Origin of the sequence: Nocardia sp. NPDC057455, assembly GCF_042802775.1 — a bacterium.
Taxonomy (GTDB): Bacteria; Actinomycetota; Actinomycetes; order Mycobacteriales; family Mycobacteriaceae; genus Nocardia.
Genome location: NZ_JBHVDM010000011.1, coordinates 1 through 114,272, shown reverse-complemented (window position 1 = coordinate 114,272; position 114,272 = coordinate 1). Strand labels below are relative to the sequence as shown.

Genomic DNA, 114,272 nt, shown 5'->3' with positions numbered 1-114,272 from the left:
CGCTTCGGTCGCTCGGCCGCGAGACGGCCGCGAACGGTCGCTCGTAAGACTCGCTCCGTTGTGGGTGGGTGAGTGGGGATGGTCGGCTATTGCGGGCAGGGGCAGGGGCAGGGGTGGGGGTTCGGGGTTCGGGGTTCGACCCAGGGGTGCAGTGGTTGCTCGGCCGCTCGTGAGACCTGCCCGGGGTGCTCAGGTCAGTGCGGGAAGTACTTCGCGTTCGAAGAGTTCGATGCCGGAGGTGTCGTAGGCAGATTCGGGGAAGTTGAAGATGGCGTAGCCGAGGCCGAGGTCGGCGACTCGGCGCAGGTTCTCGATGATCTGCTCGGGAGTGCCGGTGGCGGCGCCGCTGTTGAACAGCTGTTCGAAGTAGGACTTCGCCGCGTCGGCGCCGATGACGGGTGTCAGGCGGTCTTTCAGTGCCGCGAGGCGATCTTCGACTTCGGCCTGGGTCGAGCCGATGACGACGTTGAAGTTCGAACTGCGGACGATCGCGTCGAAGTCGGTGCCGACCTCGGCGCAGTGCGCGCGCAGCACCTCTGATTTGTGGGTGAACTCGTCGGGATTGCCGCTGAAGTTGGTGTACTGGGCGTATTTCGCGGCGATGCGAAGTGTCTTCTTCTCGCCGCCGCCCGCGATCCACAGCGGGATGCCGTTCTCCTGCAACGGGAGCGGACGGACAATGGCGCCGTCGACCTGGTAGTACCTGCCGTCGAGGGTGGCCGAACCCGTGGTCCAGGCCTGCCGGAAGATCTGCACGCCTTCGTCCAGGCGGCCCAGCCGTTCGCCCGCGGACGGGAAGCCGTAGCCGTAGGCGCGCCACTCGTGTTCGTACCAGCCACCGCCGATACCCATCTCGACGCGGCCGCCGGAGATCAGGTCGACCGTCGCGGCCACTTTGGCCAGGTAGGCCGGGTTGCGGTAGCTGATCGCGGTACACATCTGGCCCAGGCGGATGCGCGAGGTGGCGGCGGCGAACGCCGACATCAGCGTCCATGCTTCGTGCGTCGCCTCCTCGGTGGGGATCGGGACGGTGTGGAAGTGGTCGTACACCCACAGCGATTCCCACGCCGGGTTGGCGTCGGCGCGCTGGGCGAGGTCTCGCATCACCCCCCATTGATCCGCCGGATCGATGCCCACGAGATCGAGCCGCCAACCCTGCGGAATGAAGATGCCGAAGCGCACGAATATCTCCTTCGTGTGTACCCGAAACGGCCATGGCGAGCGCCGCGGCCTTCCTCACTGTTACCAGTCCACCGCGCGCTGGCAACCGTTCGGCGCTCGACGCTTCGAATTCCGGCCGGGAGCCATCGCCACCGTGACTCGATCGCTGTACAACCAGGTCATAGCAAGCCAGGTCGTTACCGCGGCAAGAGCGAGCAGCGCGATGTTCAGCCCGAGGACCTTGATTTCACCCCGGCTGAGGTGCAGCGCGATCCCACCGACCTGGATCGGCACGAGCCCGATCGCCGCGGCGAACGGCGCGGGGCCGATCGCTGTCGCGTCGGTGCACCGCGGAATGCCCGAACGAAATTCGCTGGCGGGGGCGGGGCGAGTGTCGCACGCTGGAACTGTATGAACGAAGAAGGAAGAACTCCGAACGAAGAAAGGCAGCCTCGGCTCGGCGTCGATTTCGGCCGAGTCATCCAAGGGGCGGCCTCGGCGCCCGGCGACGAGGACACGGTGTTCCTCTCCGGCGGGCTGGAGGAGGCGCTGCGCACGCCGCCCAGCGCGGGCGCTTTCGACGTCTTGCCGCGGCTGGTCCGGCGCTTCGATGGACACGCGTGGGTCATCTCCAAATGCGGACCGCGGATCGAGCAGCGCACCCGCCAGTGGCTCGATCACCACGACTTCTACGACCGGACGGGGATCGCACGCGAGAATGTGCGCTTCTGCCGTGCGCGGGCGGACAAGGCGGTGCACTGCGCCGAACTCGGCATCACGCACATGATCGACGACCGGATAGACGTGCACCGCGTGCTACGTGACCTGGTGCCCTACCGGTTCCTGTTCGGCGCGCAGCCGGGGCCGATTCCCGATTGGGTGCGCCATGTCCCTACCTGGGGCGATGTGGAGCGCGCCGTACTGAAGACGACCGATCCGTCTTTCTCGTAACGCTGCGAAAGCGCGAGGTCGGCCGATCGTATGTGGTGCGATCGGCCGATCTCGCCTTTTCCGTTCCCTACGCGCCGGTGAACTTCTCTCCCGCGATGGACTTCGACGGCTGACCGTCGACGCCGACCGGGATGTCGCCCTCGAGCGTGGTTCGGTACAGCACGCGGGTGACGTCGAGGTGGTCGAGATCGCTCGGCGCGAGGTGCGCGGTGGCCCGGTTATCCCAGAACGCGACGCTGCCCTTCGCCCAGCGGAACCGGACCGTGTACGCCGGATTGGTCACCTCGTCGAACAGCAGTTTCAGCAGCGCGTCGCTCTGATTCGGCCTGAGCCCGACGATCCTGGTGGTGAAGCCGGGATTCACGAACAGCGCTCGCTCACCGGTCACCGGATGCACCCGGACGACCGGATGCTCGGTGACCAGCGGCGCGGCCGCGACCTTCTTCGCGTAGTCGCTGTCGGAGTCCCAGGCCGGCCTGCTGCCGCCGAAGCGGTGCTCGGCGCGCAGTCCTTCGACGAATCGCTTGAGCGACTCCGGCAGGTTCTCGTAAGCGGCGACGAGGTTCGTCCAGCCGGTGTCGCCGCCTTGCACCGGGGCGATCTCGGCACGCAGGATCGAGGCCGCGGGCGGGTTGATCAGCGCGGAGACGTCGGTGTGCCAGTGGTTGGTGTAGCTGAACTTCCGCACGCCGAAACGCTTTTCGTACAGCCTGCTGTCGACCGCCAGGATCTCCGGGTGCTCCGTCGGCGCGTCGTCGTCGTACGGGTGCGACGGAGTGACCGCGCCGAACCGGCGGGAGAAGGCGATCTGCTGCGCGTGATCGATGTGCTGATCGCGGAAGAACAGCACCTTGTAGGTGTGCAGCGCGTCGGTGATGGCCGTGACTTGCTGGTCGGTCAGTGGTTCGCGGAGATCGACGCCGGAGATGTCGGCGCCGATGTAACCGGCGACGGGAGCGACGTGCACCGCGCTGGGTACGGTGGTCGCGACGGGGGTTTCGTGTACAGCGGTCATCGGGAGAACTCGTTTCGAACTAGAGGATCGGGCCGGCGCGAACCGGAGAGGCGACGTAGGCGGCAAGGCGACAAGCGCTGCCACACACCCGCATGAAGTCGACGACGCGCCGTCTGGTCAGCGTCCGCACGGCGACTGCCTTCCGGACAGGAGAAGGGCGGCCATGGTTCAGCCGTTCGCCGGGGCGCGCCACCGCGACAAGCGGCGTTCCAAGGCGACCAGCAAACCGTTGAAGCCCAAGCCGAGCAGTGAGATGGCGAGAATTCCCGCGTACATATTCGGGATCGCGAAATTCTGCTGCGCCGCGGTGATCAGATAGCCGAGCCCGGCCCTGGCCCCGAACATCTCGGCGGCCAGCAGCACGAGGATCGAACTGGCGGCGGCCATCCGCAGACCGGTGAAGATGGACGGCAGCGCCGCGGGCAGGATCACCTTTTGGAACAGGCGCAACGGCGAGAATCCAAGGGAAGCGGCCGATTTGACGAGCAAGGGGTCGACCGTGCGCACGCCGGTGATGGTGTTGAGCAGGATCGGGAAGAAGCTCGCGTAGACGACGATCGCGACCTTCGAAGTTTCGCCGATGCCCAGGATCAGCAAGAAGACCGGGAGCAACGCCAGCGCCGCGGTGTTGCGGAACAGCTCCAGGATCGGATTGAGGAAGTCCGCCACCGGTTTGTACCAGGCGATCGCGATGCCCACCGGAATGCCCGCGGCCAACGCGAGCGTGTACCCGACCAGCGAGCGATTCAGGCTCGCGGAGATGTGGGTCCACATCTCCCCGCTGGCCACCAGGTCGGCGAACGCCTGGAGGACCGTCGAGAACGGCGGCAGGAATACCTCGTCCACCAGCCCAAAGGTGGGGGCGAGCTGCCACAGCAGCAGGAACAGCGCGATCACGATCGTCGGTTTGAACACCCGCCAGGCCAAGCGGCTCACCACGCGCACGGCGCGCGTGACGAAGGTGGGCGCTGCGGGGGCCTGGCGCACCGGGGCCGGTCGGGTGGGCGCGGCCGAACGCTCCCGTACCGGCCGCTCGCTCAGCTGAATGGCACTAGACATCGGCTGTCCTCTCGGGGGTGGATTCGATCTCGGCCGGTTGGTCGGACAACGACTCGAGTTCCAGGCTCGCCGCCCGCTGGACCTCGCTGTGCAGCAGCGTCCAGATTTCGTGGCGGTAGTCCCGGAAGCGCTCGGAGGAGCGGATGTCGTCGTCGGTGTCCCGATCGATCTCGACGTCGACGATGGCTTTGATCCGGCCGGGCCGGGAGGTCAGCACGGCCACCCGCTGACCGAGATACACCGCCTCGTCGATGCCGTGCGTGATGAACAGGACGGTCTTGCCGGTGGCCCGCCAGATGCGCAACAGTTCGTCCTGCAAAGACTCCCTGGTCTGGGCGTCGAGCGCGGCGAACGGTTCGTCCATCAGCAGCACCTCGGGATCGAACGCGAGGCTGCGCGCGATCGCGACGCGCTGTTTCATGCCGCCGGACAGTTCGTGCGGGTAGCGGTCGCCGAATCCGGAGAGCCCGACCAGTTCCAAATAGTGGTCGGCGAGTTCGCGCCGCACCTTGCGGCGCAAACCCTTGGCCTCCAAACCGAATTCGATATTGGAGCGGGCTGTGCGCCACGGCAGCAGCGCGTACTGCTGGAATACGATGCCGCGGTCGAGGCCGGGCCCGGTGATCGGCTTGCCGTCCAAGAGGATCTCACCCGAGGTCGGCTTGCTCAGTCCGCCGAGTAAGTCCAGCAGTGTCGACTTGCCCGAGCCGCTCGGCCCGACCAGGACCAGGAATTCACCCTCCCGCAGTTCCAGCGAGATGTCCTCGACCGCGGTGAACCGCTCTTCGGAGCCGCGCACCGCGAACTGCTTGCGCACTCCGTTGAGCGATAGTTTCGTCGCCGTGGTCATTTCGCGGCCACCACCTCTCCGGTCGGTCCGGCCTCCGGCTTGAATGTGCCATTGGCGTAAGGGTTGAACTTGTTGGTGAACAGATCCGTGGCCTTCAACTTGCCGTTGGGCAGTTCGCCGTTGCGCACCAGCCAATCGATCCAGATCTGTAGTTCCTTCTCGGCGACCACCCCGCCGGGCACCGGGATCCCGGAGCTGAGCCAATACGGCACCAGGCCGGTGTTCTCGTTGCGGCCGCGCTTGCCGATGATCTGCACGAACCGCTCGCGCACCTGATCACGCGGTGTCACCTGCAGCCAGCGGATCGCGCGCGCGGTGCCCTGCACGAAGTCTTCGACCGCTTCGGGATTCTTGGCGATGTAGTCGTCGCGGAAGACGTAGGTGCCGTAGTCGAACGTGCCGAAAATGGCCTTGTCGGTGTACAGCGGGTGGATACCGCCGCGCTGGAGGGCGGTGTCGCGGAAGACGCTACCCAGCGCGCCGACGTCGACCTGTCCTTTGCGCAGCGCGTCCTCGGTATTGGCCGGCGGCACGACGACCAACTGCACCTGCTTGATCTCGTCGTCGGTCAAGCCTTGCTGATGCAGCCACTCCCGGGTGATGAATTCGTGGTGCGCGCCGAGGGTGTTGACCGCGACCTTCTTGCCGATCAGATCGCGTGCCGAGGTGATGCCGGAGTCGTCACGCACGTAGTAACCGGTGAACGACTGCTCGTCCGCGCCATAGGAACTGAGCACCGAGGTGACCTTCGCCCCGCCCGCGATCAGCTTCACCACCGCGCCGTTGAACGCGCTGCCGAACTCGACCTGATTCGTCGCCGCGGCCTGGATATTGGCCGGCCCGCTGGTGGTGTCGCCTTCCCAGTGCAGGCTGATCTTCGTGAAATAGCCGAGGTCGTCGGCCAATTCGACGGCGTTGACCTGCCCGGTGGCGCCTTGGTAGCGCAGCACGGTCTTGCCGTCGGCCGTCTTGGCGGGGGCGGACTCGCCGCATCCGGTGAGCACGGACAAGCCGGTGAGCACCGCTACAGCGGCAGAGAGAGCGCGGGCGACGCGCCGGGAGGATGGAGATAGAGGCATTGTTGTTCTTTCGAAGAGAAGACGCCGTGCAGTTCGATGCCCGGCATCCGGCGACACCACAGCGGAGCGATGCGGCGGTGGACGACCGCGCGGGATTCGGCCGGGAACCAAGGCCGCGCTGCTTCAGTGGCAACAGATTCCGTGTGGAACGCGCATGAAGTCGACCGCGCGACGGCGGATCAATGCTGTTGCTGTCGACACTTCGAGACTTTCGTGAGCTGTATATCGGTGCGGGGCAGGCGCGGTGATTTCCGACGCCCGCTCTGGAAACACTGTTCCGGTTCTCAGGCATGGGAGCAACAGTTCGACGCCGACTGCGTATAACCCTGTCGTCCAGGGGTCGAGCGTTCCGGAGACCGAGGTGACACGGTCGTCGGCTTCGCAGCGGCAACCGCCGCATGACGACCCGCGCGGTCGCGCGACCCGAAGCGACGACGACCGCCGCCGGAGCGCAGGCGCGGCCGGTCGACCGCGATCGCGGTCGGCGCGCCGGTACCGATGCCGGCATCCGCGGGCGAACCGACGCCCGATTCCGACCGGCGTGGAGCGGCTTCGGTCACAGCGCGCCGTCGTAAGGTGATCATTATCCCCGCAGCCATGTAAGCTGCACGAGGACGTTTCCTGTCCGCGAGATGTTGATCCGAATGGTGCGGATATCCGAGATCCGCGGCGACGACGAGAGGGAGGTGGGCGATGCGCAGCGAACCTCCCAGTCGAAGGCCGCGCGGCGCCGCCCCTTCGCATTCCTGACAGGTAGCGACGGCAGGGGCCGGCGCCCGCGGTGTGAATTTCGCGTCTCTGTTCACTCACGCATGTGCTGAGGTCCTCTCATGTCGCAGACCGACATCATCGAAGTACGTCCGACGCTGTCCGAATCCCTCCAGGACGTCGTGGAAACCCGTCGCGTGGACGCCGCGCTGGACTGGCTCGGCAACCATCCGCCGCACGTCATCGCCGACCAGCTCGCCCGCATGGACGCGGTGCGGGCCGGGATGGCGTTCCGCCTGCTCGACAAAGACCTGGCGCTGGCCGTCTTCGAGGAACTCGAGCCGGTGGACCAGCAGCAGATCCTGCAAGGACTGCGCGATCAGAGCTTCCGCGACCTGATCGAGGGCATGGCGCCCGACGACCGCGCCCGCATGCTGCGCGAGGCGCCCGCCAAGGTGGCCAAAAAGGCGCTGGCCGGGCTGAGTCCGCGGGAGCGGCGGATGACCGCGAGCCTGCTCGGCTACCCGGAGGGCTCCGCCGGGCAGTTCATGACGCCGGAAGTGGTGGCGCTGCCGCGCGACCTGACGGTGGCCGAGGCGCTCGGCATGGTGCGGGCCAAGGGCGGCAACGCCGAGACGGTGTACACGCTGCCGGTGGTCGATTCGGGCAGGCGGCTGACCGGCATCGTCGAATTGCGCGAACTGGTGCTCAGCAAGCCCGAGACGATGGTGTCGGAGCTGGTCGTCACCGAGCCCGCCTTCGCGCGCGCCACCGATTCCGCGGAGAAGGCCGCCCGCTTGATGCGCGAGACCAACGACATCAATTTGCCGGTGGTGGACAGCGAGGACCGGCTGGTCGGGCTGCTCACCATCGACGACGCGGTCGAGGTGATCGAGGCCGCCGACAGCGAGGACGTGGCGCGGCAGGCGGGATCCGCGCCCTGGGAGGGCCACTACATGGCCGCCGGGGTGTTCCAGCTGGCCCGCTACCGCGCGCTGTGGCTGCTGCTGTTGCTCTTCGCGGCGACGCTGACGGTGAGCGTGACCGACTTCTTCGAGGCCACCTTGCACCAGGCGGCGCACTTGGCGCTGTTCATCCCGCTGCTGATCGGTGCGGGCGGGAACGCCGGTGCGCAGGCCGCCACCGCCTGCGTGCGCGCGCTGGCGGTGGGGGAGGTGCGGGTATCGGACCTGTTCCGGGTGATCTGGCGCGAATGTCGTGTCGGCCTGGTGCTGGGTTCGCTGCTCGCCGCCGCGGGGCTGGCGATCGGCGCGTTGTTCGTCGGCCCGCGCATCGCCTTGGTCGTCGGCATCACCCTGGTCCTGATCTGCGGCTGGGCCGCCACCATCGGCGGCACCATGCCGCTACTGGCGAAGAAACTGCGCATCGATCCCGCGGTCGTCTCCGCCCCGATGGTCACCACCCTGGTCGACGCCACCGGCCTGATCATCTACTTCACGACAGCGAAGCTGGTGCTGGGGATCTGAGCGTCGGCACCGCGCCACCTCCAGCGGCGGCTGGAAGATCCCGCGCTGTCGATCCGGTGCTCGAACGAAACGACGCGAACCCGGCGCCGCGACCGAATCGCGGGCACCGGGCTCGGCGTAGGCCCGCTCAGAACTCCCAGTCTTCGTCCTCGGTGTTGACCGCCTTGCCGATGACGTAGCTCGAGCCCGAACCGGAGAAGAAGTCGTGGTTCTCGTCGGCGTTGGGGGACAGGGCCGAAAGGATGGCGGGGTTCACATCGGTTTCGTCCTTGGGGAACAGGCCCTCGTAGCCGAGGTTCATCAGCGCCTTGTTGGCGTTGTACCGCAGGAACTTCTTGACATCCTCGGTGAGGCCGACCTCGTCGTAGAGGTCCTGGGTGTATTCGACCTCGTTGTCGTAGAGCTCGAACAGCAGCTCGAAGGTGTAGTTCTTGAGTTCGTCCCGCTCGGCCTGCGTGACCAGCTCCAAGCCCTTCTGGTACTTGTAGCCGATGTAGTAGCCGTGCACCGCCTCGTCCCGGATGATCAGCCGGATCATGTCGGCGGTGTTGGTGAGCTTGGCCCGCGACGACCAGTGCATCGGCAGGTAGAAGCCGGAGTAGAACAGGAAGCTCTCCAGCAGAGCGGAGGCGACCTTGCGCTTGAGCGGATCGTCGCCGTGGTAGTACTCCAGCACGATCTCGGCCTTGCGCTGGAGGTTGCGGTTCTCCTCAGACCAGCGGAACGCCTCGTCGATCTCGCGGGTGGAGCACAGCGTGGAGAAGATCGAGCTGTAGCTCTTGGCGTGGACCGACTCCATGAACGCGATGTTGGTCAGCACCGCCTCTTCGTGCGGGGTCAGCGCGTCCGGGATGAGGCTCACCGCGCCGACGGTGCCCTGGATGGTGTCCAGCAAGGTCAGGCCGGTGAAGACCCGCATGGTCAGCTGCTTCTCGTCGGCGGTCAAGGTGTTCCACGACGGGATGTCGTTGGAGACGGGCACCTTCTCCGGCAGCCAGAAGTTGCCGGTCAGCCGGTCCCAGACCTCGGCGTCCTTTTCGTCGGGCACCCGATTCCAGTTGATGGCCGACACCCGATCGATCAGTTTCATCCTGCCTCCACGCCTTTCCCGAGCACGCTGCCGTCACGGAATGTCTACCCTCGGAACACTACTCCTAGTGGCTGACATGTCCGCGCAGCACAACACCTTGTGTCGCCGCGATACGCGTCCTACGTGCGCGGGAACGCCGGGACGCGCCGCGCGCGGCCCCCTATTGTGCGGTACGCGCCGTGGGGTGACTACATCGGCACCGGTGGGTCCCGTTGCGGGCTGATTGTTTGCCAGACGTTGTCCGGTAAGGCGAGCCTGACGTGCTCATGATCGGCGCACCAGGGGTGGATGCCCGCCTCAGCTCGGCCGCGAAAGCGTTGCCGGGCTCGCCGATCCCGGCGCGCCGCAACGGTGGCAGTGCCGCAAGTCACCGCCGCGCGAGGACTGATCCGGCAGCCGGACCGCTTCGCCGCGGTTTGTCTACCTGCGCCGATTCGACCCACGGGGCGGCTGAGTCCTACCGCGGAGGCCGGCCGCCGGGTGCGCCGCCGGGCGGCTGCCCGCCGGGCTGCGAAGAACCGTTGCCCGATTGGGTGTTCTGCGATTTCTCGGCGACCCCCACGGTGAGCGAGACGCGCAACCCGGAGGACGGCGCGCCCGTCACGGTGGCCAGTTCCGCGTCCCAGCCGTCGCCGAAGACGTTGTCGGAGTCGAGCGTGACCTGCGCGAGATTGGCGACGCTGCGCGCGTAACCCGAGTCGTGGGCGAATACCGCCTCGCAGGTGGCCTGGGGCAGGGCGATCTGCGAGGTCAGCCGCGCGTTCTGGCCCGCGACCGCGGTCTCGAGCGAGTCGTAGACCTCGAAATGGATGTGCGGCCACCGGCCCGAGTAGCAGGCCGGGAAGATCGACGTGAAGGTCACCTTGCCGTCGGCGTCGGCCACCTGCACCCCGCGCAGGTAGTTCTGCTCGGTGACACCGCTGCTGTAGAGCGAGTAGTTGCCGTCCCGGTCGCAGTGCCACACGTACACCGCCATGCCCGCTCCCGCCGCGCCGCTTTTCGCCAGGTCACGCAGTCTGAGCTCGAGCGTCATCGGAACACCCTGCGCGACACCGGAGTACGGGCCGAACGAGTCGGTGATGTCGCTGCGCACCACGCCGGACTCGACGAGGACGTTGGGTCCGTTCGACCCGTCGCCCGGATACGGTCCCGCGGTCTCCTGCGGTGCGGCGGTGGCGCCACCGGATTGCGCGGTGGTCGCGGAGGCGGCCTCGGTCGCCGCGGCCGTCGTGTCGTCGGAAGCCGACGCGCAGCCGGCCGCGACCGCCGCCGCGCCCGCGGTCGCCCCGAGGAAGAACAGGGCACGGCGCCGGGACACCAGAACCTTCATATCGTGTGCGAGACCGAGATCGTGCTCGTGTACCTCACCGCGTCGTGCGCCCACTGTCCGGCCTTTCGTTCGTCGACATCGTCCTGCCCGACGTTAGGAAGGGGCGCTCGAGTCCGGCTGAGCTCCCGCTGGGAGTTCGCTGGGAACGGTGCCTCGGGCTTCAGCGCCTGCTGGCCCGGCGGTAGCCGATGGTCGCGGGCACCGCGAAGAGGACGATCGCGCCGATCGACCACACGACGGTGAGGGTGAGCGGGCGGGCGAGCGGTCCGCCGAAGGCGAGCGCGCGCATGGCATCGACCCCCACCGACATGGGCTGGTCGCGGACGACCGGCTGGATCCACTTGGGGAAGGCGACCAGCGGGACGAAGCCGGTGCTGAAGAACATCATCAGCGAGGTGAGGATCGTGATCCCCTCGACCAGAGTCGATTTCGCGGTGAACACGGCAACGGAGGTGACGATGGTGGCGAAGGCCAGGCCGAACAGGACCGGCAGGAACAGGAAGGCGATCGCCGCCGCGACGCCCTGGTGGAAGCGAAAACCGAGCACGCTACCCACCAACACGACCGCGAGGGTGCAGACGAAGATGCGGCAACCCTCGGCGAGTACCCGCGAAGCCAGGCCGGAAGCGCGGTGCACGGGCAGCACCCAGAAGCGGGCGAGCAGGCCCGCGTCTCGTTCGCGGCCGAGCAGCACACCCCCCGCCACCGCGCCGGACAGCGCACCCACCAGGGCGACCATGGGCACCGATCCGTACAGCGCGCTCTCGCCGGTGAACTTCTGGATCTGCCCACCGATCACGGTGTTCAGCATGATCAGCAGCAGGCACGGGATGATCAGCGTCTCCAGCAGGGTGACCGGATTGCGCGCCCAGCGCAGCAGCAGGCGCTGCGTCTGAATCAGCGTGTGCGCCATCAGCGCCGATACCGACACCTCCGAGCCGGTCCATGACTCGTGCCTGTGATCCGCCAGCAGTGCCATCACGCCCTCCTCGAGCTCAGCCGCATCGACAGCGGGACGCAGATGATCAGGATGCCGAGCGCCCACGCGGTCGGCGGCCCCAGTAGCGACAAACTCAGCTGGCCCGCGTTCGGTCCGCTGTCACCGGCGAACGCGCGCAGAGCGATAGCCCATTGGGACACCGGCTGGTTGCGCACGAACGGCTGTACCCAGGCCGGGAACTGGTCGGCCGGCGCGATTCCGGTGGACAGCATGCCGAAGATCAACGGCGGCAACACCAGCGCTTGCGCGGTGGCCTCCGGGTTGCGTGACACGGTGCCGATCACGTCGCCGCCCCAGATCAGCGCGAGTCCGATGAGCAGCGAGAACAGCACGAAGCCGATCGTCTGCGCGGTGCCGAGGTAGAAACGGAAACCGATGACGTGGCCGCAGATCAGCGCGGTGATCAACCCGATGACCAGGCGGAAGACGCTGCCGGACAGGCGCGCCGCGACCGGGACGAGCGGGCCGATCGGCATCGCGCCGAAGCGCCGGTTGAGCCCGGCGACCGAATCGGTGGCCGCGCGGAACGCCGCCGAGACGGCGGTGAACGCGGCGGCTTGCAACACGACCAGCGGCATCATGTACTGCGCGTAACTGCTGAATCCGGTGCCGATGACGGTCATGATCGTCTTCAGCGGAATGTAGAAGCTGGCGGTGAATGTCGCGGGCGCCAGCACCGAGGTGAGCACCTCGCCGCTCTGCAGCGACGGCGCGACCAACCGGGTGGTCAGCACCCACCACTGCTGCGGCCGCAGCGGCGCCGCACGGGTCTGGCTCAGCCAGGTCGCGGCCGTCACGACACGGCCTCCGTCCGCGCGATCTCCTCTGTCGTCGCCAGATGCCCGGTGAGCTGGAGGAACACGTCGTCGAGCGAGGGGCGGCGCAGCGCGACGTCGACGAGGTCGACGCCCGCGCTGTCCAGCCGGCGCAGCGCCTCCAGCAGTGTCTTCGAGCCGTCCGGGGCGGGTATGGCGATCCGATCGGAATCCGGACCGAGCGCGTCCCGATTCTCCTGCGGCAGCAGCGGACCCAGGGCCGCGGCGATGGCGGGTAGGTCTCTGAGGTTCAGCGGGACCACCTCGCAGTAGCTGCCGCCGGTGCGCGCCTTCAGCTCGTCGGCGGTGCCCTCGGCGATCACCACGCCGTGATCGATGACGATGATCCGGTCGCTGAGCGCGTCGGCCTCCTCCAGGTATTGGGTGGTGAGCAGGGTGGTGATGCCCGCCTTCTTGAAGCCGGAGACCAGATCCCACACCCCTTGCCTGCTGCGCGGATCCAGCCCGGTGGTCGGCTCGTCCAAGAACACCACGTCGGGCCGGACGACCAGACCGCAGGCGATGTCGATGCGCCTGCGCATACCGCCGGAGTAGGTGCCCACCTTGCGGGCCGCCGCGCGCTCGAGATCGAACTCGGCCAGCAGTTCGTCAGCGCGGGCGCGGGCGGCCCGCTTGCGCAGGCCCATCAGCCTGCCGAACATCACGAGGTTCTCGTAGCCGCTGAGCATGTCGTCCAGCGCGGCGTACTGCCCGGTCAGCATGATGCTGCGGCGCACCGCCGCGGGATCGGCCAGCACGTCGTACCCGGCGACGACGGCCCGGCCCCGGTCCGGCCGGATCAGCGTGGACAGGACGTTCACCGTGGTGGTCTTGCCCGCGCCGTTCGGTCCGAGGATGCCGAGCACCTCGCCCGGCTCGGCCACGAAATCGACTCCCCGCAATGCCTTGACCGCGCCGAAGGATTTCTCGATCCCCTCGACGACGACTCCTTGATCGGAATTCATCCTCGGCCTCCCAGATGTGCATCGAGCACGCGCGCGATGACCGGCAGCACGTGCGGCGCCGTCAGTTCGTCGTGGGTGGCTTCGATGTCGTGGTTGATGATGTCGCCGGTCACGTACGGCCCCCAGCCGTCGGGACCGAAGATGTCGGAGGTGTCGACGGTCGCGCTGAAATACACGATGTCGCCGTCGTACACGGGTCGGCGGTACCCGGTTCTGGTCCGGGCGGCGGCGTTGTACGACCCGGCCATTCGCTCCAGCGTGGCGGCGTCGATCAGCGAGACCCCGCCGAGCCGTTCGCGGATCAGCTCCGCCGCCTGCTGCGCGGTCGCGTCCGCGGGCACGTCGTGGATGCCGAACACCGCGCCGAAGCTGTTCACGAACGAGCCCGCGGTGAGCCGCTCGATGCTGTCGCCGTCGATGTCGGCGGTGTCGGCGTCCAGCAGCGCGACCACACCCACCTCGGCTCCCGCGGCCTTCAGCTTCACCGCCGCCGCGTGGGCGATCAGCCCGCCGAACGACCAGCCGAGCAGGTGGTACGGCCCTTCGGGTTGCAAGGTCCGGATCTCTCGCACGTAGCGGTCGGCGAACTCCTCGATCGAGCGCGCGGGCGGTTCCTGGCCGCCGAGATCGGGCGCTTGCAGCCCGTAGATCGGGCGGCCGGGCGCGAGCGCGTCGGCGAATCCCAGATAGGTCCACGACATTCCGGACGACGGGTGGATGCAGAACAGCGCGGGTTTCTCGCCCCCGAGCCGGATCGGCAGCACCACGTCCAGACCGAGCCCGCCCGCCGCCGGGACGGCCGGTGCCGCCGTGGCCGCCGCTTCTTCCTCGGCGGCGGTGCGTGCCGCCGGGGTCTGGGCGAAACGGGCCGCCGCGCTCAGCGCGCCGATCCACAGATCGGCCAGCTCGGCGACTTCGTCATGGTCGAGCAGGGTGGACGGGAAGCCGAAGCTCGCCCGCAACCGGTTTCCGATGACGACGGCGTTGACGTCGATCGCCGCTTGGAGGGGCACACTCGGATCTTCGGCCACGTGCACATCGCCCAGTTCGTCGGTCGGCAGCCAGCCGATCCCCTCGAGCCCGGCCGGGATATCGCCGGTGGAATATCGGCCGAGGTAGTTGAAGCCGACCCGTCCCGGCAGCCGTTCCGGCAGTTCCCGCGCGGTCTCGGCATCGAGGTAGCGCAGCAAGCCGAAGCCGATTCCTTTGTCCGGCACCGCCAGCAGTTGGTGCTTGACGGCGCGGATCGCCGCGCCCAGCGCGGGGCCGCCTGCCAGCGCGTCCTCGATGTCGATTCCGGCCAGGTCCAAGCGCACCGGGTAGATGCTGGTGAACCAGCCGATGGTGCGGGAGAGGTCGGCGCCGGGCACGACTTCCTCCTGGCGGCCGTGACCTTCCAGGCGTATCAGCGCCGAGGGGTCGCAGGCGCGCCAACGCACCAGCGCCAGCGCCAAGGTGGCCAGCAGCGCGTCGTTGACGCCGCCCTGGAACAAGCCGGGCAGGGTGGTGAGCAGCGCGGTGGTGACCTCCGCGGACACCTCCCGCTCCACCATGCGCAGTGTGCCGGTCCGGTCGACGGCGGGGTCGAGCTCCCGGCCGCCGATCACCGGGTCGGGTCCGGACAGCACGTCGCGCCAGTAGGCCAGCTCGGCGGTCCGCTGCGGCGAGCGCGCCTCGTCGGCCAGCGCGTAGGCCCACCGCCGCATCGAGGTTCCGGTCTCGGCGAGCACCGGCGCGCTTCCGGCCGACACCTGGGCCCAAGCGGCTACCAGGTCCGGCACCAGGATGCGCCAGGACACGCCGTCGATCGCCAGGTGGTGCGCCAGCACGATCAGCCGGCCCGACCCGGTGCGCGCGCCCGCGTCGCCCACCGGGTCCAGCCAGATGAATTGCAGCACCGTGCCACCGGCGGGATCGAGCCGGTCGGCCGCGGCGTCCAGCTCGGTCATGGCGAACTCGTGCAGTTCGATCGGGTCGACGGCGGTGAACTCGATACGGTGCAGCAGCGCGTTCACGTCGACCGACCCGGGCGGGGCGACCAGCAGGCGCGGCCCGTCCTCGCCGTCGGTCACCAGCCGGACGCGCAGCATGTCGTGCCGGTCCACCGCGGCGGTGAGCACCGCGACGATCTGCGCGCGCTCGATACCCACCGGCAGCTCCAGTGCCGCGGTCTGGGCGAAGCGATCGTAGTTCCCGCCGCGCTCCAGCATGTAGTGCACGATCGGCGGGAGCGGCAGCTCACCGACACCGCCGCCGGGCAGTTCGTCCAGGATCACCGCGGTGCCCGCCGCGTCGGCGGCCGCGGCCAGCGCCGCCACCGTGCGGTGCTCGAACACCTGAAGCGGGGTGCACGTGATGCCCTGCTGCTTGGCCCGCGACACCAGCTGGATCGCCAGGATGCTGTCGCCGCCGAGCGCGAAGAACGAATCGTCGGCGCCCACCCGCGCCTCCCCGAGCAGTTCGCCGAAGATCGCGGCCAGCTGCTGTTCGGTCGGCGTGACCGGCGCGCGGTACTCGGTGCGCTCGGCGAGGAACTCCGGTTCCGGCAGCGCCTTGCGGTCCAGCTTGCCGACCGCGTTGAGCGGGATCTCGTCGAGCACGACGAATGCCGTGGGCACCATGTAGCCGGGCAGGGTGTCGGCGGCGAAAGCCCGCACCTTCGCCACGTCGAGTTCGTACCCGGGCGTGCGCACCAGGTAGGCGGCCAGCGCGGTCGCGCCGGTGGGGCCGGGCACGCCGAGCGTCACCGCGAAGTCCACGCCGTCGGCGCGGCCGAGCACCGCGTCGATCTCGCCGAGTTCGATGCGCTGACCGCGCACCTTGACCTGGAAGTCGGTGCGGCCCAGATATTCCAGTTCCGGACCCGCGTCGCCGCGGATCCAGCGCACCAGGTCGCCGGTGCGGTACATCCGTTCACCCGGCGCGCCGAACGGGTCGGCGATGAAGCGGGCGGCGGTGAGGCTCGGCCGCGCGTGGTAGCCGCGCGCCAGCGCCGGTCCGGCGAGATACAGCTCGCCCGCCACGCCGAACGGGACCGGTCGCAGCCGGTCGTCGAGAACCAGCACCTGCGCGCCCTGCACGGGGGCGCCGATGGACACCGGGGCGTCCACCTCGAGCGCCGCCGAACCCGTCGCCCAGATGGTCGATTCGGTGGGGCCGTACAGGTTGACCATGGTGCGGCCGGTGGCCCAGCGTTCGACCAGTTCGGCGCCGACCGCCTCGCCGGCCACCGCGAGCACCCGGACGCTGGTCACCTCGGCGGGATCGAGGGTGGCCAGCGCGGAAGGGGTGATCACCATGTGGGTGACCTGCTCGGTGTCGATCAGCTCGGCCAGCGCGCTGCCGCCGAATATTTCCGGCGGTGCGACCACCGACGCGCCGCCGGAGCCGAACGCCATGATCGCCTCGAACACGGATGCGTCGAAACTCGGCGACGCCACCTGCAACACTCGGGAGTGTTCGTCCAAGCCGAGCGAAGACTGTTGCGCCGCAACGAGGTCGGCGATACCGCGATGGGAGACCGAGACGCCCTTCGGCGTGCCGGTGGAGCCGGAGGTGTAGATCATCCACGCCGCGTTGTCCGGCCGGACGGGTGCGAGCAGTTCGCTCTCGCGCAGCGGGCGGCTGCTCGCGGCGCTCCAGCGTTGGACGAGGGCGAGTTCGTCGAGCACCAGCCAGTTCGTGCTGTCGGGCAACATGGGCCGGAACGCGGCGAGGGTCAGGCCCAGTGTCGCGCCGGAGTCGGTGAGCATGTGGTCGATGCGCTCGACCGGGTGCTTCGGATCGACCGGAAGGAACGCCGCGCCCGCCTTCGCCGCGGCCCACATCCCGGTGAGCAGCTCCGCGGAGCGTGGGAGCCCGAGCGCGACAACGGTTTCCGGGCCGCCGCCCGACTCGGCCAGGACTCGGGCCAGGCGATTGGCGTGCGCATCGATCTCGGCGTAGGTGGTGATGTGCCCGCCGACCACGAGCGCGACGCGATCCGGGTACCGCCGCACGGTCTCGGCGAGCAGGTCCGGCAAGGTCGTGGTCGCCGTGCTCGCGGGCCCGCGCACGGGCACCAGCGTCGCGAGTTCGGCGTCGTCGAGGATGTCGATATCGGCTATGCGGACGTCGGGCCGGGACAGCACCGTCGTCAGCACCCGCCGCCACCGGGCGGCGAAGGCCGCCGTCGTCGCCTCGTCGAACAGATCCGTGGCGTAGGTCAGGACGGCATCGATGCCCGCCGGACCGCTGTCGGCGAAGCGCTCGCGCAGATCCAGCGTCAGGTCGAACTGGGAGGCGTCGCGCTCGAAATCCTCCACCTCGAACCGCAGGCCGGGCAGTTCCAGCACTGGTTCGACGAAGTTCTGCAGTGACAGCGAGACCTGGAACAGCGGGTGGTGCGCGGTCGATCGAGCCGGATCCAGCACTTGGACCAACCGCTCGAACGGCACATCCGTGTTGGCGAAGGCGTCGAGGTCCGCGGACCGGACGGTGTCGAGGAACGCCGCGAAGTCCGCTGCCGGATCGACCGGGGTGCGCAGCGCGAGGGTGTTGACGAACATGCCGACGAGCTGGTCGAGCGCCTCCTCGCCGCGTCCGGCGACCGGGGTGCCGATCAGCACGTCGTCGGTACCGGCGAGGCGCGCGAGCAGTACCGCGAGCGTGGCGTGCACGACCATGAACGGGCTGACGCCGCGTGCGGCGGCGAAGTCCACCAGCGCACGGTGCGTCTCGCTGTCGACAGCGAAGCCGAAGTCGGCGCTGTGCATGCTCTGTACCGCCGGGCGCGGCCGGTCGGCGGGCAGTTCCAGCACATCGGGCGCGCCCGCCAAGGTCTCGCGCCAGAACCCGATCTGGCGCGCGGCGAGCGAGTCCGGGTCGGTCTCCTCGCCCAATACCTCGCGATGCCAGAGCGCGAAGTCGGCGTATTGCACCGGCAGCGGGACGCGGGTGGCGTGCCCGCCGCCGGCCCGCTCGGAGTAGGCGGCGACCAGGTCGGCGGCCAGCGGCGCCATCGACGCGCCGTCCGCGCTGATGTGGTGCACCACCAGCACGACGACGTGCACCGGCGGCGTGGCGGCCGCGAGCTCCTCGGGGCCTGCGGTATAGCCCGACGTCACCGGCGCGGTCCGCACCACGGGCCCGGACGAGACCGGCGCTTCGCCCATCGCAGGAGCCGACGAGACCGGTGCCGCACTCGCGGCGGGCGCGCCGCCCCCATGGATCCGGAACAGGCCCACCCGCAGCGGCGGCTGGGTCGCGAGATCGAAGCCGGTTCCCGCCAGCTCGGTGATCCGCTCGCGCAGCGCGGCGCCGTCCTCGGTGGCGACCACCGGCATGGCGGGCACGGCCACTTCCGCACCCACCACCACCTGTCGCGGTCCCTCCGCGTCCGCCGGGTAGAGCGTGCGCAGGCTTTCGTGCCGGTCGACCACGTCGACGAGCGCGGCGCGCAGTGCGTCGATGTCCAGATCACCGGTGAGCCGCAGCGCCACCGCGATGTTGTAGGCAGGTGAAGCCGGATCCATCCGGTTGAGCACCCACATGCGCTGCTGCGCCGGCGACAGCGGAACCCGATCCGGCCGGATCCGCGGCGCGAGGGCGAACCGGCCCGGCGCCGCGCCGGTGGCGGGCACCACCCGGGCGGACAGCTGGGCCACGGTCGGCGCGTCGAACAGATCGCGCAGCGCGATCCGCGACCCGAGCGCCGCGTTCACCCGCGCCACCACCTTCGTCGCGCTCAGCGAGTTGCCGCCGAGCTCGAAGAACGACTGGTCGACGCCGACGCGGTTCCGGTCGAGCACCTCGCCGAACACCGCGGCCACCGCCTCCTCGACCGGCGTGCGGGGCGCGAGATAGGGCCGCAGGCTCTCCGCGAAGTCCGGGGCCGGAAGGGCTTTGCGATCGAGTTTGCCGACCGGGGTGAGCGGAATCGAGTCCAGCACGACGAGATAGCCCGGCACCATGTAGCCGGGCAGTTCGGCGGCCACCTGCGCGCGCAGCCGCTCGACGTCCAGCCGCACGCCTTCGGCGGGCAGTACGTAGGAGACCAGCACGGTCGTCCCGGCCGGCCCGGTGCGCCCGATGGTCACCGCGTACTCGACCTCGTCGTCGCGGGACAGCACCGCGTCGATCTCGCCCAGCTCGATGCGCAGGCCGCGAATCTTGACCTGGAAGTCGCTGCGGCCCAGATACTCCAGCTCGTAACCGCCGTCGTAGTCGACCCAGCGCACCATGTCACCGGTGCGGTACATCCGCTCGCCGGGTTCGCCGAAGGGGTCGGCGACGAACCTGCTCGCGGTCATCTCGAACCGGTTGAAGTAGCCACGCGCCAGCGCCGGGCCCGCCAGGTACAGCTCACCGGGCACCCCCACCGGCACCGGACGCAGCCAGGCGTCCAGCACCATGGTGGCCGCGCCGCGGATGGGTCCGCCGATCGTGATGGGTTCGCCGGCGACGAGTTCGCCGGGCCCGGTGGCCCAGATGCTGAATTCGGTGGGGCCGTACAGGTTCACCATGCGCCTGCCCGGTGACCACCGCTCGATCAGCTCCGGCGTCGCCGCCTCGCCCGCGACCGCGAGCACGCGCAGGTGTTCCAGGCCGGTGGGTTCCATGGTGGCCAGCGCCGAGGGCGTGACCACCGCGTGGGTGACGCGCTGGGTACGCAGCAGGGTTTCCAGTTCGGTTCCGCCGTAGACGTCCGGCGGCGACACCACCAGCCTGCCGCCCGCGCCGTGGGCGATCAGCAGTTCGAACACCGAGGCGTCGAAGCTGGGTGAGGCCACCTGGAGCACGCTGGCGGTGTGATCCAGCCCGAGCGTCTCCCGTTGCGCGGTCACGAGATTCGCGATGCCGCGATGGCTGAGCAGCACTGCCTTCGGCTTGCCGGTGGAGCCGGAGGTGTAGATCAGGTACGCCGTCTGGTCCAGGTCGATCGGTCCGCCGCGCTCCTCGTCGGTGATCGGCGCTTCGGAGACCGTCATCACCCGCCGGATGGTGTTGAGGTCGTCGAGCAGCAGCCAGTCGATCGTGCCGGGCAGCGTCTCGCCGGTGGCGGTGACCGTCACGCCGATCGGGGCCTTGGAGTCGCTGAGCATGTGCTCGATGCGTTCCACCGGGTAGTTCGGGTCCAGTGGCGCGAAGGCCGCGCCGGTCTTGGCCAGCGCCCACACGGCGATCACCGATTCCAGTGAGCGGGTCAGCGCCAGCACGACGAACACCTCACGCCCGACCCCGCGGCGCAGCAGCACCCTGGCATAGCGGTTGGACCACGCGTCCAGTTCGCCGTAGGACATGGTGAGCTCACCGGCGGTGATCGCGATCGCGTCCGGATCGATCCTGGCGCCCGCGGTGAGCAGGTCGGGCAGCGTGGCCTGCGGCACCGACTCCGGGCCGCGCACCGGGACCAGCGCGGCGCGCTCGGTGTCGTCGCAGTACTGCAGCTGGGAGACCAGCGCGCGCGGGTCGTCGCCGAGCTGGGTGAGCAGCCGGACGAAGCGATCCAGCAGCGGACGCGCCTGCTCCGCCGGAAGCTGGTCGGCCATGTACTTCAGCGTGATCCGCAGCGTGTCGCGGCCGTCGTCGCCGCGCAGCGGGATCACCATGAGATTCAGCGGATACGGCGTCGCGTCGGTGCCTTCCACGTCGAGCACCCGCATGCCCGCGATGTCCAGCGCCTGCGACAGCGCTTCGCGATCGATGGGGTAGGACTCGAACACGGTGAGCGTGTCGAACAATTCGGCCAAGCCCACCGCCTGATGGATGGCGGCCAGGCCGACGTGCTGATGATCCATCAGGCGCGCCTGTTCGGACTGCACGCGTGCGAGCAGGTCGGCCACCTTCTCGGCCGGATCGAGCCGCACCCGCACCGGCAGCGTGTTGATGAACAGGCCGACCATCTCCTCGACCCCGGCCAGCTCCGGCGGACGCCCCGAGACGGTGCCGCCGAACACCACGTCGGTGCGGCCGGTGAGCATGGCCAGCAGCATCGCCCACGCGGCCTGCACCAAGGTGTTCACCGTCGCGCCCGCTTCCCGGCCCGCCGTTTCCAGCCGGGCCACGGTGTCGCGGGACAGGTCGACGGAGATCATCCCGGTTTCGGTCGACTCGATCCCGGCGAGGGTGGGCACCGCGCGGGTCGGCGTGTCGACGCCGGCCAGCGAATCGGTCCATGCCGCGAGGGATTCGGCGTCGTCCCTGGTCGCCAGCCAGGTCAGGAATTCGCGATAGGAGTGCGCGGGCGGCAGCGCCGCGGCGTCACCGTCGGTGACGTAGAGGGTGAGCAGTTCGCGCACGAGCAGCGGCGTCGACCAACCGTCCAGCACCAAGTGGTGGTTGGTCAGCACGAAACGGTAGGTGTCGGGTGCGATCCGGATCAGCGTGCAGCGCAGCAGCGGCGGACGGGTGAGTTCGAATCGGGTGCGCGCGTCCAGCGCGACCAACCGGCCGAGTTCCCCGGCGCGCTCGTCCGCGTCGGCGATGCCGGTGAGATCCGCTTCCCGCCAATCGATCTCGGCGTCGGCCAGGACGAGCTGACGCGGACCGTCCTCGGTCTCGACGAAGGCGACGCGCAGGTTCTCGTGCCGGGTCACCAAAGCTTGTGCGGCGCGGCGCAACCGGGCCGCGTCTACGGTGCCGGCCAGGGTGAGCAGCGACTGCACCGTGTAGCCGTCGGCGGTGTCGGAGTCGTAGAGCGCGTGGAAGAGCAACCCGTATTGCAGCGGCGAGAGCGGCCACACGTCGGCGAGGTTCGGGTAGTCGCGCTCCCAGGCGTCGATCTGCGGCTGGGTGACGGCGATCAGGTCGAAGTCCGACGGCGTGCGTCCGCCCGCGCTCGCGGTTCCGGCGTGCGCGGCCAGCGCGCCGAGGGCCTGCCCCCACAGCGTGGCGAGTTCGCCGAGATCCGCCTCGTCGAAAAGCCGTGCGGCGTAGGCCCAGGTCACCTCGAGACCCGTGTCGGTGAGCACGGCGTTGATGTCCACCGCGGCGGCCAGCGGCGCGCGGTCGTCCTGGGTGGCGGCGAACCGGCGCGGCAGCCATGGCTCCGCGTCCCCGCCGGTGGACGCGCGGCCGAGGTAGTTGAAGCTGATCTGCGGGGTGGGCGCGTCCGCGAGCGCCGCCGCGGTACTCGGGACCAGGTAACGCAGCATGCCGAACCCGATGCCCTTGTCCGGCAGGGCGCGCAACTGTTCCTTGGTCGCCTTGATCGCCGCGCCCGCCGCGGCGCCGCCCGCGAACGCATCCGCCACATCGATGCCGGTCAGGTCGACCGCGACGGGGTAGACACTGGTGAACCAGCCCACCGTGCGCGCGACGTCGGCGCCCGGCACAACGGTCTCCGCGCGGCCGTGGCCCTCCAGCGTGAACAGCGCCGAGGTGCGCCCGCGCCACCGGGCGAGCGCCAGCGCGAGTCCGGCCAGCAGCACGTCGTCGGCGCCGCAGTGGAAACGGTCCGGCGCGGTGCTGAGCACGGTGTGCGCGACATCCGGCGCGACGACCGTTGTCAGCTGGGCCATGGAGCCCACCACATCGAGGGCCGGGTCCATCGGCGCCGTGCCGAGCGGGGGGTCGGGCGTGGCCAGAACGCGGTGCCACAGCGGCAACTCGCCGGTGCGGGTGGCCGCGTGCTCACGCTGCCCGTGCGCCCAGCGCCGGAAGGAGGTACCGACCGGGGCGAGCTCGGCGCCCAGCGCGGCGGTGGCCAGATCCGGCAGCAGGATGCGCCAGGAGACGCCGTCGGTGACGAGATGGTGCAGCACCAGCCACAGCAGCGGCGCCGCGTCGGTGCGCTCGATCCACACGAAACGTGCGACCACACCCGTCTCCGGGTCGAGCTGATCGGCGGCGCGCTGCAATGCCCGCTCGCAGGTCGCCTCGGCATCCGCGTCCGCGGTCACGACCTCGAGCAGTGCGCCCGCGTTCACCGCACCGGATTCGGCGACCACCCAGCTCCATCCGTCGCCGGTGCGCCGCAGCGTCGAACGCAGCAGGTCGTGCCGGGCGAGCAGCGCCTCGAGCGCGGCGACGAGACTCGCGCGCTCGATACCGGCGGGCAACTCGATCAGCACGGCTTGGGCGAAGCGCCGCCAGGTGTCACCGGTCTCGAGCATCGCGTGCACGATCGGTGTGAGCTCCACCTCGCCCACCCCGCCGCCGGGCAGCTCGTGCACCACCGCGGTCGGGACTTCGGTGGCCACCGCGGCGAGCGCCGCGACGGTCTTGCGCTCGAACACATCGCGCGCGCCGAACCCGAGTCCGGCCGCTTTCGCCCTCGACACCAGCTGGATCGAGACGATGCTGTCGCCGCCCAGCGCGAAGAAGCTCTCGTCGACACCCACCGATTCCAGGCCGAGTACCTCCGCGAACAGTGCGGCGAGCAGCTCCTCGCGTGGCGTGGACGGCGGCCTGCTCGTCGTCGTGCGCGCGCCGAATTCCGGTGCGGGCAGCGCCTTGCGGTCCACCTTGCCCAGCGGCGTGAGCGGGAGTTCGTCGAGCACCATGACCACGGCGGGGACCATGTAGGCCGGAAGCGTTTCTCCGGTCGTGGCTTTCAGCGCCTCGGGATGAATCTGCGTTCCCGGCTTCGGCAGCACGTACGACACCAGCGCGGTGGCGCCCGAACCGGTTTCGACGCCGAGGGTGAGCGCGAAGTCCACGTCGGGATGGCGCTGCAGGGCGGCGTCGATCTCACCGAGCTCGATGCGGAAACCGCGCACCTTCACCTGGAAGTCGCTGCGTCCTTGGTACTCCAGTTCGACGCGCCCGTCGTTGCGGACCCAGCGCACGAGGTCGCCGGTGCGGTACATGCGCTCGCCGTTCGCGTACGGATTCGCGACGAAACGATCGGCGGTCAGCCCGTTGCGCCGGTGGTAACCGCGGGCCACACCGGGTCCGGCGAGGTAGAGCTCACCGGTGGTACCCGGCGGCAGCGGCCGCAACCACGGGTCGAGGACCACGGCGGACACGCCACGGGCCAGACCGCCGATGGTGACCGGGCCGTCCGGCGTCAGCGGGGCGCTGAGCGTCACGGTGATGGTGGTCTCGGTGGGACCGTAGCCGTTCAGCAGAGTCCGGCCCGACCACTTCACGACGAGTTCGGGCGGGCAGGCGTCGCCGCCGACGATCACGGTGCGCAGCTCGGGCAGCGTCGCCGGGTCGAGCGATCCCACGACCGCCGGGGTCACGTTGAGGTGGGTGACGCGGTGGGCACGCAGTACCCGGGCCAGCTCCTCGCCCGCGTACGCGGCAGGCGGCACCACGGCCAGCGTCGCGCCCGCGGCGAGCGTGACCAGGATTTCCTCGACCGAGATGTCGAAACTCGGCGATACGGCATGGGCGACGACGGAACTCGCGTCGATGCCGAAGCCGGCGCCGGAACTCGCCACCAGGTTTGCCAGCCCTCGGTGCGGGACGGCCACGCCTTTGGGGAGCCCGGTGGAGCCGGAGGTGTAGATGATGTAGGCGACCTGGTCCGGGTGCACCGCGGTGGGCCGCTCGGCGTCGGTCAGCGGCGCGGCGTCCCGCTCGGCCACCGTCCGCTCGCTGTGCTCGTCATCGAGGATCAGCCAGGACACCCGGTCCGGCAACGACTTTCGTGCGGAGGCGATCGTGATTCCGGCGACGACTCCGCTGTCGCCGACCATGTGCTCGATCCGGTCGGCCGGATAGGTCGGATCGATCGGCACGAATGCCGCGCCGGTCTTGACCACCGCGATCGTCGCCAGCACCGATCGGAGGGACCGCGGAATCGAGATCGCCACCGTGCGCTCGGGGCCCGCGCCCGCGGCGAGCAGCATCCGGGCCAGCCGGTTGGTGTAGTCGTCCACCTGCCGGTAGGTCAGCACGGTCTCGTCTTCCACGAGCGCGGTCGCAAGCGGGTCACGGGCCGCTCCCTCGGCGAGGATGCTCGGCAGTGTCCGCGCAGCCTGGCCGACCGGCCCTCGGGCGGGAGCGAAGTCGGTGCGCTCGTCGTCCGAGAGCACCGGCACGCTCACCAGCGGCGCGTCCGGTCCGGCGGCCAGGAAGCGGTGCAGGAACGACAGGAAGCGGCGATGCTGCCCGGTCAGCTCGGCGTCGGAGTAGAGGTTGCCGTTGGCCTGGAAGTCGATGTGCGTGCTCTCGCCGCCGACACCCGGATACAGGTTGACGAACAGGTCATCGATCAATCCGGAGGTCAGTACGTGCAACCGGCCGGTGACCGGGCCGAGCTGGATCCTGGTGTCGACCATCATCAGGTTCACCGTCGGGCCGAACGACCCGGCCTCGTCCATCGGCCAGCCCAGATCGCGGAAGATGTCCTCCTGCCGGTAGCGCTGGCGTCGCAGCGCCCCGGTCAGCTCGCCCTGGGCCGCGCGGATCACGTCGCCGACCGTGGTGGTCGGCGTCAGCCGCAGCCGCAACGGGACGACATTGGCGATCATGCCGCCGGAACGCCGCAGCGTCGCGGTGGTGCGCGCGGATACCGGGAGGCTCAGCACGACCTCCGGCGAGCCGGTCATCGCGGACAGATATGCGCCGAACGCGGCGACCACGGTCGGTGCGGCACCGGAGGAGAGTTGCTCCGCGACGGCGTCGAGCAGGCGTGCGGTATCGGCGGGCAGCGCGCCCGCGACCCGGCTCGGATGCCCGTTCACACCCGCGGTGCGGCCGGCCAGGCTCACCGGGTCGGCCATCCCGTCCAGATGCGCGAGCCAGTGCTCCCGGTCCGCGCCGAACCGCTCCGAGCTGCGGTAGGCCAGGTCGGCCTCGACGATCTTGCGCAGGTCCTCGGCCTTCGCCGGTGGCGCTTCGCGGCCTTCCACGGCGGCGTTGTACAGCTCTCCGGTGCGCTGCACCATGGTCAGCGCGCCCATGCCGTCGAGCACGATGTGGTGGATGCGCGAGTACCACAACCAGCGCTGCGCGCCGACACGCAACATGGCGACGCGCACCAGTCGGTCGCGGGTCAGCACGAGCGGGGCCTCGTACTCCGCGCGCATCCAGGCGCGCGCGGCGGCTTCCGGATCGGGCTCGGCGCGGAAGTCCAGCGTTTCCAAGCTGTCGTCGAGGGTGGTGTCGACGAACTGGAACGGATGTCCCTCCACTTCGATCAGGCGGAGGTAGCCGGTGCCGAACTCGCGCCCGGCCTGCCGCGCCGAGCGCGCCAGCAGGTCGAGATCGATCGGTCCGTTCAGTTCGACGTACTGGGCGATGGAGATCGGCGTGTCACCGGCGACATGCTGGGCGAACCAGATGCCGCGCTGTGCCGCCGACAGGGCGAAGGCCCCGTCGGGGAGCGCTGTGTCCGAATCTTTCACCGAAAGGGAAGGCTGTTGCATTGAGTGTCCTACGTTCTGACCGTGGTCGGGCTACCCGGCGAGGACCGCCCGCAGCCACCGCGGTAGCGGTAGTACCTGCCGCCGCACAGCACGCGGCACCTCAATTCTGAACCGGCGTGGTCGGCGCTGCGGGGGTATTGCGCACACTGCGCGACCCGAACATCGCTGTTCGGGTCGCGTGGGGAGGGGTATGCCCGCTCAGGCGGCGGTCGGCAGAAGATCCAGGTCGGCCGCGCGCAGCGGCGCGGCGGAACTGGTCAGGTAGCGCTGCAGGGTGGAGCGCTCGTCCAGCACCAGCCAGGTGATCCGGCCCGAGCGGTCGGGCTGCTGGTCCTTGGTGGTGATGCCCACCGGGGTGCCGAGCGCGTAGGAGCCGTCGTCGGTGACCGGGACGGTGACGGCGCCGATCTTGGTGGCGGCCCGCTCGGCCACCACGGACTCGATCGGCTGGTCGATCGCCACCGCGATCCGGGTGCCCGGCCCCGCGCCGATGCGCAGCAGCAGCCGGGCGAGGCGGTTGGACCAGCGATCGAGCTCGGCGTAGGTGAGGTCACAATCGGCGGTGGACACCACGACCGCCTGCGGATCGACCTCGGCGACGGGCTGTGCCATCGACAGGGCGTACAGGTTGTCGGAGAGCGAATCGGTCAGCGTGTGCATGTCGTGTCCTCGAGAGTCGATTGAGAGGTTCTTGGCGTACCTCTGAATCTCGTCCTCGGAGGGGCTTTCCGACAGCAACCCCAGCGCTGGTCCGCGCACTCCCAGGGTGGGGGAAACCGCACCCAAGGGGGTGGGCGGCGGTCAGTCGGTCACGTAGCCGTTGAGCGTGTTGCGCAGATCGGTGAGCAGGGCGCGGGCGGCGGTGAGGCCTTCGCCGTGCCAGACGGTGTCCTCCACGGCGAACACCCGGCGATCCGTCGCGGCGCCGAGTTCCTTCCATTCGTCGGTGCGCAGCACCGCCTCACCGTGTTCACGGCCCTCCGGGCCCGCGAGGATCACGTAGATCAGGTCGCCCTCCACCTTCGTGGCGAACTCGTTCTCGCGCACGTCGAACGACGCCCCGCGCTGAGCCGCGGGACGCTGCACGCCCGCGTCGCCGAGCACCTGGCCGGAAAAGCTGTCGCCGCCCTGCACCCGTTCGGCGTCGGCGGTGAACCTGACGACCGACGCCTGGGTCTGGCCCGCGGCCAGCGCGACACCGGTGTCACGCGCCTCGGCGCGGTAGTTCTGCAAGGCGGTCTCCGCCGCGCCGCGCCGCCCCAAACCCGCCGCGTACGCCGCGAATTCGGCCTGCCAACTGTCGTTCGAGCCGACCAGCACGGTCGGGGCGATGGCCTGCAGCGCCGCGAAACTCGCCGGCCCCGCGGGGATCTCGCCGAGGATCAGATCGGGGTGCAGATTCGCGATCCGCGCCGGGTCGGGCTGCGCGGCGGTGCCGACATCGGGGATCTTCAGCACGCCGGTGCCGAGATAGGCAGGCTGCGGACTCGGCCCCGCCATGGTCACTGTGCCCACGACCCGCTCCCACAGACCGAGCGCGCAGACCGCGTCGAGCGCGGAGGTGCTGAGCACGACTATGCGCTGCGGGTCGGCCGGCACCTCGGAGACGCCCGCCGCATGGGTGACGCTGCGGGTGGCCTCATCCGCCGGATCCGGCGCGCTCGGCAGCGCGCATGCCCGGGTGGTGTCGCGTTCCAGCCCCACCACACCCGCGCCCGCGATATTGGTGGTGGTGCGCACGATGGAAGCGGCGTCGTCGGTGGTGCCGCCGCACCCGGCCACGAGAAGCGCGGCGCACCCGGCCATGACCGCCCGAAACCGGTGACCGCCCGCGCTGTTCCGATACCGGGCCGCGCGAATTCGGCCGCGTACATGCAAAAAGTCGCTCACCGGCATGCGAGTGAGGGTACATGTCGGCGCCGGTCGTCCCTTGGGTGAGGTCCGAGCCGTGGGCGTCGGTGTGCCGGGGTTCCGGGCAGCGGGTTCGCCGGTCCGGCTGCTCCGCCGTACTTTCCGAGGTAGGCCGCTCGTGTTAATGTTTCAGCGAGGTCGCGGACGGGGAGTTACGCGACGCAACGAGGGGGAATCAATGAGAGTGCATTTAAGTCGGCTCGTGCTCGTCTTTTTTATCGCTGCCTGGACTTTCGCCGCCGGTGCTGCGGCGCATGCGACGCCACCGCCGGGTTCGTCGTTCGATTACAAGAAGTTCACCGCCGAGATGGCGGCGTGCGATGCGGACGGCAGCACGATGAGCGACAATCACATACTTTACGGCGCGGTTCATCCGAACGGCTCCAAGATGCAGCTGCGTTGCTACGCGCTGCGCCACATGATCGACGGTGGCCATGATCCATTTCTCAACCCGCAAGCTTTTCTGGACTGCGTGGACCGTCTGGTGAGTTACGGATTTCCCCGAGACGGAAACAAGCCCGGTCACAAGGTGAACATTCTCCAGTACCGCGGCACGAGCAGCAGGGCGAAACTCGCCTACGACACGAACCGCGGGAACGACATCTTGACTGTCTATACTGAGCCGCGGGACAACGAGTGGTTCGCCTGCGCGACCATGTAATTCACTCGAACGGGGTGCGGAGATGGGCATACGACGACGCGAGTTGGTCGCTGCTGCCAGGCAGGGGGAGGACTCTGTCGAGGATCCGCTCGTGCGATTGCGGCTCGACCTGACCGAGATGGTGCGTTTCTGCGGCCGGGTATATTGCGGTGAATCATCCAGCTATGCGCTCGCAGTCCATGCTGTCCGTGCTCGGCACGCCGAGGGAATCGCCCGATCGTCGGACGCATTTACCGCATTCGAACGGCTGCGGTTGGAGGCGCTGGACAGTGCGGCCGAGGAAATCACGGGGCTGGATGCGGACACCGTCGATTTGGCGATCGCCGACCGAATAGCCGACGGGTTGATGAGGTTCTTCCAGCGGAGAAAAGTATCCGGACGTCCGATGGCAGGGGTTTTCCTGATCTGCCTGAACGAGGCATACGCTGTCGCCGGACGACATCGGGACCCGTATCTCGGAGCGAGGAACATCGCGGAGATGAGATTGTTCACCGATCCCGAAGACGAGCAATTCGTCGCGTTGTGCGACGAATTGACCATGATATTCGAAGAATCCGCCGGTGCGAATCCGGCGGTTGTCGCGAGAATCGAATCAGCTATGGCGGAGTTCACGCGCGCGAATCCGGTGTGACTGCGCGGTACCGGCCCGCACGGAATATGCCGGTAAACACCGGATCCGTGCGGCCCGTCCGGATTCAGGCTCGATTGCCGCCGATGCTGAAGCGGGCGCCGGTGGCGTCGGCGACCGCGGACATCCGACCGTAGGGGGTGTCTGCGGGCGGGGAGAGCACCGAGCCGCCGAGTTCGACGAGGCGTTCGACGGACTTGTCCACATCGTCGGCGCCGAAGTAGACGGTCCAGCCCGCGGGAGCGCCGTCGGGCAGGAACGCAGAGGCGTCCATGACCCCGCCCAGCATCGGGCTCTCCGCGTGGATGGTGGAGTAACGGAACTCCGGGGCGTCGGAGATGGTGAAGACGTCCGACCAGCCGAAGACTTCCCGGTAGAACGCCAGCGAGGCGTCGTAGGCGCGGGTGTGCAGTTCGAACCAGGACGGCGCCCCGGCGTGGTCGCGCCACTGGCCGCCCGAAACCAGGCCCATGGCCTCGAAGCCGGGGAACGTCCCGGCCTGCCAGAGGCCGACGCCCGCGCCTCCGACGTCGCCGAGCACGGCCATCGTGCCCAGTTCACCCACCGCCATCGGCGGCACGATCAGCGATGCCCCCGCCGCAGTCGCCGCGTCGGCGGTGGCCTGCGCATCCGGACAGGCCAGATACGCCGTCCACTGCTCCGGGCTGTCGGTGTCGCCGGGCATCCTGGCCATCGCACCCGCCACCGCGCGCCCGTCCTTGCGGAAGGTGACGTACCCGCCGAACTCCTCGCCCGCGCTCTCGGCGGTCCAGTCGAACAGGTCGCGGTAGAACGCGATACTGCGATCGAGGTCGGAGGTGTACAGATCTACCCAACAGGGATCGCCGGGCTTGCGGCCATTCGGTGTCGTCATCGCTGGTCTCCTGGCTGAGAGGGAAGTCGTGTCACCGGTACAGACGGCCGTCGCCCACGGAACTCATCGGTTCCGGCCCGTCGAGCGCGAGGAATTTCTCGACCGAACTATTGATCCACCCCGCTGCCCCGCACCGGCGCATCCAAGTGGCCCGCATGACCGGCCGCGAGGCTGTCTCTGTCGCAGACCCGGCATCGGCAAGCATCCAGCTCATCGTTTGTCGCCTACGTGACCACTCACCCCGGCCACGTCTTCCGAGGGAAGCGAGACCGAGCATCCGCCGTTCGCGGGCCCGCTCGCGTCCGAGTGGCCGCCGCGTACGCTGTGCGGGAGCAAGCCGTGGCCGCTCGAACGCGAGCCACGAGAGCACCGCGAACAGGCCGCGCCGTAGTCGCGGCCGAACGAATACGACAGAGAGTAGGACCCGTTCGGTCGGCGCGGGGGGCCCGGGTTTACGATTCGAAGAGCGCAAGCGAACTGTCGTCTGTCCCGACATCGGGATGGATGCGATCAGCGGAGCCTGCGGAGCGAATTGAAGGCACCTTTCAGGAGGATCAGTGACTGCCGTAGAGCCCCAGCCAGTCCCTCAGTTGGAAGCGACTCGGCCTTATCCGGCTCGGACCGGGCCGAAGGGCTCGTTCATCTACAAGATGGTCACCACCACGGACCCCAAGGTCCTGGGTGTCATGTACCTGACCACGTCGATGGGCTTCTTCCTCATCGGTGGCCTGATGGCCCTGCTGATGCGCGGTGAGCTGGCCCGGCCGGGCCTGCAGTTCCTCTCGACCGAGCAGTTCAACCAGCTGTTCACCATGCACGGCACGATCATGCTGCTGTTCTACGCGACCGCGATCGTGTTCGGCTTCGCCAACATCATCCTTCCGCTGCAGATCGGCGCTCCGGACGTCGCCTTCCCGCGCCTGAACGCCTTCAGCTACTGGCTCTACGCGTTCGGCGCCAGCATGGCGACCGCGGGCTTCATCACCCCGGGCGGCGCGGCGGACTTCGGCTGGACGGCGTACGTGCCGCTGACCGACATCCTGCACTCGCCCGGCGTCGGCACCGACCTGTGGATCCTGGGCCTGGCGGTGTCCGGTCTGGGCACCATCCTCGGTGGCGTGAACATGCTGACCACCGTGGTCTGCCTGCGTGCTCCCGGTATGACCATGTTCCGGATGCCGATCTTCACCTGGAACATCGCCGTCACCAGCGTGCTGGTGCTGCTGGCCTTCCCGCTGCTGACCGCCGCGCTGTTCGGCCTGGCCTACGACCGCCACCTGGGTGGCCACATCTACGACCCGGCGACCGGCGGCATCCTGCTCTACCAGCACCTGTTCTGGTTCTTCGGCCACCCCGAGGTGTACATCATCGCGCTGCCGTTCTTCGGCATCGTGTCGGAGATCTTCCCGGTCTTCTCGCGTAAGCCGATCTTCGGTTACACCACGCTGGTCTACGCCACCCTGGGTATCGCCGCGCTGTCCATCGCGGTGTGGGCGCACCACATGTACGCCACCGGCGCGGTGCTGCTGCCGTACTTCTCGTTCATGACCTTCCTCATCGCGGTCCCGACCGGTGTGAAGTTCTTCAACTGGATCGGCACCATGTGGCGCGGTCAGCTGACCTTCGAGTCGCCGATGCTGTTCTCCATCGGCTTCATCGTCACCTTCCTCTTCGGTGGTCTGTCCGGCGTCATCCTGGCCAGCCCGCCGCTGGACTTCCACGTCACCGACTCGTACTTCGTCGTGGCGCACTTCCACTACGTGCTCTTCGGCACCATCGTGTTCGCCACCTACGCGGGCATCTACTTCTGGTTCCCGAAGATGACCGGACGGATGCTGGACGAGCGCCTGGCGAAGTGGCACTTCTGGACGACCTTCATCGGCTTCCACACCACCTTCCTGGTCCAGCACTGGGTGGGCGCCGAGGGCATGCCGCGCCGCTACGCCGACTACCTGCCCAGTGACGGCTTCACCACGCTGAACACGATCTCCACGATCGGCGCCTTCGTGCTCGGCGCATCGATGCTGCCGTTCCTGTGGAACGTCTTCAAGAGCTACCGCTACGGCGAGGTGGTCACCGTGGACGACCCGTGGGGCTACGGCAACTCGCTGGAGTGGGCCACCACCTGCCCGCCGCCGCGGCACAACTTCTACGAGCTGCCGCGCATCCGCTCCGAGCGCCCCGCGTTCGAGCTGCACTACCCGCACATGGTCGAGCGCATGCGCGCCGAGGCTCACGTGGGCTGGGGCGCGGGCAAGCATGCCACCGATCTGCACGAGCCGAACGTCCTGGCGAAGTAGGGCGCTTCCCGCGCCGGGGCAACGGACGGGCGACGTCCGGCCCCGCCGTAGGATTCATCGCGACGAGTGTGCACCCGCTGGTCACCAGCGGGTGCACACTCGTTTGTGGAGATCAGTACGCACCGTGCGTTGCGACAACGACGTCCAGCACAGCGACGGCGAACATCGAACATGGAGCGCATCAGTTGGCCGACACCACCGTCCTCGTCACCGTCACCGGGCCCGACCGCCCCGGTGTGACGTCCGTGCTGCTCGCGGCCATGTCCCGGCACCACGTGAGCCTGCTGGATGTGGAGCAGGTCGTGATCCGGGGCAGGCTGACCCTGGGCGTCCTGGTCACCTGCCCGACCGACGCCGAGGCGTTGCAGGACGAACTCGAAGAGGCCATGAACACCGTCGGCATGCACGTCGACGTGGAGGTGGGCGCGGCGATCGGCAGGCAGCCGATGTCCACGCACGCGGTGGTCATCCTCGGCAGCCCGGTCACCGCGCGGGCGTTCAGCGCGGTATCGCGGCAACTGGCTGCCCTTGGGGCCAACATCGACACCATCCGCGGTATCGCCGACTACCCGGTGACCGGCATGGAGTTGCTGGTCACGGCGACCGACTCCGGGCCGGACACCGATTCGCGGCTGCGAACGGCGCTGGCCGAGGTGGCGGTGGCCGAGCAGGTGGACGTCGCCGTGGAGCGGGCCGGGCTGGCCCGCCGGGGCAAGCGGCTGATCGTGTTCGATGTCGACTCGACGCTGATCCAGGGCGAGGTCATCGAGATGCTCGCGGCGCACGCGGGCGTGGAGGACGAGGTCCGCAAGGTCACCGAGGCCGCGATGCGCGGGGAGATCGACTTCGCCGAATCGCTGCGGCAGCGGGTTGCGACGCTGGCCGGGCTGGACGAGTCGGTGATCGAGGAGGTGGCCGACCGGATCGAGCTCACCCCCGGCGCGCGCACCACCATCCGCACGCTGCGCCGGATCGGTTTCCGCTGCGGCGTGGTGTCGGGCGGCTTCCGGCAGGTGATCGAGCCGCTGGCACACGAACTGGAGCTGGACTTCGTGCAGGCGAACACGCTGGAGGTCGTGGACGGCAAGCTGACCGGCCGCGTCGTCGGCGAGATCGTCGACCGCGCGGCCAAGGCGATCGCGCTGCGCAAGTTCGCAGCCGAGGCCGGAGTGCCGATGGAACAGACCGTCGCCGTGGGCGACGGCGCCAACGACATCGACATGCTCAACGCCGCCGGGCTCGGTGTCGCCTTCAACGCCAAGCCCGCGCTGCGCGAGGTCGCCGACGCCGCGCTCTCGCATCCCTATCTGGACGCCGTCCTGTTCATCCTCGGGGTCACCCGGCACGAGGTGGAGGCCGCCGACGCCAGGGATGGGCTGCTGCGCCGCGTTCCCCTGGGCTGAGCGGGCCGGATCCACGCGCTCGGACGACTCGCGGCCGGCCGCTGCGCAGGGTTGCCGATCGGTAGGCTCGCTGCGAGTTGATCATTCGGCGATCGGAGGACGGGTGCGCGAGTCCCTGCTGGTGCTGCTGCTCTGTTCGACGGTGGTTGGGTGCGGCGACGACTCGCGCGAGACCCATTCCGGCGAGGACGCGAATCCTGTTGTGCGGGTTGGTGACGCCGAGAACGGACAGCAGCGGCGGCTGCTGGTCGGACAGCGTCTCGTCGTCGCCCTGCCTGCCAACCCGTCGACCGGATACTCCTGGAGCGTCGCGCAGATCGATTCGTCCGCGGTGCGGCAGGACGGCGAGGCGGATTACGAACCCGATCCGGCCGTGCCGGTCGCGCCGGGCTCGGGTGGCACCGCCGTATGGAACTTCGTGGGCGTCGCGGCGGGGGTGGCCCCGTTGAAGATGGAGTACACGCGTCCGTGGGACCAAGGCTTGGCACCGGCACGGACGTTCTCGTTGACGATCGAGGTGCAGTGATGACGCGTATTCCGGAGTGCGGCGCCGAAATCGGGCGCGCCGCCGAGGATTCCACGGCCGCCACGCCGGACATCGCCGCCACGCCATCGGATGGCGCGGCATTCCGCGCCCGGCATGCGGAGCTGGCGCGCGGCTACTACGGCGAGGGCGATCCGGACGACCCCGCCATGGTGCAAGCGATGCAGATGGTCCTGCACCTGCCCAAGGCCGATCCGCCCCCGCGCAGCGCGCTGCTGGCCGCGGCGGCGGCCGCCGCGGTGGCGCTGTGCCTGGACGAGCGGGTCGGGCCCGGCGGGGAGTGGGAACAGCGGTATCTCGCATGGAAGCGGTCGCGCATCCGGAAGGTCGCCCGGCGAGCGCGCGGCGCTCAGTGGCAAGCGACCTGCGCGGTACCGGGCGTCACCGTCGAGATCGCCGGCGCGCAGGCGCGGGCGTTGGTCCCTGGACCGGTGGGCGCGGTCGATCCGCGGATCAAGCGTCTGCAGATCGGCGGCACCGATCTCGAGCACGACGATCCCGGGCCGCCCGATCCCGGCCTGCCGGTGCTGTGGGTGAACGCCGGGCTCGGGATGACGTTGGGCAAGTCGGCCGCGCAGGTAGGTCATGCGAGCATGCTGCTGGCCGGCGCACTGCCGGCGGGAGACGCGCTGCGCTGGGCCGGACTCGGCTTCCACTGCGCGGTGCGCGACGCCGACGCGCAGTGCTGGGCATCGCTGGCGGAGCGGGTGGGGGAGGGGAGTGCGGTCGCTGTGCGGGACGCGGGATTCACCGAAGTGGCGCCGGGCTCGATGACCGTGATCGCGGTGCCCGCCGCGTCTTGGTGAACGCCCCGCACGGACGCCGTGGTCGCCGCGGGCGTGTCGGATGCTGCCGTGACGGCGGCGTTCCGGCATAGAGCCGATCGACCGGCTCGGTTTTCCCCTCCCCGCGTTGGCAAGTGTCCCCTCGAGTGGGCCAAGATGGAGCGCGTGCCGCAACCCGATCCCGATCTGCTCATCGATTTCACCGACGTGACCGTCCGCCGCTCGGGCCATACCCTTGTCGGTCCGGTCACCTGGCAGGTCGAACTCGACGAACGCTGGGTGGTCCTCGGCCCCAACGGCGCGGGCAAGACCTCGTTGCTGCGGATGGCCGCCGCCGAGATGCACCCCACCGCGGGCATCGCCCATCTACTCGGGGAGCGGATCGGGAAGGTAGACATCACCGAGTTGCGTCCGCGCATCGGCCTGTCCTCGGCCGCGGTGGCCAGCCGGATTCCGATCGATGAGAAGGTCAGCGATCTGGTGGTGTCGGCGGGCTACGCGGTGCTGGGCCGCTGGCGGGAGCGCTACGACGACGTGGACACCGACCGCGCCATCGACATGTTGGAAACCCTCGGCGCCGAACATCTCTCGGACCGCACTTACGGCACGCTGTCGGAGGGCGAGCGCAAACGGGTGCTCATCGCCCGCGCGCTGATGACCGATCCCGAACTGCTGCTGCTCGACGAACCGGCGGCGGGCCTGGACCTGGGCGGTCGCGAGGAATTGGTGGAGCGGCTCGGCGATCTCGCCGCCGACCCGGACGCCCCCGCGATCGTGCTGGTCACCCATCACGTGGAGGAGATTCCCCCCGGCTTCACCCACGGCCTGCTGCTCAACGAGGGCGAAGTGGTCGCACAGGGACTGCTCTCCGACGTGCTCACCTCCGAGAACCTCAGCGACGCGTTCCGTCAATCGATCGCGCTGGATCGAGTCGACGGCCGCTACTTCGCGCGTCGCGCCCGCCGCGCGGGCCGCCACCGCACCCGCTGACTCGGACAGTGTGCGGTCGCTCACCAAGCGCGCGTTAGGGTGCAAGGGTGAGTGAGATAGAAGCGCAGGCAGACTCTCAGCAACCGATCAAAGACGCGTCGACGGTGATGCTGGTGCGCGACGGTGCCGAGGGGCCCGAGATCTTCCTGCAGCGCCGGGTCGGCGCCATGGCGTTCGCCGCGGGCATGACCGTGTTTCCCGGCGGTGGCGTCGACCCGTCCGACGGGACCGCCGACATCGCCTGGTCCGGGCCCGAGCCCGCGTGGTGGGCCGAGCGGTTCGCCACCACCGAGGCCAGGGCCAAGGCGCTGGTCTGCGCGGCCGTCCGGGAGACGTTCGAGGAGTGCGGCGTGCTGCTGGCAGGCCCGACCGCCGACAGCGTCGTCTCCGACACCACCGGTTACCGGGACGCGCGCGGCAGGTTGGAGCGCAGGGAACTGTCGCTGGCGTCGTTCCTCGCCGCGGAGAAACTGGTGCTGCGCGCGGATCTGCTGCGACCGTGGGCGAACTGGATCACTCCCGTCATCGAACCGCGCCGTTACGACACCCGGTTCTTCGTCGCCATCCTCCCGCATGGGCAGCTCGCCGACGGCGCCACGTCCGAGGCGGCGGAGGTCCGGTGGAGCACGCCCGCCGAGGCGCTGGCGCGCTGGCGTTCGGGCGCCGACGTGCTGCTGCCGCCGACCTGGAGCCAACTGGTCGCGCTCGGTGAATTCCGTTCCACCGCCGACATCCTGGCGGCGCGGCGGGCTATCGATCCGATCCTGCCCGTACTGGCCGATTCGGACGGCAGACAGCTGCTGTCCTTCCCGGACAATCACCGCTACTTCGCCGATCTCCCCGACGCCGGGCGACTCAGGGGATCCGTGCGGCCCTGATGGGACGGGTGGGCGCACAAGCGCCCCTGCCAGGTCGTGCTCCGCAGCCGTACCGGGTCTGGGACGCTGCCGGTGGCCACCGTCAGCGTGGCGTCGCCACATCGCACTGCCGGACAGCTTCGGTATTCCGGGGCCGAGTAGTGAGCCGTCTCGGCTACGGCTGAGCCGGCCGGACTTCGCTTGCCTTGCTGTACTTTCCGTGTCCGCCTTCGCCGATGGCCCATGTCGCCGGCATGCCCGGTGTGATGAGTTGTTCGTCGCCCTGATATCGCCAGAAGGGGAACCAACCGATGTCGTGGTGCCCGCATTCGCTGACGCGGTCCATTCCGCTCACTACCGGACGGTTGGTGACGGCCTTTCTTGTGGGTCGTCCACGATGCCTGACTATTCGGCGCGGCGACTGGTGAAGTCGAAGGATTCGCCGTCGATGCCCCAGGAGATGACCCGTTCGGGGTGAATCCGGATGATCGCGCGTTCTTGGGGTGGGAACGGTGGCTCCTCGTCATCGAGCGCCTCGGCCGTGCCGCGTACCTCGATGCCGCGAATCACGTATGGCTCCAATGAAACCTGTTGGTCGATGACGAACGACACCCGGCTGCCCGCCTCGACATTGCGGTACTTTCGACTGGCACGCATCCGCATGCCCCCGATGTCGATCGTGCCGTCGGCGTTCACCCGATAGCTGGTCGGGTTATTCTGCACGACGCCGTCGGGCGACACCGTGGCCAGCCGGCCGATCCCGGCCTCCGCGAGAAACCGCTGTTCATTGCTGGTGAAGGTCATGTCGATTACTCCTCGATGATTTCGATATCAGGTGTGTCCCCGGCGATCAGCCGGAAGTTGTCGGGTGCGGGAAGCGCAAGCTGTTGCCTGCCGCGTCCCGCGCGTCTTACGTCGGTGGTTCAGTGCGACCGCGACATCGTGGAGGATGGCTCCCTCTTCCGCGTGACCTGAGATCAGAACAGGATCAGCGCGGCGCACAGTCCGGCGATGGCGATGAACTGCAGGGTGACCCGGTATTTCAGAATGCTGTCCCACTTGTCCTGCAGGGCACGGGCATCGGCTGGGATGATGCCGCTCTGGGCGGCGGCGGTCTGCCGAGAATTGATCGGCTTGGCGACGCGGACGTAGAAGGCGAGCCAGGTCAGCAGCGCCGCCACCGTGATCCCCGCCGCCACAGCGGCGCCGAGCTGCCCGGCCCACAGCGCGATCAGCAGTGTGAGCACGGCGGTGACCACACCGCCCGCACCGACCACCGGCATGCGTTTGTCGCCGTAGTAGTGACCCCACCCCGCGCTCATGGTCACGGTCGCGTCATCGAGCTTGCGGTACACGGACCGAGTGATCACCGCCCCGCAGACGTCGGTGCCGTAGACGATGGCATTGGAGAGAACGGCGGCGGTGGCGATGATCTGGCCGGTGACAATGAGCATTTCGGCTTCCCTTCCCGAATTTCTAGCAGTGTTAGAAACTGGAGCAACGGTAACATTTGGCCGCTATCTTGTCTAGCCGTGCTAGGTTTCAGAACATCTCTTGGGATCGCGCTCGGATCGGCAAGCTGCACATACATGCCCATTCCGGCCGAGCAGACACTGTCACCGGCAAGTCGGCAACCACAACGCCGGCAGATCTTTGGGCTGCTGGATCCGCTGCGGCTCATCAGGGGCTGGGCCCTGTCGGCCGGTTGCGGGCAGCCCGACCGCGTCGAGGTCGGCGATCGACGGCACCTGGCAACCCATCCTCGACGCCGGTGAGCTGACTGCCGCCCAGTGATGCCCGCGCGGTCAGGGTGCGACCGCCGACCCGATCGCGAGCCTCCGTTGCTCAGGCGGCGGCAGCACCGAGGCAACTCGCACAAACGCCCTCATCTCCCGCGCACCGCGAGATGCGAAGGGGTCGAGAATGATCGTTTCCGACCCGCACTCGATTCGGCGCACCGGAATTGCGAAACCGCAGCTCGCCGCAATCGCGAATCGGGTCACTACCCGTGTGCGGAATTTACGGGATGAAATAAGGGATGTTCGGCCCCTTCGGCCTGGGCATGACTCGGCTCGGATACGCGCGGGCCGGGCCGAAAGACGACTCGCGGATCGACGCGCTCACCACGGCAGAGGTTCACCGGGTCCACTGGTCGACCAACACCGCCAAGCGGGCGTCGCGCTGAGCCGGCCGCAAACGTCCACCGCGGTCCAGGGTTGCCAGGCCGTGCAGGGCACTCCAGCCGACCTCGGTAAAGGTCTCCGGATCGTGCTCGCCCGCGAACGGCGAGAAGGCGGCGAACATGACGGCGAACGCGTCCCGCAGCGACTGCGAGGCATTCTCGCCGAACGCGAGGTTCACCTTCATCAGGAACATCGCGTCGTAGAGCGCGGGCCGCGCGGTCGCGAAGTCGAGGTAGGACCGAGCCACCGCCGCCAACGCCGCGCGCGGCTCGCCGCCCGCGGACTCCAATGCCGCGCGGCTCCACGCGGCCATCTCCGCGATGCCTTCCTCGGCGACCGCCGTGACGATCTCGTCCTTACCCGCGAAGTGTGAATACAGCACAGGCTGGCTGTATTCGATCCGTTCCGCCAGCCTGCGCACAGTCACCGCGTCCCAACCCTGCGACTCGGCCAACTCCCGAGCGGTCTCGATGATCAGCCGGTGACGTTCCGCGCGTTCCCGCTCTCGTCGAGTCTGGATCCCCATCAGCTCACTATAGCACCGCTTGACAACCTAGTGTTACTAGAAATAATGCCACACCTTTCGATTGTCGGAGTCCTGTTCAGTGCTGACCTGCGGATTCGGTTGTGGTTGAACGGGACTAGCGATCATCGGCGTGTCCTGTACTCGTCGGCAGTACCGTCCATTAGCTCGTACTCGTCTTCAGCACTGGGGTTGCGGGATGGCCGATTCAGCGTTGCCGGAGCGTGGTGTTCTGACCGCCGACGAAGCGCGGTGGCAGGTCGCGGTGGCCCGTGCGAAGGTCATCGGCCCGCTCGCGCAATCGGACCGGGTGAGCGTCGAAGCCGCGGACCGGGCCGCCGATCAGCTCGGGGCCACGAATCCGCCCGCGCTCGCGGCAAGGCCATCGGCGGGGCGACCGTCGCCGACGACACGATGCTCGCCATGGCGCTGCACCTGCGCAGTAACAACCACAGCCTGCGTGACATCGCGTCCCGCCTGGTCATCACCACCGGCAAGAAGAAGGGCCGCCACCCCTCACCGGCCACTGTGATGCGCCTGCTGCGCGACCACGACCAGAACATGCTCACCGCCGCGGCGACCACCCCACCACACTCGGGGTGATCGGCGCGAGTGCGGCGAAGACCTTCGAGGCAACACCGGTCCCGCCTGGTAACGGCAGTCCGGTTTCGTCGACAGGTCTTCCCGGAAAAACGGTGGCTAGGTCGTCGCCGTGAAGGATGTCGGGCTGCTGTGAACGGCCGGTGCGATGCCGCGTCCAGTCGGTTCGGGTTTGCCTCGCTCAGCGGGTGCAGGTGCTCGGCGCAGGGGCGTCGGCGAGGCGTTGGGTCATCCAGTCGAGGGCGCGGGCGGTGGCCAGAGGGTAGACCAGTACGTGGACGGTACTGGTTCCGGGCAGGATCGCCGGTACCTCGGCGGCCTTGTCGAGGTGGACGGCGACGCCTTTGGCACACCAGTCGGTAGCAAGCTGCTCGACCGACTGGTGCGGCACGATGTCGTCGGCGGTGTTGGACACCATCAGTACAGGCGCGTTCGGGGTGAGAGCGCCGATATTTTGTTGAGCGAGCAGCTCGCGCAGGACCGGATTGCCGGTGATGGCGGACGATATCGTCTCGCCGGTGCTTGTCCAGGCGCGCGAGTCGAGCAGGCCGTAGCGGGCGATGCTCTCGGCGTAGCAATGGGTCGCTGATTCTTGCAGCCAGGTCTGCCCGGCCGGGCTCAGGATGCCCTGAATCTCGGGTCCGGCCTGCGGATAGTCTGCGGCGAGGCCGTTGAGTGCCCAGGCGATGTATCCCTTGTCGATAGTCGCGTCCAGTGCGCTGAGCAGCTGCAGCGGGTCTGCGGGCGGCGCGCCGGCGAAGGTACCGCGCACGTCCAGGTCGGGGGCGTATCGCGGCTGTAGTTCGGCAGCCGCGGCTGCGGCGCCACCACCTTGGGAGTATCCCCAGATCCCGATGGGCGCGGTGGGGGTGATCGTGGTGGCGGGCAGATTCTTCGCGGCGCGCGCGGCGTCGAGAACCGCGTGTGCGGTAGCTTCGCGGTTGAGCCAGTCGTGCACCCCGGGGGTACCCAAACCGTGGTAGTCGGTGACCACAACCGCGAACCCGCCGGCGGCGAGCAGCTCGATCGTGGGTACTTCGTAGCCGGCGGCAAGCCCGAGCGGTGGGGTGTAGCCCAGCAGCGATCCGGCTGTTTTCGAGGGCGCGCACGCGTCGCCTTGGCCCTGGGTGCCCACGGCCAAGGTGATCAACGGCCTCTCGCCGGGCCCGGTCCAGTCGGCGGTGGGCTCGAGGTAGAAGCCGCTGACTGCGATCGGGTTGCCGTGGGTGTCGTTGCTGCGGTACAGGATCCGTGTCGCGTGGCCGGGAAGCGGCCCGTCGGCGCTGGGGATCGACAGCGCCAAAGGCAGTGGTTCCGTGCGTAACACATCTCCCGGTGCGGTGGTGCTCAGATCGGCGGGCACATCGTAGAAGTCTTCCGGGGTGGCGTTCGCCGGTGGTGTCTGGAGCCCGCACAGCAAGGCCGCGATCGCCGCGACCGATCCCGCCATCGCTCTCGCTCGAGTTCGTTCGACTCGTTTTCGTCGTGGGGCAGGCCGGGACCAGGAGGTGTGTGAGCTTGTCGCCGATGAAGCGAGGGCTGTGGGCGGGAAGGTCGGCATCGGAGGCTCCGTCGTTGGAGTGGTGGGCAAATGCGTGGCGGCAGGCCGAGCAGCGCGGTCTCGGTGCGGGTCGATCGGTCGGGGCAGGCGTGTGAGCGGGCCGGTGACTACCGGGCTTGCAGAAACTGTCCGGCGTGCACGGTGGTGCCGAACCCTTCGGCGAAGAGACCGTATTCGTAGAACACGTGGCCGGCGACGACGGTGGCCGCGACGGCGTGGTCGTTACGGTTGATCATGCGGTCGGGCCCATCGAGGCCGGGCATGAGTGATCCGGCGTCGGCGTAGACAGTTGATAGCGAGTAACTGCCCCAGGACAATCGAGGTGATCCCGGGCCAGGCACTCTCACCAGACCCGGCGAGCCCAGGACCTCTGCGCCGTAGTGGGTGCCTACGTCGAGCATGCCCGGGATCGCCCATTCGCCGGCGGGGTCGATCTCGCGCTCGCCGGTGCCTGAATCGCTGGTGTCCAACGCGGCGATCCTGCCCCCGCGGCCGCCGACACCAGGTCGAAGGGGTACTGACACCGCACCGTCGACACGGTGCCGCTGCGGATGACGAGCGAATAGTGCGACATCAGACCCTTCGATACTGGCGAGTATTGAAATTTGGATACTGGCGAGTATCGTCAGGCTGGTGACCACAGTCAACCCCCGAATCCGCACCCCACGTGCTGAAGTACGGGAAAGAGTCCTGGAAGCGGCTCTGTCCGAGTTCGTCGGCAAAGGATTCGCCGGCACCACGATCGACGCGATCGCCGAGGTCGCGGGCTTCACCAAGGGCGCCGTCTACTCCAATTTCGGTTCCAAAGACGACTTGTTCTTCGCGTTGCTCGACCAGCAGGTCGCTCGCCGGATCGAGGCGGTCACCGCGCTGGCCGACGCCGCTGCCACACGTCCCACGTTCGCAGCGATCGGCGAACTCTTGATGCAGGGCCTGCGCGACAACCGGGACTGGCAGCTGCTGTTCACCGAATACTGGCTGCGCGCTCTCCGAGACGAGGCAGTCCACGAGAGATTCGTGCGACACCGCCGAACCGTCCGGGCCGCCGTCGCCGAGGCTGTCCAGCGCTTGGACCTGGGAACCGAGATCGACCCCGCCACGACCGCGGTGCTGGTGCTGGCGCTCAACAGCGGCCTGTCGATCGAGGAATTCACCGAACCCGGCGTCGTACCGGCAGACCTGTTCGGCACGGTCCTGCAAGCCGTCATCGCACCGCGATGACAGCGATGCCGCGACGTGCCGGACATGGTGGCGCCGCGCCGGTGCGCACCGCGATCGGGGAACTGCTCACGATCGGATCCCACGAACTGCATATCCGGCAAGACGGGCCTGCGGACGCTGAACCTCTGCTGCTCGTGCACGGTTTCATGGAATCGCTGCACTGGTGGGATCGGCTCACGCCCTTGCTGAGCGACATCTACCGCGTCATCCGGGTCGATCTGGCCGGCTACGGATGTACCCGTGCCGGCACCGGGTTCGACGCGAGCTCCCAAGCCGCGCTCCTGGAAGCGGCTCTGGACAGTCTCGAACTCTCCGACCTCACCGCCGTCGGGCACTCCTGGGGCGCCGACCACGTCCTGTCTTTGGCCGAACGCTCAGATCGAGTTGCCAGGATCGTGGTCATCGGCCAAGCGCCCGACTGCAGCGACTTGCCGATACCGGCGATCGCACGCCTGCTGGGCTTCGAAGCCATGGACCCGATAGTCGCTCTAGCGCACCGGCTTGTGCCGGAACCGGTCTTCCGCCGCATCATCGCGCACGCGTTCGCCGAGGGATTCGATCTGACGACCTTGGACAACCCCGCACAGCTGTACGCCGATTACAAAGCCATGTCACCGCGAATGTTTCGCGCAGCTGCCCTGGACCGCCCGAAAGCACTCGTGCTACGGCCTCTCGATGCCCGAGTACGCGAGCTCGCCCGTCCGACATTGGTAATCCACGGACAGCGAGACCGCATGTTCGACTGCGCGAGGGCCATCGCCCGATACGCCGCCGTCGGCGCCCGCACCGAAGTGATCCCCGACGCAGGGCACTCACCGCAGGTCGAAACACCACACCACGTCGCCGCTCTCATACGAGACTTCTGCGGTGGGCTACCACTGAAGATGACTTCGAGCAGCACTGAAGGCGACTTCGAAATCTGACATGCGGGGCCGGTGATCGTCCGGTGGCGTTCGGCCGGTCAGGCGCGGTCGTGGAGAGTGACCTGGTAGCCGTCGGGGTCGGCGAAGGTGAATGTCCGACCGAAGGGGCCGTCGATCGGTGCGGAGACGATGGTGTGACCGTCGGCGGCCAGAGCATCGTGAATGGCCTGGACGTCTGTGGCGTGGAGCCAGATCGCGGCACCGATGCCGGGCTGGGCAACGGAGGCGAGATCGGTGCCGGGCACGACCTCGCGGAGTGCGAACGCGATCGGCTTCGTCTGGAAGACCACGGCGTGTGGAGGTCCGGTCCGCGTGCGGACGAGGCCGAGGTACTGCTCGTAGAACGCCTGCGAAGCGTCGAGGTCGCGCGCTTGGAGCGAGATGAAATCGGGGCCGGTGGCGGGCATGATCATGCTCCTTCTCTTTATGTCAGTCTTCTGACACGGCTCAGTCTATGTCAGACTACTGACATGAGTCGAGACGGTGTCGGCGTCGACCTGGAGACGTCACTGGGCTATCTGCTGAAAGAGGCGTCGAGCGCCCTCCGTGCGGCCATGGAGGAGGTGCTACGGCCGCTCGGGATGAGCGTGACGCACTACTCCTGCCTCGAGCTGCTGGCGCAACGACCGGGCCTGTCGAACTCCGAGCTCGCGCGGGGCGCGTTCGTGACCCGGCAGACGATGAACGTGCTGCTCCAAGCCCTGGAACGAGACGGCTATGTGACCAGGCCCGCCGAGGCACCCGTCGGGAAAGTTCTTCCCACGCGGCTTACGCCTCGCGGCCGACGGAGCCTCGAGAAGGCGACCGTAGCGGTCCGGTCCGTCGAGGTCAGAATGCTGGCCGGCATGACCGAGACCGAGCAGTCGGACGCGTTCCGGATCCTGCGGAGAATGATCCGGTCCCTGCGCGATGGCAACGACGGTGCATAGCTCGTTCCCGGCTCGTGTAGTGATCGCACCATGGGGTCATGCTGCGCGCAGGGCGGGGGAGGTGTGCCGCCGGTGAATGCCGCTTGCCGCCGCGTCGCCGTCCTCGGGCCTCACCGCTGGCGCCGGTGCGCACGCGGTAGCGTGGCCTCTCATGGCCGAATTCGTGACCCTGGAGTTGCCCGAGGGTGATGCCGCGCGTGGCGTGGCCGTCCTGCGGTTCGCCCGCCCGCCGATGAATCTGCTGAACGTGCAGCTGGTGCGGGAACTGGCCGAGGCGGCCGACGCCGTCGCCGCCGACCCGGGTATTGCCGCGGTGGTCGTATACGGCGACGAACGCGTGTTCTCGGCGGGTGACGACGTGGCCGAACTGTTCGGTCTCGGAAGTGATCAGGCCGCCGCCACGGCGGCCGACCTGCAGCACGACCTGGGTTGCCTGGCCCGGATCCCGCAGCCCACCGTCGCGGCGATCAGCGGTTACTGCCTCGGCGGCGGGCTGGAGCTGGCGTTGGGCGCGGACCGCCGTGTCATCGGCGACAACGTCAAGCTGGGTCTGCCGCAGATCAAGACGGGGTTGATCCCGCTCGCGGGTATCCGTCGACTCGCTCTGCTGATCGGGCCGGGCCCGGCCAAAGACCTCGTCTACACCGGTCGTTTCGTCGAGCCGGACGAGGCTCAGGCGCTCGGCCTCGTCGACGAGGTCGTCGCGCCGGACGACGTGTACACCGCCGCGATGCGGTGGGCACGCGGGTTCGCCGACGGTCCGGCCCGCGCGCTGGCCGCCGCCAAAGCGGTCTTCGAAGCCGGTCCGCACGGCCTCGATCGCGCCCGTGGCGAGTGGTCCGCCCTGTTCACCACGGAAGATCGCCTGATAGGAACAGGTTCTTATCTGGCCGACGGTCCTGGATCGGCGCAATTCGTGGGGCGATAGCAGGCGGGAACTGCGGATTTGGGTAGGCTTGCCGACCATGACGGTACGTCCCGACGACCCCGCGCCGAACCCGCACGCCACCGAGGCAGAGGTCGAAGCAGCGCTCAAGGATACGAAGCTGGCCCAGGTTCTCTACCACGACTGGGAGGCCGAGACCTACGACGACAAATGGTCCATCTCCTATGACGAGCGCTGTATCGAGTACGCGCGCGGCCGGTTCGACCTGGCCGTCGGAACCGCGCCGCTGCCCTACGGCAAGGCGCTGGAACTGGGTTGCGGTACCGGCTTCTTCCTGCTGAACCTGATGCAGGCGGGCGTGGCGAAGTCCGGCTCGGTCACCGACCTGTCGCCGGGCATGGTGAAGGTCGCGCTGCGCAATGCGCAGAACCTCGGTCTGGACGTCGACGGTCGGGTCGCCGACGCGGAGACCATCCCCTACGACGACGACACCTTCGATCTGGTGGTCGGCCACGCCGTGCTGCATCACATCCCCGACGTCGAGCTGGCGCTCAAGGAGTGCCTGCGCGTGCTCAAGCCGGGTGGCCGCTTCGTGTTCGCCGGTGAGCCGACCACGGTCGGCAACTTCTACGCGCGCTGGCTGGGCCGGATCACCTGGAAGGCCACCACCACGGTCACCAAGCTGCCGATACTCAGCGACTGGCGGCGTCCGCAGGAGGAACTGGACGAGTCCTCGCGCGCGGCCGCGCTGGAGGCGGTCGTCGACCTGCACACCTTCGATCCGCGCGCCCTGGAGGCGATGGCCCGCTCGGCGGGCGCCGTCGAGGTGACCGCCAACACCGAGGAATTCGCGGCCGCGCTGTGGGGCTGGCCGGTGCGCACCTTCGAGGCGGCCGTGCCCGCCGAGAAGCTCACCTGGCGCTACCGGATGGCGATGTACCGCGCTTGGCTCGGGCTGAGCTGGGTGGACGAGAACGTCATGCGCCGCGTGGTGCCGCGCCAATTCTTCTACAACGCCATGATCACCGGCGTGAAGCCGAGCTCCGCCGGAAAGTAGTGGGCCGCGCCAGCCGTAGCGACCGTATCGCCGACCTGGGCAGTGCCTCTTGTGCTGCCCAGGTGAGCCGGGCCGCGTCTCCGCGTCGAAACCCGGAGATGGAGCGCCCGCGAAACGGTGCTCGGATCAAGGCTTGCGGGATCGCCACCGACAATGTCGGGGGGCAGGCCGCCGTTCAGATCATTCGCAATCCGAGCCGGGCCGTCGCGACCGTGCGGGTGACGGTCCCGACAACTGAACTCGGCACGGTGCACAGAAGGATGAGAGTTCGGTAGTGGGCTACCGCTTCACCCGAGCCGATATCGGGTACCTCGGTAGCGCGATCGGCCGGGACGCGCTGTCCGAGGCGGATCGGCTGGAGTTGACCCCGGCGACGCACCTGCGCGATCTGGAGCGGGTCCGTCGCGCGCACGGTGACCGGGCGGCGGCCCTGATCGAGACCGTGCGATTGCGGCGCAGAGCAGCCGCCAAACTCCTCGACGCCGGGCAATGGCTCTTCACCGACGACGCACTGCAGCAGGCCACCCCGACGCTGGTGGCACGGCAGCGCGCCGCACGGCTGGCCGGGCGGACGGTGCACGACGTCACCTGCTCGATCGGCGCCGAACTCGTCGAGTTGGCCCGGGTGTGCCCGGCGGTGCTCGGCAGCGATCTGGACGAGGTGCGCCTGGCGATCGCCGGGCACAACCTGGGGCCGCACCGGCTCGGGGCGGGGGAGCAGGGCGCGCCCGCGCACATCCCCGGCCCTCCCGAGCGAACCCGGAACGTGCTGTTGGCCAAAGCGGATGCGCTGCGCCCGAGCAGTCGCGACACCGTGATCATCGCCGACCCGGCCCGGCGCGCCGACGGCCGCCGCACGCACGACCCGGCCAAACTGCAACCGCCGCTGCCGGATCTGCTCGCGGCCTACGCGGGCCGCGATCTCGCCGTGAAGTGCGCTCCCGGTTTGGATTTCGACCGGCTCGGCTGGCCGGGTGAGGTGGAGGTGGTCTCGCTCGACGGCTCGGTACGTGAGGCATGCCTGTGGTCTCCCGGACTCGCCGAGGCCGGAGTCACCCGTCGCGCGACGGTGCTTCTGTCCAACGGCGCTGCTCGGACCATCACCGATGCCGAGCCCGACGGCATCGAGGAGCGCCCGCCGGGGCAGTGGATCATAGACCCGGACGGCGCTGTCGTGCGCGCCGGTCTCGTCCGTCATTACGCCGCGAAACACGGCCTGTGGCAGTTGGATCCGCGCATCGCCTATCTCACCGGCGACACCGTCCCCGAAGGGGTGCGCGGCTTCCGTGTGCTCGACCGCATGGACTTCCGGGAGAAGACCCTCCGCGCCGAACTTCATCGCCGCGACTGCGGGCCCCTCGAAATCCTCACCCGAGGCGTCGACATCGACCCCGACGCTCTCCGTTCGCGCCTCAAACTCCGCGGCGCCCAGCCGCACACGCTGGTGATCACACGCATCGGCCGCACCGCGACGGTCTTCGTGTGTTCCACCCCGTGACCATCCGCTGCTCAGCCTCGACCGAGGACTGGGCACGGTGCGCGAGTCGGCGCTACTTCTCCGGTCGGAACGCGAAGACTTCGCCGATGCGGGTGGCGACCACGATCTCGCCCTTCGCGCCGACCGACGTGCCGGTGGTGGTGCCCTTCGCGCCCGGCAGGACATCGGAATCGAGGGTGGTTCCGGTCTGCGTGTCGAAGGTGACCAGGTTCAGGCCGTCGCCGATCGCCGCGACGGCGTAGCCGGTGTCGCCCGCGGTCTGCGCCGCGGAGCCGCGCAGCACCAGATCCTTACGCTCCCAGACGGTTTCCACCGCGTCGCCGTTGTCCCGCAGCGCGAGCAGGTAGCCGTCGTCGCCGGACGGGATGATCAGGCCGTCGTCCGACACCGAGATGCCCCCGCGTGGCGTCCAATCCAGTCGGTGGACCCACTTGGTTCGTCCGTCGGCGGTGTCCAAGGCGATCAGGCGGTTGTTGTTGTCGCCCACGTAGAGGGTGGCACCGTCGGCGGACAGGGCCGGGCTGGTCGCGCTGCCGCCGAGCAGCAGTTCGGCGCTCCACTCCCGCACGACCTTCTCGCCGGTGTAACGCAACGCGACCACGGCTGCCGCGGGCCGCCCGGGCTGCCAGAGCGTGACATAGAAGCGGCCACTGTCGGCGTCGATGGCGGAGATGGTCGCGACGGGGCACTGCGGCCCTCCGGTGGCGCAGTCGTCCAGGCCCTGGCTCGCGTCGGGCCAGCCGAGGCCGGCGTGCACGAGGAAGTTCGGCTCGCCGAGCAACTGCACGGTCGGGACGGTCCGGTCGCCGGTCTGCCGCGACAGCACGTCGACCTGGCCGGATCGCGTGATGGTCAGCAGTTTTCCGTCACCGGTGAACTGCACCGAGGCCGGCGTTCCGGCGACGGGCGTGGCCCACCGCGGTTGCCCCAGATAGTTGAACGAGATCACCCTGCTGTCATCACCGACGTAGACGTTGGTCATCCCGTCGACCGACGAGGGCGCGGAGATCGCGCTCGGGCCCAAGGCGTTGCAGAACCGCTTGCGGCCGGTGGTCATCTGGAAGGAGAAGATCGCGCAGTTCTGCAGGCGCGTGGTGACGAACAGCTGGCTGTCGGGCCCCAGTGTGATCGGCTGGGCGATCGGCCCGCCGACCGGCCGCTGCCAGCTCAGCTCGACCTTCTGCGATCCGGTGACCGGACCGGTGCCGCTGTTGCGGCCGTCGTGGTATGCGGCGGTCCAGCCCTTGCCGGTACCGACGGTGATGTCGTCGTAATCGGTGCCGCAACCGGTCAACGCCAGCGCGCCGACCGCGGCCAGCACGGCCGGCACGGCCGCGGCACGTTTCCGGGACGGTCGCCACATGGAAGTAGCCAGTACGCCGCCGCTTCGCACCTGCCGCACTCCTGTCGTCGTTGGCGTTCGCCGTCGCCGTCTCCGGCGCACGAGTCACTGTACGGGAGGACCGCGCGTGGGTGAACGCGTCCCGGCGTTGTCGTCGCGGGTGCTCGTCGTGGCGCTCGCCGCGGGCGATAGGCTCTATCCGTCGCCGCCGAGGCGGGCGACGGCCGGTAGGAACACGACAGGAGAACCGTTCGTGACGAGCATGTGGGGCGCACCGTTGCGCTCGCGCTGGCGGGGATCGCGCCGCCGGGATCCGCAGCAGGCGCGTTTTCTGACGCGGGCGTCGCTGCGCTGGGTGCTCGCGAACCGGGCGTACACGCCCTGGTACCTGGTCCGCTACTACCGGCTGTTGAAGTTCCGCTTGGCCAACCCGCATATCGTGCTGCGCGGGATGGTCTTTCTCGGCCGCCGCGTGGAGATCCACGCCACTCCGGAACTGAGCCGCATGGAGATCGGCCGCTGGGTGCACATCGGCGACGGCAACGCGATCCGCTGCCACGAGGGTTCGCTGCGCATCGGTGACAAAGTGGTGTTCGGCAAGGACAACGTCGTGAACACTTACCTGGACATCGAGATCGGGGAATCGACCCTGGTCGCCGACTGGTGCTACATCTGCGACTTCGACCACAAGATGGACGACATCAACGTTCCGATCAAGGACCAGGGCATCGTGAAGAGCCCGGTGCGCATCGGCCCCGACACCTGGATCGCCGCCAAGGTGACCGTGCTGCGTGAGACGACCGTCGGCCGCGGCTGCGTGCTCGGCGCGCACGCCGTGGTCAAGGGTGAGATCCCGGACTACAGCATCGCCGTCGGCGCACCGGCCAAGGTGGTCAAGAACCGCAAGGCGGCCTGGGAGGCGGGTGCCGAACAGCGTGCCGAATACCTCGCCGCGCTGGAGGACATCGCGCGCAAGAAGAACGGGGCCACGCAGACCGCCTGACGGGGTGCGGCCGCTGAGTGGAGTTCGTCGCGGAACCGCGATGCGGCTCGCGCGAGGGGGCGGCTGTCGTGTGGCCGACGCCGCCTGCCGGAGTTCGTTCCGCGTCCTCACGGCCGAGGTCGGCGGAGGCCGGTAGCCGGCCGGTGCAGCCCTGGATTCGTCGGTGCGGGCGAGTAGGTTCGGCGCTATGACTGCCTACGCCGCCCTGTTGCGCGGGATCGCGCCGAGCAATCCGAACATGAGCAACGCCAAGTTGCGCGCGGTGTTCGAATCGCTCGGGTTCGAGGGCGTCGGTTCGGTGCTGGCCAGCGGCAACATCGTGTTCCGCAGCGCGGAGACCGACGTTCCCGCGCTGGAGGACCGCATCCAGCAGGCGCTGATCCGGCAACTGGGGATCGGTGGTGGCACGATCATCCGCAGCCACGACGAACTGCGCGCGCTGCTGGACACCGACCCGTTTCCCGGCCTGACCCATGGGCGCGGAACCTATCTGATCGCGACATTCCTCAAGGACACGGCCCAGGCCCCGGCAGCTCTGCCCGAGCAACCCGACCCGCTCACCCGGATCGTCGGCTACGACGAGGCCGCGCGCGCCTTCCTCGCCATCATCGACAACAGCGAGCCGGGCAAGACGCCGGACTTCATGGCCTGGCTGGAGAAGACGTACGGCAAGGACATCACCACCCGCACCTGGCTCACCGTCGAGCGCATCGTCAAGAAGCTCGCGGCGTAGCCGGAGCGGGCTACTTCGGATCGCGTTCCGGCAGTGGACGTTCCACGATCGACGGGCGGCCCAGCGGGTTGCGTACCCGCCGCTTCGCCGAGTGGTACACCTGGGCGGTCTCCGCGGCGACCACGTCCCACGCGAAATCGGCGGTGAGCCGTTCCCTGGCGGCGTAGGCCCGCTGCTGCGCGGCGGCGGGGTCGTCCAGGGTGGCGCGGGCCGCCTCGACCAAGCCGTCGACGTCCGCGGGCGCGAACGACGCGCCGGTGACACCGTCGATCACCGCCTCACCCAGGCCGCCCGCCGTCGAGGTGATCAGCGGGGTGCCCGCCGCGGCCGCTTCGAGCGCGACGATGCCGAACGGTTCGTACCGGCTGGGCAGCACGATCGCGTCGGCGCCGTGCAGCCAGCCGAGCAGTTCGGCGTGGTCGAGCTGACCGGCGAAGGTCACCGCGCGGGCCACACGGTGCACGCGGGCGCGCTCGCGCAGCCACTCGAACTGGGTGCCGACGCCCGCGACGGTCAGGGTGGTGCCGGGATGGGCGCGACGGATGCGCGGCAGCGCGGCGATCGCGTCTTGGACGCCCTTCTCGTACTCGAGCCTGCCCACGTACAGCAGCCGGGGCGGACCGCTGCGCGGCGAGCGCGGGCGGAAAGTCCACGCGCCCACGTCGATTCCGTTGCGGATCACCGTCATCGGGATCCGCTCCGGACCGTAGAGCCGCTCGACTTCGTCCTGCATCGACGACGAACAGGTGATCAGCGCGTCGGACTCGTTGGCGAGCCACCATTCCACCGAGTGCACCTGCTTGTTGACCTTGCCCGCGACCCAGCCGCTGTGCCGCCCGGCCTCGGTGGCGTGGATGGTCGACACCAGCGGCACGTCGTAGTACTCGGCCAGGGCGATGCCGGGGTGGGCGACCAGCCAATCGTGCGCGTGCACCACGTCGGGCGTCCAGCCGTCGCCGATGCCCGGCTTGCCGAGCGCGACGCCAGCGCGCACCATCGCGTGCCCCATGGCCAGCGTCCAGGCGAGCATGTCCTCGCCGAAGTCGAAGACCGGCGGATCCTCCGCGACCGCCACCACCAGCACGCCGTCGGCGATGTAGGAGTGCGTGGGATGAGTCGCGGCGTCGGTGCCGGAGGGGCGCCGGGACAGGACGACCACCTCGTGACCGGCCGCGGCCAGCTCGACGGCGAGGTGATGCACGTGCCTGCCGAGCCCGCCCACCACGACCGGCGGGTACTCCCACGACACCATCAAAATCTTCATGCAAGTCCTTCTGCGGCCGAGCCCGGGTCCGCCGGAACCGGCCCGTGGTCCGCGGTGGCGGAGCCCGGTCCTGGCACGGCGGCGGATACTGCCCCGGTGGCGCTGGGTACGGACCCCGCGGAGGTGAGTCGTCGCGCGTCCACGCCGGGGAAGAGTCCGTCAGCTGCCCCCCATCCTGCCGCCAACTGCCGTGCTTTCGCGAGTTGGCCCGCCCCGACGGCGGTGGCGATTTCCCGGACCGCGTGGGCATGGCGGTGCGCGCGGTCGCGTGCGTAACCCGCCGCGGAGTCCTTGCTGACCATGAAGGCCCAGTCGCTGGAGACGGTGAGGACCGCCTCGCGCAGCAGCTGATCGGCGACCTGATCGCGCAGCCCGGGTGTGCCGCCCTGCGCGGCGCGCATCTTGTCGACGGTGTCCAGGGTCAGCCGCACGATGTCGTCGTTGAGCTCCACCAGATCGCGTACCTGCTCGCCCGCCCACACCCGCCAGTCCTTGCCCGAACCCCAGGACGAGTCCGCCAGCGGCACCGGTTCGCCCAGGTAGCCGCGTGTTCGCGCGTCGGCGAGGGTGCCCACCGTGACGCCCGCTTCCGGCAGCGCGCGCAGCACCTGCGCCAGCCACTGCGGCCCCTCGTGCCACCAGTGGCCGAACAGTTCGGTGTCGAACGCCGCGACGACCAGGGCGGGCCGTCCGATCCGTTCGGACTCGGAGATCAATCGCTCGCGCACGGTGCGCACGAAGTCGTCCACGTCCCGGGTGACGGCCGCGGCGGCCAGTTCCGGGTCGTAGGGAGCCTTGTCCGGGCCTGCCACGGTCTTGCCGGTGACGCGCGCGGGTTTGAGACCTGTCGCATGGTCGTAGTGATGAAAGTCACGGTAGGCGCCGTTGCCCGGATAGCCGGATTTCGGCGACCAGACCCGGTAACTCACCTGCAGATCGCGTCCGAACGCGACCACATCGGAATCCCGCACCGGGCGCCCGAGCGTCGTGTCGCCGCGCAGCGCGGGGCCGTCGACCATGAAATGCGTCACACCGGCGGCGGCGTATCCGGCCTCCATGCCGGGCGTGTATCCGCATTCCGGCGCCCAGATGCCCGTCGGCGTGTGCCCCCAGCGGTGCCGTGCGTCGGCGAGGCCCTCGGTGAGCTGGAACTGGCGCAGTCGCGCATCCAGCAGTGGCTGGAACGGGTGGGCCAGCGGGCCGCCGAGCAGTTCGATGGTCTCCGCATCGATGAGTGCCCGCCAGACCGGCGCCGCGCCGTGCCGCCAGTGCTGCTCGAACTCGGCCAGGGCGGCGGCGGCCAAGCGGTGCTCGTGCCTGCCCAGCGCGACATTGCCCGCCATGGCGGCTTCGTCGGCGCGCAGCTGCCAGTTGCCCAGCCAGTGATGCATCCCCGCCAGGCAGTGCGGGTCGTCCAGCTGGGCCGCGAGCACCGGCGTGATGCCGAGGCTGAGCAGATGCGAACGCCCTTCGGCCGCAAGGGTTCGCAACACCTCGACGACGGGCAGGTAGGACGCGGCCCAGGACTGGTAGAGCCATTCCTCGCCGACCGGCCAGCGGCCGTGATGGGCCAGCCAGGGCAGGTGGGAGTGCAGGACCATGGTGAACTGGCCCGGCACCGGGCTTGCGGCGCGCCCGCCGGGCACGGTACTGCGATCGGTCAAGGCTTCACCGCGATGGCGACCAGATCCAGACTGGCGTCGATGTCGCCGGCGACCAGCGCGAAATCGTCCACCGTGACGCTCGCGACGTCCGCGGTCAGCTCCGCGGGCCAGGGTTCGCCCGCCAGCGCCCGTTCGATCTGCGCGTCGATGAACGAGCCGCCGTGCTTGGCGTCCAACGCTTTCAGGCCGGGGCCGTGATGCACGCCGATCATCTGCGTGACCTCGAAACCGGCGTCGACCAGCAACTCGGTCAGCTCGGCCGCGTTCAGTTCCCTGGTGTGGAACGGGTTGAGCGGAGTGTCGCGACCGGGGGAGAAGGTGATCCGGTTGGGCGTGCTGATCAACAGCTCTCCGCCGGGGCGCAGCACGCGCAGGCACTCGCGCAGGAACTGGGACTGGTCCCAGAGGTGCTCGATGACCTGGAAGTTCACCACGACGTCGACCGAGGCGTCCTCCAGCGGCAGCTCGGCGAGGTTGCCCTGGATCATCTCGACGCGGGGGTAGCGCGCGCGCACGTGCTCGACAGCGCCGGTGTCGTAGTCCACGCCGATCACCTTGGTGGCCACGCCCGCGATCATGTCCGCGCCGTAGCCCTCACCGGAACCCGCCTCCAGCACTGTCTTTCCGGCGCATCGGTCGAGCAGGCGGGCATAGGCGATCTCGTGCCTGCGGAACCAGTAGTTCTCCTCGGCGATGCCGGGAACGGTGCGCTCGCCGGTCAGCGGCAGTGGTTCGACGGCGCCGACAGTCGCCTCGGGGTCCACGGTGATGCCGGACGGGTCGCCCACTGCGGCAGGGATCACAGCCTCGCTCATCACTCCGACGTTACTGGCACCGCATCCGCGGGAAACACCCCACCCGGTCGGCCCGGAAGTGCGCCTTCGGCAGGCCGGACATGGGGTCGCCGCACCGGCGCACTGTAACGCGTGGTACCCACTTGTGAGAGAGAAGCCACTAAGTTACCCACGGGTAACTTAACGTAAGGTAATGTCACGGCCTGAGCCACCCACCCGGGCGTACGGCGCAGCTCGTGCGACCACCACTTACGTGTAACCAGAACAGGAGGTCGACGAAGACCGATGCCGAACATCGTCGTACTCATCAAGCAGGTTCCCGACACTTGGTCGGAGCGCAAGCTCACCGATGGTGACTACACGCTCGATCGCGAGGCCGCCGACGCCGTCCTCGACGAGATCAACGAGCGTGCCGTCGAAGAGGCGCTGCTGATCAAGGAAGCCCAGGGCGGTGAGGTCACCGTGCTGGCCGCCGGGCCGGACCGCGCCACCGAGGCCATCCGCAAGGCGCTGTCCATGGGCGCCGACAAGGCCATCCACATCAACGACCCGGCCATCCACGGCTCCGACGCCGTGCAGACGGCGTGGGTGCTGGCGAGCGCGCTCGGTCAGGTCGAGGGTGTCGAGCTGGTCATCGCGGGCAACGAGGCCACCGACGGTCGTGCGGGCGCCGTGCCCGCGATCATCGCCGAATACCTCGGCCTGCCCCAGCTGACGCACCTGCGCAAGCTGACCGTCGACGGTGACAAGGTCACGGGCGAGCGCGAAACCGACGACGGCGTGTTCAAGCTGGAGGCGACTCTGCCGGCCATCGTCAGCGTCACCGAGAAGATCAACGAGCCGCGCTTCCCGTCCTTCAAGGGCATCATGGCCGCGAAGAAGAAGGAAGTGCAGACCTTCACGCTGGCCGACCTGGGCGTCGACCCGTCGACCGTGGGCGTCGCGAACGCGGGCTCCACCGTCACCGCGGCCACGCCGAAGCCTCCGCGCACCGCGGGCGAGAAGATCGCGGACGAGGGCGACGGCGGCAGCAAGATCGCCCAGTACCTGATCGGCCAGAAGATCATCTGATCTCGGTAGCGCTCGCAGACTTCCTAGGAGAGAACAAATGGCTGAAGTACTCGTGCTCGTCGAGCACGCCGAGGGTGCGATCAAGAAGGTCAGCACCGAACTGCTCACCGCGGCTCGCGCTCTCGGCGAGCCCGCCGCCGTCGTGCTCGGCACCGCGGGCACCGGCGAGAAGCTGGCCGACGCGCTGGCCGCCGCGGGTGCCGAGAAGATCTACATCGCCGAGTCCGACGATGTGGAGAACTACCTGGTGACCCCGAAGGTCGACGTGCTGGCCGCGCTGACCGAGTCGGTCTCGCCCGCCGCCGTGATCGTCGCCGCCAGCGCCGAAGGCAAGGAGGTGTCGGGTCGCCTGGCCGCCCGCATCGGCTCCGGCCTGCTGGTCGACGTCATCGACGTGAAGTCCGACGGCACCGCGGTGCACTCCATCTTCGGTGGCGCGTTCACCGTCGACGCCAAAGTCGCCGGCGATGTTCCGGTGATCTCGGTCCGCCCGGGCGCCGTCGAGGCTTCGGCTCAGGCCGGCGCGGGCGAGAAGGTGACCGTCGAGGTGCCCGCGCAGGAAGACGGCGTGGTCAAGGTGACCTCGCGGGAGCCGGTCGTGGCCGGTGACCGTCCGGAACTCACCGAGGCCGGCATCGTGGTCTCCGGTGGCCGCGGCGTCGGCTCCGCCGACAACTTCTCGGTCGTCGAGGCGCTGGCCGACTCGCTCGGCGCGGCGGTCGGCGCTTCGCGTGCCGCCGTCGACTCGGGCTACTATCCGGGCCAGTTCCAGGTCGGCCAGACCGGTAAGACGGTCTCGCCGCAGCTGTACATCGCCCTCGGTATCTCCGGCGCGATCCAGCACCGCGCGGGCATGCAGACCTCGAAGACCATCGTCGCGGTCAACAAGGACGAAGAGGCGCCGATCTTCGAGATCGCCGACTACGGCATCGTGGGCGACCTGTTCAACGTCGCCCCGCAACTGACCGAAGCGGTCAAGTCGCACAAGGGCTGACACGCTCGGAGCGATCGAAAGTGGCCCCGACCGAATGGTCGGGGCCACTTTTCGTGTTCTCATCCGAACATGAGCTCCGGCAACGGTTTTGAGCTACAGTTGGCGGGCGTTGCTGTGCTGCAGGATGGGGGCAAGGGGGGCGATGAGCGACGTCGTGGACAGCGGTAGTGTTCAGTTAGCGACCAGCGTGGACGGCGGTCTGCCGATCGCCGCGCGGCAGGAACAGTTCAGTATTGCATTCGTGCGCATGGTCGCCGCCGCTGCGGGCTGTTCGATCAAAAGTCACGAGACGGACTACGACGGGGTCGACATCACGATCGTAGCTTCCGCGAGCTATGCGAGATACTACTGCCCTGAAATCGAAATGCAGTGTTGCTCATACCGGATGACCCGGACGAACCGCTCGACCTTTCCGAAGACGGGCTCAGAACTTCGAGCTGCATGTATTGGGAACATGCGGCGAACCTCGGTGAGATCGAGGACGATAAAGCAAGCAAGACGGTCCACCTACCCAGAAGTAATCTATTCGATGTGGGCGGGCTGCGGGGAATCATGCAGTCGATCGGCGAAGGAGGTCAGTGGTGAACAGTGCTCCGCTCGACAGCCTCCGGGAGGTCGCGTCCGTGCTATCACCCCCAGCTGTGTCCCAGTACCTCGCTACCCATGACTGGCAGCTCGAGGTTCGCGAGCAAGACGTCAGGGAGATTTGGCGGCTTCCGGGTGAGCACGGCTTTCTGGGCCGGATCATGTTGCCCTTGGCGACCGACTACGTTGACTTCTCCCGGCGTTTTCGGGACACACTTCAAGCTCTCGCCACTATCTATGACTGGGACCCGGCGCAACTGGTCGAACAAATAGCGGCTGCTCGGGCTGACTTGTTCTTCGTGCGACTCGACCGGCATAGGGAGACCCGTTGTCGGCCACCCGAAGTCGAGACCTCACGGATTGTGATCGACCGCAACACGATGGCGGGATTGCCACGTGTCCGAGAGCGATTGGTTCGGCGTGAGGAGCCGCCGCGTCATCTGACCTTGATCGGTATGGTGCGCACCCTGAACCGGGATGACCTCGATGACGAGGATCAAGAAGCCACGAGCATCGTGCTGTCGACACATGTGGACGGACGTCTGCGCAAAGTGCACGTACCGCTCGTCGGCGAGGACTACCAGTGGGCTATCCGAGCCCACCAGGGCAAGCAGCCGATTGGGGTGTCCGGCGATCTGATTTTCGAACGCGGTGCTTGGCGCTTGACCGGGACGATCAGCGTGGACACGAGTTATCTACACCGCGAACACTGACGTCGGGGTGTGAAGTACTCCGCCAGGTGCTGATCGATCGAACATCGCGCCGCAGCTGACCGAAGCGGTCAAGGCGCAGCTGATCCGCGGCACGTCGTCGAACGGCCCCGGACTCGCCTCCGGGGCCGCTCGCATTCCTGGGCATCCCGTCGGCTGCGTGATTGTGGTGGTTCGGAAAATATCGCCGCGATGCTGGTGACAATTCTCGAGGCGAGTCGGACGGAACTCGTGACCGGTGCGAGTGAAATTCCGCCGCAATCCATTTCGCGTCGAAATCGCGGCGTGCGGACGTACACTCGCGCGGTGAGCATCCCCACGGAACCGATCGGTAGCATCCCCCGTCCTCACGACCTACTGGCCGCCATGGCCGATAATTCCGGCGACGCCGCCGCGCTCGCCGAACTCCAGCAGCGCGCGGTGGCCGAGACCATCCGCAAGCTGGAGGAACTCGGCTCTCCCGTCGTCAGCGACGGTGAGCAGTCCAAGCCGAGTTTCGCCACCTATCCGATCGCCGGGTTGGACAATCTGGCCCCGGACGGGGCAGTCATCCCGTTCGCCGACGGGCATCACAGACAGCTGCCCCGGCTGACCGCCGGACCGTTCCGCTACGCCGCGCACGCGGCGGACTATCTGCGCGCCGCGCAGCAGCGCGCCACCGTTCCGGTGAAGCAGGCCGTCATCGCGCCCTCGGCGCTGAGCCTGTTGTATCCGGCCGACGGTATCGACGGCTATCCGCGCGAGCAGTTCCTCGCCGACCTCGCGGACGCGGCCGAGGCCGATATCCGCGGCTGCCTCGACGCGGGTGCGCACCTGGTGCAGCTCGACTTCACCGAAGGACGGCTCTCGCTGAAGCTGGATCCCAGCGGCGGCGTGCTCGACCAGTTCATCGCGCTGAACAACTCGGTGCTGGACCGGTTCTCGGAGGAGGAGCGGTCCAGGATCGGTGTGCACACTTGCCCTGGCGGTGACCAGGACTCCACGCACAGCTTGGACGTCGACTACGTCGAATTGCTGCCGAAGCTGCTGCAACTGCGAGTGGGCGCGTTCTACTTGCAGTTCGCCAGTGAGCCGGACCCGGAGAAGGTGCTGGCCGTGGTCGCCGAGCACCTGCCCGCCGAGGCACGGGTGTTCATCGGCGTCACCGACCCGATCGATCCGGTGGTGGAGACCCCCCAACAGGTGCGCGATCGCGTGCTGCTCGCCGCCCGCTACCTTCCCGTCGAGCGGCTGGGCACCTGCGACGACTGCGGTTTCGCGCCGTTCGCCGATGACACCTCCACCTCGCGGGAGACGGCGTTCGCGAAGGTGCGGGCGCGCATCGAGGGAACGGCGCTGGCGGCGACGGAACTGCGCCTCTGACCTGCTCCTCGAGGATCACTCGGACGGCCCCGGTGACAAGCCGGGGCCGTTCTCGTGTGCAGAGCAGCCGGGCCGCCGCGCGGCAGAGGTGTTGCGCTCTAACGAGTTCGATGGCTGCATGTGGAGCGGCCCCGCTCGCGGCCGTGTGATGGGAGGCGGGGCCGGTCGAATCGGCCAGGTGTGCGAGTTGCGGTCAGGCGGGGTGAATGAATTCTCCGTCCTGCACGCTTGTGGTGAAGGCGTCCCACTCGCCTGGTGCGAACGCCAACGCTGGGCCGGTCGGGTCTTTGCTGTCGCGGACGCCGATCATGCCGCCGCCCAGCCATGCCACTTCGACGCACTGCGAACCGCTGGCGCTGCGGCTGCTCTTGAACCACTTCGCCTCGGATAGGTCACCGTTCACCGCTCGTAACTCCTTGCCACCCGCCGCAGCAGGTCTCGCGATTCCACTTCACCCAGGCACGTGTCCCGGATGGCCGAGGCGAGCTCACTATAGAGCCGAATCTCCCCGGCTTTTTCCAGATATACATCCTGCGCCGGTCCCCCCTCCAAGTAAACGATCGGCGGTTCGACCGGCACGCCTTTGGCGTTCGAGTCGAACTCCATGATGATGAACATGCCGTGCGGCATCCCCCAGGCCAGCCCGGCGCTGAATAGGTGTATCCGCAGCGTGACATTGGGCAGCTTCGAGATTTCGGCCATGTGCCGGTGTTGGGCCGACATGACCTTCGGTCCGCCGATCATGCGGTGGAGGGCCGATTCGTGCAGCAGCACTTCCAAAGTGATCGGCTTGGTCTTGCGGGTGACAATGGCCTGTCGCCTCAGTCGGTGCTCCACCCGCCGCTCGATGTCCTCGCTGTTGAATTCCGGATATGCACCGATCACAGCTCGTGCATAGTCTGCGGTCTGCAACCAGCCGGGGACGTGCTCGTGGTACGTGGTCAGTCGCCGTGCGGCTGCTTCCAGCCCCACGTACATGTTGAAAGCGCCGCTGTACAGACCGCCATACGCGTGATACCAGCTCTTGGTCTTCGCTTGCACCGCGAGGTCGACCGCCGCTTTGGTATCTGTGGCAGCAACGCCGTACACCTCGCATAGCGCCTGCGCATCCTGTTTGCGGACTTTCTGGATCTGGCCGGTCTCCAGACGCTGGAGTACGGCCCGGGACAGATCGACCAGTTTTGCGGCCTCGGCGATGGTGAAGCCCGCCGCTTCGCGGCGGTCGCGCAGGAAGCGTCCGAGTTGGCGACGCGGCAGGGTCGACGAGGGGCCTTCTTCATCAGGGCTGGTCACGCAGGTCTCCTTGAAGTGAGTCGTGCGGGATGGCGGAATCGATCTCGTTCCGCTCGAGAACCGAGCACCGTCCTGGGCAATTGAGCAGATCAGGAATGGGTGCTCGTTTTCGAGCGTATTAGCTGGTTACCGGTGGTGTGCTGATTTTCGGCGCTCGAGGCGGAAACCCGCGCAGGGGTGGTGCCTCGTCGAAACGATTCCCAAAATTGCACGCTGTCAACATGATCCGGGAGCAATGATGCACACCCTGAAGATCGGCACGACCGGCCGGCTCGCCTCGCAGAAGAGTCGGAAGTCGAACGCTGTCGGGCTGGTGCGGACCGACATGTCCGGACCGCACGCACCTCGGCACGCGACCGAGATACGTCGCCACGCCGAGCAATTGGGCTATCGCTATCTCTACACCATCCGGCCCCCGGAAAGAGAAGTCGATCCGGTCGGATACGCGCTGGCAATCGCGGTCGGGGTGCACGCCGATGCCCTCGTCGTCCACGACCTGACCACCGTGAACAACACGCCCGCCCGAGTATGCGAGACATGCGACCTCGAGACGGTGTGCCCTGCCGTGACGTGGGCACGCGCTCAGCCCGGTGCGATCGGTCCCGGCCACACCCACCCCGACCACCCGCTCACCATCACCGAGGCGCATCGGATCATGCAGCAGCACCGAGGATGTCGCGCCGCCAACTGTCCACGGAAGACCTCGGCGCTCAGCTGCCTGGTGCGGGCCGGCAAGCTCGTTCCGCCGGCCTCCAGCCCACGCGAGCGTGCCGCGGCCCGTGGCCTGGCGTTCGAACCACCCGTCGATCGACCGCGCATATCGCCCGGCCCCGACCTGGAAACGCTGCTGCACGTGCTGGACGCGCTCACCTCCTCCGTCGCGGATTCCCGCAACCCGTCAGAGTGTCTATTCGACGTCGTGCGGAGCGAGCGGGACTGATGTGGAATGCGCGAGATCCGTCACACCGAAGCCGCGGGCTTTCAAGCGATCTGGCGGCTGGAAGGCCACCGCATCGCGATCATGGTCGTTCGCGGCACATCCGACGTGACTCCGATCGCCTCGTACGGCCCCGGTTCTTACCCCGATCTCGCGCAAGCCCGAGAACTGCTGCCGGGATTGACCGGACTGTGGGATGCGATACGCCACGACTTCTGGTCACAACTGCTCCCGCGCCGTCGACCTTCCTCGGCCTACCTCGACGGCGAGACGTGAGCGCCTCGGCCGTGGCTTCGCCGGCATCGCCAAGCATGCGACCCGACTCTGCCGGATGGCGGCGACATCGGGGTGGGCACCGTTTGAAGGATCTATCTGAAAACGGAAGAAAACGGATCGGAAGTTCTATTGCCCGCATACCAGTACAGGGGCATTACTGAATAGAGCCAGGACCGAGCGAGTTCGCCACCCTGGCGAAGCGGAACCCTTTCCGTCAGGGTCGAGGAGGTCGCAATATGACTACCGATGGTTCCCTGTCTACGGCTCCAACCCTGATCTCGGCGAGCCCGGGCTCGGGGCCGATCATCGGTGGAACCACGCTCATCCTGGCCGGGACGAATCTGACCGGAGCAACGGCGGTCAGATTCGGAACCACTCCGGCGACCTCGTTCACGATCGACTCTGCGACGCGGATCACGGCTGTCTCTCCTGCCGCAACGGGAGTCGTGCACATCACCGTCACCACGCCGAGCGGGCAGAGTAACGGCGTCCCGTTCACCTATGTGGGCACGCCTGCGCCATCCGGGGTGAATTTCGGTCCGGGAACGTCGATCATGTCCGATGGCGGACCGCCGTGCGGAAGCTGGGGCACCGTAGGGGCTGTCGGATATGACGAATGCGGCACTCTGGTGGCTTTGACGGCAGGGCACATGATGACTCGGAACACCAAAACTCAGGAGGTATTCCTCACGGGGAACCGCAGACTGGGTCCGATCGGGTACTACGCCACGTGGGCCACCAATTGGCCCGGCTTTCCGTCGATGCGGTTTCCGGCCGACTCGTCCATAGATTACGCGGTCATCAAGCTGGACGAAAAGAAGATCAATCCGGTCAACAAGACGCCGAACGGGACCGTGATCAGCCGGATCGGTGCGGAACCGGTTCCGCTGTCCGACATCATGTGCAAGTACGGCCAGGTGTCCGGAACGACATGCGGTCTGGTGGTCGAGTACAAGAACAACGTCATCAGTTCATGGGCTGCGATCATTCCGGGCGATAGCGGCGGACCGGTGACCACGCGCAGCGGTCTGGTCGGAATCACCTCCGCGATCAATCCGCTCAACCCGTGGGCACCGTTCCAGTTCACCGGTATCCATGGAATTCTCGACGACATCGCAGCGCAAGGACCGGGCACGATCGGAATCGGATTCACTCCGCTTCCGTGATCGCTGAGATCGACGGCGTCGAGCACGATGCCCACTCGAGCAACTCGGCAGCGATCGTTGCTGTGGACGATTTCGCAAGTTCGGTGACCGGTGCCGCGGACTGCCCACAGCTGACGCCTCGCAGCGACGAACGGCCCGCTGGCCAATGACCGTGCTCAGCAGCGGTGCAGCGCCGTGAGCAGGGTGTTCAGGATCGGTGACCGCCTGGCGTCGGCGCGCAGTACCGCCGAGACCGGGATGCGTAACTTGTGCTCGGCCAACCGAAGGACCACCAGCCCCTCGGTGGTGCTCTCGGCGTAGAGCACGGTCCACGCGTCGGGCCGGTTGATCAACTCCATCGTCGCGGTGTGGTCCGGTGGAATGGGCGGCCCGAAGGTGGGGCCCATGGGTAATTCGGCGAAGGCGTTGCGAATCACCGTGTGCAATAGAACCTGTTCCTGCTCCGGCGGTAACAGCAGGGGATACGAACTCAGATCGGTCAGGGTCACCACTTCCCTCGTCGCCAGCGGATGCGCGCCGGAGGTGGCGATCACGAGATCCTCGACCCAGAGTTGTTCCACCACGAGGCCCGGCTGGTCGACGCGCCCGCGGATCAGCGCCAGATCGCAGTCGCCGTCTGTCACCGCGGCGATGCGCTGGCGGAAGGGTTTGATCACGAACTCGATCTCCGCCTCGGAATGCGCGGCGCGCGCCCCCGCGATCGCCGACAGCGAGCGGGTGGCGAAGGACATGTTCGCGGCCAGCCGGATGCGCGGCCCCACCGTGCGCACGGCGGCGCGGATCGCCGATTCCAGGCTCAGCATTTGTTTCGCCAAGGGAAGTAGCCGTGCGGTGGCGTCGGTCGGGACGACCGAGCGGGTCGAGCGCTCGAACAGCTGCACGCCGAGGTCGCGCTCGAGCCGGGAGATCTGGTGACTGATCGCCGACTGCGAGATGAAGCAGCGCGCCGCGGCGCCGCTGAAGCTGAGCTCCTCGCACACCGCGACGAAGTAGGTGAGCTGCCGAAGTTCCACAGCGGCCTCCTATTAATTACGAATCAAGATAAGAGTCATCTGCATTATGCGCCCACACACCTGAAATATCCGCCCTCCGGATCGCGGTTGGTAATGAGAGAAGGAGGCTGTCATGCAGTACGTGGAAGCGGGAATCGAAACCGCGGGTGTCGTCATTGTCGGATCGGGGTTCGGCGGGCTCGCCGCCGCCAAACAGCTGGCCAAGTCGGGGGTGGACTATGTGCTGATCTCCAGCACGCCCGAGCATCTGTTCCAACCGCTGTTGTACCAGGTAGCGACCGGTGTGCTCACATCGGAGGAGATCGCGCCGCCGATCGCGGGCATCCTGCGCCGCCATCGTGAGGCCGATGTGCGCTTGGGCGCGGTGGTCGACATCGATCCCGACCGGGCCGTCGTCACCTACGAGCACGAGGGCGAGCGTCATCGCATCCGTTACGGTTCGCTGATCGCGGCCACCGGCGCCAGCCAGTCGTACTTCGGCCGGGACGATTTCGCCGAGAAGACCTTCTCGCTCAAGACCATCGATGACGCGCGGCGGCTGCGCGCGCAGATCGAGCGCGTCTTCACCGAAGCCGCGCAGGCCGACGAGCAGACCAGGCGCAGGCTGCTGAGCTTCGTCGTGGTCGGCGCGGGGGCGACCGGCGTCGAGGTGGCGGGGCAGTTGAAGGAACTGGCGAAACGGCACTTCCATCAGGAAGTTTCGGTCACCCTCGTGGAGGGCGCGGGCGAAGTGCTCCCGCCGTTCGGGGGCGGGCTGTCGGAATACGCGAAGAAGACGCTGACCCGCAGCGGCGTGGATGTGCTGCTCGGCACCTTCGTCACCGACATCGAGCACGGCAAGGTCACCGTCAAGGGCGCCGACGGCGTCGAGCACGGCATCGCGGCGGAGACGGTGGTCTGGTCGGCGGGCGTGCAGGCAGGCGGGTTCGCCAAGATCCTGGCCGAGGCCACGGGCGTGGCGACCGACCGGGCCGGCCGGCTGCTGATCAACCCGGATCTCACCGTCGGCGGTTACGCCGACATCTACGCCATCGGCGACATGACCTCGCTCAACGGTTACCCCGGCCAGTCGCCGGTGGCGATGCAGGAGGGCAGGCACGCCGCCGACATCATCCGCCGCAAGAAGCAGCCAGGTACCCCGTTCACCTATTGGGACAAGGGCAGCATGGCGGTGATCAGCCGGTTCAGCGCCGTGACGAAGCTCAACGAGCGGATCACCTTCCGCGGCGTCGTCGCCTGGGTCATTTGGCTCGCGGTGCACTTGTTCTATCTGGTCGGCTTCCGCAACCGCTTCGCCGCGGTCGCGTCTTGGCTGGTCGCGTTCATCGGCACCGGACGTCCCGGCTTCGCCGAAGAGGACACGGCTGCGCTGAAGGTACACTCTGCCGAAAGCCGCGCCGCTTGATCACTTCCCGCACCTGAGGAATCGCGCTGCTCACTGTCGGAAGCGGCGCGATTCACGGTGTGCGGGTGCGCCGCGCAGGGTTCGCGCCGCACCGGACCGCTACCGCGATCCGCCCGACAAACCGCATGTCGGAAGCGGTTTCTCTGCGGATGGGCGAACGGGGTGGAACCGTTCGGTGAACGCTCGGTGTGACAGCCGTCTCGTTAACCCAACCGGCATCGCGGCGACACTTCGAGGTTGCTGCGGCGCATTGTCGGGCTGGCTTCATCATGGATATGACTATTTCGTCCGTGTTGGCAGCCCCGGCTCGAGCGACGGACTCCGGGGAGGGACGGTCGCGCTACTCGTTGGTGGTTTCCTCCGACCTCGACCATCGTGTCGCCGCACAGCGCCTGCGCTACAACGTGTTCGCCAACGAGCCCGGCTTCCGGATTCCGGATGACGGAACCGGTTTGGACGCCGACCGTTTCGACGAGCATTGCGACCACATGCTGGTGCGCGACGACGCCAGCGGGGAGTTCGTCGGCTGCTATCGGATGCTGCCGCCGGACCGGGTCGCCGCCGCGGGCGGGTACTACACGGCGACGGAATTCGATCTCGCCCAGCTGGATCCGGAAGGCATGCGCATCGTCGAGATGGGCCGCGCCTGCGTAATCCCCGACCACCGCAACGGCTCGGTGCTCACCCTCATGTGGGCGGGCATCCTGCACTACATCCAGCTCACCGGTTACGACTGGATCATGGGTTGCGTGTCGGTGCCGATGCAGGACACCCCGGCCGACCCGCCCGGGGTGAACGTGCGCGGCGTGCGCGACATGCTGCTCGGCCGGCACTCCTCCGACCCGGAGCGCCGGGTGCACCCGTACAACCCGGTGATCGTCGATGGCAAGTCCCTGGACGAGCTGACGCCGCCGTCGAGGCCGAAGCTGCCCCCGCTGGTGCGCGGCTACCTGCGGCTGGGCGCGGAGATCTGCGGCGAACCCGCCCACGATCCCGCATTCGCGGTCGCCGACTTCGTCATGCTGCTCGGCCTGGACACCATCAACACCCGATACCTCAACCGACTACAAGACGCCGCCGCGTCTCTCGACGGGGGACGGTGAGGATCGTGGTCTTCGACGCGCCGCCCGCCACGTCCGCCGCTCACGCATGGATGCCGTCGAGCCCCTGTGGGCCCGGCTGCTTGGATTCGATCGATGAGGTCGGCGCGGCACGGGTGGCAACCCGGTTGGCCGGGGTCGCCGGACTGCTACTCAGCTTCCCGATCGCGAACGCGGTGACACCGCGGGGCAAGCGCGTGCCGTTGCAGCGCGGCTATGCGCGCCTGTTACTCGGCTGCCTGGGCATGCGGCTGCGCATCGTCGACAACCGGGTGGTTACGGACGAGCGCGGTGTCGTCGATGAGGGCGACGCCGCGCTCCTGCCCGCCGGGTTCGGTACGGCAGGTCGGGGCGTGCTGGTCGTGACCGGGCACATCGGCTGGACCGATATCGTCGCGCTGGCCTCGGTGCAGCCGCTCGGCTTCGTGGCCCGCGCGGACATGGTGGAATGGCCGCTGATCGGCAAACTCGCCAAGCTGATGCGGGTGATCCCGATCGAGCGCGAGAGCCTGCGGCAGCTGCCCGGCGTGGTAGCGGCGGTGGGAGCCCGGCTGGTCGCGGGCGAGCGGATCGGTGTCTTCCCCGAGGGCACCACTTGGTGTGGTCGCGCCTACGGCACCATGCGTTCGGCGTTGTTCCAAGCGGCCGTGGACACCGGCACCCCGGTGCAGCCGGTGCGGTTGCGGTACCTGGACCGCCACGGCGTGCCGTGCACGGTGCCGGCGTTCGTCGGCGCCGACACTTTCGCCTCCTCGGCGCGGCGGGTGCTGCGCTCGCGCGGGATGGTCGCCGAAGTGGTGCTGGAACCGGTGCTGGAGCCCGGCGCGGACCGCCGCGAGCTGGCCCGCCGCTGCGAGGCCGCCGTCCGCGGGACCGGGTTGTCGCGCCGCCTCGAGATCGCGGCCACGGAGTGGATCGAGGCGGGCCACACCCGTGTCCAGGACCCGTCGGTCGCCGCCGACGCCCCCGAGGTGCGCAGGCCACGCCGCCGCCCGATCTTGCGCGGTCGCCGGAGTGTCGCCGCCGCCCGGTAGGCGACTCGGCAGCTCGATGGCCGCATCCTGAGTTCGCTTCATACGATTCCGGGGCGAGCCGATGTCGGCCCGCCCCGGACGAACGGGAGAACTCAGAAGCCGCTTCCGGTCGGCGGCCGGAACCCGTGGTGCCAGCCCGGCCTGCCGTGATCCCAGTCGTCGTGGCGGTTGCGGCCGCGGAACCAGTCGTCGTGACGTCCCCGGTCCCAGTCGTTGTGCCGCCCGTTGTTCCAGCCGTCGTGACCGTGCCTGCCGTGGCCGTGGCCGTGCCTGCCGTGGGCGGCGTCGACCTGGTCGGCGGGCTCGAGCACGATCGGGTCGGCGAGCGCGGGCACCGCGACGGCGGTGAGCGGCATCAGGGCGAGCACGGACGCGGCGGCGGCGCGTGCCAGCACACGTCGCGTACGTCCATTGGTGCGTGGGTCCATCGGAGCTTCCTCACTGATCGATTCGTCCGGTAGTCGACCGCCCGGGGTCCCGGCCTCGGATCCGGCTGAGCGAACGAACCGGACTGCGATCAACACGCTAAATAACGTACCGCTATTCAGCGGTACATTCAATAGGTGAAAACCCTGAGATACGGCCGGTCACACGGCATTCGCCGACGCACCGCGCCGGGTAGCGGACCCCTCGCGGGCGCGTGAGCAGGGGGGAATAACCGGCCGAGCGTGACGGCTATCCTTAACTGGTCATGAAGTCGGCTTTCTCGGGTCCGGTCAACGGTGCTGCGCCCCACACGGTCTACCTCGATCACGCGGCCACCACACCGATGCTGCCCGCGGCCATCGAGGCGATGACGGCTGCCCTGCGCACCACGGGCAACGCCTCATCCCTGCACGGCTCGGGGCGCGCCGCCCGGCGGCTGCTCGAGGAGGCGCGCGAGTCGATCGCCGCCGATCTGGGTGCCCGGCCCTCGGAGGTCATCTTCACCTCCGGCGGTACCGAGAGCGACAACCTGGCGGTGAAGGGCATCTTCTGGGCCCGCCGCGACGCCGATCCGCGTCGCAACCGGATCATCGCCAGTGCGGTCGAGCACCACGCGGTGATCGACGCGGTGGAATGGCTCGAGCGGCACGAGGGCGCCGAGGTCACCTGGCTTCCGGTGGACGCCGAGGGGATGGTCGCGCCCGGCGTGCTGCGCGCCGCGCTCGCCGCGCATCCCGACGACGTCGCGCTGGTCACCATCATGTGGGCGAACAACGAGGTCGGCGCCATCCAGCCGGTCACCGAGCTGGCTGCCGTGGCAGCGGAATTCGGCGTGCCGATGCACAGCGACGCGGTGCAGGCGGCGGCGCAGTTGCCCATCGATTTCGGCGCGAGCGGCCTTTCCGCGGCCAGTTTCGCCGGGCACAAGGTGGGCGGACCGCACGGCGCCGGGCTGCTGCTGCTCGGCAGGCAGGTGCCGTGCGTGCCGCTGCTGCACGGCGGCGGGCACGAGCGCGACCTGCGGTCCGGGACTTCGGACACCGCGGCCGCGATCGGGCTGGCCGCGGCGCTGCGCCAGACCGCGATCGAGCTGCCCGCCCGGACCGTCGAGCTCGTCGCCTTGCGCGACGCGTTGATCGAAGGGATCCGCGCGACGGCGCCCGACGCGATGCTCAACGGTCCGGCGGGCGAACGGCGTCTGCCCGGCAACGTGCACGTCACTTTTCCCGGCTGCGAGGGGGATTCGCTGCTGATGCTGCTGGACGCGGCGGGGATCGAATGCTCGACCGGTTCGGCGTGCACCGCGGGCGTCGCCACGCCCAGTCACGTACTGATCGCCATGGGCGTCGAGCCCCGGCAGGCGCGCGGATCGCTGCGCTTCTCGTTGGGGCACACCTCGACGCGCGCCGACGTGGACGCAGTGCTGAAAGTATTGCCGCAGGTGGTTGAGCGGGCCAAGGCCGCGGGCCTGGCCGGTGCGAAAGGAGGTGTCTGATGCGGGTACTCGCCGCGATGAGCGGTGGTGTGGATTCGGCCGTGGCGGCGGCGCGTGCCGTCGACGCCGGTCACGAGGTGGTCGGTGTGCACCTGGCGCTGTCGGCGACACCGGGCACGTTGCGCACCGGATCGCGCGGCTGCTGCTCGAAGGAGGACGCCGGTGACGCCCGGCGCGCCGCCGACGTGCTGGGCATCCCGTTCTACGTCTGGGATTTCGCCGACCGCTTCAAAGAAGACGTCATCGATGATTTCGTCGCGGCCTACGCGGCGGGTGAGACACCGAATCCGTGCCTGCGCTGCAACGAGAAGATCAAGTTCTCCGCGCTGGCCGACCGCGCGGTGGCGCTCGGCTTCGACGCCGTGGTCACCGGGCACTACGCGCGGCTCGAGGACGGCGTGCTGCGCCGTGCCGTCGACGCCGACAAGGACCAGTCCTATGTGCTGGCGGTGCTGACCGCGCAGCAGCTTTCGCGCGCGATGTTCCCGGTGGGCGACACCCCCAAGCCGCAGATCCGCGCCGAGGCGGCCGAGCGCGGCCTCGCCGTCGCGAACAAGCCGGACAGTCACGACATCTGCTTCATCCCCTCCGGTGACACCCGGGCGTTCCTCGGCGCGAAGATCGGCATCCGGCCCGGCGCGGTGGTCGATGCCGACGGTCAGGTGCTCGCGCGGCACGAAGGCGTGCACGGGTTCACCATCGGCCAGCGCAAGGGATTGGGATTGCCGGGTCCGGCCGCCGACGGCAAACCGCGCTACGTCACCGGCATCGATCCCGATTCCGGCACGGTTCACGTCGGTTCGGCCGAGGACCTGCGGGTGCACACGGTCGAGGCGGAGCGCGCGATCTGGACCTCGGGTTCGGCGCCGACGGGCTCCGTCGAGTGCATCGCGCAGGTGCGCGCACACGGCGGTATCGCCCCCGCGGTCGCCGAAGCGGTGGGCGACGGACTGATCGTGCGGCTGCGTGAGCCACTGACCGGCGTGGCGCGCGGTCAGGCCGTGGTGCTCTACCGTCCGGATCCCGAGGGTGACGTGGTGATCGGGAGTGGGACCATCTCCGGCACCGCGCAAGAGTTGATCACGAACGAAGCGGAGGCCGAGGCGGCGCGATGATCCGCCCCGCGCGTGCGGCCTTCGTCGTCCGCTTTCCGCGCAGCCCGTTGCGGGTGTGCAAACCGAAATACTTTGGCTAGTCGTGCGGACGGCGGGATCCCGTAACGGCGGAATCGAACGGACGGAGTACGGCAGCGGTGGACGAGACCGGCACGGATGACCTGGCACAAGAGGGCGGGGACGTGGCGACCGAACCGGTGCGCCTGCGAGGCGGGATCGCCACCGGCGTCGGCTCCTGGCCGGGCACCGACCCGCGCGAGGCCGCCGCGACGATCGTCGGTGAACTCGGCGAGCTGCCACATCTGGTGGAATTGCCTGCTCGCGGCGCGGGCGCCGACCTGATCGGCCGGGCCTCCGCGCTGCTGGTCGACCTGCGATTCGACACCACGCCCAGGGGTTACCGGCTCGCGCCGCGCCCGGGGGCGGTCTCGCGACGGGCCCATGACCTGCTACGGACCGATCTGGACGCGCTCGAGGAAGCGTGGGAGAACACCGGTCTGTCCGGCCGCGGCCGTCCGGTGAAGGTGCAGTCGGCAGGTCCGCTGACGTTGGCCGCGCAGGTCGAGCTGCCCGGCGGTCATCGCGTACTCACCGATCCCGGCGCGGTCCGCGACCTGGCGGAATCCCTGGCCGAAGGGCTGGCGCAGCACGTGGCGGAGGTGCGCAAGCGGCTCGGTGCGCAGGTCGTCCTGCAGCTGGACGAACCGTCGCTGTCCGCGGTCCTGGACGGCTCGCTGCGCGGGGTGAGCGTGCTGAACACCGTGCGCGTTCTACCCGAGCCGGAAGCGTTGGCACTGCTGGACACGGTGATCGCCGCCCAGTCCGCGCCGGTGCTGGTGCACAGCTGCGCCGAGCCGCCCGCGCTGGGCCTGCTGCGCCGCAGCGCCGCCGACGCGATCGGCTTCGACCTGAGCACGATCGGCACCGAGCAGCTCGACGAGGTCGGTGAAGCCCTGGAAGCGGGCAAGCAACTGATGCTCGGCGTCATCCCGACCGAGGTACCGGCCGACGCGGTCACCTGGCGGACCTTCGCCGAGCCGGGCGTGCGGCTGATCGATCGGCTCGGCTTCGGCCGCCGGACGCTGGCGCAACGGGTAGTGGTCGGTCCGGCCTGCGGTCTGGCGGGCGTTCCGCTGGAGTGGAGCAGGCGAGCGCTGCGCCTGGCCGCGGATATCGCGCGCGCGTACGCCGAGGAGCCGGAAGAGCTTTCGTTCTCCTGACATCGGCGGCCGCGCGCGGAGCCGAGACGCCTGCGGCTCGGTGGATTGCTCGCTCGAATCCGGGACGGCCGAGGATCGAGCCTTGCCTGGCGTGCTGCCTCGAAATGCCTCCGCGGCAGGTTGTGCTGACGGTCGCGGCCGGGTTGCTCGCCCCTGTCCTTGGTCCGCGCCGGCGGCGGGTGCTCGGCTGGTCGAGTGCCGCTTGCAGCCCTCTGATGTGAGTGCCGCGCCACTGCGGACAGCCTGTCGTGACCGCCGCCGAAGGGTTCGTGTCGGTGGGCGATCGGCTGGGCGATCACCGCGATCGACAAAGTCGTCCGGTGTCGGTGCCGCCGACGGTATGTCGCCGCTACGTGACGCCGCAGCGTCATGTCGACAGTGCGCTCGCGTCGAGAAACAGACCGGCCGGAATCCAGGCGCTCGGGTGCGGCGACGTGCGCGAACATGGCGATGTGCTGTCGGTGGCCTGCGCTAATGTGCGACGGGTGAGTGACAGCGACAGCGCGGCGGCCCCGGCGACGGCAGAGCAGCGGGTGGAGTGGCAGCGACTCGCGGACGAGGTGCGCGAGCATCAGTTCCGCTACTACGTCCGGGACGCGCCGATCGTCTCCGACGGCGAGTTCGACGCGCTGTTGCGGCGGTTGCAGGCCATGGAGGACGAACATCCGGACCTGCGCACACCGGATTCGCCGACCCAGCTCGTCGGTGGCGGCTTCGCGACCGATTTCACCGCCGTCGACCACCTCGAGCGGATGCTGTCGCTGGACAACGTGTTCGATGTCGACGAGTTGCGCGCCTGGGCCGCGCGGGTGGAGACGGAGACCGGGCCGGACCTGCACTACCTGTGCGAGGTGAAGATCGACGGCGTCGCGCTGAACCTGGTCTATCGGAACGGGCGGCTGGTCCGCGGCGCCACCCGAGGCGACGGACGCACCGGCGAAGACGTGACGCTCAACGCGCGCACCATCGACGACATCCCCGGCGAGCTGACCCCCAGCGCGGAATTCCCGATCCCGCAGCTGCTGGAGGTCCGCGGTGAGGTGTACTTCCGGCTGGAGGATTTCGAGACGCTCAACGCCGCCATCGTCGCCGAGGGCAAACCCCCTTACGCCAACCCGCGCAACACCGCGGCCGGTTCGCTGCGACAGAAGGATCCGTCGGTCACCGCGCGGCGCAGGCTGCGGATGATCTGCCACGGCTTCGGCCGGATCGAGGGCTACACGCCGACCTCGCAGTACGAGGCGTACCGTGCGCTCGCCGCGTGGGGTCTGCCGGTGTCCGAGCACACCAGGCGGGTGCAGGGCATCGACGCGGTGATCGAACGAGTCGCCTACTGGGGCGAGCACCGGCACGACATCGAGCACGAGATCGACGGCCAGGTGATCAAGATCGACGAGACCGCCCTGCAACGCCGCCTCGGCTCCACCTCACGTGCTCCGCGCTGGGCGATCGCCTACAAGTACCCGCCCGAGGAGGCGACGACCAAACTGCTGAACATCCAGGTGAACGTCGGCCGCACCGGCCGGGTGACGCCGTTCGCGGTGATGGAGCCGGTGTCGATCGCGGGATCCACGGTCGCGATGGCCACGCTGCACAACGCCGCCGAGGTCGAGCGCAAAGGTGTGCTGATCGGCGACACGGTCACCATCCGCAAGGCGGGCGACGTGATTCCCGAGGTGCTGGGGCCGGTGGTGGACGCGCGTCCCGAGGACGCGCGCGAATTCGTCATGCCGACACACTGCCCCGAGTGCGGCACCGAACTGCGCCCGGAGAAGGAGGGCGCCGCCGATATCCGCTGCCCGAACCAGCAGTTCTGCCCGGCGCAGTTGCGTGAGCGCGTCTACCACGTGGCCGGTCGCGGCGCCTTCGACATCGAGGCCCTCGGGTACGAAGGCGCGATCGATCTGCTGAAGTCCGGCGCCATCACCGACGAGGGCGACCTGTTCGATCTGGACGAGGCGACGCTGCTGACCACCTCGCTCTACGCCAACAAGAACGGCAGCCTCTCCGCCAACGGCAAGCGGCTGCTGGAGAATCTGGCCGTGGCCAAGGACCGGCCGCTGTGGCGGGTGCTGGTCGGCCTGTCGATCCGGCATGTCGGCCCCACCGCGGCGCGGGCGCTGGCCGCCGAATTCGGCAGCCTGGACCGCATCGAACAGGCGTCGGGGGAGGAACTGGCCGCCGCCGACGGCGTGGGCCCGACCATCGCGGCCGCGGTGGCGGAGTGGTTCACGGTGGACTGGCACCGCGCGGTGGTGGCGAAGTGGCGGGCCGCGGGTGTGCGGATGGAGGACGAGCGGGACGAATCCATCGAGCGCAACCTGGAGGGCCTGTCCATCGTGGTGACCGGCTCGCTGCAAGGCTTCACCCGCGACGGCGCCAAGGAGGCGATCTTGATGCGCGGCGGTAAGGCCGCGAGTTCGGTCTCGAAGAAGACCGCGTTCGTGGTGATCGGCGACGCGCCCGGATCCAAGGCCGTCAAGGCGGAGGAACTCGGTGTGCCGATCCTCGACGAGGACGGGTTCCGGCGGCTGCTGGAAGGTGGCCCCGAAGCTGTCGCGCCGGAGACGGCCGCGGAGGATGCCGAAGCCGAGGAATGACCAGCGCTCGACCTGAAGCGGGGGAGGAAACCGTCGCCGCTGACTACGCCGCAGCCGTGGACACCGGCTATCTGTGGCATGAATTCGGCGACAGTGCGCTGCTGTTCGACCCGGCCGGTCGACTCAGCCGGCCGTGACCGTGACCGTGGCGCCCAGCTGACCCGGCACGTCGAATCGTCCGCAGCGGCCGTCGCTCAAGTCGAGCTTCTGGGTGATCAGCTTGCCGCGGCGATTCTTGTACGTCGCTTCGGCGGACACGTCGGCGCTCGACGTCGAGCACACTTTCGACACCACACCGGGCGGGTCGTAGCCGACCGTCCCGCCACCTTGGCAGGTGTTCGTGCTGTTGGCCAGGAATACCCGTGCGGAGCCCTCCGGACACGGCGCGTCCGCCACCGCTTCCGGCGCCACGACCAGCGTGCCCAGCGCGAGCGCGGCGATCACCGAGCTGCCAACCACAAGACGACGAACCGTCGGTTCCATCGATACCCTCATCCCGTCGAACATTCCGGCAGTACACCGCGAACCACCGCGGCGTGCAGGCATGCTAACGCGCTATCACCGGGCTTGTCCCAGCGACCGGGTGCGGGTGCCGCGAGTACGGCAGGGCGTCCACGGCGATCGTCGCGCCGAGTTGCGGCGGGACGCACAGACTCCTGGCGATAGTTGGTGGCGGTCCGGCGGGGAGACGGTCGAGGCCGGTTCCCGGCCGAGGAGGCCATCACGAGAACTGCTCGGTCATCCTGCCGACGTGCACAAAGTGCGCTCCGCGGTGGCGGTCAGGCGTTGCACGGCGTCCTCGACGCCGAGTCCACGTCCGGTGATCAGCAGGTCGAGACTCTCGAAACTGGTCAGTGCCCAGAGCACGTCGATGGCCCACTCGACGGAAACGTCATCGCGGAGGGCGCCCGCAGCGGCCAGGCGGTGGGCCAGATGGGCGACTCCGCCTCGCCGGTCTTCTTCGATGCGGCGCACGGCTTCCGCGGCAGAGGTGGGATCCAGGCGGTCCATCGCGTGCAGGACCCGATAGATGTCGAGATCGCGCGCCTTCATGCGGCTGGCGGCGGCGATGGCTTCGCGGAGATGGGTGCGAGGATCGTCGGCGCCGACCGCGGCGGTCAGCTCCCCGATGCCCGTCCGCTCGGACAGATCAGCGACGAAAGCATCGAAAACTCCTGCGCGGGAGCCGAAATCAACGTAGATCGTGGAGCGGGACACGCCGGCGATCCTGGCCACCTTGTCGAGGCTCAGTTGCTCTGTGGGGGCCTCCCGTAACCGCTGTGCGACGGCGTCGAGGATTCTCCGCCGGGTCTGTTCGGCGCCCTCGGCGCGGGCGACCTGGTCGTACTTGCGCTTGGTCATGAGCTTCATTCTGCCATTTTCAGTTGACAGACTGTCCATCCAAAGCTCATCCTTTTACAAGACAATCTGTCCGATGAAACGGAGATCAAGTGATCGACCCCTCTGCACGAAGAGCCGGCTGCGGCCTGCTCACGCTCTGGCCGGCGGGGCTCGTCCTCGTCCTTGCCCACGCCGAGATGCCCAGCGTGACCACACCGGTGTTCGTCGTCCTGGACGTGATCTATGTGCTGTGCGCGGTGGTGCTCGTCCAGCGTCTAGCGCCGACCGCGGAGCCCGCTGCGACGACATTCGTGCTGGCGGGCATCGGATTGTTCGCCGTCTGTGGGTTCACCGGCGGCCCCACGGCCCGCGACCCCGAGGCGATGATGGTGAACACCGCGGTGCTGCTCGTCACGTCTGTGGCACTGCTGACCGGCGCTGTCGGATTCCTGCTACAGCATCGGCGGTCGGCTTCGATCGGCACGGCGGTACAGGCGGTTGTTCTCTTCGCGATCGGTACCTGCGGGTTCTGCTTGAACCTGATCGCTCGATTCGCGATCGTGCTCACGGGCGCCGACCGGCAACAACTGGCGGTCGAGGACACCCACTGGATGGCCTCGCGATACCTGCGCGGGCTGGACGGTCCGGTGGATTTCGTCGGTTACACGCTGGTCTGGCTCGATCTGGTGCAGCTCGCGTACATCGTGACCGCGTACCTGGCGGCAGCGGCTCTGTCCCGGCTGGCGACTGCGGAAGCAGGGGTGCTTCGGCGCACGGGAGTGGTCCTCACTCGCACCGGCTACGGGCTGGCGGCCGCGTTGTCGGCCGGTGCCGTGCTCGCCGTCGTCATGCCTCGGTCGGTCGATGAGTTTCCCGCGATCGTCGCCTTCGTCATCAGCATCCCGTTCATGGCGACGCTGGTTCCCTTCGCCCTCGGCGTGGCGGTGCTGACCACCGCCGGTCATCGTGCTCGACAGACTCAGGAGTTGAAATGAACATCGTGACAGCGCTTGTCGCGGGTGTGCTGGCGTTCGCCGTGGCCGGTTCCGCGGCGGCTACCCTCGCGCGTCAACCGAAGCTCGTCGGCATCGTGGCCGCGGTCGGTTTCCCGGTGCGGCGAATGTGGATGCTGGGAGTGGTCAAGCTCGCCGCTGCCTTCGGATTGGTCTGCGGGCTCCTGTGGCCGCCCCTCGCGGTAGCCGCTGCCATCGGTCTCGTCGTGTACTTCTGTGCCGCCATCGGAATGCATCTGCGCATGCGGCAGCGTGACATCGCGGCGCCGGCCGTATTCCTCTTTCTTTCGGTCGTGACTTCGCTGCTTCTGGCGGTCGGCCTGTGAATCCCACTCGCGTGTCCGCGGGAGATGTCGCAGGCTGGGCAGACAGTGACGATGGCTCGCCGAGGCTCCGTCCATCGAGCGAAACGACGCGAACCCGGCCTCACACACTTAAGGACATCAATCGTGCTCAACGATAATTTCCCTCGCTCGAACGCTTACCATCCCGACTGGGTGCGGTCCGGTGTCAGTGGTGGAGCCCATCCCCTCTGGCTCACCGAATGGGTGACCGAAGCGCTCGAACTCCGGCCCGGTATGCGGGTCCTGGATCTCGGCTGTGGGCGAGGCGCGTCATCGGTGTTTCTGCATCGAGAATTCGGCGTGCAGGTGTGGGCGGTCGACCTGTGGTTCGGCCCCGACGAACGCGCGGCCCGCTTCCGGGACGCGGGCGTGTCGGACGATGTGTTCCCCATTCGCGCCGACGCGCGGGCCTTACCGTTCGCCGGCGAGTTCTTCGACGCGATCGTGAGTATCGACTCGTTCGTCTACTACGGCACCGACGACCTCTATGCCAACTACCTGGCCGCCTTTGTCCGGCCCGGCGGAGCGATCGCGATCGCCGGCGCGGGCCTGACCCGCGAGATCGACGGACCGCTTCCCGATCATCTCCGGCCTTGGTGGGAGCCGAGCATGGCTTGCCTGCATTCGGCCTCCTGGTGGGAGCGGCACTGGCGACGCAGCGGTGTGCTCGAAGTCGACACAGCCGACACCATGCCCGATGGCTGGCTGCGATGGCTGGACTGGCAGTACGCGGTCGCGCCGGAGAACACCGTCGAGATCCGCGCCCTCGAACAGGACGAGGGCAAGTATCTCGGCTATGTGCGCGCGGTCGCCCATCGTGCCGACGCCGCCCTCGATCCGCCGATCACTTCGGTGACCACCACCTATCAGCGGCATCCACTGTTGCGTGCGAGCCGACGAGAACACTGACGACGAACCGCGATCGCTACGCAAAGACACCGACCGGCGGCGGTGGAACGCGCACCCCTGCTCCACCGCAACGGCTCGAACGAGATCGTCGACACCGAACGAGCCCGAGTTCTGAACGAGATGAGCCGAAGTCGGGCGAATAGTGGGTGCGCCTGCCCTCTCGCGCGAGGCAGGAGTGCGGCGCCGATCGCGGGTGCCGACGGGGTGATGTCGCCCCGCCGGTGTGCGGACGGAAGTATGGCGGCATGCTGCGCAGTTTTCAGGTGACCAATCACAGATCGCTGGCCGACGAGCAGGAGTTGCGGCTCACCAAGGGGAGCGGGCCGGTGGCCGTGCCGGTGACCGCCGTGCACGGTGGCGCCGCTGCGGGCAAGACGAACCTGATCGATGCGCTCGCGCAGATGCGCGACGCGGTGCTGCACTCGGTGACGGGATGGGACCCGTACGCGGGGCCGGTGCGTGCGCCGCACCTCGGATCCCCGCAGCGGCCTTCGGAATTCGTGGCGGCGTTCGTGGCCGAGGGCGTGCCCTATACCTATGGTTTCCAGCTGGACAACGCCGACGTGACGGCGGAATGGCTGCACACCCACCCGCGCTCGCGCAAGCGAATCGTGTTCGAGCGCAGCGGGGAACAGATCAAGATCGGCCCGATGTTCGAAGCGGCGCGGTACGGGATCACCGCGCTGGCTCCGTTGGTGCGTCCGAACGCCCTGCTGCTCAGCCTCGCCGGCCAGATGTACTCCGACGCGCTCGTGCCCGCCTACCGATGGTTCGAGTCCATGCTCGAGGTACAGCACGGTCCCGCCGAACCCGACGCCATCGCCCAGCGGCTCGGCAGCCACATCTCCCGGTCCCCGGACAACGCGGCGCGGCTGCTGATGCTGCTACGCACCGCCGAATTGGGCATCACCGACCTGCTCATCGCCGAGCACGACCCTCTCTACGCCGACTACCTGCGCGAACTGGACGCCGACATCGCCGGTCTGGGCAAACAGATCGACCTGTGCGCCGGCTCGCCCGGTTATGCCGATCAGATGCTGCGCGACAACGGCCTGACCGCCGTGCTGCTCGAGCGCGAGCTGACCAACCTGAAGGCCGCGCGCGACGCCCTGTACGCCCGGATGGTGGCGCGGCGCGGCGTCGGCCTGAGCCTCGTGCACGAGGGCATCGACACCGCGTTCGGGATCGGCGACGAATCCTCCGCCACGCTGTCGTTGCTGCGGGTGCTGCCGGCCATGCTCGACGCGCTGGACGCGGGCCGTGTGCTCGCCGTCGACGACATCGGCGCGTGCCTGTCCGCCGAAGAGACCGATCGGTTGATCCAGCTCTTCCAGAACCCGGAGACGAATGCCCGTGGCGCTCAACTGATCTTCACCACCGACAACCGGATGCTGATCGATCGCGGCAACGGGCGTTCCCAACGCACCCGCATGTCGGTCTGGCAGGTCCGGCGCACCGGTCGGGGCACCAGCGAGCTCGCCCCGGTGTGACGCGCACCTAGCATGGGGGCATGCTGGAGTTCGTCGCGTTGGTGACCCTGACCGCGGTGCTGGTATCGCTGATCGTCTTCGCCATCCGCGGCAGGCGGGGCTATGCGCCGGCGAGCCCGGAGGAGGGGACGCTGTACGTCACCGGTGTGAGCCCGCGCCCCGAAGCTCCCGGCGAGCAGTTCGTGACCATCACCGGGAACCTGACCGGTCCTTCGGTCCCCGGCAAGGTCGTGTACGGCCGCTTCGTCTGGGACACGAGTTCCTGGCCGGCGATCGGCGATCTGCTCACCGTCGTCTATCCGGCGGGCAAGCCCGACCGCTGGCAGATCTCCCGGCCGGGCTGAGTGGTCGCCCGCTGCTGAGTGGCGGCTTCGTACGAGGACGGCACGTGCCGTAGCCCACGTCATGGTCGATGGCATCATGCCGGGTATGGATGTGCGGGACGCGGGCGTCGTGGTCCGGGCGGCGCGGCCGGAGGAGTACGACGCGGTCGGCGAGCTGACCCTGGAGGTCTATGTCGGCGAGGGCTATGTGGAGGCGGGCAGTTGGTACGCGGGCGAGCTGGCCGACACCGCCCGCCGCGCCGCCTCGGCCCGGATTCTGGTCGCCACGCACGCGGACCGGATCGTCGGCTCGCTCACGGTCGCACCGGCGGGCACGCCGTACGCGGAGATCGCACTGCCCGGTGAACTGGAGTTCCGTATGCTCGCCGTCGCGAAGACGGCGCGCGGCCTCGGTGCGGGAACGGCGTTGGTGCGCACGGTGATCGATCAGGCTCGCGCGGAAGGCCGCGCCGCGGTCGCCCTCACCACCATGCCCGCCATGGTCGACGCCCGCCGGATATACGACCGCTTCGGCTTCCACCCCGTGCCGAGCCGCGACTGGCGAACCAGCGCGGGGGAGTTGCTGCACGTGCTTCGGCTACCGCTCGACCCATCAGGCGAACCCGCGTAGGTTTTCGTCGGGTCGCATCCGTGCGGCCCGGTCCCCAGGAGCACTGAGCCGTGCCGGGCAGCTGCTGCGTCGGGCTCCGTGCAGTCCGGCGGGCCGGAACCCTACCGACTCGATCGAGGTGGCATCCGCCGTGCCGGGCAGCTGCTGCGTCGGGCTCCGTGCAGTCCGGCGGGCCGGAACCCTACCGACTCGATCGAGGTGGCATCCGCCGTGCCGGGCTCGCAATGGGGCGTGCGCCGAGAGTTCCCATCAATGTGTTCATCTGCGGCGCGAAACTCGTAGCGCCGCTTCGGATCAGCCGAGGACGGTGGCGACTATCCCGGCGAGGTAACCCAGCCGGGCCACCTCGGAGGGGCGGAAGTCGGGGCCGCCCGGCCGGCCGAGCAGCAGCACCTTGCCGGTGTTGCCGAGCGGAGCGGCGGCCAGTTTGGTGTCCATGTCACGCCAGATCTCCGGCACCCAGTCGGCTTCGGGATCGAGCACGCCGGGCTTCTCCAGCGGCATCCACGGCGCCGAACCCGCTTGTGTCTGCGGCGCACTCGGGCTGCCGACCACGCGGTAGGCGCCCTGCGGCCCGATGTCGATGATCGTGCTCCAGCCCACCCGCAGCACCCGCGGCACGCCGTCCACCAGCACTTGCATCCGGTCGTCGCGAGCACCGGCGACCTGATCGATGAGTTCGAGTTCGCGGTGGGTGTCGAGCACGCCGGAGTACGGGCGGATCGAGTCCACGTGCACGTCGCCGATCGATTCGGCGGCCGTGATGAGGGTGTCGGGGAGCGCTCCGGAGGGCACTTCGACGACCAGATCGTCGACGGCGTAGCCGGCGCCGCGCTCGACCACATCCAGCGAGAGGATGTCGGCGCCGACGGAGCCGAGTGCGAGAGCGAGAGCACCGAGGCTTCCCGGTCGATCCGGAAGTTGCACGCGGAGCAGATACGACACGTGCGTTTCCTTTCTTAGGGCGGCCGAGGCTCTGAACGAATACCCGGGTCACGCAATACTTACACCCCTTCCGGCCGGTTATCGAGTCGAAGACCATCCAGTGACGCACGCCACTCGGCGAATTCGCGCCAAGGCGGCGTGTCGGACTAGTCCGAGCGGACGTGTCGCGGGCCGGAAGGGGTTGTGCGTGGCCTGCCGGGCGCCGACCCCGCCGCCGCGCCGACGAAGCGCGGGTGCCGGATGGTGACCTGGTCGCCGGTGGCTAGGCTGTGTGGGTTGAGCACAGTCGATAGTTGATACCGAAGCCGAAAGGGGTCCCGCGGTGCCCGCCATCTCCCGCGACGAGGTCGCACACCTCGCCCGGCTGTCCCGGCTCGCGCTGTCCGATGCCGAACTGAATCAGTTCGCCGGACAGCTGGATTCGATCCTGAGCCACGTGCGGACCATCTCCGAGGTCGCCGCCGCCGACGTCCCGCCCACTGCCTCGCCGAACCCGGCGACCAACGTGACCCGGCCCGACTCGGTGGTGCCGGGCCTGACTCCGCGCGAGGCGCTGTCCGGCGCGCCCGCGGTGGAAGAGCAGCGGTTCATGGTGCCGCAGATCCTGGGAGAGGGCGAATGAGCGCAGCATCGCGTCGCGATTCCGTGGGGGGCGGTGGCCGGGAGACAAATGGGCCTGACCTGACCACACTGCCGGCGGCCGAGCTGGCCGACAAGATCCACAGCCGCGAGCTGTCGTCGGTGGAGGTCACCCAGGCGCACCTGGACCGGATCGCCGAGGTCGACGGCGAGTACCACGCCTTCCTGCACGTCGCGGGGGAGCGGGCGCTCGAGGCCGCGGCCGCGGTGGACGCCGCGATCGGTGCGGGCGCCGCGCCCGCCTCGCCGCTGGCCGGAGTTCCCTTGGCGCTCAAGGACGTCTTCACCACCACGGACATGCCGACCACCTGTGCGTCGAAGATCCTCGAGGGCTGGGTCTCGCCCTACGACGCGACGGTCACCACGCGGCTGCGCGAGGCGGGCATCCCGATCCTCGGCAAGACCAACATGGACGAGTTCGCCATGGGGTCCTCCACCGAGAACTCCGCCTACGGCCCGACCCGCAACCCCTGGGACACCACTCGCGTCCCCGGCGGTTCCGGCGGCGGTTCCGCGGCGGCGCTGGCCTCGAACCAGGCGCCGCTGGCCATCGGCACCGACACCGGCGGATCGATCCGCCAGCCCGCGGCCGTCACCGCGACCGTCGGCACCAAGCCGACCTACGGCACGGTGTCGCGCTTCGGCCTGGTCGCGTGCGCGTCGTCGCTGGACCAGGGCGGTCCGTGCGGCCGGACGGTGCTGGACACCGCGCTGCTGCACGAGGTGATCGCCGGATACGACCCGCGCGACTCCACCTCGCGTGACGTGCCGGTGCCGCCGGTGGTGGCCGCCGCTCGCGCGGGAGCGCAGGGCGATCTGCGCGGCGTCAAGGTCGGTGTGGTGAAGGAGCTGCACTCCGACAGCTACCAGCCCGGCGTGCTCGCCTCCTTCGACGCCGCTGTCGCGGTGCTGAAGGATCTCGGCGCCGAGGTGGTCGAAGTGTCCTGCCCGCACTTCGAATACGCGCTGTCGTCCTACTACCTGGTGATGCCGTCGGAAGTGTCGTCCAACCTCGCGCGGTTCGACGCCATGCGCTACGGCCTGCGCGTCGCCGACGACGGACAGCACAGCGCCGAGCAGGTCATGGCGGCCACGCGCGCGGCCGGGTTCGGCCCGGAGGTCAAGCGGCGCATCATGATCGGCACCTACGCGCTGTCGGCGGGCTACTACGACGCCTACTACGGCCAGGCGCTCAAGGTGCGCACCCTGATCGCCCGCGACTTCGACCAGGCCTACGAGCGGGTCGACGTGCTCGTCTCGCCGACCAGCCCGTTCACTCCGTGGAAGCTGGGCGAGAAGGTCGACGATCCGCTGGCCATGTACCTGTCGGACCTGTGCACGCTGCCGACCAACCTGGCGGGCCATCCCGCGATGTCGGTCCCCTCCGGTCTGAGCAAGGACGACGGCATGCCCGTCGGCCTCCAAATCATGGCTCCCGCCCTCGCCGACGACCGCCTCTACCGGGTGGGCGCGGCTTACGAAGCCGCCCGCGGCCCGATCGCCTGACGTTCTTCGCCGGAGCCGCTCGATCGCCGCACGGATTGTGCGGAAGCGAGCGGCTCCGCGAGATCGCAGTGCGGGCGAGACGAATCGGGGGCTTCGGCATGCTCACCAACGCGAGCAGTCCTTCGCTGCGCTCAGGAAGCGCGCAGCGATTCGGCCTGCTTCTGGATGCCGTCGGTCATGCCCTCGAAACCGCGCCGCAGGTTCTTGCCGAGCAGCGCGACGACTACGGGATGCAGCCATCCGCCGAGTTCGAAGTGCGACTCGTAGCGGGTGCGATCGTCCGGCAGTGGCGTCACCGTGTGTGAGCGCAGGCTGTGCAGCGCGCCCGGGGGCACCGGTTTCATCGAGTAGCTCAGCTCCCGGCCCGGCGTGTGCGAACGGATCCATTCCCGCTGCTTGCGTGGGCTCGAGCCGGAGACCCGGACAAGCATATCGATCGGCTCGCCGGGCACCAGTGAACTGCGGCACTCCGCGACGAAGGGATTCCACTCGCCGTAGCGGGAGAAGTCGGTGATCACCTGCCACACCAGTTCGGCGGGGGCGTCGATGTCGGCGGCGAGGTCGATGACGAAGGCCATGCAGAAATTAGAACATGTTCTAGAGCTTGCCGTGCGGGCGCCGCGCCGCACGGCTCAGCAGGAACCCATGGCGGTGCCCTGATCGGTCCCGTAGCGGTGGCCGTGGCCCGGCGGGGCGTCCAATGCGCCGAGCAGATCGGCGGTCGTCTGCGCGAAGCTGATCACCGGAAGCCACTGCGGAACCGGAGCGTCGACGCGGGCCCCGGTGAGATCGGGTGCGCGCCACAGCTGCGCGAGCGACCAGTGAATCACCGGGTCGGAGGTGTTGGCCAGCACCCTCGCGCCGCCGCGGTGGATGCGGTTGGCCGGAGGTCCGGCCCACAGCGCCGCGCAGGTCCGGCCGTCCTGCTCGGCGTCGTCGGCGAAGACGGCATTGCCGCCGAAGGCCCCGAGGCTCTGCCCGTACAGGTAGAGCTTCGGCGGGTGCGCCAATCCCTGGATGTGGCGTTCCACGGCGGTGAACAGCGTGCGTGCGGCGGTGACCGCGGCGTCTCGGCCGAACACGAACGTCGCCCAGCTCGGGAGGTAGGAGTACTGCAGCCCGACCAGCGCCACGTCGCCGTCGAAGCGTTGATCGAAGCCCGCCACGGCGTTCGCGTCGATCCAGCCCGATCCGGTTGGCACCGTGACCACCAAGTGGGAGCGCGTGAAGCCGCCCGAGCGCTCCAGTTCCCGGATCGCCAGCGCGACGCGAGTGTCCAGGTCGGGCGCCGAGGCCACCCCGATGTAGACCCGCACGGCTCGGACCGAGGGATCGCTGATGAACTTCCGCCCTTCGGCACCCAGCGATGTCCAGCTCACCGCGGACTCGGCGCTGCCCGATCCGGAGTGCGACACCGGTCGCACCAGAGTGGGATCCAGCTCGGCGTTGGCCCGCGCGTACACCGACTCCCGCCATCCGATCATCGCGGGCACGCCGGCGAGATACAGCAGAACCGCCGCGACGGTAGCAAGCGAGACGCCCCGGGCCAAGCCCATTCTTCCGGCCGCCCAGGCGATCGAGCGGGTGGCGCCGACGAACACCCCGATGATCAAGGCCGCGCCGAGCGCCCACCGCACCCAGTAGCCCGGGCCGATCGACGGTGTGTCCATCGCGGCGCGCAGCCGGTTCTGCCAGTGCCCCGCGTTCGCCGTAGCGCCCACCACCAGCACCGACGTCGCGATCAGCAATGGCAGCCGCAGCCATGCCTGCCGCTGGTTGATGTCGAAGCCCCAACGTCGCAAAATGATTCGCGACAACCCTGCCACGCCGAGGATGAGCGCCGCGAGGAGCCCGGTCAACACGGCTTGCGTGCTCGGCGTGCGCGGAAGCAGTCCGGGTGCGAGCGAGGCCAGCACGCCGGTGCCGATGCCGAGCGTCGTGCCGATCCGTGGCGGCACGACCCGGCGGACCCCGATGGCGACCCACGGGCGGCGACCCGGGAACCCCAGGACGGACGAGGTCATGGCAGTACCGCGCCCGTGGCGTACGACGGATTCGACGCGGGCGCGGGGGCACGCCGTCGGTTGCGTACGACGAGAACCGCCGTCAACCCGGTGATTCCGGCGCCGAGCACGCCGAGCAGCTGCGGGGCCGCCGTCGGATCGGCAGCCGCGGCGCCGAGCAGGGGTTCGGCCACGGGCGCGCCGTAGTCCTGCCGTCGCGAGTTCAGATCGACGGCGGTGTTCGCGATCGATGCCATCGCGTCGCAGCGGGCGCGGGAGAACGAGTCGACGCGGGTGGCGCAGGCTTGGTGCATCTGCCGGTCCAGCGTCGCGTCGAGGGCCTGGCGCGCCCACGGGCCCAGCGGTTCGCCGCGCCGGTCGGCATAACGCAGCAAGTCGTAGCCGAGGTCATGGGCTTTGCACGCGGTATCGAATTCGGCGGGCAGCGTCACCGGAGAAGAGCAGTCGCCGCGCGGGTTGACCAGCAGACCGTCCATCGTGCTCGGCCGGTAGCCGGAAAACGCGACGAAGTCCGCCGGGATCGCGGTCAGCGCCTCGGGGCCGCCTGCGGCCAGTTCGGCGACGGCGGCGCTCGCCTGCGCGCTCTCGATCGGCGCGGCCGTCGCGGCGGCCCGCGGGGCGGGGGCGAGTAACACCGTCGCCGCCACAGCGGTCAACGCCGTCGCGGTGAGCGCCGCGTAGCGTCGCGTATGGGCGGTGACCGAAGAGGATGCGGCGGAATGGATTCGGGCTCCTACGGCCGATGCGGACCGGGTCTCGCGCCCGGCGCTGGTCGGTGTGCTCATGGCGACGACGTTAGGGAACCGCTTCCGGCAACCGCCTCACGCCCGGGGACGTTTCCCGTGCCGTGCCGCCGAGGGAGTCGCCGCCCGATCTCCCACCAGGGTATCGGGCCGGAAATCACCCGTGGGTATGAGGCCGCGGTGAACCCGGAGTTCCTAGTGTCGTAGGCATGAACGGAGAAAGTCGCGCCTGGACGCGACGGCTGGACGCGCGGACCTGGTTCGACCTGGGCACGGTGCTGGTCGCGCTGATCTGGTACACGGTGGCATGGCCGACCTTGCACCTGACCCACGCGGTCCCCACCGCGGTGCAGCCGTTCATCGCCGCACTCGCCGCGTTCCCGGTGCTGCTGGTCCGGATCAACCCGGCGCTGGGCTGGTCGATCTCGGCGGGCTCCGCGCTGGTGATCGCGCTGGCGATCCCGCATCAACCGAACAACGACCTGCCGTTCCAGGTCGTCCACTTGCTGTGCCTGCTGCTACTGCTGCTCGCGGTGGCGGTGCGCGCCCCGGGGCAGATCGTGGCGGTGGCGTGGGCGGCGACGGCCCTGCTGTTCGCCACCACCATGCCCGGCGAAGGGGAGGCGTTCGCGAACGCCGCGTGGGGCTGGCCGATCGCGCTGGCCGCGCTGGTGCTGTTCGGCCTGCTGATCCGCTGGCTGGCGTTGTCGCGACGGCAGCTGGTGCGTCAGGAGGAGGCCAACGAGCTCGAGCGGGCCCGCCGGGCCATCCTGGAGGAGAAGGCTCGCATCGCCCGCGATCTGCACGACGTCGTGGCCCACCACATGTCCCTGGTGGTGGTGCAGGCGCAGACCGCGCCGTACCGGGTCGAGGGCGTCACCCCGGACGCTCGCGCCGAGTTCGAGTCCATCGGCGCGACGGCACGCGAAGCGCTCAACGAGATCCGTGGCATGCTCGGCGTTCTGCGCAGCGACGGCCAGTTGCCGGAGCACGCGCCCCAGCCGAAGGCGGCAGACGTGATCACCCTGTTCGAGGGCGCGCGGCGCGCGGGCGTGCACATCGAGTGGACGGTCGACGGCGCGCTGGACACGATCGCGGAGACCACCGGACTCGCCCTCTATCGCGTCGTCCAGGAATCACTGTCCAACGCTTCCCGGCACGCGCCGGGCGCGCCGGTCCAGGTGCGCATCGCACGCGGCGCGGAACTGCTGCTCGACGTCGAGAACGGGCCGGGAGCAACGCCCGCCCGGCCGGTCGGCAACGGCGGCCACGGCATCGCGGGCATGCAGGCGCGAGCCCTCGCCGTCGGCGGTGAAGTCACGGCGGGGCCGCGTGCGGACGGTGGTTTCGGAGTCCACGCGCGCTTCCCGATCACCGCGCCCGAAGCCGCTGCCGCCGATGTCGATGCCGTGGTGTCCGCGCAGGGGCCAGGACGTTGAATGCGTGGACCACGGCCGCGGAGCGTACGCGGACTCCGATCGGCGCCGATGGGAGGCGTTGTCGACGGTCACGTGTCGCGGAAACCCTGGCCGTGCCGGTGCGGTGCGGTGGGGTAGGCGAGCCCGCGGCACAGCGATCGGTCGATGGCACGCTGCGGTGCCCTGCCGTCGCGGACGGCAGCCTGGTGGGCGAGCGGGCGCGCCGGGCGGAGGTGCGGGGCAATTAGGGTGAGCGGGTGGCAATTACGGTGTTGATCGCCGACGACCAGGCGATGGTCCGGCAGGGGTTCGGGGCGTTGCTGGCAGCGCAGCCGGATATCAGTGTGGTGGGTGACGCGGCCGACGGGAAGATCGCGGTGGCCGAAGCGAAGCGGCTGCGCCCGGATGTCGTGCTGATGGACGTGCGCATGCCGGAGATGAACGGGCTGGACGCGGCTCGCGCCATCCTGGCGGCCGGGTTCGATCCGCCGGTGCGCGTACTGATGCTCACCACCTTCGACATCGACGACTACGTCTACGAGGCGCTCGGCCTCGGCGCCAGCGGGTTCCTGCTCAAGGACGCGCCCGCCGAGGAACTGGTGCGCGCGGTGCGCGTGGTCGCCGACGGTCAGGCGTTGCTCGCGCCCACGGTCACCCGCAGACTGATCGCCGACGTCACCCGCCGCCGCAGCGCGGCCCGCGCCAAGCCTGCGCCGCAACTGTCCGCGCTGACTCCCCGTGAGCGGGAAGTGCTCGAACTGATCGCGAAAGGCATGTCGAACTCCGAGATCGCCGAAGCCCTGTTCGTGGCCGAGCAGACCGTGAAAACCCACGTCTCCAAGGTCTTCGCGAAACTGAATTTGCGGGACCGGGCGCAAGCGGTGGTCCTGGCCTATGAGACCGGCCTGGTCACGCCGGGTTGAGCCGGACTCACAGCGGCGGGCAGGACCCGCCGCGCAGTTCGCCGAGATGACGACCGAGCATCCGCGCCATCCGGCTCAGGATGGTGGTGGAGTCGTCGAAGCTGCCGGAATCGGCCGTCGCCGCCATGGCCACGGCGATCACGCCGTTGCGGACCGGGACCAGCCCGAACTGGCGGACGGTGTAGATGCCGGTCGCATCGTCCGGACCCCAGCCGCCTTTGAAGGCCGTGCCCTCCAAGACGCCCAGACCCCACGCTTGCTCGGGAGTGATCTCCGTCATCAGCTCGGTGACGTGGAAAGACTCGGGCAGGCAGGGCAGCCGGGAGGCGAAGCGGGCCTGGTTGGCCAGCGTCCATTCGGTGCCGCCGAAGGAGGTGTAGTCCAGGGTGGTTCGCGGGCCCGCCACCCCGGTCGTGGCGTCGCCCGCCTCGTCGATCACGTCCTGGACCGCCTTGGCCGCTTCCAGCCCGTCGCCGAGCGATTGCCACAGCGCCTCGGCCGCGTCGTTGTCCGACCAGGTGATGGCGGCCTCCACCTCGTGCAGGATCTCTTCCTGGGAGTCGTGCCGCAGCGCCGCGATCGCGAGCGGCACCTTGATGGTCGACCACGCGATGCCGCTGACCCAGTCGCCGAAGACGGTCATCCGGCCACCACCCACGGGGATGATCGCCATGCCGACCTGTCCGCCCAGCTGCGGCTGCAACTGGGTGAAGTCGGCGGCCAGTGAGTCCGGTACGGACACCGCGAGGTTCGGCCGCCAGGCTCCCGCTGTGTCGACGACCACGGCGGGGGTGTCGGTGGCGGCCCGATCGGCGGGAAACAGAGTGCACGAGGTCAGTGTGAGCAGCACCACCATCGCTCCGGCGCGCAGCGCGGCACGGCACGTCGAAGCGGATCTCGTCGACCTCACCACCGAGTCCTCCCCACCACCGGTGACGCGGTCACACTGTATATCGGCGGTGCAAAATAGCTCATCGGGCTCGTCCGGCCGGTGACCGGGCGAGAGACATCGCCGCGGCGCGCGGCGGCGTCGACGGCACGATGTCTCGACCATAGTTTTGCCGATCTTCCCGGAGAATTCGAAACTCCGTGGCCACGGCGTCACCCGGTAGGCTCCAGGATCGGTAGGAAAGCGCCCGGACGTGTTGTCCGGCCGCTGCGGTCACCTGAAGGGGGCGTGTTGCTCAACAGCGGTGCGGTGTTCGCCGGGTTCACCATCGAGAGGATGCTCGGCCAGGGCGGCATGGGATCGGTGTATCTCGCCCGGCACCCCAGGCTGCCGCGGCAGACCGCGCTCAAACTGCTCAACCGGGAGTTGTTCACCGACGCGGAGGTCCGGGCCCGGTTCGAGCGGGAAGCGGACCTGGCGGCGCAGCTGGACCATCCGAACATCGTCGCGGTGTACGACCGCGGCACCGAGGACGAGCAGCTGTGGATCTCCATGCAGTACGTCGACGGGGTCGACGCGGCGACGGTGAACCCGCAGGGCCTGCCGCCGGAGCGGGCCGTGCAGATCATCGAGGGCGTCGCGTCCGCACTGGATTACGCGCACGGGATGGGCGTGCTGCACCGGGACGTGAAGCCCGCGAACATCATGCTGGCGCGTGCGGTGGGCGGCCAGGGCGAGCGGGTCTTCTTAACCGATTTCGGCATCGCCCGGCTGCGCGAGGACTCCACCCACCTGACCCAGACCGGCATGTTCACCGCGACGCTCGCCTACGCCTCGCCCGAGCAGATGACCGGTGCGCACCTGGACCACCGCTCCGATCAGTACTCACTGGCCTGCGCGCTGTATTGGTTGCTGACCGGCATCGCCCCCTTCGACGCCCCCGCCCCGGCCGACATCATCCGCGGACACCTCCAGTTGCCTGCCCCCTCCGTCGCGGCCCGGCGCGCCGGTCTGTCGCCCGCGCTCGACGCGGTGATCGCGAGGGCCATGGCGAAGCGGCCCGACGACCGATATGCCTCCTGCGTCGAATTCGCCTCCGCCGCACGGCGCGCGCTCACCGAGCCCGCTCCGACGGTGGTGGCCGCGCAGTACCAGCCGCAGCCCGCACCCACCGTCCTCGCGCAACCGGCCTACCCCGGGCCCGAGGCGAGTCAGCCGACCTACGTTCCCACGGCATCCACCCCTGGCTACACCGCGCCGCCGCAGTACCACCCGAACCCGACCGGCGGACAGCACTTCCCGGCGTCCAACGGCTACGTCGCGGCGACTCCCCAGCCGAGTTATCCCGCCGCGCCGCCACTTTCCGCCCCGACTCCGCCGCCGATCGGTTATCCGCCGTACCAGCCGCCCGGCCATCCGTCGCAAGGCCGTTCCAACACCGGCCTGATCGTGACGATCGTTCTGGTGATCGTGGCGCTGCTGGTCGGGGCAGGCATCGTCGTCGCGAAGATCGGATTCTCGGATTCCGCGTCGCCGCTGGACTTCGGCACCACGACGCCCGCAGGACCCTCCGATGCGGACAAGCTCGCCAAAGCGTTCCCGGAACTGCTGCCACAGGGCGTCGATACGAAATACGACATCGGCTCCGGTCCCGGTTATCGCGGTAAGACCTGTTTCCTCGGCACCGCCAAGCCGGGCGGCAAGGTATCCAGTGCCAATGGCGTACCCGACTTCCCGAACTGGGCGAAGGCCTGGAATTGCTGGGGCACGCCGATCGCCGAGCCCGATTACGTCCTCATCGGCTTCAAGTCGCCGCAGGACGCTCAGGCCGCGGTGCGGGACCTGCCGTCGAACACGGCCGCGACCGAACGCAACGGCGGCAAGTCGTATTCGACCTACCGCTGGCAGGAGAAGGCCAGCGGATTTCCGGACGGCTATCTGGTCGTCGACTTCGACGACGATCCGGCCCGGTCGAGCTACCTGCTGTTCGCCACGGTGACCCTCACCGACAGCAACCCGAGTTCCGGATTCGGCATCACCGCGGCGAAATTCAAGACGTGGTTCGCCGAACTGCCGCTGTGAACGCTCAGTCGACCGCGAGCGCCTCCACGATGGGCAGCCGTGCCGCGCGCAACGCGGGCGGAATCGACCCGAGCAGCGCCAGCGCCAGCGCGATCGTGCCGTAGACCAGCAGCATCGGGCTCGGCCGGTAGGCGACGTCGATGGTGAGGGCGTGCCCGATGGCGACCGTGCCGAGGAATTGCACCGCCGCGCCGAGCGCCAGACCCAGCACCGCGCCGACGAGCCCGATTCCGGCGGCTTCGGCCAGCACCGAACGCATCAGGAATCTGCGCCCGGTGCCCATGGCGCGCAACACGCCGAGTTCCCTGCGGCGCTCCAGCACCGAGAGCATCAACGTGTTGAGCAACGCCACCGTGGCCACGAGCACCACGATCCACAGAATGGCGTTGCTCATCGCCATCCCCTGCCGGATGCTCGACGACGCGGCCACCACGGTGTCGGCGCCGGTGTCCACGTTCAACTCCGGCGGCACCACCTGCCGAATCGCCGCGAGCACCGCCGCGCGATCGGCGCCGGGGGCGAGGTCGGCGGCGATCACCGTCTCGCCGGGCCGCTCGTACCAGGTCCGCATCAGGTCGAGGTCCATCATCACCACGCCCGCGATGGCGGAGAAGTACGGGATCACCTGCAGCACCCGCACCGTGTGCGGGCCGGTGGGCGTCGGCAGGGTGAGTTCCGCGCCCGCACCCACGCCGAGCGAGCGCGCCACGTCGCGGGAGATCGCCACGCCCTCTCCGGCCGACAGCCGGGCCACCGAATCGTCGGTGAGCATGCGCATCCGGGTCTCGCGGGCATCCGCCGGGAACCCTTGCAGCATCACGCGACTGCCGCCGAGTGTGGCGAAGGCCATCTGCGCCGGGCTGAGGTGCGCGACGCCCGGCACCGCCGCGAGCTCCTCCCGCAGATCCGCGGGCAGCAGCGGCCCGGTCGGGAACTGCGCCATCGAGGCGGGGCTGATGTAGACGTCGTTGCGGGCCAGATCGGTGAAAGTGACCGTCGCCGAGTCGATCATGTTGCTCGAGGCGCCGCTCATGCCGACGGTGGCCCCGACGCCGATCATCACCGTCATCGCCGTGGCCCACACGCGCCGCGGCGAGCGTTCCAGCGTGGTCGCCCCCAGCGCGCCGGGAGCGCGGAACCAGCGCGCGATCCCCGCCGCGGCCCGCACGATCGGACCGGTGGCGGCGAAGCAGAGCAGGATCGCGGCGATGAACGACATCGAGATGGCGGTCAGCGAATAGCGGCCGAGATCGCTGCTCGCGATCAGCACCGCGGCCCCGGCCAGTCCGCCGCCGGCCACGACAGCCAGCCAGCGCAGCAGCGGGCTCGCCGTATCGGTCCGGCCGGCCCCGACCGGAGCCAGTGCCTCGATGGGCTGGACCTTGTACACCTGACGCGCCGCGAGCGACGCCGCGAGCACACTGGTGCACACGCATGCCGCGACGGCGAACGGAATCACGTACCAGGGCACCGAGTATTCGGTCCGCGCCTCCACCGACTCCACGATCGCGGTGGGCAGCGTGCCGATCGCGACACTGCCCATGAACACGCCCAGCGCCGCGCCGACCGCGCCGCCCAGTACGCCGAGCAGCGCGGCCTCGGCCAGCAGATCGCGCACCATAGGTCCGCGTCTGCCGCCGATCGCGCGCAACAGCGAGAGCATCGGCCTGCGCTGGGCGATCGCCATGCTCATCGCGTTGTAGATGAGGAACGCCGAGACGATCAGCGCGGCGGCCGACGCCATCGTGGTGGAGTAGCGGACCATTTGGATCGCCCCACCCGCCTGTGAAGTGCGCAGACTCGGCTCGGCCACCACCGCGCGGCCGTCCACCGCTTCGGTGAGCGCCGCCCGTACCTGCGCGAGGTCGGCCCCCTCGGCGGGAATGATCTGCACGGAGTCCAGTCGTCCCGCGCGATCGGTGACCTTCTGCGCGAGCCCGAGCGGGGCGGCGACGAGGTGACCGCCGTTGAGCTTGCCGGAAGTCTCCTCGTCGAGGACGCCCGCGACCGTGACCGTCGTATCGCCGAGCATGAACCGCTCACCCTCGGCACGGCCCAGTCCCGCGCCCACCAGCACCCCGTTGGGCACCGCGAGCAGCTTTCCCGTGAAAGCGTTCATCGGCGCGGTCAATTCGCTGCCCAGCGCGCCGATGTTCGAATCGGCGCCGATCAGCAGCGCGCGGTCGGCGCCGGTGCCGATCTGCGTGCGCAGCATCGGCACCGCCACCGCGACGCCGGGTGTGGTCGCGATCCGTCGCAGCAGTTGCTGGTCGAAGCCGGCGTCGGTGATACCGCTGACCTCCAGTTGCGCCTTGCCACCCAGGCCGCGGGTCAGCTTGTCCACCGAGCCGGTGACCGAGCCGGAGATGCTCAGCACCGCGACCAGCAGCGACGCCGAGACACCCATGACGACCAGTGACATCAGGGTGCGGCCGCGATGGGTGAGCAGTTCGCCGATATTGAACAGTCGCAGGCGATCCCACGCGGCGCTCACGCTTCGCTGCCGCCTCCAGCCCTGACCGCTCACGCGGTGACCGCCCGCTCGACCTTGTCGTTGGACCCGATCCGGCCGTCACGCAGGGTGATCACCCGGTCGCAGTAGGTCACCGCGCCCATGTCGTGGGTCACCATCACCACCGAACTGCCGGAACCGGCGATCTCTCCCAGCAATTCGAGGATGGCGGCGCCGGTCTTGGAGTCGAGGTTGCCGGTGGGCTCGTCGGCCAGGATCAGCGGCGGTTCCATGATCAGCGCCCGTGCCACGGCCACTCGCTGCATCTGCCCGCCGGACAATTCGGCGGGACGATGTTCGGCCCGCTCGGCGAGCCCGACCCGGTCGAGCAATTCCAGGGCGCGCGGCTTGGCCTTGCGCAAACCCGTGCCGTCCAGCAGTTTCGGTATGGCCACGTTCTCCCATGCCGAGAGCGTGGGCAGGAGATTGAAGAACTGGAACACGAAACCGACCTGGTGGCGCCGGAACGCCGACTGCTGTTCCTCCTCCAGCGCGCCGATCTCCTTGCCCCGGAACCGGATCGAGCCCGCGTCGGGACTGTCCAGCGCGCCGAGCAAATGCAGCAGAGTGCTCTTACCGGAACCGGAGGGCCCGATGATCGAGGTGAATTCTCCGCTCTCGATACGCAATCCGACGTCGTCGAGCGCGCGGACCGCCTGACCGCCGACCCGATACTCCTTCGTCACGCCCGATAGTTCCAGCATCGCCGGTTCCGGCATCGTTGTCCCCCGCTCCGTACGGTCGATCAAATTTCGTTCCTCGTCGCGCGTTACCGCGCCATGGCCTCCGACGCGAGTTTGCGGCGACGATACTGCGCGTCGAGCACCGCGCGCAGCACCGGCTGCTCGGCCGCCAGTTCGAGGTAGGCCTCCATCGCCGTCAGCCCCTGGTCGAGTTTCGCGGCGAAATGCAGGTTCCACCGGTAGTGCAGCATGAGCAGGAGCCCGTCCGCGCCACCGAACAGCCGATGCAGGTCACCGAATCCCTCGAACAGGTCGGGATCGGCCGGGTCGAGCGCCGCGCGGGTGAGCACGGTGTGCACGATTTCGGTTCGAGCGTGCTGATCCGTCCAGGACATGGCCATCGCCTTCCGCTGTGAACTATCGCCCACGCTACGGACGCGACGGTCTCGTTGTCGTCGTGCCAGGGACCCGAATGCGTCTCCGCCCACGGTAGGAGTGGCAGCCCGCTCGCGGGACGATGTACCGGCCCGGATGCGGCGGCTAGCCTTACAGGATGGGTTCGACCGGCGTCGCCGAAGCATCGCCCGGTACGCCTCGCGCGGGCCGCGCGCGGGCCTCGATGCGGCGCGTTCGGGAGCGGTGCGCGGAGTTCGCGCGCGACCCGATCGCGGCCTTCCGGCGCAGCGTCGAGGAGCTGCCCTACGACTACCCGCCGTCGGTCATCGTCAGCGTCGATATCGCTGTCTTCGCGGTCGCGGTCGCGGCGGCGGTGCAGCGGCACAGCTACTTCCCGTCGCCGCTTCCGATCATCGCGGTCCTGCTCACCTGTGCCTTCGGTCCGCTGCACGCGTTGCTCGGCGTGCTGCCGCGCCCGCTGTTGCTCGGCGTGCTGGCCATGGCGGCCGAGGCGCTGTTCCTCGCCCAACCGGTCGCGGCCGACTTCGCGCCGTTCGTCCTGGTGGCCGCCGCGGGGGAGATCGCGGCGATCGCGCCGAAACGGGTGAGCATTCCGCTCACGGTCGCGATGATGCTGCAGCTGGTGGCCTTCGATACGATCGGCCACGTCCCGGAGGGGCTGCCCACCTATCTGGTCGGCATCGCGTTCGGCTGGATGGCCGGGCTGATGCTGCAATATCAGCGCCGCTTCCTCTACCAGGAACGCGGCTACCAGGACATCCGCGCGGCGCAGGCCGCCGACGAGGAACGCCACCGGATCGCCAGGGAAGTGCACGACGTGATCGCGCACTCGCTGAGCGTCACGCTGCTGCATCTCACCGCCGCCCGGCACGCGTTGCAGACCGACCGCGACGTGGACGAAGCCGTGGAAGCGCTGACCGATGCCGAGCGGCTCGGCCGACAGGCGATGGCCGACATCCGCCGCACGGTCGGCCTGCTCGACGCGCGACCCTGGAAGCAGGTGCCGGAACCGGGCGTGGAGGACATCGAGGACTTGGTCGGTGATTTCGTTCGGGCCGGTCTGGACGTGCGCTACGACCGCGACGGCGATCTCGGCGCGGTGTCACCCGCGGTCGGGCTGGCGCTGTACCGGATCGGTCAGGAGTCGCTGGCGAATGTCGTCAAGCACGCGCACGGCGCGTCCGCCAGGGTCCGGCTCGCGGTCGACGCGACGATGGTGACCCTCACGGTGGACAACACGGTGCCCGCCGGACTGCCCGCCCACCGTGGCGCGGGCATGGGACTTTCCGGCATGCGCCAGCGTGCCGAACTGCTCGGCGGCCGCATGACCGCAGGCCCGTCCGATCGCGGCTGGTCGGTGCGCGCCGGTATCCCGCTCGCGCCCGGCAGCGGCGGATTGTCGTGTCCGGTGCTGCCCGGTGCCGCGACGACCACACGGGAGGGTTCGTGAGCGTCGGCGAGCGGACCGGGTGCGGCGTGCCGTCGCGCACGATAGGGCCGGGCGTCAGGAAGGGGCGGTGGTGAGTGAGCGTCGGCGAGTGAACCGAGGATGTAGCGTGCCGTCGCGCACGGCCGAGCCGAGCGTCAGGGAGATGCGATCGTGAGCGTGGCCTCGCCCGCGAGTGGCGAAGACGCGGTGACGGTGCTGGTGGTCGACGACCAGGAACTCGTGCGCGGCGGTTTGCGGCGAATCCTGCGCAGGCGGGACGGATTCGTGCTCAGCGAGTGCGCCGACGGCGACGAGGTCCCGGCCGCCGTGGCCCAGGCCCGTCCCGACGTGGTGCTGATGGACCTGCGGATGAAACGCGTCGGCGGTATCGACGCGACCAGGATGTTGCGGGCGCGCGACGGGGCTCCGCCGGTTCTGGTGCTCACCACCTTCGACGACGACCAGTTGCTGTCCGGGGCGCTGCGCGCGGGCGCGGCCGGATTCATCCTGAAGGACTCGCCCGCCGAGGACCTGATCCGCGCGGTGCGGATGGTCGCGGGCGGCGGAGCCTGGCTCGACCCCGCGGTGACCGGTCGCGTGCTGTCGGCCTACCGCACGGTGCGCCCGGTTCGCACCCCCACCGATGCCCGCCTGTCCGAATTGACCGCGCGCGAGTACGAAGTGCTCGAACTGATCGGGCGCGGCCGGGTGAACGCGGAGATCGCTCGCGAACTCGGCATCTCGGAAGTGACCGTGAAAAGTCATGTGGGACATATCTTCGGGAAGCTCGAGCTGCGAGATCGCGCCGCCGCGATCGTGTTCGCGTTTGACCATGGGGTGGTGACACCCGGAGAATCCACTGTGTGACGGGTAGGCGCCGATCGCGTACCGCGTGATCTCGTGTGCGATCCCTGCCCGGGATGCGGAGGATGACGGGTGCAGGAACCTGGGCCGAGAACCGGCACGCGGTTCGGGCCGTACGAACTGCGGTCGTTGCTGGGCAAGGGGGGAATGGGGGAGGTCTACGAGGCATACGACACGGTCAAGGACCGCGCGGTCGCGGTCAAGCTGCTGTCGGAAGAACTCGCCAAAGACCCGATGTACCAGTTGCGTTTCCGGCGCGAATCACAGGCCGCCACCCGGCTGGCCGATCCGCACGTCATCCCGATCCACGACTGGGGCGTGATCGACGGGGTGCTGTTCATCGACATGCGGTTGGTCCGGGGCGTCGATCTGCGCACCTTGTTGCGCACCAAGGGGCCGCTGAGTCCCGCCCGCACCGTCGGCATCATCGAGCAGATCGCCTCGGCTCTGGACGCCGCGCACGCGAGCAATCTGGTGCACCGCGACGTGAAACCGGCGAACATCCTGGTCACCGACACGGATTTCGCGTATCTCGCCGATTTCGGCATCGCGCACACCGAGGGCGACAGCGCGGTGACCTTGGTCGGGATGGCCGTCGGCTCCTACATCTACATGGCCCCGGAACGCTTCGACGTCGGACCGGTGACCGGCCGCGCCGATGTCTACTCGCTGGCGTGCGTGCTGCACGAATGCCTGACCGGAGCGACGCCGTTCCCGTCGGCCAGCATGAACGTGCTGATCAAATCGCACATGTCCGATCCGCCGCCGCGACCGAGCACCCAAGCGGGTGGTATTCCGGCCGCGTTGGACGAGGTGGTGAACCGCGGTATGGCCAAGGACCCGGCCGACCGGTTCCCGACCGCGACCGCGCTGGCCAGGGCGGCCCGCGCGGCTCTCACCTCCGCGCCGGCCGCCGGGCCGACGCTGGTGGTGCGGGCGCCCGACCGGTCGCAGCGCGCCGGTGCGGCGGCCGCGCCGGAATCGACGGGCGAGTTGTCGCTTCCCGCGGTGATCCACCCGAGCGCGCCGACGGTGGTCCGGCCGGCGGAGTTTCAGTTCACGCCGCTCCCGCAGGCGGAAGCGACCCCGCCGCCCCCACCGGGGCCACGAGCGCCGTTCACGCCGGAAGCGGGATTGCCTCCGATACGCCCCTTCCCGGACGCCCACCTGTACCCGGAGACCCAGGCGTATCTGGAGTCCGCGGGATACCCGCAGGCAACGGAGCATCCGGCCCCGCCGACGCAGGTGTACCGGCAGGATTTCGCCGATTCGGCCGCACGGGATTACTTCGATTCCGGGCAGTCGTACGCGGAGCAGCCGGGTGACTTCGCGCAGGCCGGTGCCGATGTCACGCGTAGTTATGCGGAGCCGACCGAGGTTCGGGCGTATTCCGATATGCCGCAGTTGTACACGGAGCAGCCGGACGGCTTCGCGCAGGCCGGTGCCGATGTCACGCGTAGTTATGCGGAGCCGACCGAGGTTCGGGCGTATTCCGATATGCCGCAGTTGTACACGGAACAGCCGGACGGCTTCGCGCAGGCCGATGTCGATGTCACGCGCAGGTACGCGGAACCGACCCAGGGGCAGGCGTATTCCGATATCCCGCCGCAGACCTATGCACAGGCGCCTGAGTACGCCTTCGCCGAGGTACCGCATCCGGGCGCCGAGAATTACCCGGAGACTGCGCACTATCCGGATCGAGGAGCGCTACCCGGCTCGATCGCCCCGCAGGACGCGTCGGAGTATCTTCCCGCGCCGGACTCGGTTCCGCCTCGGTACCCGGTACCGGCAGCGCAGGACGGCTACGCGCGCACCGACTATCCGCCGCACGGCGACTACCCCGCGCGCACCGGCCATCCACTGGGCCGCGACGAGCCGGAGTACGGCTATGACGCCTACGACGAGGACGATTACTCCTCGTCGCGTCCGGGTCGCTCTATCGCGCTGCCGATCATGGCGGCCGTCTTCGCCATCGTCGCGCTGACCGTCGGCGGCGCGATCGCCTGGCAGTCGTTCGGCTCCGGCGAGGTCGAGCCGACCTCCTCCGCCGCCGGTTCCGAGGCGCCCGCGACGGCCGCGCGTCCCAGTGCCCAGGCGCCGAGCCGCACGTCGGCCTCGTCCGCGACGTCCACCGGGGCGAAGCCGACGGCGGTCTCGCTTCCCGCCGGCGCGAAACCGTGCGGCCAAGGGCAAGCCGCCTCCGGGACGTTCACCCAATCGGCGACGGGTACTCCCGTGACCAGCTGCGCGTTCGCCGAAGCGGTGCGCAGCGCCTATGCCGCGACCGGCCCGGCACAGAACGCGACCCGCGACGCACCGCGCACGGTCGTCGCGACCAGCCCGGTCACCGGCCGGTCCTACACCATGACCTGCCTGCCCGAGGGCCAGCTCGTCACCTGCAGCGGCGGTGAGAACGCGGTCGTGTACGTCTACTGAGGGGGTACGGCCCAGTGGCGCCGCACGGCCGGAATCGAGGTTCGGCTAGGGCACGGCCGGGGTTCCGCCCGGAACCACCGGCAGGCCCGCCGCCTTCCACGCCCGGAACCCCCCCTCGAGGTCGGTCACCCGGCGCAGCCCCAGACGCAGCCCGTCGGCGGCCGCGAGACTGGAGGCGTAGCCCTCGTTGCACACGATCACCACCGGGGTGTCCGAGGTGAGGTTCGACAGCCGGTGTTCGCCATTCGGGTCGAGGCGCCATTCCAGGACGATCCGTTCGACCACCACAGCGCCGGGTATCTCGCCCTCGGCGATCCGGTTCGCGTGCGGCCGGATGTCCACGATCAGTCCACCCCGGGACTGCACCGCGGCGGCCTGCTCGGGTGTCACCCGCTCCAGTCGCGCCCTGGCGCGCGCGATCATGTCCTCGGCGCTTGTACTCATCGTGCACCCACTCCGCTCACCGACGTTCCTGCGAAGTCCGTCAGCGTACGGTATTCGCGGACCGGCCGGAGCGGCGGCGAGTACGCGTGCACCGACGCGGCGGGCCACAGCTTGTCGTTGCGCAGCTGGTGCGCTCGATCGGGGCCGAAGCCGACCGTGTCGCCCGCTCGCCGTTCCGTCTTCCGGACCGAGCCGCCGAGGTGCAGGTATTCCTCGCTGAGTTCGCCCACGGTCATGGTGAAGGCGCCGGACGCGCCGCCGTGGTCGTGTGGTTCGGTGCCCTGTCCCGGGGCCCAGGACAGCAACCACAACTCGACGCCCATGGTCAAGGCCAGGCGGGTCCACCAGCGTTGCTCGGCATCGAATCGCACGATGTCCAGCAGCGGCGTCGCCAATTCCGCGGCCACCAGGCTGGTCAGCCGATGTAATTCCGCAGCCGACCACAGCGCCCGCTCCGGGTGGATGGCGTCTCGAACCAGCGGCACGTCGAGGTCGGGATGGATGTCGCGCGCGTGCTTGAGGTTCACCGGAAGGAAAGTGGTCACATGTGCTCCTGACGGGATCGGTCGGATGAGCGCTTCGCGGTTGCCGCGTGGATTCTCCGCCGTGACGGCACGTTTGGCACCAATCACGATCAGCGCGAACAAAACTCGATCGACCGCCGGCAGGCTCGGTCGTACGGTGCCCGTGTTGCTGCCGCCGTACCGTGCGGGCGCAGTTGTCTACCCGAACGCGGGCATCGGTGGCGACTCCGGGAACACGACGGGCAACGATACGAGGGCCCGGTGGAACGGACCCGGTCGCCAGGTCAGCTCCTGCGCCGGGACCGCGAGTTGTATCTCGGGCAGCGCGTCGAGTAGCTGATCGATGGCGTCCTGTGCGATCAGGTAGGCCATCGATCTGGCAGGGCAGGCGTGCGGTCCGGCTCCCCAGGCGAGGTGCGCGCGGCTGTCGGTGTACTCGCCGGTGTGGATCGCCGGGTCGTGGTTGCATCCGGCCATGCTGATCACGACCGGCTGGTGTGCGGGCAACCAGACGTCGTCGATCAGGATGGGCTGTTTCGGGTAGCTGAAGCAGTAGTTCGCCCCTGGCGGGTCGTCGAACAGCACTTCGTCGAGTGCGTCGCGGGTGGAGAGGCTGCCGCCGAATAACCCGCCCGCGAACCGGCGATCGGTGAGCATCAACCGCAATGTATTGGCGATCAGGTTCTGCTGGGGTTCGATGCCCGCCCCGTACAGGGTGACCAGTTGATGGATCATCTCCATGTCGTCGAGCGCGGCGGGGTGGCGCAGTAGTCGCGAGGTGATGTCGTCGCCCGGGTTTCTTCGCTTCATCTGCACCAAGTCGTAGAGCGCGTCGGCGAGCATCGCGTTGCCCTTGTCCGCGTTGACGCCTTCGAAGATGGCGGCCATGCCCATCGCGACCTGCTGCCCGATCTCCGGCGGGCAGCCGAGCACCGAATTGAGCACCGCGAACGTGAGCGGGAACGCGTACTGGCTGATCAGGTCCGCCGCGCCGTCCTGGCAGAAGGCGTTGATCAGCGGAACCGCGACCTGTTCGGTCGTCGCGTGCAACGCGTGCAGATCGACCTCGTCGATACTGGCGACATTCACCTGCCGGTAGCGCTGATGCTCGAATCCGGTGTTGCGCAGAGCGTTCGGCCGCCACTCCATCATCGGCAGGATCGGACAGCCCGCGGGAATGCCCTGCTGCCAGGTCCGTGGGTCCGCGGGGAAGTGCACCGGGTCGTTGAGGATTCGCAGTGCCGTGTAGTAGCCGATCACCAACGTGGCGGGCACATTCGGCGCCAATTCGATCGGTACGATCGAGCCGTACCTGCGGCGCATCTCACGGTAGGCGCGATGGGGGTCGGCGGCGAACGCCTCCGTGTACAGCGCGACCCGGGGACCGTCGCTGTCCAGCGGCGAACCATGCTGTACGGGGCAGGTTTTCGTGCTCTCGGAGGTGGATTGCGAAGACTGTGGCGTGGACAAAGGGCATGACTCCAGAAGGGAAGGCGCTTCGCCGACGCGTGCGGTCACAGGGTCGGCTATGCGCCGGGCAGGTGCATGTTTCGCGATGTGCTACGGGATCGTAAGCAGTTCGCACCCGATGGCGAGGTGGTTTCAGCCGCTCGATCAGTGAATGTGGAGTTATCCGCTGACGCCCGTCGGCCGGGCTCGGTCTCGCCGGATCGCACTGCCGCGAATGCACCGGCCGGGCGAATCTCCGGTTCCCAGAGCTGGAATCGTGGAGCGTGAGGTGGCTAAGTAATTACTGTGAGATTGCGCGGCAGGGGGAGCGGCAGGTCCGGGCTGACCGGCTTCGGGAGTAGCACCGCCACGGCCGGGAAATCCGGAGTCGGCGGGCGTGCGACGGTCTCGTCCCGTCGAGCCGGTGTTCCATGTCATCGGGGCGGATGTGACGGCACCGACGGCAGCCGGCAGTGAGCCCCGGCCTCGCCGATGGGTGGATCGCGGCCGGGGACCGTGCCGCCCCGATCGCCGGCGCAGCCGGACCCGAGCGCCCGCGCGGTGCGCCGGAAGCGCGTATGGACGCGGGTCTTCGGCCGGGTGTGATACGCGCGGCGGCCCACTATGTGACCGTCGGTGCGGTGCGGTGCGGTGCGGTGCGGTGCGGTGCCCGTCGTCGCATCCTCGGTTCGAGGGCTGTGCGCCGGTAATCCTGCGGGGCCCGAGGCATCACGTCGTGAAGCCCGCCGAACGCGCTCGCTGAAAAGCCCGACCACGCGATGCCACGCCTCGGCACCCGATAAATCCTGCGGTAATACTTCGATGCTATTGAGCGTGACCGGACTGCGGCGCTCGGTCCGGCAGTGCGAATGGCGGCCAGGAGTTTTCGGCGAACTGGGGCGTATTCAATTCATCTAGTACGTTCTCCGGGATAACGAGAAGCAGTTCTCGGGTGAGGCCGGTGGCGAGCAGCGCCGCAGCCGAGCCCGGCCGCTCGGCGACATCGGGCGGGTAGGTGGAGGTGTCCATGCTTGCTGACCACGCCGTCATCACCTGGCGGGGCCACAAGGATCAGCCGACCCGTGGCCGCGCCCCCGCCGTCGCGGTCGGCGACCGGGGAGCCGGGCAAGGACGGTGTCGGGACGCCGAACCGACAGCGCAGCCCGGCGGAGTTCGCGAAAAGAATGTGTCGAAAATGTCTACTGATCTATTCCGCAGAACTCGTACCGTTCTGGGTTGTGCGGCCCTTGTCGTCTCTCTGGTAGCCGGATGCGGAACCGACCGCACGGAAGACGCGTCCAGCGAACCCAGCATCACCGAGGCCGCGGCGCGTACCGACCAGAAGGGCTTGTCGCTCATCGTCCCGGGCACCCTGGCGGCGAGCTATGCCGAACTCGCGGCAGGTGTGCGCGGGAAGCTCGGCATGGCCATCATGCCGGTCGGTGGCGAGCAGGCGGTCACCTTCGGCGAATGGACCAGCGGTCCGGCTTGGTCGACGATGAAGGTCCCGCTGACCATAGCCGCGCTCCGGCGCAGTCCGGGCAGCTCGAACTACGCCGCCTCGGCGGCGATCACGCAATCCGACAACGCCGCCGCCGACGTGCTCTGGCAGTCGCTGGGCACCGCGCAAGAGGCGGCGCAGGCCGTGCAGGCGGTGTTGCGCGAGGGCGGTGACAGCAAGACCGTGGTGCCCGCCACCCGGACCCGTGCCGAGCACTCGGCCTTCGGGCAGGCGGACTGGTCGCTGACCGACCAAGTGCGGTTCGCCTCACGGTTGCCCTGTCTGACCGGGACCGAGCGCGTGACCTCGCTGATGGAACAGGTCATCACCAGCCAGCGCTGGGGTCTGGGCGAGTTCGGCGGCGCCGAGTTCAAGGGCGGCTGGGGGCCGGACACCTCGGGCGCCTATCTGGTGCGCCAGTTCGGGATCATCAACATCCCCTCGGGGCAGATCGCCATCGCGATCGCGGTACAACCCGAGTCGGGATCGTTCAGCGACGGCATGAACGTGCTGGACAGACTCGCCACCGTCGTCTCCCAGCATCTGGACGAACTGGCCGGAGGGCGCTGCCCGGCCGCGTGAGGTCATTCGTCCAGGTCGGTGTTACGCGACGTTCACGGGGGCGGGGCTGCCCAGATCGGACATGAAGGGCAAGATAGCGGCCATGCGCATCGGAGTTCTGACCGGAGGCGGAGACTGCCCAGGACTGAACGCGGTCATCCGTGCCGTCGTTCGTACCGCGAACGGCCGTTACGGAGACGCGATCGTCGGCTTCGAGGACGGTTGGCGCGGTCTATTGGAGGATCGGAAGATCCAGATCCGCAATGACGACCGCACCGACCGGATCCTCACCAAGGGCGGCACCATCCTCGGCACCGCCCGCACCAACCCCGACGTACTGCGCGCAGGCCTGGGCCGGATCAAGCAGACCCTGGACGACAACGGCATCGAAGCGCTGATCCCGATCGGCGGCGAGGGCACGCTCACCGCCGCGAGCTGGCTGTCCGACGAGGGCGTTCCGGTGGTCGGCGTCCCGAAGACCATCGACAACGACATCGATTGCACCGACGTCACTTTCGGCCACGACACCGCGCTGAACATCGCCACCGAGGCGATCGACCGGCTGCACACCACCGCCGAGTCGCACCAGCGCGTCATGCTCATCGAGGTGATGGGCCGTCACGCGGGTTGGATCGCGATCGGGGCGGGCATGGCGGCGGGCGCGCACCTGACTCTCGTGCCCGAGGTCCCGTTCGAGGTGGACGAGGTGTGCGCCATGATCAAGCGGCGCTTCCAGCGCGGCGACAAGCACTTCATCTGCGTGGTCGCCGAGGGGTCGCACCCGGCGCCGGACTCCGGATTCACCCTGCGCGAGGGCGGTATCGACGAGTTCGGCCACGAGCGGTTCACCGGCGTCGCCCAGCAGCTCGGCGTGGAGATCGAGCGGCGCATCGGCAAGGAGGTCCGCACCACCGTGCTCGGCCACGTGCAGCGCGGCGGCAGCCCCACGCCTTACGACCGGGTGCTGGCCACCCGTTTCGGCCTGCACGCGGCCGAGGCGGTGCACGCGGGCAAGTTCGGTCAGATGGTGGCGCTGCACGGCACCAGCATCGACCTGGTCCCGCTGTCGGAGGCCACCAAGCAGCTCAAGCGGGTGCCGCCGGAACGCCACCGCGAGGCGGAGGCATTTTTCGGGTGAGCCGCAGCCGTCTCGGCCACCGTCGGAGGTCGGCACCGTCGAGCTGAAGCGACGGTTTGCTCGCTTCGCCTGTGCGGATACCAGCGCCGAGGAACGCGCACAGGTGGATGGGGTCTTCGGGGAAGACCGGCTCGATGATGCCCCCGAGGGGTGCTGATCTTCTTCGGCGTGTCCGCGCACGTGCCGGGATACCCTGGCCGGTATGGCCGAACTCCTCGTGCACGACCTGCCGGATACCGCCGCCGACGTCCTGCGCCGCCGGGCGCGCGCGGCCGGGCTACCGCTACAGCAGTACCTCGGGCGTGAGCTGGTCGCGCTGGCACTGCGCCGCACCCCGGACGACGCGGTCGTCGGATTCCTGCAATCCGAGGGGTGCGACCTGGCGCCGGAGATCGACGCGGACGCCGTAGCGCTCGTGCGGAGTTACGAGCTGCCGATCGAGGCGCTCGACGTCCTGGGCCGGCGCGCACGCTCCGCTGGGCTGCCGCTGCGGGAGTACGTGCGCCGCGAACTGATCCGGCTCGCTAGGCAGTCCACCGTCGAGGATGCATTGCTGGAATTCCGTGAGTTGCAGGAACAGGAGCCGGGCCTGCGCCTGGATATGGCGGAGATCGCTGCGGCGGTGCGGTACGCGCGCGGCGAATAGCCGGGGACGGTCCGGATCGTCGGTACTGTGAGTCGCATGCGCAGTGGGCGACTGATCGCGTTGGCTCTGTTCGTCATCGCGGCACTGGTGGCAGGGTGTTCGGAGTCGAATCCGCCCGAGCCGACCACCGGGGACTGGCACGGCGCCATCGAGGTCCCCGGTCAGCCCCTGCAAGTCGGAGTGAGCTTCCGCGACGACGGTACGGCCACCATCGACATCCCCTTGCAGGGCGTGAGCGGCACGCAGCTGAAGGACGTCAGCACCGACCGCAACGGTGTGTCGTTCGCGATCCCCGATATTCCGGGTGACCCGGTGTTCCGTGGCGAGTACGAGTCCGGAAGCGACCGGATCACCGGCGATTTCACCCAGGCGGGCCAGAGCTTCCGGCTCACCCTGAGCCGAGGAAAGGTGACGCCGCCGGCTCGCCCGCAGGAACCGAAGCCGCCGTTCCCGTACAAAACCGAGGACGTCACCTATCGCAACGGCGACCTCACCATCGCGGGCACCTTGACCGAACCGCAGGGGCCTGGCCCGTTCCCCGCCATCCTCATGATCTCCGGAAGCGGCCCCCAGGACCGCGACGAGGAACTCATGGGCCACAAGCCGTTCCTGCTGCTGGCCGACACCTTCACCCGCGCGGGCTACGCCGTGCTGCGTACCGACGACCGCGGCGTCGGCGGCACGGGCGGCAAACTGGACGACGCGCACTACGCCGACCTGGCCGAGGACGCCGCCGCGGGCGTCCGCTTCCTGCGCGCGCGCTCCGACATCGACCCGGCCCGGGTCGGGCTCTTCGGTCACAGCGAAGGCGGCTACCTCGCCCCGCTGGTCGCCGCGCGCCCGGACAGCGGCGTCGCGTTCGCCGTCCTGATGGCCGGGCCCGGCGTCCCCGGTGCGGACGTGCTCATCGAACAGACCCGTTTGCTCGCCGCCGCGAACGGCACTCCCGCCGACCAGGTGCAGGCCCGGGTACGCGACACCACCGAACTGGCCGCCCTGCTGAAAGCAGGTGACCTGGACGGCGCGAAGCAGCTGGCCGTCCGGCAGAACCAGTCCCTGCCCGCCGAACAGCGCGTGCCGGACGAGCAGGCGGCCGCGCAGATCACGCCGTATCTGGCCGCCTTGGTCGCCTACGATCCGGCGCCCGCCCTCGCCGCCCTGCGCGTCCCCGTGCTCGCGTTCTTCGGCGGCAAGGATCTCCAGGTGCCCCCGGCGCAGAGCGAGCAGCCCATGCGCGACCACCTCGCCGCCGACCCCGATGCGACCGTCCACGTCTTCCCGGGGCTCAATCACCTGATGCAGCCCACCGAGACCGGCCGTCCCAGCGAATACAGCACCATCGAGACGACCATCGCTCCGGAGGTGCTCGACTACCTCACCGGCTGGCTGCGGCAGCGGATCCCGGTGAAGTAGCGCGCCGCCACGCGACCCGAGAGCCGCTGCGCTGCGACGGGAGCGTTTACCTAAACTGATGGCCATGAGCGCACCCACGGTCGACCTGATGGATTACTCGGATGTCCTCGCCCGGTTCGAGCCGGTGCTCGGCATGGAGGTCCACGTCGAGCTGAACACCGCGACGAAGATGTTCTGCGGTTGCCCGACCGAGTTCGGCGCCGAGCCGAACACGCAGGTGTGCCCGGTGTGCCTCGGTCTGCCCGGTTCGCTTCCGGTGGTGAACCAGAAGGCCGTCGAGTCCGCGATTCGGATCGGGCTGGCGCTGAACTGTTCGATCACCCCGTGGGGCCGGTTCGCGCGCAAGAACTACTTCTACCCCGATCAGCCGAAGAACTATCAGATCAGCCAGTACGACGAGCCGATCGCCACGAACGGGCACCTGGACGTGCTGCTCGACGACGGCAGCACCTTCCGCGTCGACATCGAGCGGGCGCACATGGAGGAGGACACCGGTAAGTCGGTGCACATCGGCGGCGCGACCGGTCGCATCCACGGCGCGAGTCACTCCCTGCTGGACTACAATCGGGCGGGCGTGCCGTTGATCGAGATCGTCACCAAGCCGATCACCGGCGCGGGGGAGCGGGCGCCGGAGGTGGCGCGGGCCTACGTGACGGCGCTGCGCGACCTGCTGAAGTCGCTCGGCGTCTCCGACGTGAAGATGGAGCAGGGCTCGCTGCGCTGCGACGCGAACGTCTCGCTGATGCCCGTCGGCGCAACCGAATTCGGCACCCGCACGGAGACCAAGAACGTCAACTCGCTGCGCAGCGTCGAGGTCGCGGTGCGCTACGAGATGCGCAGGCAGGCCGCGGTGCTCGCAGGCGGCGGCACGATCGTGCAGGAGACCCGCCACTTCCACGAGACCGACGGCTCCACCTCGCCCGGCCGCCGCAAGGAGACCGCCGAGGACTACCGCTACTTCCCCGAGCCCGACCTCGAGCCCGTCGCGCCGGACGCGGAGTGGGTGGAGCGGCTGCGCGGCACCATCCCCGAGTACCCCTGGCTGCGCCGCGCGCGCATCCAGTCCGACTGGGGCCTGTCCGACGAGGTGATGCGCGACCTGGTCAACGCGGGTGCGCTGGATCTGATCATCGCCACGGTCGACGCGGGGGCCCCGGCCAACGAGGCGCGCTCCTGGTGGGTCGCCTACCTCACCGAGAAGGCCAAGGAGCGCGAAGTCGCGCTGGACGAGCTGCCGATCACCCCGGCCCAGGTCGCCGAGGTGATCAAGCTGGTCGATGCGAAGACGATCAACAACAAGGTGGCCAAGCAGGTCGTCGACCACGTGCTCGACGGCGAGGGCGACCCGGCGCAGATCGTCGAAGCCAAGGGCCTCGGCATGGTCAGCGACGACAGCGCCCTGCGGTCGGAGGTGGAGAAGGCCCTGGCCGCCAACCCCGACATCGCCGACAAGATCCGTTCCGGCAAGGTGCAGGCGGCGGGCAAGATCGTCGGCGACGTCATGAAGGCGACCCGCGGGCAGGCCGACGCGGCCCGCGTCCGCGAGCTCGTGCTCGCCGCTTGCAGCTGACTCCCTATCGGGGTCGATCGACAGCGACGGAGCTGTAAAGCGTGCTCGAGGTCGGCGGCGTGGTGTAGCGGGCGTTCGGCAGGTACAGGTGTTCGCCGAACGCGGCCACGGTCGTCGGTACGTCGAAACGCGGGTCGGTGACGCGCCGTTCGACCGTGCCCCTCGTACCAGCGGGATCGAGCGCGACCACGGCGATCGCGTTCGACCGGTTCTGGACGACGAACAATGTGCTGCCGCACAAAAGCAGTCCGTCGCCGTCGGGCAGCGACTCGGCGCCGAGATCGATCCGGCGCGTCGCGCCGGTCGCCGGGTCGACGCGGAACAGTCGGCCGGTCACCGACTGCATGACGATCAGCCCGGCGCCGTCCGGCGTGCGCACGATCCCGTTGGCGTTGATCGCACCGGGCTGATATCGGATGTCGCCGGTCAGCGGGCGTCGCACCACAGCCGTCGGCGGCGGCAGAGCAGCGTTCGCGCCGATGGGCAGGTGGTACAGCACGGGCGTTCGAGAGTCGGTGAACCACGCGCCCGTGGGCGTGAGCACCACGTCGTTGACGAACGTGTCTGGCGGCGTTCCGAGCCGGTAGATCGCCTGCACCGCGCCCGTGCGGGTGTCCACGACGCGGGCGTCGCCTCCGGTGCCTCCGGCGACGAAAAGCCGGTCGTGGTGGTCGACCCGCATCCCGAGTGCCGGTGTACCCGGCCCGGGGCTCAGCATGTCGCCTCGTCCGGTTACCAGGTCGGCGCGGTAGACGGAGCCGTCGGCGCGCGAGCCGAAGTAGGCCACCGGGCGCGATCCGATCGCGATGCCCTCCGGTTGGAACCCGGCGGGGAGGCCGATCGTGGTGAGAAATTGTGTCGCCGTTCGGTCGGTGGAAACCAACGTCGTAGCGCCGAGGCAGGCGAGCGCGGCCGAGAGTACGAGGACTCGTCTCAATCGTTTCCTCCGTCGTCGGGACCGCCGATGCGCGATGACGCGCGGCAGTCCTGGGCGTTCGAGCTCAGTAACCGACCGTGAAATGTCTGCTCTCGCTCGGGTTCTCGAGTTCGTCCAGGATGGCCACGGCGAAGTCCTCCGCCGAGATCCGGGACGCGCCGTCGGCGCTGGTGACGAGGGTGGTGGTGCCACGCCGATACTTTCCGGTGCGCCGGCCGGGTTCGAGGAGGGCGGGCGGGCTGAGATAGACCCAGTCGGCCGGATGTGTTCGGCAGGTTTCCCATTGCGCGACGCTGGCGGCGGCGATGGTGCGGATCGCGGGCGGTACGTATTCCGGACTGTCGAGAACGAGCCGATCGGGGTGCCCGGGAATTCGGAGCGGGGCGGCGCCGCCGACCACGAGGATGCGCGTCCGGGTAGCCGTGGCCGCGTCCAACAGGGCGGTCGTAGTCGCCGCGACGGAGTGTTCCTGCCCGGAGCCAGGGCGGGTCGCGGCTACGATCGCGTCGATGCCGTGGAACAGTTCACTCATTCGAGCGGGGTCGTTCGCGTCGCCCTCGACCGCGGTCACCCCCGCAGACAGGGCGGCAGGCGGCTGTTTCCGGACTACGGCGACGATCTCATGACCCCGACTCGCGGCTTCGTCGACGACGCGCGAGCCGACCATGCCGTTGGCTCCGACGACGGCGATCTTCATTTCAGTACCCCTTCGGGTGTCGAGACGGTGTGGGATGAGCGGCTGGGTGCGGGGAGCTGTCCCGCGACGATCGCGGCGAGCGCGAGCCCGAACCCCGCGAGTTGGATCGGGCCGAGCGTCTGGCCGAGCAGGATCGCGCCGAGAACCGCCGCGACCAGCGGCGAGAGCAGAACGAGCACCGCGACCGAGGTGACCGGCAAGGTACCGATGCCGCGGAACCAGAGAACGTAGGCGAGCAGACCGCCGACCAACCCCAGCCAGAGGTAACCGAGGACAGCGGGCGGGTCGATAGCGGGAGGCGAACCTTCGACAAGGAACGTGAGGGGCAGCAGGAACAGGCCTCCCGCGGTGAGTTGCCAACCGGCGAAAGCGGTGGGACCGGCTTCAGCGGGCCGTCCCCACTTCTTGGTGAGCGTCAGGCCGAGCGCCATCGACGCCGCGGCGCCGAGGCCCGCCACGATTCCCGCGAGGTCGAGGGTCGCATCCGGGCCGATCACCACCAAGCCGACGCCGACGACGCCGATCGCGCCCCAGGCCATGCGCCACACCGAGGGGCTCTCATACAGGACCGCCACGGCCAGGACGGCGACGACGAGCGGCTGGGCCGCCGCCAACGTCGCGGCCACCCCGCCCGGTAGGCGTTCGGCGGCGAGGAACAACAGCGGAAAGGGCAGCCCGATGTTGAGCACGCCCAGCGCCGCGGCTTTGCCCCACCAGGCTCCCCACGGCAGGGTCCGCGTGAACGCCAGCGCGATCACACCCGCGGGCAACGCGCGCAGGAGTCCAGCGAAAAGCGGGTGCCCCGGTGGAAGAAGCTCGGTGGTGACGACATAAGTCGTACCCCAGGAGGCGGGCGCGAGCGCCGTCAGGACGGTGCGAGGGAGATCTCCGTTTCTGCCGGAAATCCGCTGTGCTGTTGAACTTTCCACGTTCGCAGTCTCGCCCGGCACGATCAATGAGTCCAACACATGTTTGTCACTTCATCGATCTCGATACACGATTGATCCATGGAGCTTCAGCAGATGCGGTACGTTCTCGCCGTCGCCGAGACGAACAGCTTCACCCGTGCCGCCGAGCGATGCCTGGTGGTCCAGTCCGCGCTGAGTCATCAGATCGCGCGCTTGGAACGGGAATTGGGCGCGAGACTCTTCGAACGCACCAGCCGCCGGGTCCGGCTGACCCCGGCCGGTGCGGCGTTCCTCCCGGCCGCCCGCCAGTGCCTGGACGCCGCCGAGCGCGCGGCAGCCGAGGTCGCCGCGGCGGTCGGAGAGGTACGCGGACGGCTCGCCGTCGGCCTGATCCCCACCGTCGCCGCGGTCGACATCCCGGAGGCGCTGCGTGACTTCCGTGAACGGCACCCGCACGTGCGCATCAGCCTGCGGGTGGGCGCGAGCGAAGAACTCGTCGAGCGCGTCGAACAAGGAGTGATCGACGTGGCTTTCCTCGGCTTGCCGACCACGGCCCGGCCCCGGAGTGTCGCCGCCCATGAACTCGCCCGGGACCGGCTCGTCGCCGTGGTCGCGCCGGACCATCCGCTCGCCGGTGCGCCGGCCGTCGACCTGCGCAGACTTTCTTCGGAAGTCTTCGTGGACCTTCCGGCCGGTACCGCGGGCCGCCTCCAATCCGACCAAGCCTTCGCGGCCGCCGGTCTCGACCGCGATGTCGCCTTCGAAGTGACCAGCGCGGACTACATCGCTCGGCTCGTCCGCCCCGGCCTCGCCGTGGCCATGCTTCCCTCCACCTACGTGCCGCAGCTCGAGGGTGTGGTCACCATCGAGGTCTCCGACGCACCGGCTCGCATCGAATACGTCATCTGGAGCCGCAGCCGCCCACCCGCGGCCACCGCCTTCCTCGCCGTTCTCGGCATTCCGGTACCGGATCGGGAGAACTCCTGAAGCACGTCGGTTCCTAGGCGGCTCGGCCCTCGCCCCTTCGGCAAGGCAAGGGCAGGTCGTGCCATCCCAGGCTCACGCGCCCACTCCAGCTCGACCACCGGTTCCGAGCGAAGCGAGACCGAGCATGTGCCGTTCGCGGCCCGGTTCGCGTCCGAGTCGGCGCCGCGTCCGCGACGAAGTCACCAGCGG

General features: G+C 68.9%; 99 protein-coding genes. 53 read left to right on the top strand and 46 right to left on the bottom strand.

The features are described 5' to 3' along the window. Nucleotides 1-189: 189 nt before the first annotated feature. A complete protein-coding gene (locus ACFU5M_RS07020) occupies nt 190-1,182 on the bottom strand; it encodes an LLM class F420-dependent oxidoreductase (protein WP_379045055.1) in 993 nt (330 codons plus the stop codon). 390 nt (nt 1,183-1,572) lie between these two features. Between ACFU5M_RS07020 and ACFU5M_RS07015 the strand changes: the two genes are divergently transcribed. Then, on the top strand, nt 1,573-2,112 hold the full coding sequence (locus ACFU5M_RS07015) for a hypothetical protein (RefSeq protein ID WP_379045052.1): 540 nt from the start codon (nt 1,573-1,575) through the stop codon (nt 2,110-2,112). Between the two features lie 67 nt (nt 2,113-2,179). Here the strand turns inward: ACFU5M_RS07015 and ACFU5M_RS07010 are convergent, their stop codons facing one another. From ACFU5M_RS07010 to ACFU5M_RS06995, 4 genes are all read right to left on the bottom strand, one after another. Further along, nucleotides 2,180-3,127, bottom strand: coding sequence for a TauD/TfdA dioxygenase family protein (locus tag ACFU5M_RS07010; protein WP_379045049.1), 948 nt, complete (start codon nt 3,125-3,127; stop codon nt 2,180-2,182). A gap of 168 nt (nt 3,128-3,295) precedes the next feature. Then, nucleotides 3,296-4,186, bottom strand: a complete 891-nt coding sequence (locus ACFU5M_RS07005; protein WP_379045046.1) for an ABC transporter permease — start codon at nt 4,184-4,186, stop codon at nt 3,296-3,298. Continuing rightward, complete coding sequence (locus ACFU5M_RS07000; RefSeq protein WP_379045043.1) at nt 4,179-5,036, bottom strand: ABC transporter ATP-binding protein; 858 nt, start codon at nt 5,034-5,036, stop codon at nt 4,179-4,181. Before ACFU5M_RS07000 ends, ACFU5M_RS07005 begins: the two co-directional genes overlap by 8 nt. Then, nucleotides 5,033-6,115: an ABC transporter substrate-binding protein gene (locus tag ACFU5M_RS06995; protein WP_379045040.1), complete on the bottom strand. Its 1,083-nt coding sequence runs from the start codon at nt 6,113-6,115 to the stop codon at nt 5,033-5,035. The genes ACFU5M_RS07000 and ACFU5M_RS06995 overlap by 4 nt, the downstream gene beginning before the upstream one ends. 830 nt (nt 6,116-6,945) lie before the next feature. Between ACFU5M_RS06995 and mgtE the strand changes: the two genes are divergently transcribed. Beyond that, complete coding sequence (gene mgtE, locus ACFU5M_RS06990) at nt 6,946-8,310, top strand: magnesium transporter (protein WP_379045037.1); 1,365 nt, start codon at nt 6,946-6,948, stop codon at nt 8,308-8,310. A 127-nt stretch (nt 8,311-8,437) separates the two neighbouring features. On the opposite strand, the gene nrdF is transcribed toward mgtE, so the two are convergent. The 8 genes from nrdF to ACFU5M_RS06950 form a co-directional block, all read right to left on the bottom strand. Continuing rightward, entirely contained in the window at nt 8,438-9,400 is a 963-nt protein-coding gene (gene nrdF, locus ACFU5M_RS06985; RefSeq protein WP_379045034.1) for a class 1b ribonucleoside-diphosphate reductase subunit beta, read from the bottom strand. A 457-nt stretch (nt 9,401-9,857) separates the two neighbouring features. Next, nucleotides 9,858-10,730, bottom strand: a complete 873-nt coding sequence (locus ACFU5M_RS06980) for an intradiol ring-cleavage dioxygenase (protein WP_379045076.1) — start codon at nt 10,728-10,730, stop codon at nt 9,858-9,860. 160 nt (nt 10,731-10,890) lie between these two features. Beyond that, the gene (locus ACFU5M_RS06975; RefSeq protein ID WP_379045031.1) at nt 10,891-11,709 is read right to left on the bottom strand and encodes an ABC transporter permease; all 819 of its coding nucleotides are present in this window, start codon (nt 11,707-11,709) and stop codon (nt 10,891-10,893) included. Beyond that, on the bottom strand, nt 11,709-12,527 hold the full coding sequence (locus tag ACFU5M_RS06970; protein ID WP_379045028.1) for an antibiotic transporter: 819 nt from the start codon (nt 12,525-12,527) through the stop codon (nt 11,709-11,711). The genes ACFU5M_RS06975 and ACFU5M_RS06970 overlap by 1 nt, the downstream gene beginning before the upstream one ends. Continuing rightward, nucleotides 12,524-13,510 carry an ATP-binding cassette domain-containing protein gene (locus tag ACFU5M_RS06965; protein WP_379045025.1) on the bottom strand — a complete coding sequence of 329 codons (987 nt, stop codon included), beginning with the start codon at nt 13,508-13,510 and terminating at the stop codon, nt 12,524-12,526. Before ACFU5M_RS06965 ends, ACFU5M_RS06970 begins: the two co-directional genes overlap by 4 nt. Continuing rightward, nucleotides 13,507-26,811, bottom strand: a complete 13,305-nt coding sequence (locus ACFU5M_RS06960; RefSeq protein ID WP_379045022.1) for an amino acid adenylation domain-containing protein — start codon at nt 26,809-26,811, stop codon at nt 13,507-13,509. Before ACFU5M_RS06960 ends, ACFU5M_RS06965 begins: the two co-directional genes overlap by 4 nt. Nucleotides 26,812-27,009: 198 nt before the next feature. Then, nucleotides 27,010-27,471, bottom strand: a complete 462-nt coding sequence (locus ACFU5M_RS06955; protein WP_379045019.1) for an AMP-binding protein — start codon at nt 27,469-27,471, stop codon at nt 27,010-27,012. Between the two features lie 141 nt (nt 27,472-27,612). After that, a complete protein-coding gene (locus ACFU5M_RS06950; RefSeq protein ID WP_379045073.1) occupies nt 27,613-28,617 on the bottom strand; it encodes an ABC transporter substrate-binding protein in 1,005 nt (334 codons plus the stop codon). Nucleotides 28,618-28,900: 283 nt separating this feature from the next. Between ACFU5M_RS06950 and ACFU5M_RS06945 the strand changes: the two genes are divergently transcribed. Further along, nucleotides 28,901-29,383, top strand: a complete 483-nt coding sequence (locus ACFU5M_RS06945; protein ID WP_379045016.1) for a hypothetical protein — start codon at nt 28,901-28,903, stop codon at nt 29,381-29,383. A gap of 97 nt (nt 29,384-29,480) precedes the next feature. Further along, the gene (locus ACFU5M_RS06940; protein ID WP_379045013.1) at nt 29,481-30,014 is read left to right on the top strand and encodes a hypothetical protein; all 534 of its coding nucleotides are present in this window, start codon (nt 29,481-29,483) and stop codon (nt 30,012-30,014) included. A gap of 64 nt (nt 30,015-30,078) precedes the next feature. Here the strand turns inward: ACFU5M_RS06940 and ACFU5M_RS06935 are convergent, their stop codons facing one another. Next, nucleotides 30,079-30,885: a VOC family protein gene (locus ACFU5M_RS06935; RefSeq protein WP_379045010.1), complete on the bottom strand. Its 807-nt coding sequence runs from the start codon at nt 30,883-30,885 to the stop codon at nt 30,079-30,081. Between the two features lie 557 nt (nt 30,886-31,442). Between ACFU5M_RS06935 and ctaD the strand changes: the two genes are divergently transcribed. The 6 genes from ctaD to ACFU5M_RS06905 all read left to right on the top strand — a co-directional run bounded on the left by ctaD (nt 31,443) and on the right by ACFU5M_RS06905 (nt 37,785). Further along, on the top strand, nt 31,443-33,185 hold the full coding sequence (ctaD, locus tag ACFU5M_RS06930) for a cytochrome c oxidase subunit I (protein ID WP_379045007.1): 1,743 nt from the start codon (nt 31,443-31,445) through the stop codon (nt 33,183-33,185). A gap of 185 nt (nt 33,186-33,370) precedes the next feature. Next, on the top strand, nt 33,371-34,588 hold the full coding sequence (serB, locus tag ACFU5M_RS06925; protein ID WP_379045004.1) for a phosphoserine phosphatase SerB: 1,218 nt from the start codon (nt 33,371-33,373) through the stop codon (nt 34,586-34,588). A 103-nt stretch (nt 34,589-34,691) separates the two neighbouring features. Continuing rightward, nucleotides 34,692-35,114 carry a protease inhibitor I42 family protein gene (locus tag ACFU5M_RS06920; protein WP_379045001.1) on the top strand — a complete coding sequence of 141 codons (423 nt, stop codon included), beginning with the start codon at nt 34,692-34,694 and terminating at the stop codon, nt 35,112-35,114. Then, on the top strand, nt 35,114-35,938 hold the full coding sequence (locus ACFU5M_RS06915) for an aminoacyl-tRNA hydrolase (protein ID WP_379044998.1): 825 nt from the start codon (nt 35,114-35,116) through the stop codon (nt 35,936-35,938). Before ACFU5M_RS06920 ends, ACFU5M_RS06915 begins: the two co-directional genes overlap by 1 nt. Nucleotides 35,939-36,073: 135 nt before the next feature. Continuing rightward, nucleotides 36,074-36,907, top strand: a complete 834-nt coding sequence (locus tag ACFU5M_RS06910; RefSeq protein ID WP_379044995.1) for an ABC transporter ATP-binding protein — start codon at nt 36,074-36,076, stop codon at nt 36,905-36,907. A gap of 107 nt (nt 36,908-37,014) precedes the next feature. Beyond that, the gene (locus ACFU5M_RS06905) at nt 37,015-37,785 is read left to right on the top strand and encodes an NUDIX hydrolase (RefSeq protein WP_379045070.1); all 771 of its coding nucleotides are present in this window, start codon (nt 37,015-37,017) and stop codon (nt 37,783-37,785) included. 154 nt (nt 37,786-37,939) lie between these two features. Here ACFU5M_RS06905 and ACFU5M_RS06900 read toward each other — a convergent pair whose 3' ends face one another. The 4 genes from ACFU5M_RS06900 to ACFU5M_RS06885 all read right to left on the bottom strand — a co-directional run bounded on the left by ACFU5M_RS06900 (nt 37,940) and on the right by ACFU5M_RS06885 (nt 40,473). Continuing rightward, nucleotides 37,940-38,119 carry a hypothetical protein gene (locus ACFU5M_RS06900; protein ID WP_379044993.1) on the bottom strand — a complete coding sequence of 60 codons (180 nt, stop codon included), beginning with the start codon at nt 38,117-38,119 and terminating at the stop codon, nt 37,940-37,942. A gap of 50 nt (nt 38,120-38,169) precedes the next feature. Beyond that, nucleotides 38,170-38,568 (bottom strand): PPOX class F420-dependent oxidoreductase, encoded by a 399-nt coding sequence (locus tag ACFU5M_RS06895; RefSeq protein WP_379044989.1) that lies wholly within the window; start codon nt 38,566-38,568, stop codon nt 38,170-38,172. Between the two features lie 173 nt (nt 38,569-38,741). After that, nucleotides 38,742-39,218 carry a DUF1772 domain-containing protein gene (locus ACFU5M_RS06890; RefSeq protein WP_379044986.1) on the bottom strand — a complete coding sequence of 159 codons (477 nt, stop codon included), beginning with the start codon at nt 39,216-39,218 and terminating at the stop codon, nt 38,742-38,744. Nucleotides 39,219-39,900: 682 nt separating this feature from the next. After that, entirely contained in the window at nt 39,901-40,473 is a 573-nt protein-coding gene (locus ACFU5M_RS06885) for a TetR/AcrR family transcriptional regulator (protein ID WP_379044982.1), read from the bottom strand. A 420-nt stretch (nt 40,474-40,893) separates the two neighbouring features. Between ACFU5M_RS06885 and ACFU5M_RS06880 the strand changes: the two genes are divergently transcribed. After that, on the top strand, nt 40,894-41,073 hold the full coding sequence (locus ACFU5M_RS06880) for a hypothetical protein (RefSeq protein ID WP_379044979.1): 180 nt from the start codon (nt 40,894-40,896) through the stop codon (nt 41,071-41,073). Between the two features lie 178 nt (nt 41,074-41,251). On the opposite strand, the gene ACFU5M_RS06875 is transcribed toward ACFU5M_RS06880, so the two are convergent. Beyond that, on the bottom strand, nt 41,252-42,520 hold the full coding sequence (locus ACFU5M_RS06875; RefSeq protein WP_379044976.1) for a lipase family protein: 1,269 nt from the start codon (nt 42,518-42,520) through the stop codon (nt 41,252-41,254). 218 nt (nt 42,521-42,738) lie between these two features. Continuing rightward, nucleotides 42,739-43,101, bottom strand: a complete 363-nt coding sequence (locus tag ACFU5M_RS06870) for a hypothetical protein (protein WP_379044972.1) — start codon at nt 43,099-43,101, stop codon at nt 42,739-42,741. A 163-nt stretch (nt 43,102-43,264) separates the two neighbouring features. Here ACFU5M_RS06870 and ACFU5M_RS06865 point away from each other — a divergent pair, with 163 nt between their 5' ends. Together ACFU5M_RS06865 and ACFU5M_RS06860 are read left to right on the top strand one after the other, a co-directional pair. Beyond that, nucleotides 43,265-43,852: a TetR/AcrR family transcriptional regulator gene (locus ACFU5M_RS06865; protein WP_379044969.1), complete on the top strand. Its 588-nt coding sequence runs from the start codon at nt 43,265-43,267 to the stop codon at nt 43,850-43,852. Between the two features lie 5 nt (nt 43,853-43,857). Continuing rightward, entirely contained in the window at nt 43,858-44,775 is a 918-nt protein-coding gene (locus ACFU5M_RS06860; RefSeq protein WP_379044966.1) for an alpha/beta fold hydrolase, read from the top strand. Nucleotides 44,776-44,813: 38 nt separating this feature from the next. Here ACFU5M_RS06860 and ACFU5M_RS06855 read toward each other — a convergent pair whose 3' ends face one another. Continuing rightward, nucleotides 44,814-45,182: a VOC family protein gene (locus ACFU5M_RS06855; protein ID WP_379044963.1), complete on the bottom strand. Its 369-nt coding sequence runs from the start codon at nt 45,180-45,182 to the stop codon at nt 44,814-44,816. A 63-nt stretch (nt 45,183-45,245) separates the two neighbouring features. Here ACFU5M_RS06855 and ACFU5M_RS06850 point away from each other — a divergent pair, with 63 nt between their 5' ends. From ACFU5M_RS06850 to ACFU5M_RS06835, 4 genes are all read left to right on the top strand, one after another. Next, a complete protein-coding gene (locus ACFU5M_RS06850; RefSeq protein WP_379044960.1) occupies nt 45,246-45,704 on the top strand; it encodes a MarR family winged helix-turn-helix transcriptional regulator in 459 nt (152 codons plus the stop codon). Between the two features lie 151 nt (nt 45,705-45,855). Further along, nucleotides 45,856-46,632 carry an enoyl-CoA hydratase-related protein gene (locus ACFU5M_RS06845; RefSeq protein ID WP_379044957.1) on the top strand — a complete coding sequence of 259 codons (777 nt, stop codon included), beginning with the start codon at nt 45,856-45,858 and terminating at the stop codon, nt 46,630-46,632. Between the two features lie 37 nt (nt 46,633-46,669). Then, on the top strand, nt 46,670-47,647 hold the full coding sequence (locus ACFU5M_RS06840) for a methyltransferase domain-containing protein (protein WP_379044954.1): 978 nt from the start codon (nt 46,670-46,672) through the stop codon (nt 47,645-47,647). A gap of 274 nt (nt 47,648-47,921) precedes the next feature. Then, the gene (locus ACFU5M_RS06835; RefSeq protein ID WP_379044951.1) at nt 47,922-49,145 is read left to right on the top strand and encodes a class I SAM-dependent methyltransferase; all 1,224 of its coding nucleotides are present in this window, start codon (nt 47,922-47,924) and stop codon (nt 49,143-49,145) included. A gap of 52 nt (nt 49,146-49,197) precedes the next feature. Here ACFU5M_RS06835 and ACFU5M_RS06830 read toward each other — a convergent pair whose 3' ends face one another. Then, entirely contained in the window at nt 49,198-50,475 is a 1,278-nt protein-coding gene (locus ACFU5M_RS06830) for a PQQ-binding-like beta-propeller repeat protein (protein WP_379044948.1), read from the bottom strand. A gap of 265 nt (nt 50,476-50,740) precedes the next feature. On the opposite strand from ACFU5M_RS06830, the gene ACFU5M_RS06825 reads away from it, so the two are divergent. Both ACFU5M_RS06825 and ACFU5M_RS06820 read left to right on the top strand, forming a co-directional pair. Then, the gene (locus ACFU5M_RS06825; protein ID WP_379044945.1) at nt 50,741-51,490 is read left to right on the top strand and encodes an acyltransferase; all 750 of its coding nucleotides are present in this window, start codon (nt 50,741-50,743) and stop codon (nt 51,488-51,490) included. 187 nt (nt 51,491-51,677) lie between these two features. Then, complete coding sequence (locus ACFU5M_RS06820; protein WP_379044942.1) at nt 51,678-52,223, top strand: DUF1697 domain-containing protein; 546 nt, start codon at nt 51,678-51,680, stop codon at nt 52,221-52,223. Nucleotides 52,224-52,233: 10 nt separating this feature from the next. Here ACFU5M_RS06820 and ACFU5M_RS06815 read toward each other — a convergent pair whose 3' ends face one another. From ACFU5M_RS06815 to ACFU5M_RS06805, 3 genes are read right to left on the bottom strand one after another with little or no spacing between them, the layout of a single operon-like run. Beyond that, complete coding sequence (locus ACFU5M_RS06815) at nt 52,234-53,487, bottom strand: glycosyltransferase family 4 protein (protein ID WP_379044939.1); 1,254 nt, start codon at nt 53,485-53,487, stop codon at nt 52,234-52,236. Then, nucleotides 53,484-55,088, bottom strand: a complete 1,605-nt coding sequence (locus ACFU5M_RS06810) for a 1,4-alpha-glucan branching protein domain-containing protein (RefSeq protein ID WP_379045067.1) — start codon at nt 55,086-55,088, stop codon at nt 53,484-53,486. The genes ACFU5M_RS06815 and ACFU5M_RS06810 overlap by 4 nt, the downstream gene beginning before the upstream one ends. Nucleotides 55,089-55,147: 59 nt before the next feature. Then, nucleotides 55,148-55,966 (bottom strand): class I SAM-dependent methyltransferase, encoded by an 819-nt coding sequence (locus ACFU5M_RS06805; RefSeq protein ID WP_379044936.1) that lies wholly within the window; start codon nt 55,964-55,966, stop codon nt 55,148-55,150. Nucleotides 55,967-56,230: 264 nt separating this feature from the next. Between ACFU5M_RS06805 and ACFU5M_RS06800 the strand changes: the two genes are divergently transcribed. The 4 genes from ACFU5M_RS06800 to ACFU5M_RS06785 all read left to right on the top strand — a co-directional run bounded on the left by ACFU5M_RS06800 (nt 56,231) and on the right by ACFU5M_RS06785 (nt 60,667). Next, the gene (locus ACFU5M_RS06800) at nt 56,231-57,016 is read left to right on the top strand and encodes an electron transfer flavoprotein subunit beta/FixA family protein (RefSeq protein WP_379044933.1); all 786 of its coding nucleotides are present in this window, start codon (nt 56,231-56,233) and stop codon (nt 57,014-57,016) included. Nucleotides 57,017-57,053: 37 nt separating this feature from the next. Continuing rightward, nucleotides 57,054-58,010, top strand: coding sequence for an electron transfer flavoprotein subunit alpha/FixB family protein (locus ACFU5M_RS06795; protein ID WP_379044930.1), 957 nt, complete (start codon nt 57,054-57,056; stop codon nt 58,008-58,010). A 641-nt stretch (nt 58,011-58,651) separates the two neighbouring features. Next, complete coding sequence (locus tag ACFU5M_RS06790; protein WP_379044927.1) at nt 58,652-59,308, top strand: hypothetical protein; 657 nt, start codon at nt 58,652-58,654, stop codon at nt 59,306-59,308. Between the two features lie 303 nt (nt 59,309-59,611). Beyond that, complete coding sequence (locus ACFU5M_RS06785) at nt 59,612-60,667, top strand: cobalamin-independent methionine synthase II family protein (protein WP_379044924.1); 1,056 nt, start codon at nt 59,612-59,614, stop codon at nt 60,665-60,667. Between the two features lie 193 nt (nt 60,668-60,860). On the opposite strand, the gene ACFU5M_RS06780 is transcribed toward ACFU5M_RS06785, so the two are convergent. Further along, nucleotides 60,861-61,070: a DUF397 domain-containing protein gene (locus ACFU5M_RS06780; protein WP_379044921.1), complete on the bottom strand. Its 210-nt coding sequence runs from the start codon at nt 61,068-61,070 to the stop codon at nt 60,861-60,863. Further along, nucleotides 61,067-61,960 (bottom strand): helix-turn-helix domain-containing protein, encoded by an 894-nt coding sequence (locus tag ACFU5M_RS06775; RefSeq protein ID WP_379044918.1) that lies wholly within the window; start codon nt 61,958-61,960, stop codon nt 61,067-61,069. The genes ACFU5M_RS06780 and ACFU5M_RS06775 overlap by 4 nt, the downstream gene beginning before the upstream one ends. Nucleotides 61,961-62,198: 238 nt before the next feature. On the opposite strand from ACFU5M_RS06775, the gene ACFU5M_RS06770 reads away from it, so the two are divergent. The 3 genes from ACFU5M_RS06770 to ACFU5M_RS06760 all read left to right on the top strand — a co-directional run bounded on the left by ACFU5M_RS06770 (nt 62,199) and on the right by ACFU5M_RS06760 (nt 64,339). Further along, nucleotides 62,199-62,900, top strand: coding sequence for a hypothetical protein (locus ACFU5M_RS06770; RefSeq protein WP_379044916.1), 702 nt, complete (start codon nt 62,199-62,201; stop codon nt 62,898-62,900). Between the two features lie 6 nt (nt 62,901-62,906). Next, complete coding sequence (locus tag ACFU5M_RS06765; RefSeq protein WP_379044913.1) at nt 62,907-63,173, top strand: hypothetical protein; 267 nt, start codon at nt 62,907-62,909, stop codon at nt 63,171-63,173. 236 nt (nt 63,174-63,409) lie between these two features. Continuing rightward, nucleotides 63,410-64,339 carry an IPT/TIG domain-containing protein gene (locus tag ACFU5M_RS06760; protein ID WP_379044910.1) on the top strand — a complete coding sequence of 310 codons (930 nt, stop codon included), beginning with the start codon at nt 63,410-63,412 and terminating at the stop codon, nt 64,337-64,339. Between the two features lie 155 nt (nt 64,340-64,494). On the opposite strand, the gene ACFU5M_RS06755 is transcribed toward ACFU5M_RS06760, so the two are convergent. Then, on the bottom strand, nt 64,495-65,352 hold the full coding sequence (locus ACFU5M_RS06755; RefSeq protein WP_379044907.1) for a LysR family transcriptional regulator: 858 nt from the start codon (nt 65,350-65,352) through the stop codon (nt 64,495-64,497). Nucleotides 65,353-65,464: 112 nt separating this feature from the next. Here ACFU5M_RS06755 and ACFU5M_RS06750 point away from each other — a divergent pair, with 112 nt between their 5' ends. The 3 genes from ACFU5M_RS06750 (at nt 65,465) to ACFU5M_RS06740 (ending at nt 68,891) form a co-directional block, all read left to right on the top strand. Continuing rightward, entirely contained in the window at nt 65,465-66,757 is a 1,293-nt protein-coding gene (locus tag ACFU5M_RS06750; protein ID WP_379044904.1) for an NAD(P)/FAD-dependent oxidoreductase, read from the top strand. A 275-nt stretch (nt 66,758-67,032) separates the two neighbouring features. Continuing rightward, nucleotides 67,033-67,860: a GNAT family N-acetyltransferase gene (locus tag ACFU5M_RS06745; RefSeq protein ID WP_379044901.1), complete on the top strand. Its 828-nt coding sequence runs from the start codon at nt 67,033-67,035 to the stop codon at nt 67,858-67,860. Between the two features lie 5 nt (nt 67,861-67,865). After that, entirely contained in the window at nt 67,866-68,891 is a 1,026-nt protein-coding gene (locus ACFU5M_RS06740; RefSeq protein WP_379044898.1) for a lysophospholipid acyltransferase family protein, read from the top strand. A 92-nt stretch (nt 68,892-68,983) separates the two neighbouring features. Here the strand turns inward: ACFU5M_RS06740 and ACFU5M_RS06735 are convergent, their stop codons facing one another. Next, nucleotides 68,984-69,319: a hypothetical protein gene (locus ACFU5M_RS06735; RefSeq protein WP_379044895.1), complete on the bottom strand. Its 336-nt coding sequence runs from the start codon at nt 69,317-69,319 to the stop codon at nt 68,984-68,986. A gap of 263 nt (nt 69,320-69,582) precedes the next feature. Here ACFU5M_RS06735 and ACFU5M_RS06730 point away from each other — a divergent pair, with 263 nt between their 5' ends. From ACFU5M_RS06730 to ligA, 4 genes are all read left to right on the top strand, one after another. Beyond that, a complete protein-coding gene (locus ACFU5M_RS06730; protein ID WP_379044892.1) occupies nt 69,583-70,812 on the top strand; it encodes a cysteine desulfurase family protein in 1,230 nt (409 codons plus the stop codon). Then, the gene (mnmA, locus tag ACFU5M_RS06725; protein WP_379044889.1) at nt 70,812-71,927 is read left to right on the top strand and encodes a tRNA 2-thiouridine(34) synthase MnmA; all 1,116 of its coding nucleotides are present in this window, start codon (nt 70,812-70,814) and stop codon (nt 71,925-71,927) included. Before ACFU5M_RS06730 ends, mnmA begins: the two co-directional genes overlap by 1 nt. A 182-nt stretch (nt 71,928-72,109) precedes the next feature. After that, nucleotides 72,110-73,147, top strand: a complete 1,038-nt coding sequence (locus ACFU5M_RS06720; RefSeq protein WP_379045064.1) for a methionine synthase — start codon at nt 72,110-72,112, stop codon at nt 73,145-73,147. A gap of 485 nt (nt 73,148-73,632) precedes the next feature. Beyond that, nucleotides 73,633-75,747, top strand: a complete 2,115-nt coding sequence (gene ligA, locus ACFU5M_RS06715; protein ID WP_379045061.1) for an NAD-dependent DNA ligase LigA — start codon at nt 73,633-73,635, stop codon at nt 75,745-75,747. A 123-nt stretch (nt 75,748-75,870) separates the two neighbouring features. Here ligA and ACFU5M_RS06710 read toward each other — a convergent pair whose 3' ends face one another. Then, nucleotides 75,871-76,230 (bottom strand): hypothetical protein, encoded by a 360-nt coding sequence (locus tag ACFU5M_RS06710; protein ID WP_379044886.1) that lies wholly within the window; start codon nt 76,228-76,230, stop codon nt 75,871-75,873. Between the two features lie 255 nt (nt 76,231-76,485). Further along, nucleotides 76,486-77,109, bottom strand: coding sequence for a TetR/AcrR family transcriptional regulator (locus ACFU5M_RS06705; protein ID WP_379044883.1), 624 nt, complete (start codon nt 77,107-77,109; stop codon nt 76,486-76,488). An 89-nt stretch (nt 77,110-77,198) separates the two neighbouring features. Between ACFU5M_RS06705 and ACFU5M_RS06700 the strand changes: the two genes are divergently transcribed. The 6 genes from ACFU5M_RS06700 (at nt 77,199) to ACFU5M_RS06675 (ending at nt 81,798) form a co-directional block, all read left to right on the top strand. Next, the gene (locus ACFU5M_RS06700; protein ID WP_379044880.1) at nt 77,199-78,083 is read left to right on the top strand and encodes a hypothetical protein; all 885 of its coding nucleotides are present in this window, start codon (nt 77,199-77,201) and stop codon (nt 78,081-78,083) included. Further along, nucleotides 78,080-78,427 (top strand): DoxX family protein, encoded by a 348-nt coding sequence (locus ACFU5M_RS06695; protein ID WP_379044877.1) that lies wholly within the window; start codon nt 78,080-78,082, stop codon nt 78,425-78,427. Before ACFU5M_RS06700 ends, ACFU5M_RS06695 begins: the two co-directional genes overlap by 4 nt. A 123-nt stretch (nt 78,428-78,550) precedes the next feature. Beyond that, nucleotides 78,551-79,354: an SAM-dependent methyltransferase gene (locus tag ACFU5M_RS06690; protein ID WP_379044874.1), complete on the top strand. Its 804-nt coding sequence runs from the start codon at nt 78,551-78,553 to the stop codon at nt 79,352-79,354. A 245-nt stretch (nt 79,355-79,599) separates the two neighbouring features. Next, on the top strand, nt 79,600-80,844 hold the full coding sequence (locus tag ACFU5M_RS06685; protein WP_379044871.1) for an ATP/GTP-binding protein: 1,245 nt from the start codon (nt 79,600-79,602) through the stop codon (nt 80,842-80,844). Between the two features lie 20 nt (nt 80,845-80,864). Then, entirely contained in the window at nt 80,865-81,188 is a 324-nt protein-coding gene (locus ACFU5M_RS06680) for a hypothetical protein (protein WP_379044869.1), read from the top strand. 85 nt (nt 81,189-81,273) lie between these two features. After that, entirely contained in the window at nt 81,274-81,798 is a 525-nt protein-coding gene (locus ACFU5M_RS06675; RefSeq protein WP_379044866.1) for a GNAT family N-acetyltransferase, read from the top strand. A gap of 294 nt (nt 81,799-82,092) precedes the next feature. On the opposite strand, the gene ACFU5M_RS06670 is transcribed toward ACFU5M_RS06675, so the two are convergent. Beyond that, nucleotides 82,093-82,743, bottom strand: a complete 651-nt coding sequence (locus tag ACFU5M_RS06670) for an amino acid-binding protein (RefSeq protein ID WP_379044863.1) — start codon at nt 82,741-82,743, stop codon at nt 82,093-82,095. 322 nt (nt 82,744-83,065) lie between these two features. On the opposite strand from ACFU5M_RS06670, the gene gatC reads away from it, so the two are divergent. Both gatC and gatA read left to right on the top strand, forming a co-directional pair. After that, nucleotides 83,066-83,365, top strand: coding sequence for an Asp-tRNA(Asn)/Glu-tRNA(Gln) amidotransferase subunit GatC (gene gatC / locus ACFU5M_RS06665; protein ID WP_379044860.1), 300 nt, complete (start codon nt 83,066-83,068; stop codon nt 83,363-83,365). Then, nucleotides 83,362-84,888 carry an Asp-tRNA(Asn)/Glu-tRNA(Gln) amidotransferase subunit GatA gene (gatA, locus tag ACFU5M_RS06660; protein ID WP_379044857.1) on the top strand — a complete coding sequence of 509 codons (1,527 nt, stop codon included), beginning with the start codon at nt 83,362-83,364 and terminating at the stop codon, nt 84,886-84,888. Before gatC ends, gatA begins: the two co-directional genes overlap by 4 nt. Nucleotides 84,889-85,019: 131 nt before the next feature. Here gatA and ACFU5M_RS06655 read toward each other — a convergent pair whose 3' ends face one another. Genes ACFU5M_RS06655 through ACFU5M_RS06645 form a run of 3 tightly spaced genes read right to left on the bottom strand, consistent with a single transcriptional unit; the run spans nt 85,020 to nt 87,697 of the window. Further along, the gene (locus ACFU5M_RS06655; protein ID WP_379044854.1) at nt 85,020-85,466 is read right to left on the bottom strand and encodes an SRPBCC family protein; all 447 of its coding nucleotides are present in this window, start codon (nt 85,464-85,466) and stop codon (nt 85,020-85,022) included. 54 nt (nt 85,467-85,520) lie between these two features. Then, nucleotides 85,521-86,912: an alpha/beta-hydrolase family protein gene (locus ACFU5M_RS06650; protein WP_379044851.1), complete on the bottom strand. Its 1,392-nt coding sequence runs from the start codon at nt 86,910-86,912 to the stop codon at nt 85,521-85,523. Beyond that, on the bottom strand, nt 86,909-87,697 hold the full coding sequence (locus ACFU5M_RS06645) for a hypothetical protein (protein ID WP_379044848.1): 789 nt from the start codon (nt 87,695-87,697) through the stop codon (nt 86,909-86,911). Before ACFU5M_RS06645 ends, ACFU5M_RS06650 begins: the two co-directional genes overlap by 4 nt. 167 nt (nt 87,698-87,864) lie before the next feature. On the opposite strand from ACFU5M_RS06645, the gene ACFU5M_RS06640 reads away from it, so the two are divergent. Continuing rightward, on the top strand, nt 87,865-89,094 hold the full coding sequence (locus tag ACFU5M_RS06640; protein WP_379044845.1) for a sensor histidine kinase: 1,230 nt from the start codon (nt 87,865-87,867) through the stop codon (nt 89,092-89,094). Between the two features lie 236 nt (nt 89,095-89,330). Further along, the gene (locus ACFU5M_RS06635; RefSeq protein WP_379044842.1) at nt 89,331-89,996 is read left to right on the top strand and encodes a response regulator; all 666 of its coding nucleotides are present in this window, start codon (nt 89,331-89,333) and stop codon (nt 89,994-89,996) included. A gap of 7 nt (nt 89,997-90,003) precedes the next feature. Here ACFU5M_RS06635 and ACFU5M_RS06630 read toward each other — a convergent pair whose 3' ends face one another. Next, nucleotides 90,004-90,906, bottom strand: coding sequence for a hypothetical protein (locus ACFU5M_RS06630; protein WP_379044840.1), 903 nt, complete (start codon nt 90,904-90,906; stop codon nt 90,004-90,006). Between the two features lie 267 nt (nt 90,907-91,173). Here ACFU5M_RS06630 and ACFU5M_RS06625 point away from each other — a divergent pair, with 267 nt between their 5' ends. Further along, entirely contained in the window at nt 91,174-92,967 is a 1,794-nt protein-coding gene (locus tag ACFU5M_RS06625) for a protein kinase (protein WP_379044838.1), read from the top strand. A 4-nt stretch (nt 92,968-92,971) separates the two neighbouring features. Here the strand turns inward: ACFU5M_RS06625 and ACFU5M_RS06620 are convergent, their stop codons facing one another. The 3 genes from ACFU5M_RS06620 to ACFU5M_RS06610 are packed head-to-tail and all read right to left on the bottom strand — an operon-like array spanning nt 92,972 to nt 96,557. Then, a complete protein-coding gene (locus tag ACFU5M_RS06620) occupies nt 92,972-95,461 on the bottom strand; it encodes an FtsX-like permease family protein (protein WP_379044835.1) in 2,490 nt (829 codons plus the stop codon). A gap of 29 nt (nt 95,462-95,490) precedes the next feature. Continuing rightward, entirely contained in the window at nt 95,491-96,198 is a 708-nt protein-coding gene (locus ACFU5M_RS06615) for an ABC transporter ATP-binding protein (RefSeq protein ID WP_379045058.1), read from the bottom strand. Between the two features lie 50 nt (nt 96,199-96,248). Next, nucleotides 96,249-96,557, bottom strand: coding sequence for a hypothetical protein (locus ACFU5M_RS06610; protein WP_379044832.1), 309 nt, complete (start codon nt 96,555-96,557; stop codon nt 96,249-96,251). A gap of 158 nt (nt 96,558-96,715) precedes the next feature. Here ACFU5M_RS06610 and ACFU5M_RS06605 point away from each other — a divergent pair, with 158 nt between their 5' ends. From ACFU5M_RS06605 to ACFU5M_RS06595, 3 genes are all read left to right on the top strand, one after another. After that, on the top strand, nt 96,716-98,029 hold the full coding sequence (locus tag ACFU5M_RS06605) for a sensor histidine kinase (protein WP_379044829.1): 1,314 nt from the start codon (nt 96,716-96,718) through the stop codon (nt 98,027-98,029). 150 nt (nt 98,030-98,179) lie between these two features. Continuing rightward, nucleotides 98,180-98,875: a response regulator gene (locus ACFU5M_RS06600; RefSeq protein WP_379044825.1), complete on the top strand. Its 696-nt coding sequence runs from the start codon at nt 98,180-98,182 to the stop codon at nt 98,873-98,875. Nucleotides 98,876-98,944: 69 nt separating this feature from the next. Further along, nucleotides 98,945-101,308, top strand: a complete 2,364-nt coding sequence (locus ACFU5M_RS06595; RefSeq protein ID WP_379044822.1) for a protein kinase — start codon at nt 98,945-98,947, stop codon at nt 101,306-101,308. A 45-nt stretch (nt 101,309-101,353) separates the two neighbouring features. Here ACFU5M_RS06595 and ACFU5M_RS06590 read toward each other — a convergent pair whose 3' ends face one another. The 4 genes from ACFU5M_RS06590 to ACFU5M_RS06575 all read right to left on the bottom strand — a co-directional run bounded on the left by ACFU5M_RS06590 (nt 101,354) and on the right by ACFU5M_RS06575 (nt 104,754). After that, nucleotides 101,354-101,752, bottom strand: a complete 399-nt coding sequence (locus ACFU5M_RS06590) for a rhodanese-like domain-containing protein (protein WP_379044819.1) — start codon at nt 101,750-101,752, stop codon at nt 101,354-101,356. Beyond that, complete coding sequence (locus ACFU5M_RS06585; protein ID WP_379044816.1) at nt 101,749-102,297, bottom strand: cysteine dioxygenase; 549 nt, start codon at nt 102,295-102,297, stop codon at nt 101,749-101,751. The genes ACFU5M_RS06590 and ACFU5M_RS06585 overlap by 4 nt, the downstream gene beginning before the upstream one ends. 177 nt (nt 102,298-102,474) lie before the next feature. Further along, nucleotides 102,475-103,746 carry a cytochrome P450 gene (locus tag ACFU5M_RS06580; protein WP_379044813.1) on the bottom strand — a complete coding sequence of 424 codons (1,272 nt, stop codon included), beginning with the start codon at nt 103,744-103,746 and terminating at the stop codon, nt 102,475-102,477. Nucleotides 103,747-104,550: 804 nt separating this feature from the next. After that, the gene (locus ACFU5M_RS06575; protein WP_379044810.1) at nt 104,551-104,754 is read right to left on the bottom strand and encodes a hypothetical protein; all 204 of its coding nucleotides are present in this window, start codon (nt 104,752-104,754) and stop codon (nt 104,551-104,553) included. A 166-nt stretch (nt 104,755-104,920) separates the two neighbouring features. On the opposite strand from ACFU5M_RS06575, the gene ACFU5M_RS06570 reads away from it, so the two are divergent. From ACFU5M_RS06570 to gatB, 5 genes are all read left to right on the top strand, one after another. Beyond that, a complete protein-coding gene (locus ACFU5M_RS06570; protein ID WP_379044807.1) occupies nt 104,921-105,808 on the top strand; it encodes a hypothetical protein in 888 nt (295 codons plus the stop codon). Between the two features lie 82 nt (nt 105,809-105,890). Then, on the top strand, nt 105,891-106,925 hold the full coding sequence (locus ACFU5M_RS06565) for an ATP-dependent 6-phosphofructokinase (protein WP_379044804.1): 1,035 nt from the start codon (nt 105,891-105,893) through the stop codon (nt 106,923-106,925). Between the two features lie 202 nt (nt 106,926-107,127). After that, nucleotides 107,128-107,571, top strand: a complete 444-nt coding sequence (locus tag ACFU5M_RS06560; protein ID WP_379044801.1) for a hypothetical protein — start codon at nt 107,128-107,130, stop codon at nt 107,569-107,571. Between the two features lie 36 nt (nt 107,572-107,607). Next, nucleotides 107,608-108,984 (top strand): alpha/beta hydrolase family protein, encoded by a 1,377-nt coding sequence (locus tag ACFU5M_RS06555; RefSeq protein WP_379044798.1) that lies wholly within the window; start codon nt 107,608-107,610, stop codon nt 108,982-108,984. 64 nt (nt 108,985-109,048) lie between these two features. Beyond that, the gene (gatB, locus tag ACFU5M_RS06550) at nt 109,049-110,554 is read left to right on the top strand and encodes an Asp-tRNA(Asn)/Glu-tRNA(Gln) amidotransferase subunit GatB (protein WP_379044795.1); all 1,506 of its coding nucleotides are present in this window, start codon (nt 109,049-109,051) and stop codon (nt 110,552-110,554) included. 4 nt (nt 110,555-110,558) lie between these two features. Here gatB and ACFU5M_RS06545 read toward each other — a convergent pair whose 3' ends face one another. From ACFU5M_RS06545 to ACFU5M_RS06535, 3 genes are all read right to left on the bottom strand, one after another. Next, entirely contained in the window at nt 110,559-111,491 is a 933-nt protein-coding gene (locus ACFU5M_RS06545) for an SMP-30/gluconolactonase/LRE family protein (protein WP_379044792.1), read from the bottom strand. A gap of 64 nt (nt 111,492-111,555) precedes the next feature. Continuing rightward, nucleotides 111,556-112,188: an NAD(P)-dependent oxidoreductase gene (locus ACFU5M_RS06540; protein WP_379044789.1), complete on the bottom strand. Its 633-nt coding sequence runs from the start codon at nt 112,186-112,188 to the stop codon at nt 111,556-111,558. Then, complete coding sequence (locus tag ACFU5M_RS06535; protein WP_379044786.1) at nt 112,185-113,117, bottom strand: EamA family transporter; 933 nt, start codon at nt 113,115-113,117, stop codon at nt 112,185-112,187. Before ACFU5M_RS06535 ends, ACFU5M_RS06540 begins: the two co-directional genes overlap by 4 nt. Nucleotides 113,118-113,195: 78 nt before the next feature. Here ACFU5M_RS06535 and ACFU5M_RS06530 point away from each other — a divergent pair, with 78 nt between their 5' ends. Continuing rightward, nucleotides 113,196-114,083, top strand: a complete 888-nt coding sequence (locus tag ACFU5M_RS06530) for a LysR family transcriptional regulator (protein WP_379044783.1) — start codon at nt 113,196-113,198, stop codon at nt 114,081-114,083. Nucleotides 114,084-114,272 lie beyond the last annotated feature (189 nt).

What these genes read in the sequence shown, in the direction of transcription:
- ACFU5M_RS07015 (WP_379045052.1), top strand. Translation starts at nt 1,573, where the DNA reads ATGAACGAAGAAGGAAGAACTCCGAACGAAGAAAGGCAGCCTCGGCTC.
- ACFU5M_RS07010 (WP_379045049.1), bottom strand. Translation starts at nt 3,127, where the DNA reads ATGACCGCTGTACACGAAACCCCCGTCGCGACCACCGTACCCAGCGCG.
- ACFU5M_RS07005 (WP_379045046.1), bottom strand. Translation starts at nt 4,186, where the DNA reads ATGTCTAGTGCCATTCAGCTGAGCGAGCGGCCGGTACGGGAGCGTTCG.
- ACFU5M_RS07000 (WP_379045043.1), bottom strand. Translation starts at nt 5,036, where the DNA reads ATGACCACGGCGACGAAACTATCGCTCAACGGAGTGCGCAAGCAGTTC.
- ACFU5M_RS06995 (WP_379045040.1), bottom strand. Translation starts at nt 6,115, where the DNA reads ATGCCTCTATCTCCATCCTCCCGGCGCGTCGCCCGCGCTCTCTCTGCC.
- mgtE (WP_379045037.1), top strand. Translation starts at nt 6,946, where the DNA reads ATGTCGCAGACCGACATCATCGAAGTACGTCCGACGCTGTCCGAATCC.
- nrdF (WP_379045034.1), bottom strand. Translation starts at nt 9,400, where the DNA reads ATGAAACTGATCGATCGGGTGTCGGCCATCAACTGGAATCGGGTGCCC.
- ACFU5M_RS06980 (WP_379045076.1), bottom strand. Translation starts at nt 10,730, where the DNA reads ATGAAGGTTCTGGTGTCCCGGCGCCGTGCCCTGTTCTTCCTCGGGGCG.
- ACFU5M_RS06975 (WP_379045031.1), bottom strand. Translation starts at nt 11,709, where the DNA reads ATGGCACTGCTGGCGGATCACAGGCACGAGTCATGGACCGGCTCGGAG.
- ACFU5M_RS06965 (WP_379045025.1), bottom strand. Translation starts at nt 13,510, where the DNA reads ATGAATTCCGATCAAGGAGTCGTCGTCGAGGGGATCGAGAAATCCTTC.
- ACFU5M_RS06960 (WP_379045022.1), bottom strand. Translation starts at nt 26,811, where the DNA reads ATGCAACAGCCTTCCCTTTCGGTGAAAGATTCGGACACAGCGCTCCCC.
- ACFU5M_RS06955 (WP_379045019.1), bottom strand. Translation starts at nt 27,471, where the DNA reads ATGCACACGCTGACCGATTCGCTCTCCGACAACCTGTACGCCCTGTCG.
- ACFU5M_RS06950 (WP_379045073.1), bottom strand. Translation starts at nt 28,617, where the DNA reads ATGGCCGGGTGCGCCGCGCTTCTCGTGGCCGGGTGCGGCGGCACCACC.
- ACFU5M_RS06945 (WP_379045016.1), top strand. Translation starts at nt 28,901, where the DNA reads ATGAGAGTGCATTTAAGTCGGCTCGTGCTCGTCTTTTTTATCGCTGCC.
- ACFU5M_RS06935 (WP_379045010.1), bottom strand. Translation starts at nt 30,885, where the DNA reads ATGACGACACCGAATGGCCGCAAGCCCGGCGATCCCTGTTGGGTAGAT.
- ACFU5M_RS06915 (WP_379044998.1), top strand. Translation starts at nt 35,114, where the DNA reads ATGACGCGTATTCCGGAGTGCGGCGCCGAAATCGGGCGCGCCGCCGAG.
- ACFU5M_RS06910 (WP_379044995.1), top strand. Translation starts at nt 36,074, where the DNA reads ATGGAGCGCGTGCCGCAACCCGATCCCGATCTGCTCATCGATTTCACC.
- ACFU5M_RS06905 (WP_379045070.1), top strand. Translation starts at nt 37,015, where the DNA reads ATGCTGGTGCGCGACGGTGCCGAGGGGCCCGAGATCTTCCTGCAGCGC.
- ACFU5M_RS06895 (WP_379044989.1), bottom strand. Translation starts at nt 38,568, where the DNA reads ATGACCTTCACCAGCAATGAACAGCGGTTTCTCGCGGAGGCCGGGATC.
- ACFU5M_RS06890 (WP_379044986.1), bottom strand. Translation starts at nt 39,218, where the DNA reads ATGCTCATTGTCACCGGCCAGATCATCGCCACCGCCGCCGTTCTCTCC.
- ACFU5M_RS06885 (WP_379044982.1), bottom strand. Translation starts at nt 40,473, where the DNA reads ATGGGGATCCAGACTCGACGAGAGCGGGAACGCGCGGAACGTCACCGG.
- ACFU5M_RS06880 (WP_379044979.1), top strand. Translation starts at nt 40,894, where the DNA reads ATGGCGCTGCACCTGCGCAGTAACAACCACAGCCTGCGTGACATCGCG.
- ACFU5M_RS06875 (WP_379044976.1), bottom strand. Translation starts at nt 42,520, where the DNA reads ATGGCGGGATCGGTCGCGGCGATCGCGGCCTTGCTGTGCGGGCTCCAG.
- ACFU5M_RS06860 (WP_379044966.1), top strand. Translation starts at nt 43,858, where the DNA reads ATGCCGCGACGTGCCGGACATGGTGGCGCCGCGCCGGTGCGCACCGCG.
- ACFU5M_RS06855 (WP_379044963.1), bottom strand. Translation starts at nt 45,182, where the DNA reads ATGCCCGCCACCGGCCCCGATTTCATCTCGCTCCAAGCGCGCGACCTC.
- ACFU5M_RS06850 (WP_379044960.1), top strand. Translation starts at nt 45,246, where the DNA reads ATGAGTCGAGACGGTGTCGGCGTCGACCTGGAGACGTCACTGGGCTAT.
- ACFU5M_RS06845 (WP_379044957.1), top strand. Translation starts at nt 45,856, where the DNA reads ATGGCCGAATTCGTGACCCTGGAGTTGCCCGAGGGTGATGCCGCGCGT.
- ACFU5M_RS06840 (WP_379044954.1), top strand. Translation starts at nt 46,670, where the DNA reads ATGACGGTACGTCCCGACGACCCCGCGCCGAACCCGCACGCCACCGAG.
- ACFU5M_RS06820 (WP_379044942.1), top strand. Translation starts at nt 51,678, where the DNA reads ATGACTGCCTACGCCGCCCTGTTGCGCGGGATCGCGCCGAGCAATCCG.
- ACFU5M_RS06815 (WP_379044939.1), bottom strand. Translation starts at nt 53,487, where the DNA reads ATGAAGATTTTGATGGTGTCGTGGGAGTACCCGCCGGTCGTGGTGGGC.
- ACFU5M_RS06810 (WP_379045067.1), bottom strand. Translation starts at nt 55,088, where the DNA reads ATGGTCCTGCACTCCCACCTGCCCTGGCTGGCCCATCACGGCCGCTGG.
- ACFU5M_RS06805 (WP_379044936.1), bottom strand. Translation starts at nt 55,966, where the DNA reads ATGAGCGAGGCTGTGATCCCTGCCGCAGTGGGCGACCCGTCCGGCATC.
- ACFU5M_RS06800 (WP_379044933.1), top strand. Translation starts at nt 56,231, where the DNA reads ATGCCGAACATCGTCGTACTCATCAAGCAGGTTCCCGACACTTGGTCG.
- ACFU5M_RS06795 (WP_379044930.1), top strand. Translation starts at nt 57,054, where the DNA reads ATGGCTGAAGTACTCGTGCTCGTCGAGCACGCCGAGGGTGCGATCAAG.
- ACFU5M_RS06770 (WP_379044916.1), top strand. Translation starts at nt 62,199, where the DNA reads ATGCACACCCTGAAGATCGGCACGACCGGCCGGCTCGCCTCGCAGAAG.
- ACFU5M_RS06765 (WP_379044913.1), top strand. Translation starts at nt 62,907, where the DNA reads ATGCGCGAGATCCGTCACACCGAAGCCGCGGGCTTTCAAGCGATCTGG.
- ACFU5M_RS06760 (WP_379044910.1), top strand. Translation starts at nt 63,410, where the DNA reads ATGACTACCGATGGTTCCCTGTCTACGGCTCCAACCCTGATCTCGGCG.
- ACFU5M_RS06750 (WP_379044904.1), top strand. Translation starts at nt 65,465, where the DNA reads ATGCAGTACGTGGAAGCGGGAATCGAAACCGCGGGTGTCGTCATTGTC.
- ACFU5M_RS06745 (WP_379044901.1), top strand. Translation starts at nt 67,033, where the DNA reads ATGACTATTTCGTCCGTGTTGGCAGCCCCGGCTCGAGCGACGGACTCC.
- ACFU5M_RS06735 (WP_379044895.1), bottom strand. Translation starts at nt 69,319, where the DNA reads ATGGACCCACGCACCAATGGACGTACGCGACGTGTGCTGGCACGCGCC.
- ACFU5M_RS06730 (WP_379044892.1), top strand. Translation starts at nt 69,583, where the DNA reads ATGAAGTCGGCTTTCTCGGGTCCGGTCAACGGTGCTGCGCCCCACACG.
- mnmA (WP_379044889.1), top strand. Translation starts at nt 70,812, where the DNA reads ATGCGGGTACTCGCCGCGATGAGCGGTGGTGTGGATTCGGCCGTGGCG.
- ACFU5M_RS06710 (WP_379044886.1), bottom strand. Translation starts at nt 76,230, where the DNA reads ATGGAACCGACGGTTCGTCGTCTTGTGGTTGGCAGCTCGGTGATCGCC.
- ACFU5M_RS06705 (WP_379044883.1), bottom strand. Translation starts at nt 77,109, where the DNA reads ATGACCAAGCGCAAGTACGACCAGGTCGCCCGCGCCGAGGGCGCCGAA.
- ACFU5M_RS06695 (WP_379044877.1), top strand. Translation starts at nt 78,080, where the DNA reads ATGAACATCGTGACAGCGCTTGTCGCGGGTGTGCTGGCGTTCGCCGTG.
- ACFU5M_RS06685 (WP_379044871.1), top strand. Translation starts at nt 79,600, where the DNA reads ATGCTGCGCAGTTTTCAGGTGACCAATCACAGATCGCTGGCCGACGAG.
- ACFU5M_RS06680 (WP_379044869.1), top strand. Translation starts at nt 80,865, where the DNA reads ATGCTGGAGTTCGTCGCGTTGGTGACCCTGACCGCGGTGCTGGTATCG.
- ACFU5M_RS06675 (WP_379044866.1), top strand. Translation starts at nt 81,274, where the DNA reads ATGGATGTGCGGGACGCGGGCGTCGTGGTCCGGGCGGCGCGGCCGGAG.
- gatA (WP_379044857.1), top strand. Translation starts at nt 83,362, where the DNA reads ATGAGCGCAGCATCGCGTCGCGATTCCGTGGGGGGCGGTGGCCGGGAG.
- ACFU5M_RS06655 (WP_379044854.1), bottom strand. Translation starts at nt 85,466, where the DNA reads ATGGCCTTCGTCATCGACCTCGCCGCCGACATCGACGCCCCCGCCGAA.
- ACFU5M_RS06650 (WP_379044851.1), bottom strand. Translation starts at nt 86,912, where the DNA reads ATGACCTCGTCCGTCCTGGGGTTCCCGGGTCGCCGCCCGTGGGTCGCC.
- ACFU5M_RS06645 (WP_379044848.1), bottom strand. Translation starts at nt 87,697, where the DNA reads ATGAGCACACCGACCAGCGCCGGGCGCGAGACCCGGTCCGCATCGGCC.
- ACFU5M_RS06640 (WP_379044845.1), top strand. Translation starts at nt 87,865, where the DNA reads ATGAACGGAGAAAGTCGCGCCTGGACGCGACGGCTGGACGCGCGGACC.
- ACFU5M_RS06615 (WP_379045058.1), bottom strand. Translation starts at nt 96,198, where the DNA reads ATGCCGGAACCGGCGATGCTGGAACTATCGGGCGTGACGAAGGAGTAT.
- ACFU5M_RS06610 (WP_379044832.1), bottom strand. Translation starts at nt 96,557, where the DNA reads ATGTCCTGGACGGATCAGCACGCTCGAACCGAAATCGTGCACACCGTG.
- ACFU5M_RS06605 (WP_379044829.1), top strand. Translation starts at nt 96,716, where the DNA reads ATGGGTTCGACCGGCGTCGCCGAAGCATCGCCCGGTACGCCTCGCGCG.
- ACFU5M_RS06590 (WP_379044819.1), bottom strand. Translation starts at nt 101,752, where the DNA reads ATGAGTACAAGCGCCGAGGACATGATCGCGCGCGCCAGGGCGCGACTG.
- ACFU5M_RS06575 (WP_379044810.1), bottom strand. Translation starts at nt 104,754, where the DNA reads ATGGACACCTCCACCTACCCGCCCGATGTCGCCGAGCGGCCGGGCTCG.
- ACFU5M_RS06570 (WP_379044807.1), top strand. Translation starts at nt 104,921, where the DNA reads ATGTCTACTGATCTATTCCGCAGAACTCGTACCGTTCTGGGTTGTGCG.
- ACFU5M_RS06565 (WP_379044804.1), top strand. Translation starts at nt 105,891, where the DNA reads ATGCGCATCGGAGTTCTGACCGGAGGCGGAGACTGCCCAGGACTGAAC.
- ACFU5M_RS06560 (WP_379044801.1), top strand. Translation starts at nt 107,128, where the DNA reads ATGGCCGAACTCCTCGTGCACGACCTGCCGGATACCGCCGCCGACGTC.
- ACFU5M_RS06555 (WP_379044798.1), top strand. Translation starts at nt 107,608, where the DNA reads ATGCGCAGTGGGCGACTGATCGCGTTGGCTCTGTTCGTCATCGCGGCA.
- gatB (WP_379044795.1), top strand. Translation starts at nt 109,049, where the DNA reads ATGAGCGCACCCACGGTCGACCTGATGGATTACTCGGATGTCCTCGCC.
- ACFU5M_RS06540 (WP_379044789.1), bottom strand. Translation starts at nt 112,188, where the DNA reads ATGAAGATCGCCGTCGTCGGAGCCAACGGCATGGTCGGCTCGCGCGTC.
- ACFU5M_RS06530 (WP_379044783.1), top strand. Translation starts at nt 113,196, where the DNA reads ATGGAGCTTCAGCAGATGCGGTACGTTCTCGCCGTCGCCGAGACGAAC.